This window comes from Collinsella sp. AF33-16, from assembly GCF_003475325.1.
In the GTDB taxonomy this organism is placed as follows: Bacteria; Actinomycetota; Coriobacteriia; order Coriobacteriales; family Coriobacteriaceae; genus Collinsella.
The window spans coordinates 1-90654 of record NZ_QRQC01000011.1; the positions used below are offsets into that span (position 1 = coordinate 1).

General features: G+C 60.2%; 79 protein-coding genes, 6 tRNA genes and 1 pseudogene. 17 read left to right on the forward strand and 69 right to left on the reverse strand.

All coding sequences use genetic code 11. The features are described from left to right. Nucleotides 1–191 precede the first annotated feature (191 nt). The 13 genes from DWZ52_RS05295 to DWZ52_RS05355 form a co-directional block, all read right to left on the reverse strand. Entirely contained in the window at nt 192–818 is a 627-nt protein-coding gene (locus DWZ52_RS05295) for a histidine phosphatase family protein (RefSeq protein ID WP_118385076.1), read from the reverse strand. Nucleotides 819–857: 39 nt separating this feature from the next. Next, nucleotides 858–2012 (reverse strand): cation diffusion facilitator family transporter, encoded by a 1155-nt coding sequence (locus DWZ52_RS05300; RefSeq protein ID WP_118385077.1) that lies wholly within the window; start codon nt 2010–2012, stop codon nt 858–860. A 150-nt stretch (nt 2013–2162) separates the two neighbouring features. Beyond that, nucleotides 2163–3377, reverse strand: a complete 1215-nt coding sequence (locus DWZ52_RS05305) for a PTS fructose transporter subunit IIB (protein WP_118385078.1) — start codon at nt 3375–3377, stop codon at nt 2163–2165. A 40-nt stretch (nt 3378–3417) separates the two neighbouring features. Next, the gene (accD, locus tag DWZ52_RS05310) at nt 3418–5136 is read right to left on the reverse strand and encodes an acetyl-CoA carboxylase, carboxyltransferase subunit beta (RefSeq protein WP_233547270.1); all 1719 of its coding nucleotides are present in this window, start codon (nt 5134–5136) and stop codon (nt 3418–3420) included. Beyond that, on the reverse strand, nt 5129–6472 hold the full coding sequence (locus DWZ52_RS05315; protein WP_117647602.1) for an acetyl/propionyl/methylcrotonyl-CoA carboxylase subunit alpha: 1344 nt from the start codon (nt 6470–6472) through the stop codon (nt 5129–5131). The genes accD and DWZ52_RS05315 overlap by 8 nt, the downstream gene beginning before the upstream one ends. A 10-nt stretch (nt 6473–6482) precedes the next feature. Continuing rightward, nucleotides 6483–6905 carry a 3-hydroxyacyl-ACP dehydratase FabZ gene (gene fabZ, locus DWZ52_RS05320; protein ID WP_022094192.1) on the reverse strand — a complete coding sequence of 141 codons (423 nt, stop codon included), beginning with the start codon at nt 6903–6905 and terminating at the stop codon, nt 6483–6485. A 9-nt stretch (nt 6906–6914) separates the two neighbouring features. Next, nucleotides 6915–7391: an acetyl-CoA carboxylase biotin carboxyl carrier protein gene (gene accB, locus DWZ52_RS05325; RefSeq protein WP_117854504.1), complete on the reverse strand. Its 477-nt coding sequence runs from the start codon at nt 7389–7391 to the stop codon at nt 6915–6917. A gap of 3 nt (nt 7392–7394) precedes the next feature. Further along, nucleotides 7395–8645, reverse strand: coding sequence for a beta-ketoacyl-ACP synthase II (gene fabF, locus DWZ52_RS05330; RefSeq protein ID WP_233547271.1), 1251 nt, complete (start codon nt 8643–8645; stop codon nt 7395–7397). A gap of 36 nt (nt 8646–8681) precedes the next feature. Beyond that, nucleotides 8682–9455, reverse strand: coding sequence for a 3-oxoacyl-[acyl-carrier-protein] reductase (gene fabG / locus DWZ52_RS05335; RefSeq protein ID WP_117854507.1), 774 nt, complete (start codon nt 9453–9455; stop codon nt 8682–8684). A 30-nt stretch (nt 9456–9485) separates the two neighbouring features. Continuing rightward, a complete protein-coding gene (locus DWZ52_RS05340) occupies nt 9486–10412 on the reverse strand; it encodes an ACP S-malonyltransferase (RefSeq protein WP_117854509.1) in 927 nt (308 codons plus the stop codon). After that, on the reverse strand, nt 10400–11344 hold the full coding sequence (gene fabK, locus DWZ52_RS05345; RefSeq protein ID WP_117854511.1) for an enoyl-[acyl-carrier-protein] reductase FabK: 945 nt from the start codon (nt 11342–11344) through the stop codon (nt 10400–10402). The genes DWZ52_RS05340 and fabK overlap by 13 nt, the downstream gene beginning before the upstream one ends. Nucleotides 11345–11346: 2 nt before the next feature. Further along, entirely contained in the window at nt 11347–11583 is a 237-nt protein-coding gene (locus DWZ52_RS05350) for an acyl carrier protein (RefSeq protein ID WP_117797419.1), read from the reverse strand. Between the two features lie 52 nt (nt 11584–11635). After that, nucleotides 11636–12595 carry a 3-oxoacyl-ACP synthase III family protein gene (locus DWZ52_RS05355; RefSeq protein WP_118385080.1) on the reverse strand — a complete coding sequence of 320 codons (960 nt, stop codon included), beginning with the start codon at nt 12593–12595 and terminating at the stop codon, nt 11636–11638. A gap of 176 nt (nt 12596–12771) precedes the next feature. Here DWZ52_RS05355 and DWZ52_RS05360 point away from each other — a divergent pair, with 176 nt between their 5' ends. Then, on the forward strand, nt 12772–13548 hold the full coding sequence (locus DWZ52_RS05360; protein WP_158572416.1) for a biotin--[acetyl-CoA-carboxylase] ligase: 777 nt from the start codon (nt 12772–12774) through the stop codon (nt 13546–13548). Nucleotides 13549–13664: 116 nt separating this feature from the next. Here the strand turns inward: DWZ52_RS05360 and rpsJ are convergent, their stop codons facing one another. The 12 genes from rpsJ to DWZ52_RS05425 form a co-directional block, all read right to left on the reverse strand. After that, entirely contained in the window at nt 13665–13973 is a 309-nt protein-coding gene (gene rpsJ, locus DWZ52_RS05365) for a 30S ribosomal protein S10 (RefSeq protein WP_022094184.1), read from the reverse strand. A gap of 60 nt (nt 13974–14033) precedes the next feature. Next, nucleotides 14034–16133, reverse strand: a complete 2100-nt coding sequence (gene fusA / locus DWZ52_RS05370) for an elongation factor G (RefSeq protein WP_022094183.1) — start codon at nt 16131–16133, stop codon at nt 14034–14036. 19 nt (nt 16134–16152) lie between these two features. Continuing rightward, nucleotides 16153–16626: a 30S ribosomal protein S7 gene (rpsG, locus tag DWZ52_RS05375; RefSeq protein WP_006235013.1), complete on the reverse strand. Its 474-nt coding sequence runs from the start codon at nt 16624–16626 to the stop codon at nt 16153–16155. Between the two features lie 73 nt (nt 16627–16699). After that, nucleotides 16700–17077 carry a 30S ribosomal protein S12 gene (rpsL, locus tag DWZ52_RS05380; protein WP_006235012.1) on the reverse strand — a complete coding sequence of 126 codons (378 nt, stop codon included), beginning with the start codon at nt 17075–17077 and terminating at the stop codon, nt 16700–16702. Nucleotides 17078–17346: 269 nt separating this feature from the next. Next, nucleotides 17347–18423 (reverse strand): DUF4179 domain-containing protein, encoded by a 1077-nt coding sequence (locus DWZ52_RS05385; RefSeq protein ID WP_117854519.1) that lies wholly within the window; start codon nt 18421–18423, stop codon nt 17347–17349. After that, nucleotides 18374–18892: an RNA polymerase sigma factor gene (locus DWZ52_RS05390; protein WP_117854521.1), complete on the reverse strand. Its 519-nt coding sequence runs from the start codon at nt 18890–18892 to the stop codon at nt 18374–18376. The genes DWZ52_RS05385 and DWZ52_RS05390 overlap by 50 nt, the downstream gene beginning before the upstream one ends. Nucleotides 18893–19203: 311 nt before the next feature. Then, the gene (locus tag DWZ52_RS05400; protein WP_199408986.1) at nt 19204–23679 is read right to left on the reverse strand and encodes a DNA-directed RNA polymerase subunit beta'; all 4476 of its coding nucleotides are present in this window, start codon (nt 23677–23679) and stop codon (nt 19204–19206) included. A gap of 6 nt (nt 23680–23685) precedes the next feature. Next, entirely contained in the window at nt 23686–27114 is a 3429-nt protein-coding gene (locus DWZ52_RS05405) for a DNA-directed RNA polymerase subunit beta (RefSeq protein WP_233506176.1), read from the reverse strand. Nucleotides 27115–27464: 350 nt separating this feature from the next. Next, nucleotides 27465–28373 (reverse strand): UTP--glucose-1-phosphate uridylyltransferase, encoded by a 909-nt coding sequence (locus DWZ52_RS05410; protein ID WP_117802937.1) that lies wholly within the window; start codon nt 28371–28373, stop codon nt 27465–27467. Nucleotides 28374–28687: 314 nt separating this feature from the next. Continuing rightward, nucleotides 28688–29065 carry a 50S ribosomal protein L7/L12 gene (gene rplL, locus DWZ52_RS05415; RefSeq protein ID WP_118385082.1) on the reverse strand — a complete coding sequence of 126 codons (378 nt, stop codon included), beginning with the start codon at nt 29063–29065 and terminating at the stop codon, nt 28688–28690. 102 nt (nt 29066–29167) lie between these two features. Further along, on the reverse strand, nt 29168–29689 hold the full coding sequence (rplJ, locus tag DWZ52_RS05420; RefSeq protein ID WP_055250258.1) for a 50S ribosomal protein L10: 522 nt from the start codon (nt 29687–29689) through the stop codon (nt 29168–29170). A 505-nt stretch (nt 29690–30194) separates the two neighbouring features. After that, the gene (locus tag DWZ52_RS05425; RefSeq protein ID WP_118385083.1) at nt 30195–31331 is read right to left on the reverse strand and encodes a pyridoxal phosphate-dependent aminotransferase; all 1137 of its coding nucleotides are present in this window, start codon (nt 31329–31331) and stop codon (nt 30195–30197) included. Nucleotides 31332–31424: 93 nt separating this feature from the next. Here DWZ52_RS05425 and DWZ52_RS05430 point away from each other — a divergent pair, with 93 nt between their 5' ends. Then, the gene (locus tag DWZ52_RS05430; RefSeq protein ID WP_118385084.1) at nt 31425–32087 is read left to right on the forward strand and encodes a hypothetical protein; all 663 of its coding nucleotides are present in this window, start codon (nt 31425–31427) and stop codon (nt 32085–32087) included. Between the two features lies 1 nt (nt 32088). On the opposite strand, the gene DWZ52_RS05435 is transcribed toward DWZ52_RS05430, so the two are convergent. The 7 genes from DWZ52_RS05435 to DWZ52_RS05465 all read right to left on the reverse strand — a co-directional run bounded on the left by DWZ52_RS05435 (nt 32089) and on the right by DWZ52_RS05465 (nt 41119). Beyond that, nucleotides 32089–32652, reverse strand: a complete 564-nt coding sequence (locus tag DWZ52_RS05435; RefSeq protein ID WP_118385085.1) for a DNA-deoxyinosine glycosylase — start codon at nt 32650–32652, stop codon at nt 32089–32091. A 3-nt stretch (nt 32653–32655) separates the two neighbouring features. Then, entirely contained in the window at nt 32656–34032 is a 1377-nt protein-coding gene (locus tag DWZ52_RS05440; RefSeq protein WP_118385086.1) for an alpha-amylase family glycosyl hydrolase, read from the reverse strand. Nucleotides 34033–34185: 153 nt separating this feature from the next. Beyond that, nucleotides 34186–35382, reverse strand: a complete 1197-nt coding sequence (locus DWZ52_RS05445) for an MFS transporter (RefSeq protein WP_118385087.1) — start codon at nt 35380–35382, stop codon at nt 34186–34188. A gap of 124 nt (nt 35383–35506) precedes the next feature. Continuing rightward, nucleotides 35507–37867: a ferrous iron transport protein B gene (feoB, locus tag DWZ52_RS05450; RefSeq protein WP_118385088.1), complete on the reverse strand. Its 2361-nt coding sequence runs from the start codon at nt 37865–37867 to the stop codon at nt 35507–35509. 121 nt (nt 37868–37988) lie between these two features. Then, a complete protein-coding gene (locus tag DWZ52_RS05455; protein ID WP_089572507.1) occupies nt 37989–38309 on the reverse strand; it encodes a hypothetical protein in 321 nt (106 codons plus the stop codon). A gap of 462 nt (nt 38310–38771) precedes the next feature. Then, complete coding sequence (locus DWZ52_RS05460) at nt 38772–40235, reverse strand: basic amino acid/polyamine antiporter (protein WP_118225908.1); 1464 nt, start codon at nt 40233–40235, stop codon at nt 38772–38774. 107 nt (nt 40236–40342) lie between these two features. After that, entirely contained in the window at nt 40343–41119 is a 777-nt protein-coding gene (locus DWZ52_RS05465) for a dimethylarginine dimethylaminohydrolase family protein (RefSeq protein ID WP_118385089.1), read from the reverse strand. 275 nt (nt 41120–41394) lie between these two features. On the opposite strand from DWZ52_RS05465, the gene DWZ52_RS05470 reads away from it, so the two are divergent. Beyond that, a complete protein-coding gene (locus DWZ52_RS05470; RefSeq protein WP_233547272.1) occupies nt 41395–42024 on the forward strand; it encodes a GntR family transcriptional regulator in 630 nt (209 codons plus the stop codon). 272 nt (nt 42025–42296) lie between these two features. On the opposite strand, the gene DWZ52_RS05475 is transcribed toward DWZ52_RS05470, so the two are convergent. Beyond that, nucleotides 42297–43199 (reverse strand): alpha/beta hydrolase, encoded by a 903-nt coding sequence (locus DWZ52_RS05475; protein WP_118385090.1) that lies wholly within the window; start codon nt 43197–43199, stop codon nt 42297–42299. Between the two features lie 246 nt (nt 43200–43445). Between DWZ52_RS05475 and DWZ52_RS05480 the strand changes: the two genes are divergently transcribed. From DWZ52_RS05480 to DWZ52_RS05530, 11 genes are all read left to right on the forward strand, one after another. Beyond that, on the forward strand, nt 43446–44009 hold the full coding sequence (locus DWZ52_RS05480; RefSeq protein ID WP_089572509.1) for a PTS glucose transporter subunit IIA: 564 nt from the start codon (nt 43446–43448) through the stop codon (nt 44007–44009). A 180-nt stretch (nt 44010–44189) separates the two neighbouring features. Then, nucleotides 44190–45593, forward strand: coding sequence for an asparagine--tRNA ligase (gene asnS / locus DWZ52_RS05485; protein ID WP_117563868.1), 1404 nt, complete (start codon nt 44190–44192; stop codon nt 45591–45593). A 249-nt stretch (nt 45594–45842) separates the two neighbouring features. After that, complete coding sequence (locus DWZ52_RS05490) at nt 45843–46628, forward strand: hypothetical protein (RefSeq protein WP_117799699.1); 786 nt, start codon at nt 45843–45845, stop codon at nt 46626–46628. A gap of 160 nt (nt 46629–46788) precedes the next feature. Then, nucleotides 46789–47769: an ABC transporter substrate-binding protein gene (locus DWZ52_RS05495; protein ID WP_118385091.1), complete on the forward strand. Its 981-nt coding sequence runs from the start codon at nt 46789–46791 to the stop codon at nt 47767–47769. A gap of 203 nt (nt 47770–47972) precedes the next feature. Further along, nucleotides 47973–48896: an ABC transporter permease gene (locus DWZ52_RS05500; protein WP_006234992.1), complete on the forward strand. Its 924-nt coding sequence runs from the start codon at nt 47973–47975 to the stop codon at nt 48894–48896. Next, complete coding sequence (locus DWZ52_RS05505) at nt 48889–49683, forward strand: ABC transporter ATP-binding protein (RefSeq protein WP_022093887.1); 795 nt, start codon at nt 48889–48891, stop codon at nt 49681–49683. Before DWZ52_RS05500 ends, DWZ52_RS05505 begins: the two co-directional genes overlap by 8 nt. Nucleotides 49684–50018: 335 nt before the next feature. Next, nucleotides 50019–50786, forward strand: a complete 768-nt coding sequence (locus tag DWZ52_RS05510) for a mechanosensitive ion channel family protein (protein WP_117635370.1) — start codon at nt 50019–50021, stop codon at nt 50784–50786. Nucleotides 50787–50880: 94 nt separating this feature from the next. Next, a complete protein-coding gene (locus DWZ52_RS05515; RefSeq protein WP_118385092.1) occupies nt 50881–52803 on the forward strand; it encodes a BMP family ABC transporter substrate-binding protein in 1923 nt (640 codons plus the stop codon). Beyond that, nucleotides 52800–53510, forward strand: a complete 711-nt coding sequence (locus tag DWZ52_RS05520) for a metallophosphoesterase (protein WP_117639531.1) — start codon at nt 52800–52802, stop codon at nt 53508–53510. Before DWZ52_RS05515 ends, DWZ52_RS05520 begins: the two co-directional genes overlap by 4 nt. A 231-nt stretch (nt 53511–53741) precedes the next feature. Beyond that, the gene (locus tag DWZ52_RS05525) at nt 53742–54302 is read left to right on the forward strand and encodes an RNA polymerase sigma factor (RefSeq protein WP_117583099.1); all 561 of its coding nucleotides are present in this window, start codon (nt 53742–53744) and stop codon (nt 54300–54302) included. Further along, entirely contained in the window at nt 54283–55413 is a 1131-nt protein-coding gene (locus tag DWZ52_RS05530) for a DUF4179 domain-containing protein (RefSeq protein WP_118385093.1), read from the forward strand. The genes DWZ52_RS05525 and DWZ52_RS05530 overlap by 20 nt, the downstream gene beginning before the upstream one ends. Before the next feature lie 351 nt (nt 55414–55764). Here DWZ52_RS05530 and DWZ52_RS05535 read toward each other — a convergent pair whose 3' ends face one another. The 19 genes and pseudogenes from DWZ52_RS05535 to disA form a co-directional block, all read right to left on the reverse strand. Beyond that, nucleotides 55765–56430, reverse strand: coding sequence for an isocitrate/isopropylmalate family dehydrogenase (locus DWZ52_RS05535; protein ID WP_226790685.1), 666 nt, complete (start codon nt 56428–56430; stop codon nt 55765–55767). Beyond that, nucleotides 56339–57058: pseudogene (locus DWZ52_RS05540) on the reverse strand (hypothetical protein). Before DWZ52_RS05540 ends, DWZ52_RS05535 begins: the two are co-directional and overlap by 92 nt. A gap of 312 nt (nt 57059–57370) precedes the next feature. Continuing rightward, entirely contained in the window at nt 57371–58078 is a 708-nt protein-coding gene (rplA, locus tag DWZ52_RS05545) for a 50S ribosomal protein L1 (protein WP_022093892.1), read from the reverse strand. A gap of 117 nt (nt 58079–58195) precedes the next feature. Continuing rightward, nucleotides 58196–58624: a 50S ribosomal protein L11 gene (rplK, locus tag DWZ52_RS05550; protein WP_022093893.1), complete on the reverse strand. Its 429-nt coding sequence runs from the start codon at nt 58622–58624 to the stop codon at nt 58196–58198. Nucleotides 58625–58744: 120 nt separating this feature from the next. After that, entirely contained in the window at nt 58745–59281 is a 537-nt protein-coding gene (gene nusG / locus DWZ52_RS05555) for a transcription termination/antitermination protein NusG (RefSeq protein WP_006234984.1), read from the reverse strand. Between the two features lie 3 nt (nt 59282–59284). Continuing rightward, nucleotides 59285–59623, reverse strand: a complete 339-nt coding sequence (secE, locus tag DWZ52_RS05560; RefSeq protein WP_089572519.1) for a preprotein translocase subunit SecE — start codon at nt 59621–59623, stop codon at nt 59285–59287. Nucleotides 59624–59699: 76 nt separating this feature from the next. Continuing rightward, nucleotides 59700–59775 (reverse strand) — tRNA-Trp (locus tag DWZ52_RS05565). Between the two features lie 13 nt (nt 59776–59788). Beyond that, nucleotides 59789–59938 (reverse strand): 50S ribosomal protein L33, encoded by a 150-nt coding sequence (gene rpmG, locus DWZ52_RS05570; RefSeq protein ID WP_022093895.1) that lies wholly within the window; start codon nt 59936–59938, stop codon nt 59789–59791. Between the two features lie 279 nt (nt 59939–60217). Beyond that, the gene (gene tuf / locus DWZ52_RS05575; RefSeq protein WP_117563790.1) at nt 60218–61408 is read right to left on the reverse strand and encodes an elongation factor Tu; all 1191 of its coding nucleotides are present in this window, start codon (nt 61406–61408) and stop codon (nt 60218–60220) included. A gap of 96 nt (nt 61409–61504) precedes the next feature. After that, a tRNA-Met gene (locus DWZ52_RS05580) sits at nt 61505–61581 on the reverse strand. 3 nt (nt 61582–61584) lie between these two features. Beyond that, nucleotides 61585–61660: transfer RNA gene (locus DWZ52_RS05585), tRNA-Thr, on the reverse strand. A gap of 10 nt (nt 61661–61670) precedes the next feature. Next, nucleotides 61671–61752: transfer RNA gene (locus tag DWZ52_RS05590), tRNA-Tyr, on the reverse strand. A gap of 713 nt (nt 61753–62465) precedes the next feature. Then, nucleotides 62466–62540, reverse strand: a tRNA-Thr gene (locus tag DWZ52_RS05595). 225 nt (nt 62541–62765) lie between these two features. Beyond that, nucleotides 62766–63443: an NYN domain-containing protein gene (locus DWZ52_RS05600; RefSeq protein ID WP_006234978.1), complete on the reverse strand. Its 678-nt coding sequence runs from the start codon at nt 63441–63443 to the stop codon at nt 62766–62768. 3 nt (nt 63444–63446) lie between these two features. Next, nucleotides 63447–64361, reverse strand: a complete 915-nt coding sequence (rlmB, locus tag DWZ52_RS05605; protein WP_117820782.1) for a 23S rRNA (guanosine(2251)-2'-O)-methyltransferase RlmB — start codon at nt 64359–64361, stop codon at nt 63447–63449. 186 nt (nt 64362–64547) lie between these two features. Next, nucleotides 64548–66014, reverse strand: coding sequence for a cysteine--tRNA ligase (gene cysS / locus DWZ52_RS05610; protein ID WP_118385094.1), 1467 nt, complete (start codon nt 66012–66014; stop codon nt 64548–64550). 3 nt (nt 66015–66017) lie between these two features. Next, complete coding sequence (gene ispF, locus DWZ52_RS05615; RefSeq protein ID WP_118385095.1) at nt 66018–66512, reverse strand: 2-C-methyl-D-erythritol 2,4-cyclodiphosphate synthase; 495 nt, start codon at nt 66510–66512, stop codon at nt 66018–66020. Next, nucleotides 66502–67230 (reverse strand): 2-C-methyl-D-erythritol 4-phosphate cytidylyltransferase, encoded by a 729-nt coding sequence (gene ispD / locus DWZ52_RS05620; protein WP_118385096.1) that lies wholly within the window; start codon nt 67228–67230, stop codon nt 66502–66504. Before ispD ends, ispF begins: the two co-directional genes overlap by 11 nt. Further along, nucleotides 67230–68270: a DNA integrity scanning diadenylate cyclase DisA gene (gene disA, locus DWZ52_RS05625; RefSeq protein ID WP_006234973.1), complete on the reverse strand. Its 1041-nt coding sequence runs from the start codon at nt 68268–68270 to the stop codon at nt 67230–67232. The genes ispD and disA overlap by 1 nt, the downstream gene beginning before the upstream one ends. 236 nt (nt 68271–68506) lie before the next feature. Between disA and DWZ52_RS05630 the strand changes: the two genes are divergently transcribed. The 3 genes from DWZ52_RS05630 to DWZ52_RS05640 all read left to right on the forward strand — a co-directional run bounded on the left by DWZ52_RS05630 (nt 68507) and on the right by DWZ52_RS05640 (nt 70984). Next, nucleotides 68507–69085 carry a manganese efflux pump MntP family protein gene (locus DWZ52_RS05630; RefSeq protein WP_118385097.1) on the forward strand — a complete coding sequence of 193 codons (579 nt, stop codon included), beginning with the start codon at nt 68507–68509 and terminating at the stop codon, nt 69083–69085. A 120-nt stretch (nt 69086–69205) separates the two neighbouring features. After that, a complete protein-coding gene (locus DWZ52_RS05635) occupies nt 69206–69676 on the forward strand; it encodes a helix-turn-helix transcriptional regulator (RefSeq protein ID WP_199409662.1) in 471 nt (156 codons plus the stop codon). Nucleotides 69677–69679: 3 nt separating this feature from the next. Continuing rightward, nucleotides 69680–70984: a type II toxin-antitoxin system HipA family toxin gene (locus tag DWZ52_RS05640; RefSeq protein WP_117583112.1), complete on the forward strand. Its 1305-nt coding sequence runs from the start codon at nt 69680–69682 to the stop codon at nt 70982–70984. A 127-nt stretch (nt 70985–71111) separates the two neighbouring features. Here the strand turns inward: DWZ52_RS05640 and DWZ52_RS05645 are convergent, their stop codons facing one another. The 17 genes from DWZ52_RS05645 to asnB all read right to left on the reverse strand — a co-directional run bounded on the left by DWZ52_RS05645 (nt 71112) and on the right by asnB (nt 90488). Then, nucleotides 71112–72569: an aminoacyl-histidine dipeptidase gene (locus tag DWZ52_RS05645; protein ID WP_117583113.1), complete on the reverse strand. Its 1458-nt coding sequence runs from the start codon at nt 72567–72569 to the stop codon at nt 71112–71114. 325 nt (nt 72570–72894) lie between these two features. Beyond that, the gene (locus tag DWZ52_RS05650; RefSeq protein WP_118385098.1) at nt 72895–75537 is read right to left on the reverse strand and encodes an ATP-dependent Clp protease ATP-binding subunit; all 2643 of its coding nucleotides are present in this window, start codon (nt 75535–75537) and stop codon (nt 72895–72897) included. Between the two features lie 186 nt (nt 75538–75723). Further along, the gene (locus tag DWZ52_RS05655; RefSeq protein WP_117639661.1) at nt 75724–76317 is read right to left on the reverse strand and encodes a DUF2798 domain-containing protein; all 594 of its coding nucleotides are present in this window, start codon (nt 76315–76317) and stop codon (nt 75724–75726) included. A gap of 314 nt (nt 76318–76631) precedes the next feature. After that, entirely contained in the window at nt 76632–78200 is a 1569-nt protein-coding gene (locus DWZ52_RS05660; protein ID WP_199411521.1) for a threonine/serine exporter ThrE family protein, read from the reverse strand. A 320-nt stretch (nt 78201–78520) separates the two neighbouring features. After that, nucleotides 78521–80485, reverse strand: coding sequence for a lysine--tRNA ligase (gene lysS, locus DWZ52_RS05665; protein WP_118385099.1), 1965 nt, complete (start codon nt 80483–80485; stop codon nt 78521–78523). 79 nt (nt 80486–80564) lie between these two features. Continuing rightward, nucleotides 80565–81035 carry a transcription elongation factor GreA gene (gene greA, locus DWZ52_RS05670; protein WP_006234960.1) on the reverse strand — a complete coding sequence of 157 codons (471 nt, stop codon included), beginning with the start codon at nt 81033–81035 and terminating at the stop codon, nt 80565–80567. Nucleotides 81036–81141: 106 nt separating this feature from the next. Beyond that, entirely contained in the window at nt 81142–81417 is a 276-nt protein-coding gene (gene tatA / locus DWZ52_RS05675) for a twin-arginine translocase TatA/TatE family subunit (protein ID WP_022094895.1), read from the reverse strand. 112 nt (nt 81418–81529) lie between these two features. After that, nucleotides 81530–81606 (reverse strand) — tRNA-Pro (locus DWZ52_RS05680). A gap of 49 nt (nt 81607–81655) precedes the next feature. After that, nucleotides 81656–82552 (reverse strand): 4-(cytidine 5'-diphospho)-2-C-methyl-D-erythritol kinase, encoded by an 897-nt coding sequence (gene ispE, locus DWZ52_RS05685; RefSeq protein ID WP_233509048.1) that lies wholly within the window; start codon nt 82550–82552, stop codon nt 81656–81658. Between the two features lie 2 nt (nt 82553–82554). After that, nucleotides 82555–82851 (reverse strand): Veg family protein, encoded by a 297-nt coding sequence (locus DWZ52_RS05690; protein ID WP_006234957.1) that lies wholly within the window; start codon nt 82849–82851, stop codon nt 82555–82557. A 114-nt stretch (nt 82852–82965) separates the two neighbouring features. Further along, entirely contained in the window at nt 82966–83412 is a 447-nt protein-coding gene (gene dtd, locus DWZ52_RS05695) for a D-aminoacyl-tRNA deacylase (RefSeq protein ID WP_118385100.1), read from the reverse strand. Between the two features lie 3 nt (nt 83413–83415). After that, nucleotides 83416–84057 (reverse strand): RdgB/HAM1 family non-canonical purine NTP pyrophosphatase, encoded by a 642-nt coding sequence (gene rdgB / locus DWZ52_RS05700; protein ID WP_089572533.1) that lies wholly within the window; start codon nt 84055–84057, stop codon nt 83416–83418. 140 nt (nt 84058–84197) lie between these two features. Then, nucleotides 84198–84923 (reverse strand): ribonuclease PH, encoded by a 726-nt coding sequence (gene rph / locus DWZ52_RS05705; protein ID WP_117716882.1) that lies wholly within the window; start codon nt 84921–84923, stop codon nt 84198–84200. A 54-nt stretch (nt 84924–84977) separates the two neighbouring features. Beyond that, nucleotides 84978–85862, reverse strand: coding sequence for a glutamate racemase (gene murI / locus DWZ52_RS05710; RefSeq protein ID WP_117716881.1), 885 nt, complete (start codon nt 85860–85862; stop codon nt 84978–84980). A gap of 51 nt (nt 85863–85913) precedes the next feature. Continuing rightward, on the reverse strand, nt 85914–86825 hold the full coding sequence (locus DWZ52_RS05715; RefSeq protein WP_117563806.1) for an HAD family hydrolase: 912 nt from the start codon (nt 86823–86825) through the stop codon (nt 85914–85916). Between the two features lie 107 nt (nt 86826–86932). Continuing rightward, entirely contained in the window at nt 86933–88495 is a 1563-nt protein-coding gene (locus DWZ52_RS05720; RefSeq protein WP_118385101.1) for a Mur ligase family protein, read from the reverse strand. Between the two features lie 112 nt (nt 88496–88607). Further along, nucleotides 88608–90488 carry an asparagine synthase (glutamine-hydrolyzing) gene (gene asnB, locus DWZ52_RS05725; protein WP_117563808.1) on the reverse strand — a complete coding sequence of 627 codons (1881 nt, stop codon included), beginning with the start codon at nt 90486–90488 and terminating at the stop codon, nt 88608–88610. Nucleotides 90489–90654: the final 166 nt, after the last annotated feature.

Below are 90654 nucleotides of genomic sequence, written 5' to 3' on the forward strand. Positions count from 1 at the left end.
GCGTGCGGCGGAGGGGGCGGGCCTGAGACATATTAAGGTTGCTGCTCTACAGTCCTGCTCACGACGGAGAGCACATTAAGTGCTCTCCTGTTCGTGCGGAACTCGCGACAACCTTAATATGTCTCAGGCCCGCCCCCTCCGCCGCACGCTGGGAACGCCACGTTGATGTCTGCTAAACCTTGCTCGCTCAGCTAATTACTTTGTTGGGGGTCCACTATTTGCTGGAGGGTGAACTTGCATTGCATTGGCTCGCCTTCTACTTGTAGCTTTGCCTCATCGAAATCGAAAATCATGATGGCGCAGTTGGGGAGTTTTGCTGGGAGTTTGAAGTCCTCTGGGGCGGCGGCTTTGATGAATTGGCGGCTGGCGCTGCCGTGGCTTACTGCTAGAAGGGTCTCGATATCCTCGGCGCTTATGAGATTAGTGAGGGTGGCTACCATGCGTTCTTGCAACGCTTTGCTTCCCTCTCCTCCAAAGGGGACCAGGTCCTCGCCCGGATCCCAGACGTCGGTGGGCAGGGCGTCGTGCGGGCCCTCTTCGAAGGAGCCGTAGCTGCGCTCGATGATGCCTTCGCAGGGCTCGACTGCGGCGTCCGGACCGAGGAGTTCGTATGCGACGAGACTTGCCGTGTTCATGGCTCGGCCTAAGGGTGATGAGACCACTTTGTCGGGGACGACGCCGTGGGCTTTGAGCCATGCGGCTGCCATTCCCGCTTGTTTGCGGCCCAGGTCGGTCAGCGGTGAATCGCAGCGGCCCTGGACCAGCTTTTTGACGTTGAACTCCGTCTGACCGTGGCGGAGTAGATACAGCTTCTTCATGCTCTCCCCTTCTGCATAACCTGCTTTGCCGGCACAGCCTTACTCGTGGGTATGCCCTACGTAGTCTTCGTCGATCGTGATCTTGGCAATCGACTTGGGATATTCCGATTCGACCCGTTGTGCCAGCGCGTGCTTTAAGTCTTCGGCACTCATCTGCAGATCCGAGGGACGCACGCAGTCAAAGATCACGTTGGTGTGCGTGGGGCCCGGAACACAGCGTAGGTCGTGGATCGAGAGGCGGCTATCAATCTCTTGAGCCATAGCGTTGATGCGCAGATGCATGCTCGCCACCTTTGGATCGTCGGTCACGATGGGGTCGTAATGGAGCGTGACAATCATGCCGTCTTCGTTCCTAAATGCCTGTTCAATGTTGTCGAGCGTGTCGTGACTTTCCAGCGGGCTGGCCTCGGCTGCCATCTCGGCGTGAGCGCTTGCGAACTTTCTGCCTGGGCCGTAGTCGTGAACCATCAAATCGTGAACGCCCAAAACGCCGGGGTAGCTCATGATCTTGTCTCGAATGTGCTTGACCAGCTTGGGATCGGGCGCCTGGCCCAAAAGCGGGCTCACCGTATCCTGGATGAGTTCAAAACCGCTCCAACCAATATAGGCGCCAACGGCAAGTCCAACCCATGCATCAAGATTGATATGCGTCACCTGGGAAACAATCGCGCACGCCAGCACGGCGCCCGTGGCTAGAACATCGTTCTTGGAATCCTGCGCGGTCGCATGCAGCGTCTCGGACTCAATGCGGTCACCGAGCTTTTGGTTAAGGGCCGCCATCCAGAGCTTTACGACCATCGAAAGCACTAGAACTGCCACCAGGGCAAGCGAGAACTCGACAGGTTCGGGGTGGATGACGCGCTCGACCGAGGACTTCACCAGCTCAACGCCAATCAGCAGCACGAGTGCCGCCACGACCAATCCCGAGAGATACTCGTAGCGACCGTGGCCGTAAGGATGCTCGGGGTCGGCCGGCTTGCTCGCCAGCTTAAAGCCCAGCACGCTCACGATATTCGAGCTGGCATCGGACAGGTTGTTCATGGCATCCGCCACGATCGAAACCGATCCCGACAGCACGCCAATTGCACCCTTCGCAGCGCATAGTGCCACATTGGCGACAATACACACCATGCCCGTCAACGTGCCCACGCGCGCACGGTCGCCCTGCGCACGACGAACAATCCACTCGACCATCTACATCCGCCCCCACGGTACTACCTATATATCTATTGCTCAAACGGATTGTAGTGTAGCCACTTTGTCCTCCAGATACAAAAAGGCCGCGACCCACACGGGCCACGGCCTTGGAATGTGGCAAAGGAATCGTCCTTGTGCCGCACAGGTTTACGCGCTTACTTCGGCCGCGCTCTTAGAGGTTTCGGGCAAATCGGCTCCATCCCCCGCCGCCTGCCCCTTCGCCGGAACCACGCCAAAGCAGTAGCTCAGCGCCGCAGACACCGCAAATGCCATACCGCCGGCAGCGCAGCACCACAGCAGGTTCGAGATGCCGCCCGTGGCAAAGCCAATGACCATGAGGACATTCGTCATGCCGATGGTATAGGCCGTAACGTGGCCCACGGCCGCAACAAGGCCTCCGACGGCGCCGCCAATGGCCATGCACGTCAGGCACCTGCCATATTTAAAGCCGCAACCGTACAGCGCCGGCTCGCTTACGCCGCCAAGAACACCCGAGATTGAATAGCCCAGCATGAGAGCCTTCTCGTCCTTATCCGCAACGCGAAGCGACGCGCCAAAGGGCATGCCCCAAACGGCGAACGTTGCCATCGTCGCGGCGATCAAGATGCACGAATCCGTTCCCACACTCATAAACTGCGCATAGGCAAGCGATAGGACAACGTTGCTGACGCCGGCGATCTTTAGGAACTCCCAGCCCGCGGCAAGCCCCATGAGCGTGAGCAGCGACACGATGCCACCGGAATTGCCAAGCATAAACATAAGCTGGCCCAACAGCATGCCCAGATAGCTGCCCGCCGGCGCCGTAATGCACAGGGAAACCGGAACCATGACGAGCATGGTCGCAAACGGAACGAACGAAAACGCCACGGCCTTAGGGATAACGCACGAAAAGAAACACTCCACTCGCCATAGCACGGGCACCGAGATGAGAACCGGGATAGCAGTCGTCGTGTAATCGTTGACCGGCGCGGGAAGCAGACCATACACGGAAGTCATCGATGCCCCCGTCGTCGATGCGGCATCGACGAGCTTAAGCAGATCGGGCGCAATCAATACGCCGCCCAGCATCATGCCCAGCTGCTCCGAGCAACCGAGCTGGCGGGCGGCCGCCCAACCAAGATAGATGGGCAAAAAGTAGTAGCCGGCGTTATAGAGCCAACTGTAGAACAGGCGATAGATTTCGGAATCGGCAGACCACAGGCCCAGCATGCCTTCGCCCATAATGACGGCGACGGTGCGGAACAACGCCGCGCAGACAATAAAGGGCAGCGCCGACATCATGCTTTTGGACAGATATTCCACCACGGCCATGGCGTTTGATGAAACCGTCGTTATAAACGAGGTGTTAGTAACTTGTGACATGGAACGCCTTTCCCAATGTGACATGCGGACTGCCCCTTTGTCACATCGTGCGGTATCGACCGATTGCGCGGTACTTTTCGTAGCGGAGGTTTGTGAGGGTCGCGTCGTCGAGCTGCCCAAGCGTATCGAAGGCATCAAATGCCGAGGACATGACGGCACCGGCGATCTCCTCATGCGACAGGCCCCTATCGTCAACGATGCCGTCGATGATGCCGAGCGCCAACAGATCGGGGGCCGTGAGCTTAAGCGCCTCGGCGGCCTCATTCGCGCGCTCGGTATCCTTCCACAGGATCGACGCACAGGCCTCGGGGCTCACGACCGAATAGGCCGAGCTCGAGAGCATCAGGATGCGGTCGGCCACGGATAGCGCCAGCGCGCCACCAGAGCCGCCCTCGCCTGTCACCACCGAGACAATCGGCGTCTTAAGGCCGCTCATCTCCATGAGATTCTGGGCAATCGCCTCGCCCTGGCCGCGCTCCTCGGCACCGATGCCGCAAAACGCGCCCGAAGTATCGACCAGGCACAGAACCGGTCGACCAAACTTTTCGGCCTGGCGCATAAGGCGACGTGCTTTGCGGTAGCCCTCGGGATGTGCCATACCAAAGTTGCGACGCATGCGCTCTTTGGTCGTGGTACCGCGCTCGATGGCGATGACCGTTACGGGGCGTCCGTCTTTCCAGCCAATGCCAGCCACCACAGCGGCGTCGTCGCCAAAGTAGCGGTCGCCGTGCAGCTCTACGAATCCGTCGAGACCCAACGAGATCATCTCGCCTGCCGTGGCGCGGTTCGCCGAGCGAGTCTGTTTGACGATTTCGAGCGCGCTTTTTGGTGCGGCCGAGCGCTTAAACAAGTGTCCCAGCTTTTTGTCGCGACGACCCGTATGCACGATCTCATGCGGTGCCCCCAGGCCGGGCGCGTGCCCTTCGTGCAGCGCCAGCAGCTCGCCTACCGTGAGCGCAATCTCACCACGCGGAACAACGGCATCGCAAAAGCCGTGCTCCAGCAAAAACTCGGAACGCTGGAATCCCTTGGGCAGACGCTTGTGCATGTTCTGCTCGATCACGCGCGGGCCGGCAAATGCCGTCAGGGCATCGGGCTCGGCCAGGATAATGTCGCCCTCCATGGCAAAGCTCGCGGTTACACCTCCGGTCGTGGGATCGGTGAGCACCGTGATATACAGGCCGCCCGCCTCGCTGTGGCGCCTAACCGCTGCAGAAATCTTGGCCATCTGCATGAGCGAGGTCACGCCCTCCTGCATGCGGGCGCCGCCCGATACGGTAAAGCCAACGACCGGCAGCCCCAACTCGGCCGCGCGCTCAAAGACACGACAGATCTTCTCGCCCACCACGGAGCCCATTGAGCCCATCATAAAGTTGGCATCCATAAAGAAGAGCGCGGTATCGCAGCCGCAGATTTTGCCCCTGCCGCACACAACGGCATCGCGCTCGCCCGAACGCTCGCTCACGCTCTTAAGCTTGTCGGCATAACCGGGAAACGAGAGGAAGTCCTTCGACGCCAGATTGGCATCCCATTCCTCAAAGGTACCCGCGTCGACCGTCATGCGCATGCGCGCGCGACCGCTCACGCGAAAGTGTTTGCCGCAACGAGGGCAGACCTCGAGGTTGTCGTGCAGGCGCGCCTCATCGATCACACGGCGGCACTCCGGGCATTTGACAAACACGTGGCGCGCGGGGAACTCGGCGCACGACTCGGTTATCGGCCCCTCAAGGACATTGACCGTCTTCGCTTTTCTATTCATCAGCATAGAGATGCCCCATCAGATCGGTGTGATACATGCCCGACAAAAACTCGTCGTTTGCCAGCACGTCGAGCTGAAGCTCGCTATTTTCGCTCACGCCCTCAATCACGAGCTCGCCCAGGGCCGAGCGCATCTTGCGAATGGCACCGTCACGCGTGGGCGCGCACACGATGAGCTTGCCGAGCATGGAGTCGTAGTACGGCGGAACTTTCGCTCCGGTAAACATGGCGGAATCCCAGCGCACGCGCGGACCACCCGGCACACGCAACGCGGTGACCGTTCCACATGACGGTAGAAAGTCCGGCGTTTCGGCATTGATGCGGCACTCCATGGCGTGGTTGCGGACCGGTACGTCCTCCTGCTCAAAGGGCAGAGGCTGGCCGGCAGCCACGCGCAGCTGCCACTTAACCAGGTCGGTATCGGTCACAAACTCCGTAACCGGATGCTCCACCTGCAAGCGCGTGTTCATTTCCATAAAGTAGAAATTGCCGTCATCTGAGTACAAAAACTCGATGGTGCCAGCGCCCTCATAGCCAACGGCACGAGCCAGGTCGCGCGCGGCCTTGTGCATGCGCGCGCGAATATCATCGCGTCCGTCGAGGCACGGCGCGGGGCTCTCCTCGATCAGCTTTTGGTTGCGGCGCTGCACCGAGCACTCGCGCTCGCCGAGCGAAAACACATGGCCCTGCTTATCGGCCATAATCTGTACCTCAACGTGATGCGCCGGCGCAACGAACTTCTCCATGTAGCACTCGCCGTCGCCAAAAACGGCCTCACCCTCGGCACGCGCCTCGATGAACGCCTTTGCCGCATCTTCCACGCGCTCGACCTTGCGAATACCGCGACCGCCGCCGCCCGCGCGCGCCTTAATAAGCACGGGGCAGCCGATGCGCTCGGCCTCGGCCGTTGCTTCCTCGGGGCTTTTGAGCAAATCGCAGCCCGGCACGATGGGCACGCCCGCAGCAGCGGCCGTTCGGCGTGCGGCGTCCTTGTCGCCCATGCTGTCGATCACCTCGGCCGAAGGACCGACAAACGCCAGACCGAACTTGTCGCAGTCGCGCACGAAGCTCGCCTTCTCGGAGAAAAAGCCATAGCCGGGATGAATTGCCTTAGCTCCCGACTTTACGGCACAGGTGAGCACGGCATCGTCGTTGAGGTAGCTCTCGGCAAGACGCGGGCCACCGATGCAATATGCCTCGTCGGCAAGCTGCACGTGCAGCGCGTCCGCATCGGCCGTGGAATAGACGGCGACGGTCTTGATGCCCATATCGCGGCACGCGCGGATAACACGGACCGCGACTTCGCCACGGTTGGCAATGAGCACTTTGTCGAACATGAAGCCTTCCTTAACTTTCGTGCATGAGTGCAAAGGACATATCGGCGCGGCAGCAAACCTCACCGTTGACGCTCGCAGTACCCGTCGCAAAGCGGAACGGCCCGCGCGCACGCGTGATGGTGCACACCAGATCAACCGTGTCGCCCGGGCGCACCGGACGCTTAAAGCGCACCTTATCGAGGCTCGTATAGAACGGCGTCGCGCCGCGCGCCTCCTCATCGCCCATCAGCAGCACGCAGCAGTTCTGGGCGAGCATCTCGCACTGAATCACGCCGGGGACGACCGGGTTTCCCGGAAAATGTCCCTGCAAAAAGTACTCGTCGCCTGTAATCGTGATCTTGCCGTGGGCCTCGTCGCCCACCAGCTCGGCTTCGTCGAGCAAAAGCATCGGCTCGCGATGCGGTAACAGCTTCTTGAGCTCTTCTTTGTTCATGGATATCACCTATCCGATCCTCATGAGGCAGCTGCCAAACTCCACGAGGTCGCCATCGGCCACGCAGATCTCGAGCACCTCGCCGTCTGCCTCGGCCGTCACCTCGTTGAGAACCTTCATGGCCTCGATGATGCAAAGGGTCTCGCCGGCCTTGACCTTGGAGCCCACGCGCACAAACGGCTCGTCGCCCGGCGCAGGGGCAGCATAGAAGACGCCCACCATGGGAGCAGTCACCTCGGTGCCCTTGGGCTCCGGCGCGGCGGCAGGCCCCTGCGCGGCGGGCTCCGGCGCGGCGGCAGGCATGGCGACAGGAGCCACCGCCGGAGCGGCCACGGCACCCGGCATAGGCATGGGCACGGCAACCGGCTGCGCGGCACTCGCGCGCTCGAGTTCGACCGCGGTGCCATCGGGCTCCTCAACACGTACGCGCGTAAGGCCGCGGTCCTCCATCACATCGGCTATCTCGGCAAGTCTTTTGGAATCCATGCTCTAGCTCCTCGTATATCTACGCAGCGCGATGGCGGCGTTGTGCCCGCCAAAGCCCAGGTTGGTCGAAAGCGCCCAGGTAAGGTCGGCGCGAACCGCTCGAATAGGCGTGTAATCAAGATCGCAGGCGGGATCGGGCGTGTGGTAGTTAATGGTCGGGGGCACCACGCCCTGCTCGAGCGCCATGGCACAGGCCATGACCTCGATGGCCCCCGTGGCACCGATCATGTGCCCCGTCATCGACTTGGTCGACGAGACATGTGCGGCGCGCGCCGCGTCCTCGCCGAGCGCCCGCTTAATGCCCGCCGTCTCGGAGGAATCGTTGAGCTTGGTCGAGGTGCCGTGGGCATTGATGTAGAGGCCCTCGGAAGGCTTGACGTCGCCCTCGACCACCGCCAGCGATATCGCGCGGGCAATGCCGGCAGCCTCGGGATCGGGACTCGTGATGTGATAGGCATCATCGGTGTTGCCGTAGCCCACGACCTCGGCATAAATGTGCGCACTGCGCGCCTGCGCATGTTCCATGCTCTCGAGCACGAGCACGCAGGCGCCCTCGCCCATCACAAAGCCGTCGCGGTCTGCATCGAACGGACGGCAGGCCGTCGCGGGATCGGGGTTGGTGGTCAATGCGCGGCAGGACGTAAAGCCCGCAACGGCATCGGGGATAATTGCGGCCTCGGCGCCGCCCGCGAGGATCGCGTCGGCATAGCCGTGCTTGATGGCGCGGAACGCCTCACCCACCGCATGGGCAGAAGTCGCGCAGGCAGTCACGACGGGTAGGGTCGGGCCCTTTGCCTTATGGCGAATCGCGATGTTGCCCGAAGCCATGTTGGGAATCATCATCGCGATCATGTAAGGCGATGCGCGACGAGGCCCCCGATCGGCGATCGCGTGGACGTTGTCGACGAGTGTCTGCATGCCGCCCACACCCGAGCCCACGTAGACGCCCAGGCGCTCTCGATCGATGGCGCCTTCGACATCAAAGCCCGCATCGTGCATGGCCTCGTCCGAAGCCGCCATCGCAAACTGAACGCAGGGGTCGAGATGCCTGGCGTCACGCTTGCCAAAGTAATCGTTGCCGTCAAAGCCCTTGACCTCGGCCGCCACCTTGACGGCAAACGCATCGGTATCGAAGTGCGTGATCGGGCCGATGCCGCACGTGCCAGCGCACATGGCCGCCCAGGTGGCAAGCGCGGTGTTACCGAGCGGCGATACGGCACCTATGCCGGTAATTGCAACTCTCTGTTCCATCATGGTCTCCTCATCCAAGCCGTTCTTCGGCCCTGATTTCTACATCGCCATTCCGCCGTCAACGCGTACGACCTCGCCCGTAATGTAGGCAGCCGCATCGCTCGCCAAAAAGCGCACCACGCCGGCCACTTCCTCGGGGCGCGCCATGCGCTTTAGGGGAATCTGCTCCTCGGTTGCCGCGCGAACCTTCTCCGAGAGCTTTGACGTCATATCCGTCTCGACAAACCCCGGGGCGACCGCGTTCACTCGTACGCCGCGGGGTGCAAGCTCGCGCGCTACCGCCTTGGTCAGGCCGATGACGCCCGCCTTGGAGGCAGCGTAGTTGGCCTGCCCGGCATTGCCCATCAGGCCCACGACCGAACTCATGTTGATGACGCAACCGCCGCGCTGGCGCATAAAGGTCTTGGTGAGCGCGCGCGTCATATTGAACGTGCCCTTGAGATTGACATCGAGCACGCGGTCGAAGGCATCGTCGCCCATACGCATGAGCAGACCGTCGCGCGTTATGCCGGCGTTGTTGACGAGCGCCCAAATGGAGCCAAAGTCGTTGAGGACCGCTTCCACGCACGCGTTGACGGCAGCGGGGTCGGCCACGTCGCATTGATATGCGCGTGCCGCGGCGCCAGCCGCCTCGCAGGCTTCGCACGTCTCGCGCGCCGCATCGACGCTGCCGGCATAGACGACGGCGATATCAAAGCCGTCCTCCGCCAGACCGACAGCGCAGGCGCGGCCGATACCGCGCGAGCCGCCCGTAACCAGCACCACGCGACGTGAGTCGTTGCGCTCGAGCGCGCCGTTGTTCAAGTTGCCCATGTCATTCCTTTCGGGTTACAGCCCTGTGGACTATGCGAGCTCGTCGGCAATAGCTGCGACCTGCTCGGCCGTTTCGCACGAATACACGCGAACGTCGCTCAGCGTACGCTTGACCAGGCCCGACAGCGTTTTGCCGGGGCCGACCTCAATAAACGTGTCGATCCCCTGATCCTGCAGAGTATGCAGCGTGTCGACCCAGCGAACGGCATGACTCACCTGGTTGACCAAGACATCTGATGCCGCTCGCGGGTCCGCCGGATAGGGCGCCGCCGTCATGTTTGCCATGACCGGAATCAGCAGCGGAGACGGCGCGTGGCCGGCTTGGATATACGTCGCCAGCCCCTCAGTCGCCTCGGCCATATAGGGGCTATGGAATGCACCCGACACCGCGACCCTCATGGCCCGGCCACCAGCCTCTTTTACCAGGGCGTCGAGGGTCTGCAACGCATCGGGCGCTCCGGCCACAACCGTCTGCTGGGGGCTGTTGTAGTTGACCGGCCAGCAGTCCTCGCCGGCCTGTTTTGCCAGGCCCTCGACTTGCACCGCATCGAGCTTGATGACGGCGCGCATGCCGCCCGGATGGCGCTCGGCAGCCGCGGCCATCAGCGCCGCGCGCTCGCACACGAGCTCAAAGCCCGCTCGCGTATCGAATGCCCCCGCAAAGGTGAGCGCGGCGACCTCGCCCAGCGAGAATCCCGCACAGGCGGCAGGCACCACGCCGCGCTCACGCAGAGCGATAGCCGCTGCCAGGTCGTGAACGAACACGCACGGCTGCGTGTTCTCGGTCTGCGAGAGCTCCTCCTTGGAGGCGCTCCGGCACTGCTCACTGGTCCCCGGACGCACCTCATCGGCGATTGCAAACACCTCAGCAGCCGCCGGCGATGCCTCGATCAGGTCGACGCCCATCGCGGGGTGTTGGGCACCCTGGCCGGCAAACAGAAACGCTACGCTACCCATGCGGACGCACCCTTCAGGACGCGCTCGGCGCCATCGACCAGATCGTCAACGATTTCACGTGCGCTCTGGCGCTCGCTAACCATGCCGGCAATCTGTCCACACAAAAACGAACCCTCTTCGTAGTTGCCGTCCTTGGCGGCCTTGCGAAGGGCGCCCGTGCCCATGGCCCCGAGTTCCTCGACACTTACGCCAGCCGCCTCGCTCTTGGCATAGGCGTTGGTGAAGGGGCTCTTGAGGGCGCGCACCGGATGTCCCGTCGAGCGACCGGTCGCACGCGTCGAAGTGTCGTTGGCCTTCAGGACCATCTCCTTGTACTGCTCCGAGACGGTGCACTCATTTGCGACCAGAAAGCGCGTACCCACCTGCACGCCGGCGGCACCCAGCATAAAGGCGGCCGCCACGCCGCGGCCGTCGGCAATACCGCCGGCGGCCACGACGGGAATGTCGACCGCATCGACGACCTGCGGCACCAGCGCCATCGTCGAGGTCTCGCCAATATGGCCGCCCGATTCGGTGCCCTCGGCAACAACCGCCGTGGCTCCACGACGCGCCACGAGGCGCGCCAGCGCCACCGAGGCAACGACCGGGATGACCTTGATGCCCGCCTCGTTCCACGCCTTCATGTACTTGGCGGGATTGCCGGCGCCTGTCACGACGACCGGCACTCGCTCGTCAATCACAACCTGCGCGACCTCGTCGGCAAACGGGCTCATGAGCATGACGTTGACGCCAAAGGGCTTATCCGTCTTGGTGCGCAGCTCGTGAATCTGATCGCGCAACCAGTTTGCGTCGGCATTCATGGCCGCGATAATCCCTAAGCCGCCTGCCTCGGACACGGCAGACGCCAGCGAGGCATCGGCAATCCAGGCCATGCCGCCCTGGAACACGGGCTTTTCGATGCCGAGCAGCTCGCAGAGAGGAGTCTTGAGCATCTCTACTTCTCCAATGCCGCCTCAACCGTATCGACGAACTCGCCGACCGTCTTAGGGTTCTCCTCGGTATCGAGCTGAATATCGAACTCGTCCTCGACGGCCACGAGAATCTCGACGGTACCCAGACTGTCGAGGCCGATCTCCTCGAGCGTGGACTCGGGCTTCATCTCGACGTCGTCAAGGCCGGCGGTCTCGCGGATAACGTCGCAAACGCGCTCGAAGGTCTTCTGATCTGCCATGGTAGTTCTCCTTTGTTTGTGCCCTAGGGGCGTTTTTATTTCCTATGTGCGACTACTTCCAACGAAGCAAATAGCCACCTATATCCAGGCCGGCGCCAAATCCAACGAGGGCGATGGTGTCGCCCGCATTCAGTGCGTCGGTACGTGCCAGCCGGTCAAGCGCAAAGGGAATGCAGGCGCTCGAAATGTTGCCGGTCTCGCGCAACGTGCGAACCACGCGCTCGTCCGGCACGCCCAGGCGCTTGATCGCCTGGTTCAAAATTCGCTCGTTGGCCTGATGGAATACAAAATGGTCGATGTCCTCGACCGCGATACTCGCGTCGCAGGCGAGCTTATGGACCGTGTCGCAGATGGCGTTGACGCCGAACTTGAACACGCGGCGGCCATTCATGGACAGCACGCTCTCGCTATCTGCGGAGGCCTTAAACGGCGAGGTACCGACCAGACCGGGAACGCGCAACGTCTCGACGTCGGGCGCCGTCGAAAGCTCAACGGCAAGGGGGTTGTCTCCCCCAGCCCCAATCACTGCGGTGCCTGCCCCATCGCCAAAGAGCACGCACGTGGCACGGTCGGTCCAATCGAGCACGCGCGTCATCTGCTCGGCGGCAACGACCAGCACGTGCTCGGCGCGACCGCGGGCGATATAGCCCTCGGCGACATCGAGCGCAAATACGAAGCCGGCACAAGCCGCCGAGACATCGAAGGCAGGGCACGTCGCGCCTAGTCGCTCAGCAACGGCACACGCCTCAGCGGGAACAAGGTGATCACCTGTCGTCGTCGAGCAGACGATCAGATCCAGCTGGCTCGCGTCGATTCCGGACACCCGGAGTGCCCGCTCGCTCGCCGCTACGGCAAGGTCGTCAAGTGACTCGGTGGTGCAGACGTGGCGGCTCTTGATACCTGTGCGGGTAAAAATCCACTCATCCGAGGTATCGAGGAACTCGGACAGCTCGTCATTGGAAACACTGCGCTCGGGAAGCGCCGAGCCTGTTCCAAGAATCGTGAAACCCATCACTAACCTCCTTTGAGTTGTTGACGTGTTTACATCGACCAAGAGAGGATAGCGCATTTCAGTCGTTGTTGACGTGTTAACATTAAATTGTCCAAATGCGACAAAGGCTTCACATTGTGTCTGTCTCTCGACACCATTGCGTTATTCACTTATTAATTAAGGAGGTGGCAGCCGCTATGGATGCCCAATTAACGATAGTCGACGTAACCGGATCGACCAACGATGACCTGCTCGAAGCAGGAAAACAGGGTGCGCCGCACGGCACGGGACTTGCCGCCCGCGCGCAAACGGCAGGACGCGGCCGACGCGGCCACAAGTGGGATTCAACCGCCGGCAACTTATTGCTCTCGATTGTCCTACGTCCACGTGTTGATCCCGCCAAGTACTCTGGACTTGCCGCCGTCAGCGGCCTAGCGGTGCTCGAGGCGCTCGAGGCGCAAGGTCTTGCTAACGAGATCGGCCTCAAATGGCCCAACGACCTCGTCGCGCGAGGACATAAGCTCGGTGGCATTTTGGTCGAGGCGGCACGCGACAACAAAGGCATGCCCTTCGCCGTATGCGGCATTGGCGTCAATGTGAACTATGCGCCCCAAGAGGTGCCCGATGGCGGCTTACCGGCAATCGGTCTCTCGGACCTTAACGAGAACGTTCCTGCCGTCGACATGCTCCTCGATGAGGTCTATCACGCAGTTATAGACGCTGTAGATGCCTGGGCAGAGCGCCTCAACGCCAATGAAAAAGACGCCGGTCCGCTCGCGCCCGTCCACGACGAATATATCGCTCACCTCAATTGGATTGGGAAGCACGTTCTCGCCCGCTCACCCGCTGGAGACGAGCTGGCACGCGGCATCTTTAAAACCGTCGATGCCTTTGGTCGCGCGTGCATCAAGACGGAAGACGGCTTGCGATCCTTCCATTTTGAGGAGGCATCGCTGCGTCCCGTGAGTGAATAGGGTGCCACAGCCAGCCGCTCGGCAGCCTTACCCGGCGATCCAAACCCATCATGCCAAACAAAAGGACCCCGCTACCGTAACGGCAGCGGGGCCCTGTAAGCTATGAGCGATATCGCTTAGAGCTTGATGTCGATGTCGACGCCAGCGGGGAGGTCGAGACGCATGAGCGAATCAACGGTGCCCGAGGTGGGGTCGAGGATGTCGATGAGGCGCTTGTGGGTGCGCATCTCGAACTGCTCACGGGAGTCCTTGTTCACGTGCGGCGAGCGGATAACCGTGTACAGGTTGCGCTCGGTGGGCAGGGGGACAGGACCGGAAACGCGAGCGCCGGTCTTCTGAGCGGTCTCGACGATGAGCTTCGCGGACTGATCGACGACCTCGTGATCATAGCCCTTGAGGCGAATGCGGATCTTCTGGGTAGCCAACTTAAACCTCCAAAGAGTGCGAGAGATGTTCTCGCGGATTACGTAACAGGGAGCTCGAACTTAGGCGTTCTTGCTCATGACCTCGTCCACGATGGACTTGGGCGCGGGCTCATAAGAGTCGAACTGCATCGTGTAGGATGCACGGCCCTGGGTCTGGGAGCGAAGGTCGGTAGCGTAACCGAACATCTCGCCCAGCGGCACCTTGGCACGGATGAGCTTGCTGTTCTTGCGATCCTCCATGCCCTCGATCTTGCCGCGGCGACCGGAGAGGTTGCCCATAACGTCGCCCATGTACTGCTCGGGGGTCTCGACCTCGACAGCCATGATCGGCTCGAGCAGCTGCGGATCGGACTTCTTGAGGGCGTCCTTGATAGCCATGGAACCGGCGATCTTGAAGGCGGCCTCGGAGGAGTCGACCTCGTGGTAAGAACCGTCGAACAGGGTGACCTTAACGTCGAGGACCGGGAAGCCGGCGATAACACCGGTGTTCAGGGCCTCCTGGATGCCCTTGTCGATGGACGGGATGTACTCCTTGGGCACGACGCCGCCGACGATAGCGTTGACGAACTCGTAGCCGAAGCCCTCCTCCATCTTCTCGAGCTTGATGACGGCGTGGCCGTACTGACCGCGACCACCGGACTGACGGACGAACTTGCCCTCAGCCTTCTCGACGTCGTGACCAGCGGTCTCGCGGTAGGCAACCTGGGGCTTACCAACGTTAGCGTCAACCTTGAACTCGCGGAGCAGACGGTCGACGATGATCTCGAGGTGCAGCTCGCCCATGCCGGCGATGATGGTCTGGCCGGTCTCGTGGTTGGTGGACACCTGGAAGGTCGGGTCCTCCTCGGCGAGCTTGGTCAGAGCCAGGGACATCTTGTCCTGCTCGGCCTTGGTCTTGGGCTCGATGGCAACGTCGATAACGGGCTTAGCGAACTCGATCTTCTCGAGGACGATCTCCTTGCCCTCGGCGCACAGGGTGTCACCGGTGGTGGAGTTCTTGAAGCCGACGCAAGCGACGATGTCGCCGGCGGCAGCGTCGTCACGGTCGATACGCTCGGCGGCGTTCATCTCGAGGATGCGGCCGAGGCGCTCACGCTGACCGTTGGAAGCGTTGACAACGTAGGAGCCGGACTCGGCGCGGCCGGAGTAAACGCGGACGTAGGTGAGCTTACCGACGAACGGGTCGGTCATGATCTTGAAGACCAGGCCGGAGAAGGGCTCGTCGAAGGAAGGATGACGCTGGATCTCCTCGCCGGTGTCCGGATCGGTACCGGTGACGGCCTCGACGTCGAGCGGGCTGGGCAGGTAGTCGACGACAGCGTCGAGCAGCTCCTGGACGCCCTTGTTCTTGTAGGCGGAGCCCACGAAGACGAGGTTGAGCTCGTTGGCCAGAACGCCCTTACGCAGAGCAGCCTTGAGCTCCTCGACGGTGAAGTCCTCCTCCATGAGGATCTTCTCCATGAGCTCGTCGTCAAAGCTGGCAGCAGCGTCAAGGAGCTCCTCGCGCTTGGTGGCAGCGATGTCGGCAAACTCAGCCGGGATCTCGTCCATCGGCTCGGGGTAGGTCATACCCTTCTCGTCGGCCTTGAAGTCCCAAGCAGTCATGGTGACCAGGTCGATGACGCCCCAGAAGTTGTCCTCGGCGCCCATCGGGACCTGAGCGGCCACGGCGTTAGCGTCGAGACGATCCTTCATGGTCTCGATAGCGTTGAAGAAGTCAGCGCCCACGCGGTCATACTTGTTGATGAAGGCGATGCGGGGAACGTTGAAGGTGGAAGCCTGACGCCAAACGGTCTCAGACTGGGGCTGAACGCCGGCAACGGCGTCGAAGACGGCGACAGCGCCATCGAGGACGCGCAGGCAGCGCTCGACCTCGGCGGTGAAGTCAACGTGGCCCGGGGTGTCGATGATCTGGATGCGGTAGTCCTTACCGTCCTTGTTCCAGAAGCACGTGGTAGCAGCGGAGGTAATGGTTACGCCGCGCTCCTGCTCCTGAACCATCCAGTCCATGGTGGCAGCGCCCTCATGGACCTCACCGATCTTGTGGGTCTTACCGGTGTAGTAAAGAATACGCTCGGTCGTGGTGGTCTTACCGGCATCGATGTGAGCCATGATGCCGATGTTACGGGTATCGGAAAGCTTGTACTTAGGCTTAGCCATGTTAGTTCCTTACCTTAACTTACCAACGATAGTGAGAGAACGCGCGGTTGGCCTCGGCCATCTTGAAGACGTCCTCACGCTTCTTGACGGAAGCGCCCAGGCCGTTGGAAGCGTCGAGGATCTCGTTGGCGAGACGCTCGGCCATGGTCTTCTCCTTGCGAGCGCGGGAGAAGTTGACGATCCAGCGAATGCCCAGAGCGGTGGAACGACGGGAGTTGACCTCCATCGGGACCTGATAGGTAGCGCCACCGACACGCTTGGGCTTAACCTCGAGCGTGGGCTTGACGTTGTCCATAGCCTTCTTGAAGGTAGCGAGAGCGTCGCCACCCTCGGACTTCTCGGCAACGATCTCGAAAGCGGTGTAAACGATGCGCTCAGCGGTGGCCTTCTTGCCGTCAAGAAGGACCTTGTTGATGAGCTGAGTCACCAGGCGGTTGTTGTAAACGGCGTCAGGCTGAACCTCACGACGATTAGCTGCTGCACGACGCGGCATGTGAAATCTCCTTAAGTGTCTACCGTGCGGCGCTTAGGCGGCACACGGCGAAAGTATCAAAACGTTATCTGGCTTATTTAGCCTTGGGGCGCTTAGCACCGTACTTGGAACGGGCCTGCATACGGTTCTGGACCGGAGCAGCGTCGTAGGCGCCACGGATGACGTGATAACGGACACCAGGGAGGTCACGGACACGACCGCCGCGGACGAGCACGATGGAGTGCTCCTGCAGGTTGTGGCCCTCACCCGGGATGTAAGCGGTAACTTCGATGCCGTTGACGAGGCGAACACGGGCAACCTTACGAAGAGCCGAGTTCGGCTTCTTGGGGCTCGTGGTGAAGACGCGGGTGCACACGCCGCGCTTCTGGGAGTTGTGCTGCAGAGCAGCGTTCTTGGACTTCTTGGGCACGGAACGACGGCCCTGGCGAACCAGCTGGTTAATAGTAGGCAAAGCGTACTCCTTCTCGAATGATTCCAGCTTTCTGTAAAGTGCAACGGCTTGAATCGAGGGGTCAGCATCCCCCTACGAAACACGCAGTTCGATAGGATACGTGGCGTTAGCTGTGCCGTCAACAGACCACGCCGCCGGGCGTATCCCAAAATAGCTATATTTCCGCAAAGCCTCCATAAAAGGAATCCCCGCCTGTGCGCAAGTGCCCATTCCAGCCGTCCATGTAACGCAAAATAGGCCGCTTCCCCTCTTGGGAAGCGGCCCAGACCTTACGAATAGACGATGGTAAAGGGTACTTCTGTTTCGGTCTCTCCTGTTGATGTGTACCTCGTGCCCTCAAGGGTTACTGAGACCACTTGGTCGACATCAATCAACTTCGTTGGCACCCAAATGTTCTCTCCGCTATTGCGCGCCATCGAAACATAGAAATTGTACGCCCCTGCGTCGTCATCTTCGATAATCTGCTCCGATCCATCCTTGTAGGTAACCGTCAACTTCTTCGTGACTGCGTCAATGCCCAGATCATCGATGTGCGTCTGGATGGAAAACGGGCTGATCTCGAGAGGCGAGTCATCGGAGCGGAGTTCCTTAGTATCGACGTACGCTCCAACGCTAAACTCGGGCGTCGATGCCTCGAACGGCTTCGCATCCTCTCCTTCGCCCTCGGTCCACGAGATATTCCAGGTGACCGCATGTTGAAAACCTCGCTCGCGATCCATAGAAGCAAAGTACATCGTGCCATTAATGACAGTATCGCTTGATGTGTCCTTATCAATGGTGCAGCGTGTGTCAGCCCATTCCTCGCCGAAGTTCATGCTGGGTGTACCGATGCCTTGTTCTTCTTCACCATAGAGAACAAGTTCGCCTGTCTCTGCTGCCGGCTTGTAGTAGTTAACACCATTTGGATTGGACAGCGTAAACGTCACAGCACCGCAGCCGTTTTGGTCGATAGCCATATCATGAATGTCGAGTGTATAGCCGTTGCCCTCGACGGACAGATTGACCTTCTGTACTGAACCCTCCAAGCTTTGGGGCGCGATACCATCACCAAACTCTCTGGTGTAGGTATATTTAGTCCCCGACGAGCCACCTTGAGTCCAGGTAACGGACTCTCCGTTGCCATGGTTTCCCCAGGCAGAGGCAAAATAACTGGAATTGACAACGGCGTAGGCGACCCCTCCGGTCGCCAACACCCCGGCAAGGCATCCGATCACAGCAACATACAGAGGCTTCGCGTGACCCTTTCGGCGAAGCGGCTCACCAGCAGCGGCATAAAGAACACGGTCAGCAAGATCGCTATCGGCTTGGACGGACTCGAAGGCCTGCTTGATTTGGTTGGATTTCACGGTCGCCCTCCTCTAGGATGAACTTGAGTTTCGATCTGCCGCGAGCTAAACGCGTTCGAACGGTCGCGGCTGGTACGTGCAACAACTCGGCAATCTCTGAAGTCGAGAAGCCCAGATAGTAATAGAGCACGATGGGGATACGAAATCGTTCTGGAAGCCGCATGACGTCCGACAGGACGGCCTTGGTCTCGTCCTGCGCCATCGAAAGCGAATCGGCCAGGTTCTCAATATCCTCCACGCGTCTCCACGGCTTTCGAAAGAGAGATTTGCATTCATTGATCGTGACCCGGATAAGCCATCGACGAAGATGTTCCCAGCTTTCAAATTGCGCATCGCTTTTGAGTAACTTCAGAAAGACGTCTTGAGCGACATCGTCGGCGTCGGCGCGATCACGCAGGTACGTCAACGCGATCCGAAACACGACATCCCGGTGGTCTTCGACCGCCTGTCTAAATGCTTGTTCTTCCATAATCACCTCCCGGTGACGTTAATAGTTCTCGATGAGGCCCTCACCATAGATACGCTCTGACCGGACGAAATGTTTCAAATTCAAGCAGGAAAAACCTACCAAAATAAACCTGTCCCTTTTTTGGCAAGGGATCAACGGAACGCAACAGGTTGAGCATACGCAAGCGAGCGGCCCCCAGAGCGTACAAGGTGGCATGAAAAAGGCAGGGCATTGACCTTTTGGTCATGCCCTGCCTTTTGAATGACAGATTGTAGCTCTGGGGGCCGCGCAGCGACGGAGGTCGCCGCCGTTCGTTAGAACGGCGGAACTAGTTACTCCTCGTCGTTGTCCTTGGCCTCTTCGGCGTCGTCGGTGTCCACGAGCTGGTTGAGCAGCTCGTCGAGGGAAGCCATGTCCTCGTTGATCGCGCCGTTGGCGGGAGCCTTCTTGTCGTCGATCGGGGCGCCCAGGAGCTCCTCGTCGGCGTCGGCGTGATGCGTCGGAGCGGAGGTACCCAGCAGGATATCGTCCGGACCGTCGGGGCTAAAGACCATCTGCAGCAGCTGCGAGAGGTCTTCCTCGTCGGCAACGTCGTCGTTGTTCTCGAGGATGTAGAGCAGATCGTGGGCCTCCAGGCCGTCACGGAGCTCCTCGATCGCCTTGGCGCCGATGCCATCGATGCGCAGCAGATCCTCCTCGGACTTGCCAACCAGGTCGCCGACCGTCTCGATGCCAACCTCGCTGAACTTGTTGGTCCAGCGCTGCGACACGCCCAGGTCGTCGAACAGGTACAGACGAGCCTTCTCGGCGGAGATGGTGTGGCCGTTGCGGGTGAACGAACCGTCAGCACCACCGAACTCGTCGTAGCCGGCCCAGTCGAGCTGCTGCGGGAGCTGCTCGTCCAGGTCCTTGAGCTCCACAGGAGCCCACTCGGGCAGCGACTTGGCGTTGGGCGAAGCCGGGCCGTCGATGTCCACGTAGCCGTCGGCCGTGCGATACGTCAGCTTGGCGTTGGCGTACGGCTTGAGGCCGGTACCAGCCGGGATCTTCTTACCGACGATGACGTTGGACTTAAGGTCGAGCAGGTGGTCGACCTTGCCCTCGATGGCAGCCTCGGTAAGGACGCCAGCGGTACGGATGAACGAAGCGCTCGACAGCCAGGAGTCGATGTTGGACGCGACCTTGAGCGTACCCAGGATGACGGGCTCGGCCACGGGAGCCTGACCGCCCAGACGGGCAACGCGCTCGACCTCGTCGGCAAACTCGTAGCGGTCGACGTACTGACCAAGCAGGTACTTGGAGTCGCCGGGGTTGGTGATCTGAACGCGACGCAGCATCTGACGTGCGAGCACCTCGATGTGCTTGTCGTTCAGGTCGACGCCTTGGCTGGTGTAGACGTCCTTGACGCTCTCGACGAAGGTGTGCATCGTCGACTCGATGTCGGTCAGCTTGCGCAGGTTGCGGAAGTTAACGAAGCCCTTGGTGATCTGGTCGCCGGCGCGAACCTCGCAGCCGTCCTCGATCTCGGGCATGAAGCGCACCGAAGCGGGGACGCGACGCTCGTCGAGGACACGGGTGTGATCCTCGGAGTCGGTGAGCGTCAGCACGTACTCGGACTTCTCGGGCTTAATCGAGAGGTGGCCGGAGTACGGAGCCAGCTCGGCCTCGCGACCCAGGATCTTCTCGTTGACGTTGCCGACGATATCGAACATACGGCTGACCGTAGGCAGACCCTGCGTAATATCGTCGACGCCAGCGACGCCGCCGGAGTGAATGGTACGCATCGTAAGCTGCGTACCGGGCTCGCCGATGGACTGGGCGGCAATAATGCCGACCGCGGTACCGATGGCGACCGGACGACGGGTGGAAAGATCCCAGCCGTAGCACTTCTGGCACACGCCGTACTTGGAGCGGCAGGTGAGCAGCGCGCGAAGCTTGACCTTCTTAAGGCCGGCATCGACCATCTTCTGGATGTCAGCGACCTTCTCGATGTAGCCGTCCTGCTCAAAGAGCACGGTGCCATCGGGAGCCACGACGTCCTCAATGAAGCAACGGCCGACGAGGTCGGTGTTGAGGTCGGTGGTGCCGGGGATGATGAGGTTGTAGGTGACGCCCTCGTGCGTACCGCAGTCCTCCTCGCGGACGATGACGTCCTGGGCCACGTCGACCAGACGACGGGTCAGGTAACCAGAGTCCGAGGTGTGGGATGCGGTATCGACCAGGCCCTTACGGGCGCCGTAGGTCGAAATGAAGTACTCGAGCGGCAGCAGGCCCTCGCGGAAGTTCGCCTTAATGGGAAGGTCGATCGTCTCGCCGGACATGTCTGCCATCAGGCCACGCATGCCGCCGAGCTGACGCAGCTGGGTCTTAGAACCACGGGCGCCGGAGTCGGCCATCATGTAGAGCGGGTTCTCCTCGTCGAACAAGTCGAGCATGAGCGCTGCAACCTTATCGGTACAAGCGGTCCACTCGTTAACGACTTCGATGTGCCGCTCCGTCTCGTTGATGAAGCCCTCCTCGAAGTACTCGTTGATCTGGTCGACGTTGGCCTGGGCGCGATCGAGCAGCTCCTGCTTCTCGGCAGGGATGAGAGCGTCCCACACCGAGATGGTGAGGCCAGCGCGGGTAGCGTAGTGGAAGCCGGAGTACTTGATGGCGTCGAGGATCGGGCCGACCTTGGCCTCGGGGTAACGATCGCAGCAGTCCGCAACCAGCTTGGCCACATCGCCCTTGACCATCTTGTAGTTCATGAACTCGTAGTCTTCGGGCAGGCACTGGCGGTTGAAGATGATGCGGCCGATAGAGGTCTCGAAGCGCGCGGTCTTGTTGCCGGTGACGTCGTAGTCGACGAACTCGTTCTTGCCGTTCTTGACGCGGAAGATACGGGTGCCGTCCTCGTTGATGACGTTGGCGTTCTCGGCGGACACGCGGACCTGAATCTTGGCCTGCATGTCGACCTCGGAGCGGCAGTCATAGGCGTGCAGCGCGTCGTCGAAGCTGGCGAACACGTGGTTCTCGCCCGGCAGACCGTCGCGGACCTGGGTCAGGTAGTACACACCAATAATCATGTCCTGCGAGGGGATGTTGACCGGCTTGCCGGATGCCGGCGAGCGCAGGTTGTTCGCAGAGAGCATGAGCACGCGAGCCTCGGCCTGAGCCTGGCTGGACAGCGGCACGTGGACAGACATCTGGTCGCCGTCGAAGTCGGCGTTGAAGGGCGAGCAGACCAGCGGGTGCAGGTGGATAGCCTTGCCCTCGACCAGAACCGGCTCAAAGGCCTGGATAGACAGACGGTGCAGGGTCGGTGCGCGGTTGAGCAGCACGACGCGGCCGTCGATGACCTCTTCGAGGATATCCCACACAAAGGTGGCACCGCGGTCGATAGCGCGCTTGGCGCCCTTGATGTTCTCGACCTTGCCAAGCTCGACCAGGCGCTTCATGACGAAGGGCTTGAAGAGCTCCAGCGCCATGGTCTTGGGCAGACCGCACTGGTGCAGCAGCAGCTTGGGGTCGGTAACGATAACCGAACGGCCGGAGTAGTCGACACGTTTACCCAGCAGGTTCTGGCGGAAACGACCCTGCTTGCCCTTGAGGGCCTCGGCGAGCGACTTGAGCGGGCGACCGCCACGGCCAGAGACCGGGCGACCACGACGGCCGTTGTCGAACAGGGCGTCCACGGACTCCTGGAGCATGCGCTTCTCGTTGTTCACGATGATCGCAGGGGCGTCCAGGTCGAGCAGGCGCTTGAGTCGGTTGTTACGGTTGATCACGCGACGGTACAGGTCGTTGAGGTCGGACGCGGCGAAGCGGCCGCCGTCGAGCTGGACCATCGGGCGCAGATCGGGCGGAATGACCGGGATGACGTCCAGAATCATGTTCGCGGGGCTGTTGCCACCCTTCAGGAAGGCGTCAACGACCTCGAGGCGCTTGACGGCCTTCTCGCGCTTCTGCTTCTGAGAATCCTCGTCAGCGATGATGGCCTTGAGCTTCTCGGCCTCGGAGGGGAGGTCGATGGCAGCGAGCAGGTCGCGGACGGCCTCGGCACCCATACCACCCTTGAAGTACATGGAGTAGTAACGGGTCATCTCGCGGAACAGCGGCTCATCGGAGATGAGGTCGCGCTCGGTGAGCTTCATGAAGGCGTTGAAGGCGTCCGTGCGGAGCTGCTTCTCGTCCTTGCACTCTTCCTCGATATCGACGATGCCAGAGGCGATCTCCTCGGGGGTCAGCGGCTCCTCGTCGGAGAACTCGTCAAAGTTCTCGGGGTCGCCCTGCTCCTTGAGGGACTCGATCTGGCGGGCGCACTCGGCATCGATCTCTTCCAGATCGGCGGCGAGCTCCTCGCGCAGGTCGTCGGCGTCGGCCTCGCGAGCCTCGTAGTCAACCTCGGTGATGATGTAGCTGGCAAAGTACAGAACCTTCTCGAGGTCCTTGGACTTGATGTCGAGCATACGGCTCATCGGGAAGCTCGTGGGGCTCTTGAAGTACCAGATGTGGGACACGGGAGCGGCGAGCTCGATGTGGCCCATGCGGTCGCGACGCACCTTGGCCGAGGTGACCTCGACGCCGCAGCGCTCGCAGACGATGCCCTTAAAGCGGATGCCCTTGTACTTGCCGCAGGAGCACTCCCAGTCCTTGGCGGGACCGAAGATCTTCTCGCAGAACAGGCCGTCCTTCTCGGGCTTGAGGGTACGGTAATTGATGGTCTCCGGCTTCTTGACCTCACCGTGCGACCAGGAACGGATCTGGTCGGCGGAGGCAAGGGAGATCTTTACCGAGTCAAAATCAGTAGCTTCGAAATCTGCCACAGTCAACTACTCCTTATCAGTGGTCGTGGCGGCGACAGCCTCGGGTGCCTCGGCGGTCTCGGCATCCTCGGCCTCGACGTCGGTGTCAACGCCGGCGAGCGCAGCCAGGTCGTCGAGAGCAGAGGTCTCCTCGGCGGTCACAGGGGCGGAGGCGTCCTCGTCGGCATCGTGCATGGGCTCGATGTCCAGCGCGAGGGAGCGGATCTCCTTGACGAGAACCTTGAAGGACTCGGGGATACCCGGGACAGGAACGTTCTCGCCCTTGACGATGGACTCGTAGGTCTTGACGCGGCCCACGGTATCGTCGGACTTGACGGTCAGGATCTCCTGCAGGACGTTGGAAGCGCCGTAAGCGTACAGTGCCCAAACTTCCATCTCGCCGAAGCGCTGGCCGCCGAACTGGGCCTTGCCGCCCAGAGGCTGCTGGGTAACCAGGCTGTAAGGGCCAGTCGAACGGGCGTGGATCTTGTCGTCGACCATGTGGCCGAGCTTGAGGATGTAGGACGTACCCACGGTAATGGGCTCGCGGAACTCCTCGCCGGTGCGGCCGTCGAACAGACGGGTCTTGCCGCGCTCGTCAAGCTGGGTGACGAACTCGGGGCGCATGTGATCGCCAAAGGCAGCGGTGGCCTTGTTGAGCATGTTCTTGTTGGCACGACGGATGACCTCGGCGATCTCGTCCTCCTTGGCGCCGTCGAAGACGGGCGTGGCGGTGAAGAACGGACCGGGGACGTACTTGTCGGAGTCGGCCTGCTCGGTATCCCAACCGCAGGCAGCAGCCCAGCCAAGGTGGCACTCGAGCAGCTGGCCGACGTTCATACGCGAAGGAACGCCCAGCGGGTTGAGGATAACGTCGATCGGGGTACCGTCAGCCATGTAGGGCATGTCCTCGACCGGCAGAACGTTACAGATAACACCCTTGTTGCCGTGGCGGCCGGCGATCTTATCACCCTGCTGGATCTTACGACGCTGGGCGACGTAGACGCGCACCTGCTCGTTGACGCCGGGGGCCAGGTCGTCGCCGTTCTCGCGGCTAAAGCGGACGACATCGATGACGCGGCCGTAAGCGCCGTGAGGCATCTTAAGGGAGGTATCGCGGACGTCGTGGGCCTTGGCACCGAAGATGGCGCGCAGCAGGCGCTCCTCGGCGGTCAGAGCGCTCTCGCCCTTAGGCGTGACCTTGCCGACCAGGATGTCGCCAGGGCCGACCTCGGCGCCGATGCGGATGATGCCGTCCTCGTCGAGGTTGGCAAGCATGTCCTCGGAGAGGTTCGGGATCTCGCGGGTGATCTCCTCGGGGCCGAGCTTGGTGTCGCGGGCGTCGATCTCGTGACGGGTGATGTTGATGGTCGTCAGCAGGTCCTCGGCCACCAGGCGCTCGGACACGACGATACCGTCCTCGTAGTTAAAGCCTTCCCACGGCATGTAGGCCACGGTGAGGTTCTGGCCCAGTGCGAGCTCGCCGTGATCGGTCGAAGGACCGTCGGCCAGAGGCTCGCCCTGTTCAACGGTGTCACCGACGCGCACGAGCGGACGGTGGTTGATGCAGGTGGACTGGTTGGAGCGCTGGTACTTGGCCAGATGATACTCGTCCATGCCGCCGGCATGCTTGACGATAATCTTGGCGGCGTCGGCAAAGATAACCTCGCCGGCGTTCTTGGCCAGGGTGACCTCGCCGGAGTCCAGAGCGGCGCGACGCTCCATGCCGGTACCGACATAGGGAGCGGCGGGGTGAACCAGCGGCACGGCCTGACGCTGCATGTTAGCGCCCATCAGCGTACGCTTGGCGTCGTCGTGCTCAAGGAACGGGATCAGCGTGGCTGCGACGGAGAGCATCTGACGCGGCGAGACGTCCATGTAGTCGACGTCCTCGACGGGCACGTCGGCGGGAGCGCCGAAGGAACCGTCGAAGTCGCGGGTACGGGCGATCACGGTGTGCGGGCGGACAAGCTTGCCCTCGGCATCGGTCGTGATGAACTCGTTGGTCTTGGGATCGAGCGGCGTGTTGGCCGGCGCGATAACGTGCTTCTCTTCCTCGTCAGCGGTCATCCAGTCGATCTGGTCGGTGGCAACGCCGTTCTCGACGCGACGGAACGGGGCCTCGATGAAGCCATACTCGTTGACGCGGGCGTAGAGGGCGAGCGAGCCGATCAGGCCGATGTTGGGGCCTTCGGGGGTCTCGATCGGGCACATGCGGCTGTAGTGCGAGTTGTGAACGTCGCGGACGGCCGTCGGCACGTTGGTGCGGCGGCTGGAGCCGGACTTGTGACCGGCAAGACCACCAGGGCCGAGTGCGGACAGACGGCGCTTGTGGGTCAGACCGGTCAGGGGGTTCGCCTGGTCCATGAACTGCGAGAGCTGCGAGGAACCGAAGAACTCCTTGATGGAGGCCACGATCGGGCGGATGTTGATGAGCGACTGTGGGGTTATCTCGTCGATGTCCTGGGAGCTCATGCGCTCACGGACGACGCGCTCCATACGGCTCATGCCGATACGGAATTGGTTGGCGACGAGCTCGCCAACGGTGCGGATACGGCGGTTGCCAAAGTGGTCGATGTCGTCGACCTTGAAGCCCTGCTCGCCGGCAGCGAGGGACAGCAGGTAGCGCAGCGTCGCGACGATATCCTCGTCGGTGAGCACCGTGACCTCTTCCTCGGTGGTGAGGTTGAGCTTCTTGTTGACCTTGTAACGACCGACGCGGGCCAGATCGTAGCGCTGCGGGTTAAAGAGCAGGCCCTCGAGCAGGCTGCGGGAAGCGTCCACGGTGGGAGGCTCGCCTGGGCGCAGGCGACGGTAGATCTCGATGAGGGCGTCCTCGCGGGTGAGGGCGGTGTCGCGCTCCAGGGTGCGCTTGATCACATCGGAGTTGCCGAGCAGCTCGATGATGTCGTCGTTGGTGACGGCGATGCCAAGGGCGCGCAGGAACATCGTGGCGCTCTGCTTGCGCTTACGGTCGATGGAGACCATGAGCTGGTCGCGCTTGTCGACCTCAAACTCAAGCCAGGCACCGCGGGACGGGATGATCTGGGCCTTGTAGATCTGCTTGCCCGAATCCATCTCGGAGCTGTAGTACACGCCCGGGGAGCGGACGAGCTGCGAGACGACGATACGCTCGGTACCGTTGATGATGAAGGTGCCCTGATCGGTCATCATGGGGAAGTCGCCCATAAAGACGAGCTGCTCCTTGATCTCGCCGGTCTCCTTGTTGGTGAGACGGACGTCGGTCAGAAGCGGAGCCTGATAGGTCATATCCTTCTCGCGGCACTCCTCGACGGTGTGCGCGGGGTCGCCGAACTGATGCTCGCCGAAGGTAACCTCGAGAACATGGTTCTGGCTCTGGATGGGGCTGGATTCCTTGAACGCCTCACGAAGGCCCTCGTCCTTAAAACGCTCAAAGGATTCCCTTTGAACAGAGATAAGGTTGGGGAGCTCCATGGCCTCCGGGATTTTCCCGAAGCTGACGCGCTTGCGCTCAGTGGCAGTGTATGCGTAGGTCACCAGGTTTTTCCTCCTTCACGGAAATGCTCGGTGGGTTGGCGAGGCATAGCTTCGCCAGTTATCGCAACCTAATAGTTTATCAGGTACCGACCGTTGGGCAAGAAAAGCCTTGACGCGATTGAGTTTTTGGAGTAGCAAAGTTTTTCGACAGAAAACACGCAGGTAGATGTATGTGTATCGAACATCTGTTCATATATTTTCTGTGAACAGAGAGCCAGCAATCGCAGCTCTTATAAAAAACGGGCGCGAACCGAGGTCCACGCCCGTAAATGTCGGTGCCCGATGGCTTACTTGCGCATCAATCCGCCGCGCTCGTCGATGGCGTCCCAGAAGGCATCGGCAAAGCGGGGGTCGTTTGCAGCCATGAGGGCGTTAGTGGCCATCCAACCAGAGGGAGTGCCGGTGTCGTAGCCCGACAGCGGGTCGATGACGACGGCGTACATGGCCTCGCGGTCGAGCGAACGGGCCATGGCGTCGGTGAGCTGGATCTCGCCGCCCTTGCCGGCCTGCTGATCTGCCAGCAAGTCCATGACCAGCGGGCTCAGCAGGTAGCGACCGACGATGTACAGGTTGGACGGAGCCGCCTCGGGAGCGGGCTTCTCGACCAGACCGCCGATGCGCCAGACAGCGCCCGGCTCGGCATCGGCAACGTTCTCGGCGCCCTCGAGCGAACCGACGCGCTCGCCGGCGATAACGCCGTAGCGGCTGACTTCCTCGGGCGAGCAAGCAGCGACGGCGATAACCGAAGCGCCACCGTGCTCCTTGGAAACGGCGAGCATCTTGTCGCAGATATCGCGGTTAGGCACAACGTAGTCGCCCAGAAGAACCAGGAAGTTCTCCCCTGCCACGGCGTCGGCAGCAGAGCGAATAGCATGGCCGAGGCCCTTGGGCTCGTACTGATAACGGAAGTCGACCGGCATACCGCCAGCGTGGGCGACAGCATCGGCATAGGCGTTCTTGCCGCGCTCGCGCAGCAGGTTCTCGAGCGAGCGATCAGGCTGGAAGTAGTTCAGTAGCTCGGGCTTACCGGGAGAAGTAACGATGATGGCATCGTCGACCTCCTCGGGCTCGAGCGCCTCCTCGACGACGTACTGAATGACGGGCTTGTCGAGCACCGGCAGCATCTCTTTGGGCGTGCACTTGGTGCCAGGCAGAAAACGCGTGCCAAGACCGGCGGCGGGGATGATTGCCTTCATGTTATTCAAAGATCCTTTCGCAGGCGCAAAAGCGCCCCATGCGTGCGGCACACAGCCGCAGACCAAATTGCGATACCCAAGCATCTTACCGCTGGAACTATATGTCGCTACAAGGCAGAGACAATTCTTCAGCAGGTCAACGCAAATTATTGCTCGAATGGTGCAATTTTATTGCCCAACGGCAGGGCACCCGATACGACGCAAATCACAGAACATGGCAGTTTGAGCAACCGATGCCGAGGGACCGAAAAACAAAAAAGACGGGGCTCGCAATGCGAACCCCGTCTGCAAAGGAATCTGGCGAGAAAGCCTGATTACTTGAGGGTGACAGCAGCGCCAGCAGCCTCGAGCTTCTCCTTGGCAGCCTCGGCGTCCTCCTTCTTGGCACCCTCGAGAACAGCCTTGGGAGCGCCCTCGACGACCTCCTTGGCCTCCTTCAGGCCAAGGTTGGTGAGCTCACGGACGGCCTTGATGACCTGGATCTTGTTGTCGCCGAAGCCCTCGAGCACGACGTCAAACTCGGTCTTCTCCTCGGCCTCAGCAGCGCCAGCAGCGGGAGCGGCGACAACAGCAGCAGGAGCAGCGGCGGAAACGCCGAAGGCGTCCTCGATAGCCTTGACGAGCTCGGAAGCCTCGAGAAGGGTCATTTCCTTAAGAGCATCGATGATCTCATCGGTGGTAAGCTTAGCCATTTCTAAGTCCTTTCGGTTTCCGTGCGGATGCACGGAGATCAGTTAAAACACGGCGCGAATGCGCCAGGGGTGCGGCGTTGCCGCCGCGGGTGAAAACAGCAACTAGGCTGCCTTCTGCTCGGAGACCTGCTGGATCGAACGAGCGAGACCAGAGGAAACGCCGTTGACGCAGACAGCGATGTCGCGAGCGAAACCGGAGATGAGACCGGCGATCTGGCCGAGAAGCTGATCCTTGGTGGGCAGCTCGGCGATAGCCTTAACATCATCGGCGGAAACGGCCTTGCCGTCGGAGATACCGCCCTTGATCTCAAGGACGCCCTTGGACTTAGCGGAGAAGTCCTTAAGGGCCTTAGCGGCCTCGACCGGCTCGGTCTCGTAGAACACATAAGCGACGGGGCCGGCGAGGATCTCGTCGATCTCGGGCTGCTCCTGGTTCTTGAGAGCGATCTTGACCAGGTTGTTCTTGTAGACCTTCATCTCGGCGCCGCACTCGCGAAGCTGATGACGCAGCTCCTGAGCCTGCTTAACCGTCAGACCGTTGTAGTTGACGACGAACAGACCGGCGTTCTCGGCGATACGGGACTCGATCTCTGCAACCTTGTCGATTTTGTACTGCTGGGGCATGAATTACACCTCCTCAAATTCTTTCCGGGCACGGTCCGCCACAAGGACGTGACGGGGGCATGTCCAAAAAGAAAGCCCCCGCGCTGCATGAGCGACGGGGGCGAGAAGACATATCTACTCGACCACCTCGGCTGGCGGGAAGTCCCATTAAGCTCGCGGGCGATGCCCGTTTGCACCGGCTGTCTCTGGCAGCGGATTCGTGCGTGAACCGAAAGTATTATGGCGGGGACCCCGGCGTCGGTCAACGGGAAACCGGGCTGCACACAATTCCACCATCCGGCCGCGCCGCCGAAGGCCAGGCGCAAGGTTTTCGCTCGGTCAGGTCCTGGGCTCGCACGAAGAGCACATTAAGTGCTCTTCGGCTCGTGCGGAATCTACGAAAACCTTGCGCCTGGCCTTCGGCGGCGCGGCCTGCGGTGACTTTGGGGCAGCCCGGTTTCCCGTTGGCCGGCGCCCCCACTCATAAGCCTTAAGTCGGTGGGCTGATATGTTGCGTCCCTGATGGCTACAAGGTTGAAAGGAAGGTGGACAGGCGGCGGAGGCCTTCGTCCAGGTCTTTATCGGAAACGCAATAGCTGAGGCGGACGTGGCCTTCGGTTCCGAAGCAGTTTCCGGGAACTAGGGCAACGTTGGCCTCTTTGATGGCTTTGATGCAGAAGTCTTCGCTGGTTAGGTCGAATTGCTTAATGCTCGGGAAAGCGTAGAAGGCTCCTGCGGGCTCTACTGCGTCGAGGCCCATGGCGTCTAAGGCTGCGAGTACGCGTTCGCGGCGGGCTCGGTAGACTTCGAGCATGGGGGTGGGGTCGACGGTGAGAGCTCGAGCTGCGGCGTCCATCTCGAAGGAGACGGCGCTCGATACTAGGTATTGGTGAGCTTTTGCGATCTCGGCGATGACGGGTGCCGCTGCTGCGAGCCAGCCCAGGCGCCAGCCGGTCATGGCCCAGGGCTTGGAGAAGCTCTCGATGATCACCGTCTGCTCGCGCAGCTCCGGGTGTCGCTGGGCAAAACGCTCGTAACCATCCACATAGACCAAACGGTTGTACACGTCGTCGCAGACCACGTAGATGCCCGACTGCTCCGCTACGCACGCCACGGCGTCGAGCGATGCCGCGTTGAGAATGCAGCCCGTGGGATTGTTGGGCGAGCAGATAACGATGGCCTTGGTCGCCGGGGTCACACAGGCGCGAAGCGCATCCTCGTCAATCTGAAATTGCGCAGGCTCCGTATCCAAAAAGACCGCTTTGGCGTGATTGGCCACAACGATGCTCTCGTACAGGCCAAAGGCCGGCGTGGGAATAATGACCTCGTCGCCGGGGTTGAGCATAGCCATGAATGTTGCCGACAGGGCCTCGGTCGCGCCGTCGGTCAGGATGACCTCGTCGGCCGAAAACATAAGGCCCGCGTCCCCCATGTAGGCAGATAACGCCTCACGCAGGGCGGGGCGACCGTTGTTGGGCGGATAGTGCGTGTCGCCGCGGTCCAACGAAGCAGTCACCTCGGCGCTAATCACATCGGGCGTGGGAAAATCGGGCTCACCTAGCGCGAGCGCGATGCACCCCGGATGCTGGGCGGCGAGCGCGTTGATCCGGCGGATACCGGAGGGCTTAAGCGTGGCAAGCGAGGTGTTCATGGGCAGACGCATGACGTTCCTTTCGTAAGGGTTGCACTAGGATAGCGCGGCGGGACGCCGCCGGACGGTGTAACCTAAACGGAAACCAACCGGAAAGGAGGCGGCATGGAGACGACCGCACGCGGCGATGTACTAAAAACGCTGCAAACCATTGCGTATATCAGTATTCCCAAGAGCGCCGATCTTGAGTTTTTGCTCTGGGACCTGCAGGATGCCATCGCCGCCTATGCTCAACTTTCCGGCACCGCACTCCCCCGCCCGGTCGACTTGAAGGCAAATGACGCCGGCAGCGTTGCCGATGGCATCGTGCTGGCCATTGAAGATGTGGCTGACGATGAGACGTTGACAGCTATCGAGCAGACGCTTGAGCGCTTTGGCGGTACGGGAACGCGCGTCTATGCCGCGATTCGAGCCGCACAAGAGGGCACTGAGCAGGTGCGTGGGGCCGCCGTTCGCCTGCACAAGGCATGTGAGCGCCATGACCAATTGTGGTGTGGCGGCGTTGCCATCTGCGCCGGCAGCGGCATTGCGGCGCTTCGTCGCTCCCCGCGCATGGGACTCTTGCGGCGACCGTTTTCGGAAGCGATGGATAAGCTTGTGGGTGCCGTGCGCATGGGCTGCTCAGTTGAGCACGCCCAGCTGCTCGGCGGCGGCGATGCCGGTAGCGTCAACGCCGACGGCATGGTGCGTGTCGAGCCCGCGCTGCCCGCGCCGATCTGGCACGCCATCATCAAACGCCTCGGCGCCCATGCTCAATCAAATATCTAAATTAGAGAGCAGCCCAGTCAACTGCCTCGCGCCAGCGCTCGACAAGGCGCTCAAGACGCCAAGCCGCATTGGCAGGACTTGTCGAGGGCAGGACGATGGCGGGCAGCCCGGTGCGTTCTTGTAGATAGCGCTTGTAGAGCCGGCCAGCCGTACCACCGTTGCATATCACCTGCTCAATGGGAGCTGCATCGGTAATGCGCCCGATATGTGCCGGTACAACGTTGCGAATGCTCGCGTCACTCGAGCCCTTAATGTCACAACTCTCGATCACATCCCACAGGGCTACGCCGCCGTTAAGCAGCATGGATCGCTTGGCGGCAATGGAGACATCGAGCGTCGCGGGCTCACCGTTTGCCAAAGGATCACCCTCGTTGGGTGGCACAGGCACACCGAGACACGCCGCCGTGACCCGCCAAAAGCGGTTCTGCGGATTGCCATAGTAGAAGGCATTGGCACGCGAGAGCACCGAGGGAAACGACCCCAGCATCAAAACGCGCGAGCGCTCGTCAAACACGGGTTCAAACCCATGCTCAATATGTTGATAGCCCTCGTCGGACGCAGCCATGGCCTAGGCCCTCAACAGATAGCGCACCTCGTAGGGCGCAAGCTCAAGGGAGCCAGCCAGCTCGACCGTGGGCACGCCATCGGCAAGCAGGTCGACAAAGGACCCGTTGAGCTCGCCGGCGCCAAAGGTGTAAGGCTCGCCCACGGCGTTCACCGCCACGAGCACCGTCGCGCCGTCACAGGCGCGCTCGAACAGCAGCTGCTTGTTCTGGATCACCACGTTGCGATAGGCACCGTAGTTGAGAGCACGGGCCGCCGCGTCGTCGGCCGAGCGAAGGTGCGCAAGCTGCGTGATGAACGCCGTCAGCTCGTTGGGCGCAGGCTCATCGAGCGCAGGTCGCAGCGCCCAGTCGCCATCGGGGCCGCCCTTTTCGCCGGCAATTCCCCACTCGCTGCCATAGTAGACACACGGAATGCCCGGCATGCCAAAGAGCATGCCATAGGCGGGACGCAGGCACGACTTGTCGGTGAGGATGCTCGCCAGGCGCGGCACGTCGTGGTTGTCGACAAACGACAGCAGGTGTTTGCCGCGGTAGATGCACCACGGATCGCCGCCAAACTGGCGATGCAGCGAATGGGCAATCTCGAACATGTTGACCGAGTTAAAGCTGGAGTACAGGCCCTTGTAGCACTCGTAGTTGGTGCAGGAGTCAAGCATCTCGTCGTTGACGATCTGGTTGTAGTCGCCGTGGAGCGTCTCGCCGATCAGCACAAAATCGGGCTTGAGCTCGCGGGTAAAGGTATGCAGACGACGCATGAAGTCGCGGTCGAGCATATAGGCAACGTCCAGGCGCAGGCCGTCGACGCCAAACACGTCAGCCCAACGGCGCACGGACTCGAGCAGGTAATCGACCACAGCGGGATTTTGCAGGTTGAGCTTCACAAGTTCAAAATGGCCTTCCCAACCCTCGTACCAAAAGCCGTCGCCATAGCAGGAGTCGCCGTCAAAGCTAATGTGGAACCAGTCCTTGTACGGCGAGTCCCACTTACGCTCCTGCACATCACGGAAGGCCCAGAAGCCGCGGCCGACGTGGTTGAAGACCGCATCGAGCACCACACGGATGCCATGGGCGTGCAGCGTCTCGCATACGGCGGCAAAATCGGCATCCCCGCCCAGGCGGCGGTCGACATGGCGCAGGCTGCGCGTATCGTAGCCGTGGCTGTCGGATTCGAGCGGCGGGTTGATGAGCACAGCGCCAACGCCGAGTTCTTGCAGGTAGTCAGCCCATTGGGCGATCTTCATGATGGGTGCATCGGGGTTGGGCGCAGCGTTGGCAGCCTGGGCGAGTTCATCCTCGGCAACGGGAGCGGCGTTTTCGCGCGGAGCTCCGCAAAAGCCCAGCGGATAGATCTGATAGAACGTCGTCTCGTATGCCCACATAGCAACCTCCCGGTAAGCTCAACACAACGATATCCATTGTATGCCCGGCTTGTATCCTCTCCCCCAAAATAAGTTGCGGTGAAATAATTCCTGCTTGGGCCTTCAGAGGCCTTAAACAGGAGCTATTCCACCGCAGCTGATGAGGGGACGTGATTAGGCGACGGGCTTTGCGCGGCGTATGGCTGGGAACAGTACGGTGATGGCAAGGATGACGCCCACGACGGTAATCGCCCCGCCCGCAAAGCCAATCCAAGCGATACCGGGACCCGAAACCACGGCGCCGCCGATTGCGGTGCCCGTGCCGATACCCAGATTGAACAGGCCCGAGAAGATCGACATGGCGACGGCCGACGAATCCGCCGGCGTGTACTTGATGAGCTCGGCCTGGAACGCAACGTTAAAGGCCGTGGAGCAGCAGCCCCATAGCGCGCAGACGGCAAGCACTGCTACGAGCGACGATGCGACCGGACCCACGAGCAGCAGAGCCACCGGCACGCCGGAGAGCGTGATAGCTAAGAACGGAAAGCGATGCCCATCGAACAGTCGGCCGAACAGCCAGCTTCCGAGCAGACCAGAGCAGCCGAACGCCGTCAGCGTCATGGTAATAGCGCTTGCGTCGACGTGCGCGACCTGTGCCAGGAACGGCTCGATATAGCTGTAACCCGCATAATAGCCGGTCGCCATAAAGACCGTGACCGCATAAAGCGCGATGAGGAACGGGTTCTTGAGCAGCTCGGGCAGCTGTTTGAGCGTAAAGCGCTCGCCCACCGGCATGGCCGGGAACACCGCGGCCTGGTAGACGACCGCAATAGCTGAGAGGGCCCCGACCACGGCGAATGTCATGCGCCAGCCCACGGCCAGGCCAATGGCGCGACCGAGGGGCAGACCAAAGATCTGCGCGATGGACGAGCCCGTGGCGATCATGCTGATGGCGAGCGCGCCGTGACGAGTGTCGACCAGGCGCGAGGCCATAATCGAGGCGACCGACCAGAACACGGCGTGCGCGCAGGCGACCACCAGGCGTGCGCAGACCAAGATGGGATAGGTCGGCGCCACGGCGGACAGGAACTGACCCAGAGAAAACACGGCAAGCACGCCGAGCAGCATACGCTTGAACTCAAAGCGCGAGGCAAACACCATAAGCGGCAGCGACAGCAGCATGACGCCCCAGGCGTAGACCGAGATCATGATGCCTGCCTGGGCCTCGGTGAGCGAGAACGATGCGGCAATATCAGTCAGAAGGCCAATGGGCATGAACTCCGACGTGTTGAACACGAACGCACAGCAGGCGAGCCCGATAAGCGGGAGCCACTGCTTGAGCGAGATGCCATCTTGTCTTGCCTGAGTCATGTAGGAACCCTCTCCGATTGTCTTGAGCGATGGGCGATTATATAGCAACGGCCCCGCATCCGTCAGCAACAGATGCGGGGCCGTAATCAACTCAATACACAGAGGTTGCGCCATCAATAAATAACTAAGCCAGCCCCAGCAATATGCCCGCCGAATGCACGACAAACGCCACGATCCAGGCGACCGTCACTTGAAACGCGAACACGGCCACGGCATAGCGCGCGCCCAGTTCACTCTTGACGGCGCCGATTGCCGCTACGCAGGGCGGGTACAGCAGCGTAAAGACCAGGAACACGTAAGCGGTAAACGGCGAAAACATGCTCGACAGTGCCGCGGGCGACGTTGCACCCAAAAGCACGGTGAGGGTCGAAATGACGCTCTCCTTGGCGATAAGTCCGGTGACGAGCGCCGTGGATGCACGCCAATCGCCAAAGCCGAGCGGCGCCAGCGCCGGCGCGATAATGCTACCCAAACCGGCAAGCAGACTCTGCGACTGATCGGCGACCACATTAAAGCGGATATCGAACGTCTGGAGGAACCAGATGGCCACGGTAGCGGCAAAGATAATGGTAAAGGCCTTGGTAATAAAGTCCTTGGCCTTATCCCATGCCAGCATCACCGTCGTCTTGACGCTCGGCAGGCGGTAATTGGGAAGCTCCATGATAAACGGCACCGGGTCGCCCTTAAATGCCGTGCGGTTGAGCACCAGGGCGGCAATGCAGCCGACCACGATACCAATCAGATAGAGCGAGACCATGGCGGGAACTGTCGCCTGCGGGAAGAATGCCCCGCACAGCAGACCGTAGACCGGCAACTTGGCCGAACAGCTCATGAACGGCGTGAGCATGACCGTCATCTTGCGGTCGTGCTCGGATGGGAGCGTACGGGTCGACATGATAGCCGGCACGGTACAGCCAAAACCGACGAGCATAGGCACGAAGCTGCGGCCCGACAGGCCAAAGCGACGCAGCACTTTATCCATGACAAAGGCCACGCGCGCCATGTAGCCCGAGTCTTCCAGAATGGAGAGGAACAAAAAGAGCACGACGATAATCGGCAGGAAGGTCAGCACGCTGCCCACGCCCGTAAGCACGCCGTCGACAGCCAGCGAGCGCACCACGTCGTTGGTGCCGAACGCCTTGAGACCCGCATCGGCCGAGGCGATGATGGCAGCGATGCCGTCCTCCATGAGTCCCTGCAACGCCGCGCCGATCACGCCAAACGTCAGCCAAAAGACGAGGCCCATGATCACCAGGAACGCCGGAATGGCCGTGTAGCGACCCGTCAGGATGCGGTCGATCTTGACGGAGCGCACGTGCTCGCGGCTCTCATGCGGCTTGACGACGCAGCGCCCGCACACGTCGCCGATAAAGCTAAAGCGCATATCGGCCAGCGCGGACAGGCGGTCGGTGCCGGCCTCACCCTCCATCTGGGTAATGATGTGCTCGATAGCGTCGAGCTCATTGCGATCCAAGTGAAGCGCCTCGGTCACCAGCTCGTCGCCTTCAACCAGCTTGGTCGCCGCAAAACGCACCGGAATGTGCGCCGTCACGGCATGGTCCTCGATCAGGTTGGCAATGCCGTGGATGCAGCGATGCAGTGCACCGCCGTCCGAGCCATCGGGCGCACAGAAGTCCAGGCGACCGGGGCGCTCGCGGAACCGTGCCACGTGCAAGGCATGATCCACCAGCTCGCCGATACCCTCGTTGCGGGCAGCGCTAATGGGGACAACAGGCACGCCCAACAGGCTCTCGAGCAGGTTGACGTCCACGGCGCCGCCGTTGGCCGTCACCTCGTCCATCATGTTGAGCGCGATGACCATGGGGCGGTCGAGCTCCATAAGCTGCAGCGTCAGGTACAGGTTGCGTTCGATATTAGTAGCGTCGATGATGTCGATGATGGCGTCGGGGTTTTCGTCCAGGATAAATTGGCGACTGACGATCTCTTCGCCCGTGTACGGAGACAGCGAATAGATGCCGGGCAGGTCGGTAACGCTTGCCTCGGGATGGTTACGGATGGTGCCGTCCTTGCGGTCGACCGTCACGCCGGGAAAGTTACCGACGTGCTGGTTGGAGCCCGTCAGCTGGTTGAACAGCGTGGTCTTACCGCAGTTTTGGTTGCCGGCGAGGGCAAAATGCAGCGGCGCGCCCTCGGGCACGGCCGTCTTTGCCGCACGGGGCGAATACGTCCCCTCGCCAAGTGCCGGGTGCTCCGTCATGCCGATTGCGGCGTTAGTGCGCGGACCCGTGTCTGTGTCGTGAACACCCACGAGCTCGATGCGAGCAGCATCGTCCTTGCGCAGCGTCAACTCGTAGCCACGCAGGCGAATCTCGAGCGGGTCGCCCATAGGAGCGTACTTCATCATGGTGACTTCGGTGCCCGGCGTTAGGCCCATGTCCAAAATATGCTGTCGGAGTGCCTGATCGTCCGATGCCACCGATGCGACAACGGCGTCCTTTCCAATCTCGAGTGTATCGAGCTTCACGCGCTCATCCTTTCGTTAGACGCGGTTAACCGTTTACCGGGGCTAACCAACTCGTAACGACAAATGATAGCGCTCTGAACTATTATATAAAGTCAAATACCGATGTTTACCTGCGCAAACTTTATGCGGTGCGCCCCGAAAGCTCTTTGCGCATACCGCTCAGCGAGATCGAAATGGAACCCGACCGCGCGGTAGCAGTGAGTCGATCACCCTCAACCGACCCCGTGCATGTAAAGGGCGCCTTGCCCATCAAGACGTGGGAGATAGTGCCCGAGAACTCAAAGAAATCGCCCTCGGCGCGGGCACCCGAGAGAGCGATATTGAGACCCCTGACGTTTAGTACTGCCCTGAGCGCGCCGTTCACCCCATGTGAAAACGTCACCTCGCCGCGTTTGCTCCCCACCGGCGTCTGGGCCAAAACCACATACGTACCCTCAAGCATGGCTCCTCCTCTAAGCAGACTTTTTGAAATGGCCATCTAGTCTACTTTGCTGCGAGACGGCTTGCCCAGAAACCGCGAGCACACAATGACGTTCAATCAACAGATTGCTGCAAGGGAAGCAAGCGTGCAAGGGGGACAGATTACTTTTGACACCATTTGCGCCAACGGACGGGATGCGGAGCGACGACCGTGCAGGTGGATTCCGGATCGTCGCTTCCTCCGTCCCCCAGCGAATCAAAACGAAGTTGCGGTGGAATAGTTCCTGTTTGAAGCTTTAACCAGTAAAACAGGAACTATTCCACCGCAACTGCAAAAGCCTGCGCTGGCAACAAATGTCACCTGCGCAGGCTTGGTGGGCGCTCACAAAGGCACGTAATAGAGACCCACATCAGTTATGGAATGCCAAGCAGCATCGATACGCGATGCCCGCCGGCCTACCAAGCAACGAAGCTCGCCGTAGCCTTAGACGATCGGCGCGATGCCGGCAAAGTGCAGATACAGCGAGATAACTGCCACGACAATGACCACTGCTGCGATCAGCTTGTCGTGCAGATGCGGAAGCACCTGCTTGCCGCGGCCGCGCTCGCCCAGAATATAGACGGGGATGGCTGGGGCAAAAAGGATCGTCGTGATCATGACGCCCTGGAGGCCCGTCGACCACACCAGGAACAGCGTGTAGATAAAGCCGAGCGTACCAAAGAAGCGTGCTTTGCCGACACTCGGCGCGTGCGGCCCGTCCAAATGCTCGTTCTTCCAGCCGATCACCATGTAATAGGCAGCCGAGCAGACATACGGAACCAGAATCGTGTTGACCGCGCAGCTATAGAAGAACTGGTAGGTGCTCGCCGCCACATACGACACAATCAAGAAGAGTTGCGTGATGCCGGAGCTCACGAGAACCGTTACCACCGGGGCATCGTGCTTGTTCGTCTTAGCAAACGCCAGCGGGAAGGAGCCCTGACGCGCCGCCTCAAACGGCGTCTCGGATGCAATGATGACGTAGCCCAGCATCGCGCCGACCAGCGAGAGAATAACGCCAAGGTTTACGATGGCAGCTCCTACCGGACCGATTGCGCACTCGAGAATTCCCGCCATGGAGGGCGTTGCGAGCTGTGCCATTTCCTCACGCGGCATAATGCCGAGCGACAGCATCGAGATGATCAGATACAGCGTGAACACGGCTGCAAATCCAAGCGCCGTCGAGCGACCGACATCGCGCACATACTTTGCACGGCCCGAGATGACGACAGCGCCCTCGATGCCCGTGAAGACCCAGACAAGGGCAATCATGGTCGAGACAACCTGCTCGCCAAAGCCGGGGCCAGCCGGTTCTCCCCAGAAGTTGTCCATAAAGATATCGACGTCGAACTTACCCAGGAGCACAATGCTCAGCACAAAGAGTCCCAGCGGCACCAACTTCGCCAAGGTGACGATCGTGTTAATGCCCGCAGCTTCCTTAACGCCACGAAGCACGAGAGCGGTAAGGAACCACAGAAACACGCTGGCACAGATGATGGAAAGCAGATTGTTGCCCGTGCCGAATGCAGGGAAGAAATAGCCAAGCGCGCTAAACAGCAAAAGTGCAAAGCTCACGTTGGAAAGGCATGCGCTGATCCAGTAGCCCCAAGCGGAGTTGAATCCAACATAATCGCCAAAACCGGCGGCGGCGTATGCATAGATACCGCCGGTCAGGTCGGGACGAGCCTGAGACAAACCGTTGAACACCATCATCAGCGCAAAGACGCCAATAAAGCAAATTCCCCACGAGACGATAACCGCGCCGGTATTGGCTCCGCCCGCCGCCATATCGCCGGCAAGAGAGAAGATACCGCCGCAAATGCTCGCAGTGATGACCATCATGGTCAGACGAAAGAGATCCAGACCATTGGGGTCGATTATCTCGTCGTTGCAAGTTTTAGAGGCCATATATGTGCACCCCCTCAGTCAAGCGACCGTATGAAGATGGCCCGGACGTCCCGAATCGGGTGCCGGGCCATCGGTCAAGCGATCATTAAGCTAGTAAAGCGGCCGCATTAGAAGCGCAGTGACAGGCAGGAGAGGCCTCCGTCGACCTTGCGATACTCGGAGGTGTCGACAACGAGCGTCTTGTAGCCCAGATCCTGCACGGCCTTGAGCACGGTCGGATAGCCCTCGGCAACGATGACCGTACCGTTGACCCAGATGCAGTTGGCGCCGTAAGTCTCGTCCTCGGGCACGACGATCTTGTTGTACTGGGCAAAGTCGGGCTTATCGATGAACTCACCGGAGACGAGCATGTTGTTGTCCTCGATGTAGTTGACGCCCGTCTTGAGGTGCAGGACCTCCTCCAGAGGCACCTCGGAGCCCTCGAGGCCCCAGCCCTCGAGAATCTCGCAGAACTGGCGGATACCCTCTTCGTTGGTGCGAGCAGAGCGACCGACGTAGAAGTGGTCGCCGACCATCATGACGTCGCCGCCGTCGAGCGTGCCGGGGGAAACGATGTGCTTGACATGCTCGTCGTCAAAGAAGCGACGGACGACCGGCTCGATTTCGTCCTTCTCGCCATTACGACTGTCGGCGCCGGGGTTGGTAATGATGGCGCCGCAGCGAGTGATAACGGCCGGATCCTCGACAAAGCAGCTGTCGGGATACTGCTCAAGCGCCGGCAGCACCGACACGTCAACGCCACACTGCTCGAGTGCATGCTCGTAATCGTAGTGCTCCTCGATAGCGCGCTCGTAGATGGGCTGGCCAAGCTCGGGAGCGCTCGTGATGCCATTGCTCAGGGACTTGCCGGGACGACGGATGATGACGTGGCTGAACTTAGTCATGATGATCCTCCTTGGATCTCATAGTACTGAGCGGACTTCCTTGCGTCCGCCTTCCTTCCGATGGCTTTATCTTAGGGTGTCTTTACTGTTTTGTATATTGTATGCAATCCTGAACGGTAGATATTTGTCGGTAAGCGTATTATTGCTTCTTCTGGTTTGGTAGCGCGATTTAACTGGTCGTTCTATAATTCAATTAGCCTATTGAGGCGAAACGTATTTATTTTTGAAAATATACAGTTGAGGAATATAAGCTCATGGAAACGCTCCGAAGACCCTTGAAGGATCATGTATACGACTATATTTCGAGTCGCATAGACGCCGGCGAGCTTTCGGCCGGCGACCGCGTGAGCGAGCAGGCGATCTGCGATGCCATGGGCGTGTCGCGCACGCCGGTTCGCGAGGCGCTCATCCAGCTGGCAAGCGACGGCTATCTGGACAATCTCCCCCGCCGCGGATTCCGCGTCCGAGGGTTCGATCAGCAAAACGCCGTTGAAGTCTTTGAGATTATGGGGCCTCTCGACGGGCAGGCGGCATACCTCGCCTGCCCTCTCCTAACCGACGAGGACATCATGCAGCTGAAGTTTTTGGTTGGGTCCATGGACCTTGCGATCCAAGGCGGTCTTATCCGAAAGTACGACGACATTCAGCGGGACTTTCACCTCACGTACTTCAACCGCTGCGGCAACGACCGTCTGCGCGACATGATTTCGCAACTCGAGCGCTGCTTTATCAAGCGCGATTACGAGACTGTCGACCAGGAGACGGCGTGCGAACTGCTCAATAAAGCCAACAACGAACATGCTCATATTCTTGAGTTGTTCGAAGCACGAGATGCGACGGGCGTGCGCGACTACGTTCGCGATGTCCATTGGAACACAGAAAACGCCCAGTTCACCGTCTGGTAGGAAAGCAACAAGGGACGACGTCGGTCTTAAACCTTGGCGACAGCACCGCCCAAACTAATCCGCTTTCCTCCGTCCCCGAGGGATCATTCTTCTGGCAGCCAAGACAACGCCGATGCTTTGGCGCGGACAGCGAAAGCCCGCCAGAGCGAGCAAGGTGCCTTGAAACGAGGCGGCATTGACCTTCTGGTCATGCCGCCGCAGTTGAAAGGCAGATTGCCGCTCTGGCGGGCTTGCAGCGTCGAGCTGTTACGCGGTTTGGTAAAACCGCGTAACTAGAAACCGTGGCGCTCCAGGAAACGGAAGGCCAGGCGGATCCAAGGACGGACTGCCACCTGCTTGTCCTCGTTGTCGACCGCGGTGTTGGCGTTGCCGAGCGAAAGGCCGTGACCGCCCTGGTCAAAGACGTGCATCTCGCAAGCGACGCCCTCCTCGGCCATGCGCTGCGCAAACGGATAGACCTGTGCGATCGGCGCTGTCTTGTCGTCGGACACGCCCCACACAAAGGTCGGGGGCATCTGGCGCGAAACGTGCGTGGTAGGGCAAATGTCGGCCAGGTGCTCATCGGTCGCCTCGCCGCCCGTCACCATCGACAGATAGTCGTTGAGCAAATCGCGCCCCGTCTTGCCACCCGTCTTGGGCACGCGCAGGTCGATGCGCGGGTCGCGCGTCTGCATATCGCGCACATAGGCAAGGTCGAGCAACGGATAGCCCAGCACCACGGCGTCGGGACGAATATCCTCCGGACGAGCCCCGGCAAGGCCCGCGAAAGGTCCGGTCTTCCACTGCGTTGCCAACGAGGCGCAGATCATGCCGCCCGCCGAGAAACCCACGATGCACACGCGCTTGGGATCGACATGCCACTCGTCGGCGTTGGCGCGCACGGTAGCGACCATCTTGGCGAGGTCCGCCTGCGGGTGCGGAAAGCTCACGTCGCCCGTGGCGCTCGTCACATAGTTGAGCACAAAGGCCTGGTAGCCGCGGTCCAAAAACGCAAACGCCACCGGGTCCTGCTCGTGCGGAGCGATATGCGTAAACCCGCCTCCGCCGCAGATGATCACCGCGGGGCGGCGGCCATTGGGCTTGTCGGGCAGCGGCTCGGCACCCAGATACGTAAACGTCGCCGGATAATCCTCGGTCGGCTCCTCGCCCCACAGCGCATGGTTCTCAATAATCATAGGTGCTCCCTCCGTGCGATTCGTGCGCACTCGTTTTTCGCACCTTAGCGTACCCCACTTGAGCCCGCGGCGCAGAAACACCCCCGCAATAAGTTGGCCTTCAACTGATATATCACAAAATCGCTGTTCAGAGGTATCGTTGGACAGCGTAAAATAGGAGCGCTGACCGTGCTGGGAAACACGTACGAAACGTTTCCGGCAAACCACACGCGTGCAACATGCGCGCCTGATACGTTGGAGGCATCTATGGGTCTGCTCGATTCGCTCAAGTCCACGTTCACTTCGTCGGGCGAGGCGTCCGTTCCGCCCGCAGCAAGCTTCGCCACCCGCGAAGGCGTCATCTACGCTCCCGTCAACGGCGTGCTCGTCAATCTGAGTGAGGTTCCCGACGAGACCATCGCCTCGGGCATGCTCGGCCAGGGCTACGGCATCGAGCCCATTACCGGCACCATTTACGCCCCCGCTAACGGCCGTATCGGCGCCACCACCGTCACCAACCACTCCATCGGCATGATCACCGAGGACGGTCTTCGCGTGTTCATCCATGTTGGCCTGGGCACCGTGGAAATGAACGGCAAGGGTTTTGCCCGCTTTGTCGAGATGGGTGACACGGTCAAGGCCGGCCAGCCGCTCATCAGCTTCGATCGCGAGGCCATCAAGGCCGCCGGCCACGAGGACATCGTGACCGTCATCATCTCCGAGCTCGATCGTCTTAAGAGCATCGACCATGTCGGCGAGTCCGGAACGCTTATCGGCGGCAACCCGCTCGTCAAACTGGGCGACCCGCTGCTGGTAGCCAAGACCAAGTAGCCAGGCCCCGCGCCACACAGCCAAAAGGCAACACGAAAAGCGCCCACGAGCATTTGCCGTGGGCGCTTTTCGTTTGAAAAACCATCCCGCCAATGCCTTATCTGTATAGCCCAAATGAGCCGAGCTGCTAGAATATCGAACTGTATGGATAACTATCATTCAACCGTTATGGGAGGATACGTGAACCGCACCAAAATCGCGCAGCTTTACGCCGATGCCGAGTCGCTTGGCGGCCAGACCGTCACCGTCGCCGGCTGGGTCAAGTCCATCCGCGACATGAAGAACTTTGGCTTTGTTACGCTCAACGACGGCAGCTGCTTCCGCGACCTGCAGGTCGTCATGAACCGCGAGGCACTCGACAACTACGACGAGATCGCCCATCAAAACGTCTCGGCCGCACTCATTTGCACCGGCACCGTCAAGCTGACCCCCGATGCGCCCCAGCCCTTCGAGCTTTCTGCCACCTCCATCGAGGTCGAGGGCGTCAGCGCCCCGGATTACCCGCTGCAGAAGAAGCGCGCAACCGTCGAGTTCCTGCGCACCCAGCAGCACCTGCGCCCGCGCACCAACCTGTTCCGCGCCGTGTTCCGCATCCGTTCTGTCGCGGCTGCCGCCATCCACCGCTTCTTCCAGGAGCAGGGCTTTGTCTACGTCAACACCCCCATCATCACCACGAGTGACTGCGAGGGCGCCGGCGAGATGTTCCGCGTGACCACGCTCGACCCCAAAAATCCGCCCCTCACCGAGTCCGGCGAGGTCGACTGGAGCCAGGACTTCTTTGGCAAGCACGCGAGCCTTACCGTGTCCGGCCAGCTCAATGCCGAAAACTTTGCCATGGCCTTTGGCGACGTGTACACCTTTGGCCCCACCTTCCGCGCCGAAAACTCCAACACCACGCGCCACGCCGCCGAGTTTTGGATGATCGAGCCCGAGATGGCCTTTGCCGACCTGAACGACTACATGGATAACGCCGAGGCCATGCTCAAGTACGTCCTTAAGGACGTTATGGCCACCTGCCCCGACGAGCTCAATATGCTCAACAAGTTTGTGGACAAGGGCCTGATCGAGCGCCTGGACCATGTGGCAAACTCCGACTTTGCCCGCGTTACCTACACCGAGGCTGTCGAAATCCTGGAGCAGGCAGTCGCTGCTGGCCACCAGTTTGATTACCCCGTCAGCTGGGGCATCGACCTGCAGACCGAGCACGAGCGTTTCCTGACCGAGGAGCACTTTAAGCGACCGACCTTCGTAACCGACTACCCGGCCGAGATCAAGGCGTTCTACATGCGCATGAACGAGGACGGCAAGACCGTCGCCGCCGCCGACTGCCTGGTTCCCGGTATCGGCGAGATTATCGGCGGCTCCCAGCGCGAGGAGCGCCTGGATCTGCTCGAGGCCCGCATCAAGGACCTGGGCATGAATCCCGAGCAGTACAAGTACTACCTTGACCTGCGCCGCTACGGTTCCTGCAAGCACGCCGGCTACGGCTTGGGCTTCGAGCGCTTGGTCATGTATCTGACCGGCGTGGGCAACATCCGCGACGTCCTGCCGCACCCGCGCACCGTGGGCAACGCCGACTTCTAATCGCCACAGCGCCACCGAACGCGTTCCAGCGCATCACGCCAGCGCCTCTCGGCAAGCCGAGGGGCGCTTTTTTCAACAGTATCCGTCAAGCTTTTGGCAAGATTTTGGTCAGTTGAGCAGGGCTGTTGAAAACTCGACCCGCCGCTTGCCGACGACTACCGACCGCCCGGAGTGTCCTGCACCCCTGGGAAAGCCCCGCGCCCTAGGCTCCATACCGTCGCCACCCAAAACGGAAAGGACGTGGACGCCATGACCGAAACCGCTGTTGAAACTTACGAGACCACGACGAGGGGCGCCGCCTCGATGGCAGCCTATCGCGCCGTTCGCATCCTGCAATTATTAAGCGAAAACACCGGCGAGGACAAGGCCATGCTTTCCGATGAGTTGATCCGGCGTCTCGCCCATCCCGACGACCCCGCCCGCATGCCCATCTCGGCGGCGCGGCGCAGCATCTACACCGCCATCTCCGCACTTCGCCATGCCGGATACGAAATTGAATACAAGCGCGGCGTGGGGTATCGGCTCTTGACCCGTCCGCTCACCGACGAAGAGATCATCCGGCTCCACGGCATGGTCATGCGCAACCGCTCTACGCCCATCGCCATTCGAAAAAGCATGGCGCAGCACCTGGTCGCCATGGCGAGTGCCGACGTTCGCGGCTACCTCGATGCACCCGAGCCTGCTCCAAGCGCAGGCGACAAATCCACCAAGGCCATACGCACGCCCGTCAAGCGCATCGATGCCTGCGAGCTCATCGAGCAGGCCATCGACCACGGAACCACGGTGAGTTTTGATATTTCGAGTGTCACGGCACGCGGAGAGGTCGAAGTGGCGCGGATGACACTCCGGCCCTTTGCCATCAAGCAACGAGACGGCATCTCGTATTTGCTGGGAACGGTCTATGACGCGCGAGGCGCCGACGACACGCTGCGTACCGTTGAGATCGGCCGCATGAGAAACGTCACCACACGTCTCCTCGACGGCAAGAAGCTCTTCGCCGTCCTGGACGAGGACGATGCCTCCTCCGCCGCATAAGACCCTCCGCCGCCCATTCGACTACCCGTACCGCCCATCCGATTCTGTATTAAAAAACCCGCCAGGCTGTTGTAAAAATGGACATCAGCGCTACTATAGTTCCACTTGCACTTTGTCCCAGTGCAGTGTTTCCAGCCATTTTTATACTGGGGGTAATGATATGAAGGACATCACCATCAGCCGCAGGAGCCTTCTGGTCTCCGCCGGTCTGCTCGCGCTCGCCCCGCTCGCCGGATGCGGCGGCAACTCTGGTTCCGGCTCTGCTGCCGCCGGTTCCGACTACACCATCGGCGTTCTGCAACTCACCGAGCACTCCGCACTCGATGCCGCCAACGACGGCTTTGTCAAGGCCATCAAGGAGAGCGGCCTTAAGGTCAAGATCGACCAGAAGAACGCCCAGAACGACCAGTCCACGTGTAAGTCCATTGCCGACAAGTTTGTGGGCGACAACGTCAACCTGATTTATGCCATCGCCACGCCCGCCGCGCAGGCTGCCGCCGGCGCCACGGCCGATATCCCCATCGTGGGCTGTGCCATCACCGACTACGCCGCCTCCGGCCTGGTCCAGGACAACGACAAGCCCGGCACCAACGTCACGGGCGCTTCCGACCTCACCCCAGTCGCCGAGCAGCTCGAGATGATGCAGAAGGTCCTGCCCGACGTTAAAAAGGTCGGCCTGCTCTACTGCACCGCCGAGTCCAACTCCGACGTCCAGATCAAAGCCGCCAAGAAGGAGCTCAACAAGCTGGGCCTCGAGTACACCGATTTCACCGTCTCGAGCTCCAACGAGATTCAGTCCGTCGTCGAGTCTGCCGTGGGCAAGGTCGACGCGCTGTACTCCCCCACTGACAACACCATCGCCGCGGGCGCTTCGCAGGTCGGCCAGATCTGCAAGGAGAACAAGCTTCCCTTCGTGACTGGCGAGGAGGGCATGTGCATGGCCGGCGGCCTGTTCACCCTCTCCATCAATTACGAGGATCTGGGCTACGCCGCGGGCGAGATGGCCGTCAAGATTCTGAAGGGCGAGGCCAAGCCCGAAGACATGCCTATCAAGCACCTCTCGAGCAAGGACCTGGTCGTCGTCAAGAACGACGAGATGGCCGAGGCCCTGGGCATCGACCTTTCCGCTCTGGACGCGTAATGCTATACGCGGCATGCGTCTAGAGCCCGTGCTCGCGCTTTAGCTGCGTTATTCAATATCTGAGCCACAGGGGCGGGCGCTGTAGACCGGCGTCCGCCCTGCTTGTTTCAGGTAAAACAAAACGTCTGTCCGCAGCTCTTCTATGCATTGTTACCGCTATTATGGTGAATCACGTGTCCACCCTATCCTAGGAGGTATGAAGCATGCTCATTGCATTGCAGGGCGCCGTTTCGCAGGGCGTCCTCTGGGGCATTATGGTGCTTGGCGTGTTTATCACGTTCCGCCTGCTCGACATTCCCGATATGACCTGCGACGGCAGCTTTGCCCTCGGCGGCTGCGTCTGCGCTGTGCTCATCGTCAATAACAACGTCGACCCGCTGCTCGCCGTGCTGGCCGGTATGTGCGCCGGCGCCATCGCGGGTGCCGTCACGGGCATTTTGACCACCGTCTTCGAGATTCCCGCGATCCTCGCCGGAATCCTCACCCAGATCAGCCTGTGGTCCATCAACCTGCGCATCATGGGCAAGTCCAATACGCCAATTCTTGCCAAGGGCACCGTGTTCTCGGCCGTCAGCAATATGACCGGTCTGCCGCAGTCCACCGTTGCCATCATCTTAGGCATCCTGCTCGCCGTGGCTATCGTTGCCATCCTGTATTGGTTCTTTGGCACCGAGATCGGCTCGGCGCTGCGCGCCACCGGCAACAACGAGTACATGATCCGCGCTCTGGGCGTCAACACCAACTCCACCAAGATGATCGCCCTCGTGCTCTCCAACGCCCTCATCGGCCTTTCGGGCGCGCTTATCTGCCAGAGCCAGAAGTATGCCGACATTGGCATGGGCACCGGCGCCATCGTTATCGGTCTTGCCGCCATCGTCATCGGCGAGGTGCTCGGCCGCCTGCTGCCCGGCGGTCTCACGCAGTTTAGCGTCCGTCTTGCCTCCGCCGTCTTTGGCTCCGTGGTGTACTTCCTTATCCGCGCCATCGTGCTGCAGCTGGGCATGGACGCCAACGACATGAAACTGCTCTCTGCTGTGATTGTCGCCGTGGCCCTGTGCGTGCCCGTGGTTTGGGAGCGCTATAAGCTCCGCAGCTCCTACACGAAGGGAGATGAGGCAGATGCTTAAGCTCTCGCACGTCAAGAAGACCTTTAACAAGGGCACCGTCACCGAGAAGCGCGCGCTCACCGGCGTCGACCTTACCCTCAACGACGGCGACTTTGTAACTGTGATCGGCGGCAACGGCGCCGGCAAATCCACGCTGCTCAACATGATTGCCGGCGTATATCCGCTCGATTCGGGCGTTATCGAGCTCGACGGCACCGACATCTCGCGCCTGAGCGAGTCGCAGCGCGCCAAGTACCTGGGCCGCGTGTTCCAGGATCCCATGCGCGGCACCGCAGCCGACATGCAGATTGCCGAGAACTTGGCCCTCGCCAAGCGTCGCGGCCAGCGTCGCGGCCTTTCGTGGGGCGTCACCAAGGCCGAGAAGGACGAGTACGTTGAGTTGCTCAAGCGCCTGGACCTTGGCCTGGACACGCGCCTCAACGCCAAGGTCGGCCTGCTTTCGGGTGGCCAGCGCCAGGCACTCACGCTGCTCATGGCCACGCTCACCAAGCCGCGCTTGCTGCTGCTCGACGAGCACACCGCGGCACTCGACCCCAAGACCGCCTCTAAGGTGCTCAATCTGACCGAGGAGATTGTCGACGAGAACCACCTGACCACGCTCATGGTCACGCACAACATGAATGACGCCATCCGTCTGGGCAATCGCCTGATCATGATGCACGAGGGCCACGTTATCTACGACGTGGCGGGCGACGAGAAGAAGTCGCTCACCGTCGCCGACCTGCTGCAGAAGTTCGAGGAGGTCTCGGGCGGCGAGCTCGCCAACGACCGCATGCTGCTGAGCTAAAACCTGCCAATAAGGGACAGGTTTATTTTGGCAGGTTTTATCTGCGCAAACGTCAAAACCGCCGCAAAGGAACAGATACCTTTGCGACGGTTTTCGCATATCATGTCGATAATCCAGCGTCAGCAGGAACCACTGGTTAAGAACTAAGGAAACTGCCATGAGAAGACTCCTTCCCCGTCTTGCTTGACCGCCGCACTCCTTGCCGGCGTGCTCGCCGGCGGCCCAGCTTACGCCACCGCGGCCACCCCATCTCAAGTTATCGGCCCGTCCGATGTGATCGGACGGGCTTTTTGGTGGGTATCATGGTTGAATGATCATTAGGAGGTTTTCCCTACATGGAATTGTTTGAACCGATTCTTCATTTCTTTGAGCAGCGCTGGGTCCACAACATCATCTGGGCCGTCATCTTGGTAATAGTCACCGCCATCGCCGCCAAGGTGGCATCCAAGACCCTGCGCCACCTACTCAACCGAGACGACAACCCGCTTCCCGCATCGAGCATCTTCATCAACATCGCGCGTGCCGTCATTTGGATGATCGGCGGCAGCTTTATCCTCGACAACTGCTTTGGCATTAACGCAAACGCGCTCGTCGCCGCTCTTGGCGTCGGCGGCATCGCCATCTCGCTCGGCTTTCAGGACACGCTATCAAACCTTATCGGCGGCATGCAAGTGACCTTTATGGGCATCATCAAGCCCGGCGACAATATCGAGGTCGGCGGCGTGTCGGGCGTGGTCCAGGACATCACTTGGCGCCACACGACCATCGAGGACGCCTGCGGACAGACCATCATCGTCCCCAACTCCAACATCTCCAAGAACACACTCGTGCACCTCATGCCCTTTGGACGCGTTGTCGTTCCCGTCGCGGTGAAGGACACGTCAAAGTGGGACTCGCTCGATGCGCTGGCAGACGAGCTCGCCTGTGCCACCAAGGTCGCCGTTTCACCCATCTCGGGCTTTGACAAGGAACCCTACGTGCTCTTTAGCGAGATCGGCGACTTTGGCATTAAGGGTAAGATCATCTTTATCGTCAGTGACGACAGCACCACCTTTACGGCAGCCGACGCCTGCATCCGCGCCATCGCCCCCATCATCGCCTAAAACCACCGCAAAGGGGACAGGCACCTTTGTGGTGGTTTCGCATCGTGGTACCATGGTTCATATCGTTGTTTAAACGACTAAGGGAGTAGACACCATGGAAGAGGCCTATCGTCAAGCGCGCAAGCGCGGCGAACAGGGACGCCGTCGCGCCATCAGCCAAAGCGAGCATCCATATCTTACGGACCTCGACAGCTTGGTCGCCCAGCTTCCCTGCGGGCAGCGCGAGAACATCGGCCTGCGGGACATTCCGCTCGAAATGGTCGTCGGCACGGTTACCAAAGGTCGCCAGTCCGCCTTTTCGTGTAACTTTATGCCGCTGCTCCCCTGGAATACCGAATTCGCCCGCAAATGGTCCAACCTCTACGATATCCAAATCTCCGAGGGCTACCGCGACCCCATCATCGTCACCGAGTTCATGCACCGCTTTTACGTCCAAGAGGGCAACAAGCGTGTCAGCGTCCTCAAATTCCTTGACGCTCCGACGGTTTCGGCCAAGGTGACGCGTCTGTACCCCGGTAAGTGGGATTCCGTCGAGAGCCGCCTGTACGGTGAGTTTTGCGCCTTTTGGTACGTATGCCCCCTGTACGAGATTGAGTTTTCGCGCGAGGGCAGCTACGAGATGCTTGCCAAAATGCTCGGCCAAGATCTTGTCGAAAAATGGCCTCAAAAGAAGGTCGACTACCTACGTCACACCTTCCTGCTCTTTAAGCGCGCCTATCTTCGCGCGGGCGGCGACCACTTGGACATTACGCCTGCCGATGCCATGCTCGTCTACCTCAACGTCTACAACCAGGACCGTCTGCTGGATACGCCGACGGATATCGTCGTCAACCGTCTGTGCAAGATTTGGCGCGAGCTTGTCATTGCCGGCAAAAGCGACGAGGACAAAGTCGATCTTGTCGAAGCGCCGCAGCCCAACGAGAAAGAGGGCGCACCGACAAAAGCTACCTCGGGCGTGCTCAACTTCTTTATGAGCAAGACCGTCTACTCCACTGCCAATCCCATGCGAATCGCCTTTATCCACGAGTTTCCCTGTGCCACGTCGAGCTGGGACAGCCTACACGACCAGGGCCGCCGGTATCTTGATGAGCACTTTGGCGGCATCGTGCGCACCGAGGCGTTCGAGGACTGCCACGATTCGGACGTGTTCTACGCCGCCGTCGAGACAGCCGTAAAGCACGGGGCGAACGTCATCTTCTCGACCTCACACCGGCTCATGGAATACACGCTCAGGGCGTCAGTCGAGTATCCCCAGGTGCGGTTCCTTAACTGCTCAATCGGCCTTCCCCACCAAAGCGTCCGCTCGTACTTTGGAAAGATGTACGAGGCCAAGTTCCTACTGGGCGCCCTTGCCGCCAGCATGGCCGACAACCACCGTATTGGCTACCATGCGTCGGTCTTCGCCTCGGGCGCGCTGAGCGAAATCAACGCCTTCGCTATCGGTGCCTCGCTGCTCGACCCTCGTGCGCAGATTATCCTCACTTGGGGAGATGTTCCCGCCGGCGGTCTTGCCGAAGCCATGTGTCGCGAGGGCGTGAGCGTCATGACCGGCGCCGATATGTCCAAGTCTCTCGAGGACCCCACCGCCTACGGGCTTCACCGTCTGGTAAACGGCAAGGAAGTTACCGGTATTGCTATGCCGGTATGGAACTGGGGCCGTTACTACGAACTCATCGTACGCAGCCTACTGCACGGCACATGGGACGAGACCGCCGATGACCAGCAGGTGCGCGCCGTCAACTACTGGTACGGTATGAGCTCCGGCGTCATCGATATTCGCTACGCTCCGGGCCTACCCTATCAGACGCGTAAACTTGTGCAGCTGCTTCGCAACGGCATTGTCGAGGGCTCCATCAACCCATTTGGCGGCGAGCTCCACAGCCAGGACGGCGTGGTTCAGATTGAGGGCTTCCCTCCCCTGCCGAGTACGCAGATTGTCGAGATGAACTGGCTGGCTGACAACGTTATAGGCTCGATTCCGCAGCTCGATAACAAGCCGGAGGTCCGTGCCCTATGAATATCCTAGCCATTGCCGATGTAGAGGAGCGCTGCCTGTGGGAATGTTTTCGCAAGGAGCGCTTTGAGGACGTTGACCTGATTCTATCCGCAGGCGACCTGGATCCGGACTATCTTGAGTTTTTGGTCACTGTCATCAACAAACCGCTTGTGTACGTTCGTGGCAACCACGACGACCGCTACGCGCGCCATGCACCGGGCGGGTGCATTTGTGTTGAGGACAGCGTATATGTGTACCGAGGTATTCGCATTGCGGGTCTGGGCGGTTCCATGCGCTACCGCGACGGCGCGAACATGTATACCGAGCGCGAGATGGCAAAACGCATGCGCAAGCTATCGCGAAAAATCGCACTGGTAGACGGATGCGATATTCTACTTACCCATGCACCCGTCGCAGGCATGGGCGACCTGGACGACCTGCCGCATCGAGGATTCGAGTGCTTTAATGCGGCTCTTGAGTCTTGGGGTCCCGACTATATGATTCACGGGCATGTGCACCAAAGCTACGGCCCCAACTTTCAACGCGAGCGCCAACACCCATGCGGAACGAAGATTGTCAACGCCTGCGGCTATACCAAGATCGAAATTGACGAGGCGCGCTACCCCACGCGCGGTTGGAAGGCCGCTTGGCTCAACTCGCAAACCATGCGCCGCGAGCTCAAACGCCACGAAGCAATCGAGTCTTCAACCGCCAGAACCCCCTGGTAACTGCCAACAACCACCACGAAGGGGATAGGCACCTTTATGGTGGTTTTGCTGACTCGTCCGACCTGTCCATCACGGTGCTTGTGTAATTAACGAGAACACTCATTGTTTTGTAAGGACGGCGCTCACGTGCCGTCTTTTTTGTCAACTTATGCAGTCTCGACCGTGTTGTATGTAGAGGGACCTCGCGAGACGCCTTCCCTATATCCACCACGACCAATTGGAGGTGACACTATGCCTGCACGCCGTAACCGCAATAGCACGCTCCGATGCGATGCCGATCAGATCGAGCGGGAAGCAAAGCGCTTGGTCGACACGTATTCCGACCTCATCCTTCGATTGTGCTATTCGGCCCTTGGATCCGCTGACGACGCTCAAGACATCTGCCAGGACACGCTGATCAAGATTCTCCAACGCACTCAACCGTTCGACTCGCTCGAACACGAACGTGCTTGGGTGATCCGAGTCGCACTGAACGCATGTCGCGATATCGGCCGTACGCACGCGAATCACCCGGTTGTCGACCTCGATTCGCTCCCCGATTTCTGCGCACCCGTAACACATACCGAGCAAGAATTCGCGCAACGCGACTGCGCCATTCTTTCCGCTGTCACGGCCCTGCCTCAAGCACAGCGCATCGCCATCTTTTTGCACTACTACGCAGGCATGAGCATCAGGGAAATCGCAGACGCCGTTCACGCGACGCCAGCTGCAACCGCCCAGCACCTTAGCCGCGGACGTGCGTCACTTCGGCTTTCCTTGAAAGGAGACCACAATGACTACGAATTCGAATGACTATCGCCACGCCCTGGAGCACATTTCGTTTACCGATAATGCGAAGCAGCACATGGCAAACTCGATTGCTCAGTCCGTCGCCTCAAGCGATGCGGCGACCGCTCAAAGCAACTTTAATGGCACGCGACGCAAGCCGCGCATCGCCCGCCATCCCGTAAGAACAGTCGCTCGCATTGCCGCTGTAACGGCAGTCCTCGCTATCGTCATTGGAGGCGCTGGCACGGCTATGGCAACAGGCGTCCTGCCGCTTCCTTCTGACATGCTTTCCGACATCTTTGACGGACCTGCTTCTCAAACCGAGATCATCGACCGTATTGGCCGGCCCGTCGGTGCTAGCTGCTCCAACAACGGAGTCACCGTGACCGCCGACGCCATCATGGGCGACAAGGATATGGTTACCATCGCCTATACGCTTACGTTCGACGATCCCGCTGCCCTGAAAAAGCTTTCCGAGCCGGGCGAGAACGGAACTATCGCCGGAAGTGTCGATGGAAACGTATACGTTGATGGCGAGCATGGCGGCCAAGGCCAATCATGGCTCATTGACAAGAACCCCAATGACTCCAGCATTCAATACTTTGCACAGTTCAGCGTTGAATCACCCGGCCTTATGGGCAGGACCGTCCGCACGCATATCAACTCTCTCGTTGTGCCACGTGCTGGCAAAGAGCTTCCCGAGTATAAGAAAATACTTACGGGCCCATGGGATCTTAAGTTCCAGCTGAATTACGAAGATACATCCGTTACGATTCCCGCGCCCAAATCGGTCAACTTTAACGGCACCAAGGCGACGATTCAAGAGGCCACCGTATCCTGCGTTGGCGTTTCAGTCCGCTACAACATAAATCGTTCCATCGAACACGACAACAACAGCGGCAAGATGTCTCAAAACATGGAGGAGTCTATGGATGCCGTTGGCAACATACCCCTCATCGTGACGTTCAAAGACGGTCATGTTGAGGACGCAACCAGCCACAGCGGCTATTTCGCAAATAAACTGGATAACGGCACCACTGATGTCCACAAGACCTGGCCGTTCTCGCAAGTTTGTGACACAGACAAGATTGCAAGCGTACAAATTGGCGATACGGTCATTCCCATGAATTCGTAACGCTACGCGGCTCGTATATGCACCCGGTTCCGCACTTCGCGTCTAAAGATGCGCTGTCATCGAGCAGCGTGAGCGCAAGGCCGCCCGTATGGTCGGCTGGGAACACCTCGTTGCGCTAAAAACCACCACGAAGGGGACCGGCACCTTTGTGGTGGTTTTGCTGACTCGTCCGACCTGTCCCAACGGTTTGTCTCAATCTGTAACAGGTAGGGCCCAAATAATCGGTTAGCTGTTACAGATCGAGACAGACCACGGATGCTCAGCCGAAAATCTCAATCTGTAACAGGTAGGAACGATTTTGCCCCTTAGATGTTACAGATTGAGATATTTGACAGCTTGAATCGGCATCGCCTACAGCGCGGCGACGACCTTGTCGCCCATCGTCGTGGTGCCGAGGATCTTATCTGCCGGGGTGTTGACATCGGCGATGTCACGGGTGCGCCAGCCCTCGTCGAGCACGCGCGCCACGGCGCTCTCGATCCACGCGGCTTGCTCGCCCATGTCGAGCGCGTAGGTCAGCAGCATCGCCACCGACAAGATTTGAGCCAGCGGATTGGCCACGCCGAGCCCCGCGATGTCAGGAGCGCTGCCAGCGCTCGGCCCAAACAGCGATACGCCATCATCCAGCGAGGCAGAGGCAAGCATACCGAGCGATCCGGTAATCTGAGCCGCCTCATCGGACAGGATGTCGCCGAACATGTTCTCCGTCACCACGACGTCAAAGTCTGCCGGTCGACTGATGAGCTGCATGGCGGCGTTGTCGACGAGCAGGTCCTCAAGCTCCACGTCGGAGTACTCCTCGTCTTGCACGCGATGCACGATCTCGCGCCACATGCGGCTCGTCTCCAGCACGTTGCGCTTATCAACGCTCGTCACCTTGCCGCGACGTTTGCGCGCCGCCTCAAATGCCTGGCGCGCAATGCGCTCAATCTCGTACTCGCGATACTCCATCACGTCGACCGCACGCTGACCGGCCGCACCCGCAGCGCCCGCGCAGGTCACGGATGCGGGCGCCAAAGTCCCACGGCATGTTGTAGCCCATCGTATCGGGGATGTTCACGACCGTGGCACCGGCCTTTACGGCCGCCTCGATAATGCGCACCAGAAACTCCTGATCGGAGCGGCCGGCATCCTCAGCATAAAACTCAACATCGTCAACGAACTTGCGAGCATGTTTGACGGCATGGATCGCTCACTCAATTGCCCTTTCCTCAGTCATATGGAGCTTGTCGCGCAGGTGACTGGTGCTCACACCCAGCCCTGTATGGATACGGGGCCTCTGGGCCGTTTTGAGCGCCTCTGCAGCCACTTCGATATCCCTGTCGACAGTGCGCGTCAGGCCGCATACCGTGCATCGGTCGCCCGCAATCTTGCCAATCTCCTGTACGGAGCGAAAGTCACCAGGACTCGAGATGGGAAAGCCCGCCTCGATAACGTCCACGTTCATGCGCACCAGCTGGCGGGCGATGAAGAGCTTTTCCTCGGTATTCATGCTGGCGCCCGGCGACTGCTCACCGTCGCACAGGGTGGCGTCAAAGATTGTGATTTTGCGGCTTATATGTTCCTCCTGATTGACCGTTTTATGACAGATGGCTTTCAGGAGAGAGAGAAGGCCTAGAGATAGAAAAATACCCGTGTCGCTCATCACGCCTGAAAGCGGCAGACGATAGCGCACCCGGGTACAACAAATCGTTATAGCGAGATTACAACCCTAGCGCGCTATCCAATCTAGTAGCGCTAGGCCTAGGAGCTGTTGCGTGTTCTTAAACATGTTGGGCTCCCTTCGGCCTCGGGTAGTACTACATCGCGCTAAAGTACAACACAAGTAAAACCACCACAAGGGTGCCTGTCCCCTTCGTGGTGGTTTCGTTGACTCAAAAGCAAGAAACCCGGTCCTGCACGAGGCAGAACCGGGTTTCTTTAGCAATGCTTGCTTTGCTCAGGCAGTAACTAAAAGTTACTCAGCCAGGAAGTCGCGCTGGACAGCGGGATCGACCTTGACGCCAGGGCCCATGGTGGAAGACACGGAGATGGACTTGACGTACTTGCCCTTAGCAGAAGAGGGCTTGACGCGCAGGATCTCGGTGTACAGGGCAGCGTAGTTCTCAACAAGCTGCTGCTCAGAGAAGGACTTCTTGCCCAGGGGCACGTGGCAGATGCCGTAACGGTCGGCGCGGTACTCAACGCGGCCAGCCTTGAGCTCGGAGACCATCTTGGCGACGTCCATGGTCACGGTGCCGAGCTTGGGGTTCGGCATGAGGCCACGGGGACCGAGGATCTTACCAATGCGGCCAACCTTGGCCATCATGTTCGGCGTAGCGATAGCAGCGTCGAAGTTGATCTCGCCCTTCTGGATCTGGGCGACGAGCTCGTCGGAACCGATGATGTCGGCGCCGGCAGCCTCGGCCTCGCGGGCCTTCTCGCCCTCGGCGAAGACAGCAACACGAACGGTCTTGCCGGTGCCGTGAGGCAGGGAGATGGAACCACGGATGTTCTGGTCAGCCTTACGAGTATCGATGCCCAGACGGAAGTGGGCCTCGACGGTCTCGTCGAACTTGGCGGTGTCGAGCTCCTTGATGAGCTTGGCAGCCTGAAGGGGGGTGTAGAGCGTGGCGCGGTCGATCTTCTCGGCAGCGGCGTTATAGCTCTTACCATGCTTAGCCATGTGCATTACCTCCTGTGGTTAAACGGGCGTGAGCCCTCCCACATCGTATCGTGTGCCCTATTGCACACATATAACGGTCGCCCCGGTCGGAGCACCCGTCATTACCTAAAGAAATCGCTACTCAGCGATGGTGACGCCCATGGAACGGGCGGTACCGGCGATGATCTTCTTGGCGGCGTCAATGTCGTTGGCATTGAGGTCCGGCATCTTGATCTCGGCGATCTTGGTGAGCTGCTCCTGGGAGAGCTGACCAACCTTGTCGGCCTGGGGCTTAGCGGAACCAGACTTGAGGTTCAGCTCCTTCTTGATGAGGTGAGCCGCCGGCGGGGTCTTGGTGATGAAGGAGAAGGACTTGTCCTCGTAGACAGAGATCTCAACGGGGATGATGTCGCCCTTCTTGTCCTGCGTCTCGGCGTTAAAGGCCTGGCAGAACTGCATGATGTTCACGCCAGCAGCGCCCAGAGCGGGGCCGACGGGAGGAGCGGGGTTAGCTGCACCAGCAGGAATCTGGAGCTTAATGACGTTGGCAACCTTCTTCTCAGCCATGGTCATTCCTTTCGAATCACGAGTGTGAAGTACTTGCTATATCGTAAGCACGCACGTGTTAGAAGCACTCCTGAGATGAGCAGTCACAGAAGAAGCACGCTCGCGCGAACGGACGAAAACTTAAGCGATGACAGCGACCTGGTTAAAGTCGAGCTCGACCGGCGTCTCGCGGCCAAAGATCATCAGCGTGACCTTGAGCTTGCCAGCCTCGGTGTTAACCTCGGAGACCTTGCCATCAAAGTCGGTAAGCGGGCCATCGGTGACGCGGACGGACGTGCCGACCTGAATATCAACCGAGGTGCGCTTGGGCGAATCGCCCTTACCGGGACGACGAGTCATCTTGTTGTACTCGTCGCGGGAAAGCGGAGCGGGCTTGCCGTTGCCGCCTAGGAAACCGGTGACGCCGGGCGTGTTGCGAACACACGTCCACGCATCGTCATCCATCTCCATGCGAACCAGGACATAACCCGGAAAGATCTTAGAATCCTTGGTCTCGCGCTTGCCACCCTCTTTGATCTCGGTGACGCGCTCCATAGGAATCTCGATATCAAAGATACGGTCCTGCATGCCCATGGTCTCGATACGATGCTCGAGATCGGACTTAACGCGGTTCTCGTATCCAGAGTAAGTGTGAACGACGTACCAACGCTTAGACATGGTTTAGCCCCTCAATCCAGAGAACAGAGCAAGAGCCTCGCCAAAGCCAGCATCGAGCAGAGCGATGACGACGCCGACGACGATCAGAGAAGCGCAAACGACGACCGAGTAGTTCACGAGCTCCTTCTTATCGGGCCACGTGACACGCTTCATCTCGGACTTCACCGAAGCGAAATACTTCTTGGTGCGGGCGAAGAAACCAGGCTTCTCGTTCTTCTTAGACTTCGCAGCCTTCTCGCTCTTCTTGGCAACGGCCTTCTTGGCCTCAACCTTGGAGTTGGCGGCAGCGTTGTTGGCAGGCGCCTGCTGCTGTGCCTTCTTCTTGTTCTTCTTGTTGGCCATTTGGGTTACCTCCGCGCAATGCGCTTATACATGAGTAAACCGTAAGCCCCCAAGTGGGAGCTTACGGAATAATGACTGGCACGCCAGGAAGGACTCGAACCCTCAACACTCGGTTTTGGAGACCGATGCTCTACCAATTGAACTACTGGCGTATATGACTAGAGACTAGCGAGTCTCTTTGTGCAGCGTGTGGTGACGGCACCAGGGGCAATACTTCTTGATCTCCATACGATCAGGCATGGTCGACTTGTTCTTGGTGGTCGTATAGTTGCGGCGCTTGCACTCAGTGCACGCAAGAGTAACTAGAGTACGCATGTATCCTGAACCTTTCATTTCCGCCCCGTACGGGCACGAGTTGTTACTTTATCAGCTCCACGTAAGTGCTGTCAATGAAAACCTCGAGTCAATTGGTTCTCGGTGGATCCATTCATATTTGGAACACATCAATGAAGCCATCGAGATCTAATCGACGGTGCATCCAGGACCATTATCGATCCTCTCGACACCAGCAACGGCTCAATATCCATTGCAGAAAAGAACCCGGCACCCAAATAAGTGCCGGGTTCTCTAAGTCAGCTATATCAAAGAGCTAATTTACTCAATGATCGTGGAGACGATGCCCGAACCGACGGTGTGGCCACCCTCGCGGATAGCGAAGCGCAGGCCCTCCTCCATGGCGATCGGGTGGATGAGGTCGCCCTCGATGGTGATGTGGTCACCAGGCATAGCCATCTCGGTGCCCTCGGGGAGCTTGACCGTACCGGTAACGTCGGTGGTACGGAAGTAGAACTGAGGACGATAACCATCGAAGAACGGGGTATGACGGCCGCCCTCCTCCTTGGTCAGAACGTAGATCTCACCGGTGAACTTGGTGTGCGGGGTAACCGAACCGGGCTTGCAGAGAACCTGGCCGCGCTCGATGTCCTCGCGCTTGATGCCGCGGAGCAGCAGACCGACGTTGTCGCCAGCCTCGCAGAAGTCCATGGACTTACGGAACATCTCGATACCGGTAACGACGGTGTTCTGGGTATCCTTGATGCCGACGATCTCGACGGGCTCGTTGAGCTTGAGCTCACCGCGCTCGACACGGCCGGTAGCAACGGTACCACGGCCGGAGATGGTCATAACGTCCTCAACGGCCATCAGGAACGGAAGGTCGTTGTTACGAGCAGGCGTCGGGATGTACTCGTCGACGGCGTTCATGAGCTCGCGGATAGCGTCCATCCACTTGGCGTCGCCCTCGAGAGCGCCCAGAGCGGAACCACGGATGACGGGGATGTCGTCGCCGGGGAAATCGTACTCGGAGAGGAGCTCACGGGTCTCCATCTCGACGAGGTCGATAAGCTCGTCATCGTCGACCATGTCGCACTTGTTCAGGAAGACGACGATGTAGGGAACGCCGACCTGACGGGCGAGCAGGATGTGCTCGCGGGTCTGAGCCATGGGGCCGTCGGTAGCGGCGATGACCAGGATAGCGCCGTCCATCTGAGCAGCACCGGAGATCATGTTCTTGACGTAGTCAGCGTGGCCCGGGCAGTCAACGTGAGCGTAGTGACGGGCAGCAGTCTCGTACTCGACGTGGGAGACGGAGATCGTAATGCCGCGCTCGCGCTCCTCGGGAGCCTTGTCGATGTTCTCGAACGCAGTGAAGTCAGCCTTGCAGCCCTCGGTCTCGGAGAGAACCTTGGTGATGGCGGCGGTCAGCGTGGTCTTGCCGTGGTCGACGTGACCAATGGTGCCGATGTTAACATGCGGCTTAGTGCGCTCAAACTTCTCTTTGGCCATAAAGCCCTCCTCTAAACAGGTCGTCCCCGGACGGGACTTTGCCTTTATACCATAGTGGCCTCTCAACATACTATTGAGAAGCCACCGTGTTACCTATGGTAGCGGTGACTGGATTCGAACCAGTGACGCCACGGGTATGAACCGTGTGCTCTAACCAACTGAGCTACACCGCCGGATGGAGCCTGCAACCAGACTTGAACTGGTGACCTCTTCGTTACCAACGAAGTGCTCTACCGACTGAGCTATACAGGCACTTGACGGGTGGGAGCTATAGGATTCGAACCTATGTAGGCAGAGCCAACGGGTTTACAGCCCGTCCCCATTAACCACTCGGGCAAACTCCCAATCGTTCAAGTATCCGCAGGTCCTTTGGTCTTTTGGACCGCCGCCCCCGCGAACGAAAAAGATAATACGATGCAACCTTGGGGGCTGTCAACGAAAACCTCTAGATACACGGTTCCGGGCGTATCTATATAGCCGTGACCTGCGGTTTTGTTGAGTTTGGATGTGAAGGACGGTGGATTTGGCTGCGCTGGTGACATTTCCCGAGCGAATACTTTGGTGTAGTGGAGTACACCTTCAGGATCGGACTTCGATAACAGCCTATTTGCACCTATATATAGGTCGAGATCGGGCTTCCGTGGCAGATTCGAGCGTGGATTTTCTCCCGTTTGAAATCGAGCGTGGATAATCTCCCACTATTGGCGTGCCCCCAAGGCCAAAGTGGCAGATTATCCACGATCATTCACTAAGCGGGAGATTTTCCACGCTCGTACGTCCGATAATCCACGCTCAGGGGGGGGCAGCCGAGCTCGACACGGCTTTTGTCTCGATCTGTAACATATAGAGAACATTTTCTCCCCTATCTGTTACAGGTCGAGATATTACGCAGAGACCTCCGCTTACGTCTCATTCTGTAACAGTAAGAAAGGTTTTCAGCTTCTTCGTGTTACAGATCGAGTCAAACCTGAAGCTTGGTTGGCGCCAAACACGCTGACTTATCGACATAAATAGAAACGGGCCCTGTCCCTCAGGGGGACAGGGCCCGAAACTCTCATGGAGCCAGTGACAGGAATCGAACCTGCAACCCACTGATTACAAATCAGTTGCGCTACCGTTGCGCCACACTGGCACACTTGGCGCTTTCGCGCGAAGCCAGTTAAGAATAAAGGAATTACGGACGGGGCGCAACAGACCCTTCGACCGACCACATCTCAAAACTATTCGTCAGAACGAATAGTTTTATCTGTTCGCCAGAACCAAAAACTATTCGTTTTGGCGATGCCAAGCCGCAACCCATTGATCACAAACCAGTTGGTTGGTCAATCGAGAAAGCAGCTCCCCATAGAAGGTTTACCTACCTCCCGCGCAGGGCCTTGAGCTTGGCCAGGGCATCGGGGCTCAGGCGGCTGCCCAGAGTCATCTTGATCTGCGGAGCTTCCTCGGCCTCGTGAACGTCGTTATCGATCTGTTTGATCTCGTCCACCAGCATGCGGCTCGAGATACGCGTGACACCCTTGCCCATGACGACGGCTTGAATTGTGCCGTCACTCGATACCACGGAGCACGCGCGGCCCTCCTCACGTGCCTCGATGCAGAGCTTCTGCACCACGGTGTCGGCAGAGACGCCCGTCGGCGAGAACTCGATACGCACGCCGCGGGCCGGCAGGTTGGGGCGCTCGCTGGAGATATTGCCCGCACCGTCGAACACGATTACGGCCTCGTAGCGGCCCTGGGCAAAGGCGGCGACGTCGTTGATGAGCGCCGTGCGCGCCATATCGTGGACGTCGCTGGAATACGGATCGTCGGAATGGTCGTATACGAGCTTTTCGTAGCGCGGCGTGCAGTGGATCACGTTGTAACCGTCGACCACCAGCAGCTCGGGCTTATTGGAGTGCACCGTCGAGACCGGATCGGCGATGGCCTGTGCAAACGCATTGCCGCCCACGCCATAGGTCGCGGCCGAAACAATCGGCTTGGCCGAGCCCTCGCCAAAGCGCTTGGCCTTGGACTTGGCACGGTTCTTTTTGGACATGCGCTACTCCTCCCCCATGAGCTCGCCGGCGTTGCGGCGCAGCCACTCAAAGCACAGCGCCGTGGTCGCCTGGGCAACATTGAGGCTCTCGGTCATGCCGCGCTGGGGAAGCTTGGTCAAAAAGTCGCATTTCTCGAGCACCAGGCGCGAGATGCCGTCGCCCTCGGACCCCATGACGAGCGCCACGCGACCCTCGAAGGGAGCATCCCAGCAACTGCCTTCGGCGTGCTCGGAAGCACCGCCCACCCAAAAGCCAGCGGCCTTGAGGTCGTCGAGCGCACGGGCGATGTTGGGCACCTGCGCGATAGGCAGGTGCATGACGGCACCGGCAGAGGTCTTGTAGCTGCCCACGGTCACGCCGGCGGCACGCTTGTTGGCAATGATGACGCCCGCAGCACCCACGACCTCGGCGGAGCGCACAATGGCGCCAAAGTTGCCGTCGTCGGTCACGTGGTCGAGCACGACGACGAGCGCCGGGCCATCGCCCGCGCGGTCGAGGATGTCGGCGACGTCCGCATAGGGGAAATTGCCAACCTCGAGCGCAATGCCCTGGTGAGCGCCATGGCTCGACAGTGCGTCGAGCTGCGCGCGCGGCACATACTTAATGCGGACACCCGCGGCGTTGAGGTCGTCGACCAAGCGCGACAAGGCGGCATCGCGCTCCCCGCCCTCGGCAATGAGCGCGCATTTGATGGGAAAACCGGTGCGCAGCGCCTCGGCGGCAGCACGGCGACCTTCGATAAACTCGCCCTTGGGAGCCTGGGCGCCCTCGCGATTACGATCGCGCTGCGGACGCGCGGCCTGGGTGCGATCGCGCTGGCCCTTGGGAGCGGCAGCGCGGTCATTGCGGCGAATCGGACGCGAGCCAGAAGCAGTCTGCTTGCCACCACGAGGCGAACGCCTGCGATTGTCGGCCATAAAGCGACCTCCTAAATACAACTATCAAACGAAACAAAATAAACGACCGCCCATGAATATTAATTCGGGCGGTCGGTACGGGTTTTCCAAGTGCCCGAGATTGCCGTGAAAGAGGAGCGACGCGTACTTGAGTACGCGAGCGACGGTTTGAACGGCAAGATCGGGCACTTGGAAAACCCGCAGGGATTAGAGAGATTTAATACGAGTGCCCGCGGCAGTATCTTCAATCGTCAGGCCCAGGTCCTTGAGCTGATCGCGGATGGCATCTGCCAGATCCCAGTTCTTGGCGGCACGGGCCTCGGCACGAGCCTCGAGAATCTTGGCAGCTGCCTCGTCCACGTCGTCACCCGTGTAGGCAACCAGGCCGGCGGCAACGCCCAGCAGGCCCAACGGCAACTCGACCTTAGGCTCGGGAAGCTCGATGCCAAACGTATCGAGCAGCTCGGCCAGCGTATCGGCGGCAGCCAGGGCTGCGGCCTTGTCGGCAGCATCGCCCGCCTGCTCCAGGTACTGGTTGCACTCGGTCACAAAGCCAAAGACGGCACCCATGGCACCGGCGGTGTTAAAGTCGTCGTCCATGCACTCCTTAAAGGCGGCACGGGTCTCGGCGGCCTTGTCGGCAAACGCCTCGGATGCTGCCTCATCGGCGTCGGCCGTTGCGTGATTCGCGGCCCAGCGCAGGTTCTCGACCGTACCGGCGATACGCGTGAGCGAATTCTCGGCACCCTCCAGGCGCTCCCAAGAAAAGTCGAGCGGCGAGCGATAGCTCGTCTGCAGCATCAGCAGGCGCAGGGCCGCGGCAGAGTGCTGCTCGAGCACCTCGGCCAGCGTAAAGAAGTTACCGAGCGACTTGGACATCTTCTCGCCGTCTACCAGCAGCATGCCCGTGTGCATCCAGGTGTTGGAGAAGCCCTGGTGCCAGGCGCAGGTGGCCTGGGCGCACTCGTTCTCGTGATGCGGGAAGGCAAGGTCGGAGCCACCGCCGTGGATGTCAATCGGGGTGCCCAGGTAGCGGTGCACCATGGCGGCGCACTCGGTGTGCCAACCGGGACGGCCCTCGCCCCAGGGGCTCGGCCAGCTGGGCTCGCCGGGCTTGGCGGCCTTCCACAGGGCAAAGTCGAGCGGGTCGTTCTTGTCCTCGTTCTCCTCGATGCGCGCGCCAACCATAAGGTCGTCGATGTTGCGGCCCGAAACCTGGCCATAGTTGGGATCGCTGCGCACGGCAAAGTACACATCGCCGTTATCGGCTGCGTAAGCGTGGCCCTGCTCGATAAGCGTCTTGATCATGGCGATCATGGGGCCGATCTCCTTGGTGGCGCGGGGGCGCACATCGGGATCGAGCACGTTGGCGGCGCGCATGACGCCGATGAACTTGTCGGAAAACTCCGTCGCGACCTCGGCAGCCGTACGGCCCTGCTCGTTGGCGCGATTGATGATCTTGTCATCGACATCGGTGAGGTTCTGGGCGAACGTGACCTCGTAGCCGCTCGCGATGAGCCAGCGTCGAATCACATCGAAGCTGATGAACGTGCGGGCATTGCCGATGTGGATGTTGTCGTAGACCGTGGGGCCGCACACGTACATGCGGACCTTGCCGGACTCGATGGGCTGGAACTCTTCCTTTTTATGGGTAGCGCTGTTGTAGATACGCATTCGTTACTCCTTAACGGTTTTCTGTAGCAGGCAGACGGCCCAGGCGCCGATTCCCTCGCCTTGGCCTTCCCAACCGAGCTTTTCGGTCGTGGTGGCGGCGACGCCCACATTTTCGACGTCAACGCCCAGGGCATGGGCAAGGTTGGCGCGCATGGCATCGCGGTGCGGGGTGATTTTGGGTTGCTGACAGGCAATGGTGCAATCGGCATCGACAAACTCAAAGCCCAGCTCGCGCGCATAGTCCATCACGCGAGCGAGCAACACCATCGAATCGGCACCCTCGTAGGCGGGATCGGTGTCGGGGAATAGCTTGCCGATGTCTCCCCCGCGGCAGGCGCCCAGAATGGCGTCGGCCAAGGCGTGTGCGAGTACGTCGGCATCCGAGTGGCCCAGCAGGCCGCGCTCGTAGGGAATGTCGCCCCCGCCGATGATACATCGACGCCCCTCCACCAAACGGTGGACGTCGTAGCCGTGGCCAATGCGCAGGTTACTGAACATGGGGAAGGTCCTCTCCCTCGGCCATGCGGCCAAGCAGAATCGCGGTTACGGGACGCAGGTCCTCGGGCACCGTCACCTTAAGGTTATCGCGCGGGCTCTGGACACAGCGGACGCGCCCGCCCATGCGCTCGACCAGCGATGAATCGTCGGTACCGATAAAGCCCTCGACGATAGCTGCGGTGTGGGCGCGCTTCATGGCGTCGACGCTAAAGATCTGCGGCGTCTGTGCAGCCCAATAGAGCTCGCGCGGCGGCGTCTCAACGATATTATCGCCGTCGACGATTTTGAGCGTGTCGATCGCGGGCTGACCGCACACGACACCGTCGAGCGAGCGGTCGCCCACAAGCACGTCGATAGCGTGATCGATGGCCTCGGTGGTAATGAGCGGACGAGCGCCGTCGTGAATGGCGACATATTCGAAACCCGCCGGAACCGCATGCACGCCGGCGCGGGTGGAATCCTGACGGGTATCGCCGGCATCGGCAAAGCTGATGGGCGTGTCATAGTCAAACGGGTCGATGGCCAGGCGGCGCATCTCGGCACGGCGCTCGGCAGGGCAAACCACGACGATGTGGCCGACCTTGTCGCTACGATCGAACGCGCGGATGGACCAGCTCATGAGCGGACGGCCCGCCACGTTAACGAGCTGCTTGCCGCCGGGATTTCCAAAGCGCTGGCCGCTGCCGCCGGCAACGACCACGGCGCATACGGGCGCCATTATGCGTTCCCCTGTTTGGTGCCCTTCATGCGGTACAGGGAGTCCGCAAGAATGGCAGGGTTGTTAACGCCAAAGTCGCCCAGGCGCTCCGGATCCTCGCTGATGTCGTCCATGAGCTCCTGCAGCGAGCCGTACTCGTCGACGATCTTCTCGGCCACGCCGTCGCGCACGACGGACACGCGCGAAAGCGTGCGCAGGCCCAGCGGCGTCATGACGGAGTCCTCGTCCAGGTCGTCATAGCCCAGAACCGCCGCCACGTGTTGCGGGTCGGACAGATCCTTAGGCGTCATGCGAGCGAGCTCAGCGCGGATCTTCTCGGCGTTGGCCTCAGAGGAATCGCTCGCGTAGTCGCGAATCATCAGGTCGTACTCGGTATCCATACTGGAGCCGGCGAGCTGCTCGAGCTGCATCTGCACGAGTTTGCCCTGGTTGCCCAGCTTGACGATGCAATCCTTAAGCTCGGTCTTTGCCTGCTGCATGATCTCGAAGCTCGAGAAAATACCGGTGATGTCGGCGAGCGTAACGTAGTCGTCGAGCTCGAGGGCCGTCAGGCGCAACAGGGAGCGATCGAGCGACTGACGGGTAGTCTGGAGCGTGGCGACGAGCTGGTTGACCGAGCTCATGATGGTGGTGACGGGCTGGATCTCGTAGCTCTTGCCGTGAACGTACACGTTAACGACGGCACGACGGGCCGAGACCGAGATCACGATGGCATCGGTGAGCACCGACATGCGAGCGGCGGTGCGGTGACGCATGCCCGTCTCGCTCGTGGCAAGCGAGGGATCGGGATTGAGGTGGAAGTTGGCGCGCAGGATCTGGGTGAGGTCGCCGTCGATGACGATGGCACCGTCCATCTTGGAGAGCTCGAACAGACGGTTCGAGGTGAACGAAATGTTGAGCGGGAAGCCGTCGTTACCGGCAGCGAGCACGTTTTCGGTGTCACCGACGCAGATAAGGGCACCCAGGTGCCCGGCGATGATCATGTCGAGGGCGGTGCGGATCGGCTGACCAGGTGCCGTCAGGCGAATAGCCTGTTCCATACGCTTTTGCAGCTCGTTCTTATCCAAGGCATCGCTCCCATCGTATACGCTCCATAAACGCTAAATAGTTTCTCACGGTTTGTCCCTGCGGCGCTTGCGAAATACGATGCTTACAGAATGAGCGAACACAGCTGAGAGCCCAGCCCAAATCAGCTGTTCATGTGGTAGCATCGGGATTCGCATAAATGAGGGAGTAGTCGCGTAATCGGGCTCGCCCGCAGAGAGGGAGCCAAACCATGGGACTCGCCGAGCTCGTATTGCTCGCCATCGGCCTTTCGATGGACGCCTTTGCCGTTTCCATCTGCAAGGGCCTTGGCATGAAAAAGATCAACCTTAAAGTCGCCGTGGTGCTCGGCCTGTTCTTTGGCGGGTTTCAGGCCGGCATGCCCGTAATCGGATGGGCGCTTGGCAGCCAGTTTATGGGCATCATCGGCCCCATCGACCACTGGATCGCCTTTATCCTGCTCGCCTTCATCGGCGGCAAAATGCTGTGGGAGGCCTTTACCGAGGACGAGGATGAAGGCGACGGCAAGGATGCCGAAAAGATTGACCTGGTCGAGTACCTGATCCTCGCTATCGCCACCTCAATCGACGCCCTAGCCGTGGGCATCTCATTTGCCGCGCTCTCGGTCGACATCGTGCCCGCTGTATCGCTTATAGGCATCACAACGTTTATCTTCTCCGTCGCCGGCGTGGCGATTGGCCACACCTTTGGTGCGCGCTACGAAAAGCCTGCCACCATCGTGGGCGGCATCGTGCTTATCCTCATCGGGCTTAAAATCCTGCTTGAACATCTGGGGATTTTGGCGCTGTAAAACACCCTTCAAAACTAAACGTCCGTGCAAGGCCTCATGCAGAGTTTTGCATGAGGCCTTTTCGTGCAGACTTTTGCATGTCATACTGATATGCAAAAGTCTGCACGTTAGGAGATCGCCGTGGATACCCTTCCCATCACCACACCGCGCCAAGCTGGCATCTACGTGCGCCAGGCACGCGAGTCGCAGGGAATCACCCGTGCGGCCCTCGCTAAAAAAGCCGGTGTTTCGGAGCGCCTGCTCGCATCGCTCGAGCTGGGCGACGCTACGGGTATTCGGCTCGATAAGTTGCTGATGATTTTCAATGCTCTTGGACTGGCACTCGCCGCTCAAGGGGATATCGGCGAAGCGAAAAACGAGCGACCAGTCGACGCCCCGCATGCCAATCCGCTGCCTCGCAGCATCCCTAGGCGCCATCACGCTCAACGTCCTCATCATCGCAACCGTCGTAGTACCGCCATTCCGGCTCTTGCAGATGTCCCCTTTACATCCGCACTCTACGACGAGGTCTTCGCCGATTTCGCCATGTCCAATCTCGGAGTCTCGATTGCCGCAAACGCATCTAGCCAAACCAAGCCCGAAGGGAAATAGCCAATGGCCAGAACATCACTTCGGACCATTATTTGCGGCGTGCCTGCGGGAACGCTCACGCAAGATGAGAACGGTCTTATCAGCTTTACCTACGATCATGACTATGACGGGCCAGCCCTATCGACCAACATACCCGTATCGAATCGCACATACGGACAACAGGTCATGAATCCGTACCTGTTTGGCCTTCTACCCGACAGCGAAGACCAACGAAAAGCGATTGCCGCCGAATTCGACGTTAGGCCCAACAATCCCGTTGCGTTGCTCAGCCATATCGGACTCGACTGTCCGGGCGGCGTGCAGTTTTGTGCCGAAGAAGATGCCGACGCCGTCCTGCATCGCGTTGGCGAATACCGCCCTATAGACGACCACGAAATTGCTCTCCGTCTCAAGTCGATCAGAGATGACCGCGATGCATCGTGGATGGGTCTAGATGAAAGTTGGTCACTTGGAGGCAACCAGGGCAAGTTCGCGCTCGCGTTCATAAACGGCCGCTGGTGCGAATGCATGGGCTCCTCGCCCACGACGCATATTTTAAAAAATGGCGTTATCGGATTTAAACTCGAGGCTCTCAATGAGTTTGTCTGCATGAAAAGCGCCCAGCGCGCCGGTATCGCAACGGCAAACGTCGAATATCGAATGTTTGAGGACGAACCTGCCCTCATTGTTGAGCGCTATGACCGCGTGAAAGTCAAAGACGGAACGATCAGGCGTCTACATCAAGAAGACCTCTGTCAGGCACTTGGGGTGATGCCCGCCCAAAAGTACACGGCAGACGGCGGCCCGACCACACGCGATATTCAGGAGCTCCTCGTAAATACGAGCCACCATCAACTTAACCTGTATCTGTTTACGCAGATACTGTTCTTCAACGCCATTATCGGCGCACCGGATGCGCACGCGAAAAACTATTCCCTGCTCCTTGGAAACGACGGCGCAGCCATGATGGCTCGTATGTACGATGTCGCGTCGGGTTTGGCGTATGAGCGCATGCGCCGCCGGGCGCGCCTCGCCATGAGCGTTGGCGGCGAAAATCGTGTGGGGCGCATCGGTCCAGGCGCTATCCGCCGATACCACGGTATGGGCGACCCCGCGCTGGAGGCGGCGCTTACCGATGCCGGGCTATCCGAGAAGTTTTGCTTTGCAACCATGATGGACCTCGCCCACGAGGTACCCATTTGCATGGAAGAGGTCATGGACGAATACGCCGACCTGCCCGGCATGGCGGACCTGCGCGAGCATATGCTCGGCCCCGTCCGCGAAAACTGCCAGCGCACCCTCGACCTCATCAAGGCGGATATGGGCTAGACGCCAATCAATTTCCCATTTCTTAAAAGAAGAGAGGGGGCACCCGTCGCAAAAGCTCGGATGCCCCCTCTCGTAATGTCATTTGCAATCCGCTAGCACGTAGCTCAGACTGCTGCTAGCGCAATCTTTACGCAGCGAGGCGCTTGAGAACGTCGATGAGCAGCTCATAGAAGCGCTCGGCAGAAGCGAGCTCCATGCTCTCGTCCGGGGTGTGGACATCGGAGAGCGTCGGGCCCACGGCGATGGCGTCCAGGCCGTGCAGGGCCTCGGCAAACAGGCCGCACTCAAGGCCGGCATGGATGGACTCGATGCGCAGCTCGGAGCCAAAGAGCTCGCGATAGCTCTCGACAAAGACGTCGCGGACCGGCGAATGCTCGGCATAGCTCCAACCGGGATACTCGAACTCAAACTTGGCGTCGAAGCCCAAGACATCGGCCAGCGTCTGCAGGCGGTCCTTGAACTCGTTCTGCAGCGAGGTGATCGAGGAGCGCGGGGACAGCATGATCTTGACCTGGTCGTCAGAGGTGGCAACCACACCGATGTTGGAGGAAACCTCGACGGAGCCGTCGGTGGCGACGTTGCGGCGGATCACGCCGTTAGGGGCAAGACGCAGGGCGCGGATGAGGGCAAGCGCAGACTTCTGGTCCATGGCCTCGACCTCGGTGTCGTCGGCAATCTCGACGGTGCAGGTAAAGCCGGGGTCGAAGACCTCGAGCTCGGCGGTGACGTCGGCGATGATGCCCTTTGCGATCTGGGCCGCGGCCTCGGCGGCAGCGTGGTCGGCGTAGACCAGCTCGGCCTTGCACTCACGGTTGATGGCGTTGTCCTTGGTGCCACCGTTAAAGCTAACGATGGCGGGCTCGCCGGCAACCATCAGGCGGTCGATGATGCGGGCCATGATGAGGTTGCCGTTGCCGCGCTCCAGGTGGATATCACTGCCGGAGTGACCGCCCAGCAGGCCGGAGATGTCAAGCGTGAGGGTGCTACCGGTCTTATGCTCGCGCGCGATCGGGCAGGTGTAGGTAACGACGACGCCGCCGGCGCAGCTGACGGTGGCAACGCCCTCTTCCTCGGAGTCAAGGTTAATCATGGTGCGGGCGCTAATCTGGGACTTGTCGAGCGTCTCGGCGCCGACCAGGCCAGTCTCCTCGTCGGTGGTGAATACGCACTCGAGGGCCGGATGAGCAATCGAATCGTCGTTGAGCACGGTAAGCATAAGCGCGACGGCGATACCGTTGTCGGCGCCCAGGGTGGTGCCGTTAGCGGTGAGGACGCCGTCCTTGACGACCAGGTCGATACCATCGGTCGTAAAGTCGTGCTCAACGGAGCCCAGCTTGTCGCACACCATGTCGATATGGCCCTGCAGCATCACGGTCGGGGCATTCTCGGCACCGGCAGATGCGGACTTGCGAATGATGACGTTGTAGACCTCGTCCTGGTACACATCGAGGCCGCGCTCCTTGGCAAACGCAACCAAGAAATCGCTGATGCCCTTCTCGTTGCCAGACCCGCGGGGAATCGCGCTGACCTCCTCAAAGAAATGGAACAGCTGGGCGGGCTCGTAGCCGGTGATCTTGTAGTCCATGGTGCCTCCTTGGCGCAACTGGTTAGACAATAAGACATGCGACTTGTATATTCCCAGACTTCGTTTGCATAAACCAGTCGAAAACGCCGAGCGTTCTCGCATCATCGGCTAACGGTGGGGAGACGCCACTTTATTAAGGTAAAGCAGGTTAGACGGGCCGCGCCGAAGGAACGTTGGACCCTTCAACCAACCTCAACGCTTGATCAACGTTTATGCATACGCCATTGATATGTTTAATGAGATCTACTTTGAACGAAGGGGGCTTTCCAACAGAAAAAGGGCGCTCCTTTGGAACGCCCTCGTGGACACAAGGTTTTGTTACGCCCTACAGCGCGCCGGAACCGGCTTGCATCATGCCGCCGGGGCCCGAGGTCACGCCGCCGCTCACGGGCGCGGCGCTGCCAGTGTGCGGTGCCGCCGGGGTGGTATCGCCACCGAGCGTACCTGCCGGACGCGGTGCCGGAATCTCGCCCGTGCCGTGGCTAAAGACAAACTTGCCATCGGCCACGTCGCACAGGACGGTATCGCCCTCGCCCCACTCGCCGGCCAGAAGTTCCTCGGACAGCGGGTCCTCGATGAGCTTTTGAATAGCACGGCGCAGCGGACGCGCACCGTTGGTGAGGTCGGTGCCCTCGGCCACGATCTTGTCATAGGCCGCATCGGTGAGCTTGATGTTCATGCCGTTGGCAATCAGACGCTGGCGCAGGTCGTCCACCAGCAGGTGCGCGATCTTGGTGAGATTCTCGCCCGAGAGCTTCTGGAACACCACGATGTCGTCGATACGGTTGAGCAGCTCGGGGCGGAACAGGCGCTTGAGCTCGCCCATCGCGCGACCACGGATCTCACTCGACGTGAGACCCTGCTCGCCGGTGGTGCCAAAGCCCACGCTCGCATCCTGCGCAATCTCGCGGGCGCCCACATTGGACGTCATGATGATCACAGTGTTGCGGAAGTCGACCGTCTTGCCCTGGCTATCGGTCAGACGACCCTCTTCCAGCACCTGCAGCAGAATGTTGAAGATATCGGGGTGCGCCTTCTCGATCTCGTCGAACAGCACGACCGAGTACGGGTGGCGACGAACGGCCTTGGTGAGCTGGCCGCCCTCGTCGTGACCGACGTAACCCGGAGGGCTACCGATGAGCTTGGAGACCTCGAACTCGCTACCGAACTCGGACATGTCGAAGCTGATGAGCGCGTCCTTGCTGCCAAAGAGGTACTCGGCGAGCGTCTTGGCGAGCTCGGTCTTGCCCGTGCCGGTGGGACCCAGGAAGATAAAGCTGCCGCCGGGGCGACGCGGATCCTTGAGCGGCGAGCGGCTGCGGCGCACGGCCTTGGCAACTGCCTCGACAGCCTCATCCTGACCGATAATGCGGGTCTTGAGCACGCTTTCGGCCTGCAGCAGGCGACGGCTCTCGCTCTCGGTAAGCGAGGACACCGGCACGCCCGAGGTCACGGACACGATATCGGCGATCTGGGAGACATCGATGGTGAGCGGGTTGGCGTCGAGCTCGGCCGTCCAGGCAGCCTTGGCCTCGGCGAGCTCAATCTCGGCAGCCTTCTGCTGCTCGGTGATCTCGGCAGCCTTGTTCATGTCGTCGCTCTCGGTGGCCTCCTGCGCGGCGGCCTTGAGCTCCTCTATGCGATGCTCGGCCTCGCGCACCGGCTCGGGCGCGCGGTTAGCGGCGATGCGGGCGCGGGCACCGGCCTCGTCAATGAGGTCGATGGCCTTATCGGGCAGGAAGCGATCCTGGATGTAGCGGTTGGAAAGGTTCGCGGCGGCCTCGATAGCACCCTGCGTATAGCGCACATGGTGGTGCTCCTCGTAGCGCGGCTTGAGCGCGGTCAGGATCTTGACCGTGTCCTCGACGCTCGGCTCCTCGACATCGATGGTCTGGAAGCGACGCTCGAAGGCCGGGTCCTTGGTGAGATACTTGCGGAATTCCTCGGCCGTGGTGGCGCCGATAATCTGGAAGGCACCGCGCGCGAGCACGGGCTTGAGCATGGAGCTCGCGTCGATGGAGCCCTCGGCAGAACCGGCACCGATGATGGTGTGCATCTCATCGATAAACAAGATGACGTCGTCGGCCTCGGTTGCCTCCTGGATCACGTTCTTGAGGCGCTCCTCGAACTCACCGCGATACTTGGCGCCCGCAACGAGACCCGGCAGGTCGAGCGTCCAGATATTCTGGTTCATGAGGTTCTCGGGCACGTTGCCGGCAGCAATCTGTTGCGCCAGTCCCTCGACGATGGCCGTTTTGCCCACGCCGGGATCGCCCAGGATAAGAGGATTGTTCTTGGTGCGGCGCGAAAGGATCTCCATCATACGCTGGACTTCCTTTTCGCGGCCGATCACCGGATCGAGTTCGCCGTCGCGCGCCTTCTGCGTAAGGTTGGTCGCGAACTGCTTAAGTGTATCGGTGCCGCTCCCCTTTTGCTGGGAGGCATCCGAGCCGCTAAAGAACGGCAGGCCCGTACCGGGACGACCAGCACCGGCGCCAGCGAGCGGGCGCTTCTTATCCTGGTCCTTGGCGGTGAGTTTCTCGATAGCCTTTTTGATGGAGGCGGACGACACACCCAGGCGCATGAGGATGTCCATGGCCATGCCGTTGCCCTCTTCGACGATGCCGATCAGCAAGTGCTCGGTCGACACGTAGGTCTGGTTGTTTTCACGCGCCACGCGGAATGAACGCTCCATCACGCTAATGACGAGCGGCGTAAAGGCGAGCTTGGCCGCCTCGGTCTCCTCACTGGGCTCGGGAACCGTGGTCTGGACCTCTTTAAGAGTATCCATGATGTCGTCGTAGGAGATATCGAGCGAACGCAGTGCCTCGGCGGCAATGCCCTCGTCCTCCTTGGCGAGTGCGAGCAGCAGGTGCTCGGTACCCACCTTATTTGAGTGAAGATCGAGCGCTTCTTGCTTGGCCATGGACATGACCTTGCGCGCGCGATCGGTAAAACGGTCTAACATGCTAGTTCCTCTTAGACGAGCTAGTTTTTTCAAACGCAAAGCGCCGCCCGCGGCAGCGCTTTGGTCTCTTTACCCATATGGAGTATATGTTAACCGTTGGGACCTTTCCTGCCCGTAGCCGCGCGACAACGTCTACAAAAAAGGAATTGCTCGGGTCCGTTTGGCGGTTTGGTTTTGAGCTGCTGTCTAGCAGGCGGGCTCGGCGTCCATGCTCTCGGCAACGTCATTGACGGCATCGGCAACGGGAGCGCCCGGCATGCGCACGAGCTCCATGTGCGGCTCGGCAAAGACCGTGCCCATGGGGAAGGCGCGGCGGAAGACAAAGCGAGCAACCGGACCGGCCACCAGCAGGTTCCAGGGCAGGGCCATGATAAAGTTGCGCGGAATGTTAACGAGCCACATCATCGGCAGCAGCTGCAGGTTGGCGAGCGGGCCGCCGGGCATGTGGAACAGGCCCTCGCACGCACCGTAGAGCGACATGATGATGACCATAGGAACGACCATGCAGGAGCTGACGGCGAGCGTCATGGCAATCGGCGAGCTCTTGCCCGGCGTGACCAGGAATTTAAAGGCGAAACCCTTGGCGAGCGGGCTGGCGACAAACCAGTCGCAGCACATGGCAAAAACGTAGGCAACGGGGAAGCCGAGCCACGCGGCGGCAACAACCTCGCCGTTGATGGCCCCATGCTGCAGGGCAACGTTGTAGATGCTCATCCAGAGCACCATGCAAAAGCACATGATAAAGGTGAACAGCAGGCTCTCTCGTTTGTTGATAGGCATAAAGGGCATGGTCCTTTCTGTGTTACGCCGCTACGCCACGCAACAAAAACGGGCGGGCAAGATGGAGCTGTTGGGACTTCATCTCGCCCGCCCGTGATACGTGCGTCTGCGACTACTTATGTGGTGGAACCAGCCTAGCACGAAAACCCCGCGCTTCGTAAGCGTTGAGTTTATGGAGATGCAGGGCACCAATAATCCCCCGACCCCATAAGTTGCGGTGGAATACGGACTGTTTTGACCCTTTAAGCAGCAATTCAGTCCCTATTTCACCGCAACTCATTTGGTGCAAAGTAACCTGTCCCCCCTTGCACCAATTAGCTGGTGTGGCGCCAGCGAGAGTCGGTGAGGGTTCTCGCCACGCCCAGGCCAACGGGCAGAAACGCCACAATGAGCACTGCACGCACAAACCAGCCGAGCATATTGACCGTGTCGAAGGTGCACATGTAATACATCGAGCGATACAGATACAAGCCCGGCACCATAATGACAATCGATGGCACCGTGAGGGCGATACGTGGGTAGGTGAGCTTGATTTCGGCTAAGCTCGCGAGCAGCCCCGATACCAGCGCGCCGATAAACGCTGCCGCCTCGGGAGGCATACCTACGCTCAGGCCCAGAAAGGGAAACAGCATCGGCGCATCGACGAGCGTAAGGCGCAAGGTATTGGACACGGCGCCGATCAGCCCAGCTGCCGCGGCCATCTTTACCGGGCTGTTGAACATCACCGAGAAGCCGAATACGCCAACAAAGCTCATCACCACGCGCAGGAGCGTAAGGGCAAGCGGCGAAAGGCCGAGCGGGGCAAAATCATCCGGTGCCAGCCCCACACACTCGGCAACCATCCAGCCCACAAGGGTCGCCATCACAATAATCGACACGGCATACGAAAGACGCTCAATGCCGCTTCGCATATCGAGCTTAGCGATGTCGAGGCCTGCCGTAATGAGGGGAAAGCCGGGAATCACAAAGAGCATGGCGCCGATATAGCCTTCTTGGTGCGACATTGCCCCCGGTACGACCTGGCCAAGGCCGAGCAATGCCAGCAGATACGAAACGCAAGCGAGCGCAACGCCAATCGTCAGCGCGCTAAACTGGCCAAGACCCTGCTTGAGAATATGAGAGCGAGCAAAGTTGCCAACACCAGCGCCTACGAATGCGCAGGCCATCTCGATAGGGCCGCCGCCGAGCAAAAAGACGAAGGCGCCGCAAGCACAAGCTGCCGCAAGGCCCTGTTGCCAGGGAGAGTAATCGGGTTTTGAACTCTCAACGGTCTTGAGCATCTCGTGGTATTCGTGCACGGTAAACCGGCGCCCATACGTCTCGATTTCCTTTAGGAAGCTCTCCATCATCCAAATGCGATGGGTATTGACTCCCGTTGTGGGCAGGCTGACAACCTCGTTAAAGCAGTGGCCATCTTCGATGCAGGTGCACTCAAACGACAGAAGACTTAAGTCAACGTGGACGGTGACACCGAGTACGGCGGCAACGCGATTCATGGTATCGCGTACACGCCAGGCACCCGTTCCGCTCGCGAGCATAAGCATACCGGTGCGGCAGATGATGGATGACTTATCGGTGAGCGGCGCATCGACGGCAAGCTCATCGCCTGCCGTCACGATCTGGTGCCAGTCTGTTTTCATATGGAGTGCGCCGGCACGAACACCGTGGTGCATGGGGGCTCTCGAAAGCAGCGAGTCAAGGCGCGAAGACTGTGGGGGCTCCGTTGATTCGTCCTCAACCTCATCAGTCTCTTCATCGACCAGATCAAATGAGTCAAGCGATGCCGGCTCGCGACGATCGATTAGCTCCTCATCCTCATCGTCAAAGTAATTGAACTGATCGAGCATGTCCTCTTCGATTGCACGCTCGCTCGCGTCGTCCATATAGACGCTCCCTTCCTACCGACTAACCCCCATCCTAGGCAGCGACGGCTAAAGGAAACATAAAAGAGACGGCTGCCATGCGAGCCATGTGCTCAATAGCCGTTGGGTAGTCGTTTAAGAACGTCCCCAATGACTATTGACGGCCAAGGCAACGCCGATGTATTGGCAACGTCAGCGAGCGGGCCGCATTTGAGACAAGGTGACGTGAAACGAAAGGGCGCTGACCTTCTGGTCGCGCCCTTGAAATTGAACGTCAGATTGTCCAAATGCGGCCCGCGCAGCGTCGGCCGGTCCGCCGTTCGGTAGAACGGCGGAACCAATTAGTACATCTTTGCGCCGGCGGGGATGGAGGCGTCGAGCTGGATCAGGTTGAGACGCTCCTCACCATCCTCCTCGTGGATAGCGCTGATGAGCATGCCGCAGCTGGGAATGCCCATCATCTTGCGCGGCGGCAGATTGGTGATGGCGAGCAAGGTCTTGCCGACCAGGTCCTCGGGCTCATAATAACCGTGAATGCCGGAGAGGATGGTGCGGTCGGTGCCAGTGCCGTCGTCGAGCGTAAAGTTCAGCAGCTTCTTGGACTTCTTGACGGCCTCGCACGCCTTGACCTTCACAGCGCGGAAATCGCTCTTGGAGAAGGTATCAAAGTCGACGAACTCCTCAAACAGCGGCTCGACGGCGATCTTGGAGTAATCAACCGTGGGCTTGAGCGGCTTGACGAACGGGCTCGCGGTGTTGCCGGCCTCGGCAGCCTTGGCGGCAGCGGCACCGGACTGGAAACCCTTCTCGGGCTTCATGTGCGGGAACAGTAGCACGTCGCGGATGGAAGCCTGGTTGGTGAGCAGCATGACCACGCGGTCGATACCGATGCCGATGCCGCCCGCGGGAGGCATACCGTACTCGAGGGCGCGCACGTAGTCCTCGTCGTACTCCATGGCCTCGTCGTCGCCGCCAGCCTTCTCGGCCATCTGGGCGGCAAAGCGCTCGGCCTGGTCGACCGGGTCGTTGAGCTCGGAGAACGCGTTGGCGTACTCGTGACCGGCGATAACCAGCTCAAAGCGGTGCGTCAGGCGCGGGTCGTCCTCAAAGCGCTTGGCAAGCGGGCTGACCTCGATGGGGTAATCGCAAACGAACGTGGGGTTGACAATGGTGTCCTCGCCCAGCTCATCGTAGATCTCGGCGATAATCTTGCCGGCGGTCCACTCGGGCTTAATCTCCAGGCCCTTCTCGCGCGCGGCGGCAGCAAGCTCCTCGACCGGCGTGTCGATGGTGACCTGCTTGCCGAGCACGTCGGAAACGATGTCGGTCATGGGACGGCTGGCCCACTCACCAGAAAGGTCGATGGTCTGGCCCTGGTACTCGATGACCTCGGAGTTGCCGATGGCCTTGTTAGCCGCCTTAATGACACCCTGGGCGAGCGCCTTCATGCCCTCGAGGTCGGAGAAGGCACGATAGGCCTCCATCGTGGTGAACTCGGGGTTGTGGGTAAGGTCCATGCCCTCGTTACGGAAGATACGGCCGATCTCGAACACGCGCTCAAAACCGCCGACGATGCAGCGCTTGAGGTGCAGCTCGGTAGCAATGCGCAGGTAGCACTCCTGATCGAGCGCGTTGAAGTGGGTAATGAACGGCTTGGCAGTAGCGCCGCCCTGGATGGTCTGCAGGATGGGGGTCTCGACCTCCATGTAGCCGTCGGACTCCATAAAGCGACGGAAGGTGGAGAGAATCTGCGAACGCTTACGGAACGTCTCGCGAACGTCGTCGTTGGCGATCAGGTCAACATAGCGCTGGCGATAGCGGGTCTCCTTGTCGGAAAGACCGTGGAACTTCTCGGGCAGCGGACGAACGGCCTTGGCAAGCAGGGTCGCGCTCTTAGGGGCAACGGAAAGCTGACCGCGCTGGGTGCGCACAACCACGCCGGTCACGCCCAGGATGTCGCCCAGGTCGAGGGACTTGAGCGTATTCCAGGCAGCCTCGTCCATGTCGTTGATGCGGCAGAACAGCTGAATCTCGGCAGTCGCATCGCGCACGACGATGAACATGATCTTGCCCTGACCGCGCTTGGCGACCACACGGCCGGCGATCTTCACGACGTCCTCGGTGTCCTCGCCATCGGCAAGCTCGGCATACTTAGCCTCGATATCGGCAACGTAGTCCTCAAGCTCAGAGTGCTCGGGATAGGGGTTCTGGCCCGCCTCGAACAGGGCGGCGCGCTTGGCCAGGCGGGTGGCGCGCTCGTCGTTGAGCGTCGATGCCTGATCTGCGGCGTTCTGGTTCTCTGCCATAAGTTAGCTCCTCAAACTAAAACGCTCCCCAGGATTCGGTCCCAGGGAGCGAAAACATACCTTTACGCGGGACCGTGGTCTAGCGTGCAATCTTGGCGATGGTGTAGACGCGAGTCTTGCCGGAAGGCGTAACGACCTCGACGGAGTCGCCCTCGCCGTGACCGATGATGGCGTGGCCGACCGGAGACTCGTTGGAAATCTTGTGCTCGAGCGAGTTGGTCTCGGTGGTACCGACGAGCGTGACTTCCATGACCTCACCGTTGGGATCAATCAGAGAAACGGTGGAACCGATGGAGACGGTCAGATCACCTGTGGTGGCAGCAACCTGAGCGTTGGCAAGGATGGCCTGGATCTCGGCAATACGAGCGGCGTTCTGGGCCTGCTTGTCCTTGGCGGCATCGTACTCGGAGTTCTCCGAAAGGTCGCCGAACGCGCGGGCTTCCTTGATGTCCTCGACGATCTCCTTGGCGTAATCGCCCTCACGCCAAGCGAGCTCCTCGACGAGCTTCTGGCGGCCCTCAGCGGTCAGTACGATCTGGCTTGCGTCCATACGGATATCTCCCCAACTCTGATCAAACAATCAACTGTCAACAAAACGAAAAAGACCGGCTAGCCTGCGGGCAAGCCGGTCAGGTGCTCACCCCAAAGGGATGGGACTACTCTGCGTCCGCGTCGCTGTCCTCTGCCTGCTTCTTCTTGGCAGCAGCGAGCTTGGCCTCGAGCTCAGCGATCTCCTTGTCCTCCTCGGACTGCTCGACCACGACCTCCTCGGCCTGCTTGGTCTCGGCCTTATCGTCGCCTTCCATACCCTCGCGGATATTCTTGACGGTAGAGCCGAGGGACTTGCCGAGCTTCGGCAGGTTCTTGGGCCCGAAGATAATCAGGACAACGACGAGAATAATGATGAGCTCAGGAGCCCTCAGTCCAAACATGTAGACCTCCACAATACAGCGAGACAAGCTCGAATGAGTATACCGCGGGTATCGCGGTATCACAACAATAGCTAAAAAAAGGGACCGCAAGAAGCGGTCCCTCCTCATGCTCTGGTCGGGTTGACTGGATTTGAACCAGCGACCCCTGCGTCCCGAACGCAGTGCTCTACCAAACTGAGCCACAACCCGTTAGCTCGACTATAGTAACAAAGATTTCCGTCGTGTGCTAGAGAAATTTTTACTTCTTTGGCACTTCGATGCGAACCGTGTTGGGAATGAGCTCCGTCGCGCAGGCCCACCAGCCGTTTTGCTGGGCAGCGTCGGCAAGCCTTTCGGCCGTGGCAGCGGTGTCGCAAATGGCAAACGAGCAGGCGCCCGATCCGCACACATCTACAGCAACGGTGCCGTCTTGTTTACGCAGACAATCGAGAACCGTTTGTATCTGCGGCTCCATCTGTGCGGAAATGACACCCAGGTTGTTATGGATGAGCGCATATGCCGTCTCGGCATCACCAGCACGCAAGGCAGAAGCTATCGCGCCGGGCTTGTCCGCAGGCACCGGGGCCTCGTCAAAACGTCGATAGGCTTCAATTGTCGAAACACTTGCCTCGCGCGGCTTGACCAACACGACGGGCGTTGCGGGCAGCGCAGGGTACTCAGTTGCCAGCACGTCTCCCCCACCTACGTAGAACGCAGGGCTCGCGTGCAAAAAGAACGGGACGTCAGCACCAATGCCCCGCGCAATGTCGTCGAGCGCGGGGTCGGAGCGATCAATTCCCCAGAGCTCCGCCAAGGCGACAATGACCGCGGCCGCATCCGTCGAGGGACCGCCCAAGCCGGCGCACAATGGAATGCGCTTCTCAATCGTCACGCAGATGTTTGCCTCGCGACCATAATGCTCGGCCATAGCAACCGCAGCCCGATACGCCGTATTCTTTTGCATGGGAAAATCTGATGCCGGAACCGTTTGGACGGTCAGCGCCTGCGCCGGCGTGACCGTCACGGCATCGGAAAGACCGACGGCTACCATCAGGGAATCGACCCTGTGGTAGCCGCGGTCATCGCGCTCGGTATGAACCCCCAGGTAGAGGTTAATCTTTGCCGGCGCGGAAAGAGTCAGGGACCGATCGGTCACCGTTAATGCTCCTCGAGCTGATTGCCGAGCGGGGTAAAGATATGCTCGCCGCTCTCGGGATCGAACAGCTCGACCTGACCGGTGAGGACATCGATATACTGGTAGGACTGACGCGACTTGCGCCCGCGGCGCTCGTCGACCTCGACGATAAAGACGGCGGGGTGGACGCTCTTGATGGTGCCCATGCGCTCGACGACGCGGGTGCGGCCCATGTTGGCCTTCACCTTGACGCGATCGCCCACCATATCGGTCAGCTTCTCGTGGATGTCGTCGACGTGATTGACTTCCATCTCTTCCATGAACAGGGCCTCCAGAAGGTGCAATTCAAAAAGGGGATAATACCCCTAAGATAGACAAAACTCTAATACTATAGCACCCTGTTACAAACACGCGCAAGTAGCTAATTTGGCTACTTACAGATTGTCGGTATCGAGGACGATGGTGAATGGGCCGTCGATGACGAGGTCGACCTTCATGTCGGCGCCAAAGATGCCGTGCGCCACGTGTTCGACATCTTGGCGAACGAGCGTCAGGAAGTACTCGTAGAGCTCGTTGGCGACATCGGGGGCGCCGGCATCCGTAAACGATGGGCGGCGGCCGTGACGGCAATCGGCGAACAGCGTGAACTGCGACACTACGAGAACCTCGCCGTCGACATCGGCAAGTGCCAGGTTGGTCTTGCCGTTCTCGTCCTCGTTAATGCGCAAGCCCCGGAGCTTGCCCCACAGTTTATCGGCCTCGGCGCGCGTGTCGCCGTGGCCCACGCCCAGCAGCACCAGATAGCCGCGCCCAATTTTACCCACGCACTCGCCGTCGACCGTCACGCCGGCGTTGAGTACGCGCTGCACCACCGCACGCACGGCTTACTCCTCGCCCGTCAGTTTGGCGGACAGATGCTCGAGCGCATGGAATCGATGGCTGATGGCGTTCTTCTCGTCCGCCGTCAGCTCGGCCATGGTCTTGCCCGGCGTGTCGACCGGCAGGAACAGTGGGTCGTAGCCAAAACCATGATCGCCGCGGCCCTCGTGTGCGATAGCGCCCTCGCAGGCGCCCTCGCCATAAGTGACCAGGCCGTCCGTGTCGATAAGCGCGACGACGCTCATAAAACGCGCGGTGCGGTCCTCGTCGGCCACGCCCTCCAGATTCACGAGGAGCTTGGCGTTGTTGGCGGCATCGTCGCCGTGCACGCCCGCATAGCGTGCGCTGTACACGCCCGGCTCACCGTCCAGGGCATCAACGACCAGGCCCGAATCGTCGGCGATGGCCATAAGCCCCGTCTCCTCTACCGCGGCCTGCGCCTTGATGATGGCGTTCTCCAAAAACGTCGTGCCGTTTTCCTCGGGGTCCTCAAAATCACCCAGCTGACCCAACGCCACAAAGCGAACCTCGGGCATGACCTTGCCCAAAATGGCCTCGATCTCGGTGAGCTTATGGGCATTGCCCGTTGCCACGACGATGGTCGCCGCCGGGTCGAGGGTGTCGATATCGATCTTCTCTAGTGCCATGACTGGCTTCCTTGTCTCTATAGCAATGCCGCCCAAGGGAAACTGGCCTCGAGCCCTCTCCCCTCCCTGGCGACAGAAACCTTATACTTCGACGTTTTCCCAGATAAAACCTACCAAAATTAACATCCCTTTTTGGCAGGTTAGGCGAGGGCTTGGCGCTGAAGCTCGATGAGCTCGGCAACGCCCTTGTCGCCCAGGTCGAGTAGGGCGTTGAGACGCTTACGGTCGAAGGGCGCCTGCTCGCCGGTACCCTGAAGTTCGATCATCTCGCCGGTGTCGGTGGCGACGAGGTTCATGTCGACTTCGGCGTGGCTGTCCTCGGAATAATCGAGGTCAAGCAGCGTATTGCCGTCGACAACGCCCATAGAGATGGCAGCCACCTGGCCGGTAAGCGGGATGCGCTCGATCTTGCCTGCCTCGACCCACATGGCGAGGGCGTCGTGCAGCGCCACCCAGGCGCCGGTAATGCTCGCCGTACGCGTACCGCCATCGGCCTGGATCACGTCACAGTCGACGGTGACGGTGTACTCGCCGAGCACCTTCATGTTGACGACGGTACGCAGGCTGCGACCAATGAGGCGCTCGATCTCCATGGAGCGGCCTTTGCGGTTGGCGTGCTCGCGCTTGCAGCGCTTGCCGGTCGACGTCGGCAGCATGGCGTATTCCGCGGTCACCCAACCGGCCTTAGCTCCCTTTCGCCAGCCCGGCACGCCCTCCTCGATAGTGGCGGCGCACAGCACGCGCGTGTCGCCGAACTCGGCCAGGCACGAACCGTGGGCGTGCTTCATGACGCCACGGGTGAGCTTAACGGGACGCAACTCGTTGGCGGCGCGGCCGTTGGCGCGGTTGACCTGCATGTACTCCATAGAAAGATCCTTTCGGCAAAAAATGTGGCGAAGGCTTTGGCGGCGGCCTTACATCTATTTCAGCTCATCGATATCGATATGCTCAATGCTCTTGAGCGGCTGACCAAAGATAAAGCTGCCCGCCACCGCAAACTCGGCAATGTTATCGGCCGTCGTGGCAAAACGATGCTGCGGCTCGGCGGCGTCGCCCGCCAGCTGCTCGCGGCGCGTGAGGATATCGGTCAGCTCGCGCGTGGTCTCCTCGGCGGAACTCACGACGCGCACCCCAGGCCCCAGCGCATGACGGATAGGTCCCACCAACAGCGGAAAATGCGTACAGCCGAGCACCACGGTATCGATACCGTGGTCGCGCAGCGGCTCAACCGTGGCACCCACCAGCGCACGCACGGCAGGCGTATCGAAGATGTCCTCGTTCTCAAGCCACTGCTCTTGCAGATGCGCACCCGAGGCGAGCTCGTGTTCGACAACCTCGACAAAGCTCGAGGCGGGGCAGCCGTATACGTCGACGCCGGCATCTAGGTCCTGAATGGCGCGCGTGTAAGCGCCCGAGCGAATGGTGAGGTTGGTGGCGAGCACGCCCACGCGACGCGTGCGGGTGCTGTTGATTGCCGCACGGGCACCCGGCGCGATCACGCCGATCACGGGAACGTCGAGCACCTGCTGGGCCAGACGCAAGGCCGCAGCTGTCGCCGTGTTGCAGGCGATGACCATAATCTTGACGTCGTGCTTCGACAGCCAACGGCCCGCCTGCAACGCAAACGAGCGCACCTCATCCTCGGTGCGCGTGCCGTAGGGGCAGCGTTTGGTGTCGCCGAAGTAGTAGACGGACTCATGCGGCAGCGCCGTCGCGATGGCGCGCGCAACCGTCAGACCGCCCAAACCAGAATCGAACACGCCAATCGGGCGCGTGTCGCCTGTCGGATTCTCGATATCGGACATTACCTCACCAGTCTCTCTCGAAAAGACATGTCCAAGTGCGGCGACGCCGCGCTACGAACGCGCCGCGACCAGCAGCTCTGCCGTCGCCGCCCAACCGTCGACAATTTTGCCGCGCGTAACGAAAGCGTTCTCGCAAGCAGCCAGGAACTCGGGCGCGCCGGCGCTCGTCAGGCCATTCTCGACCAGACAGAACGTGCCCACGTGATCGGCCATGTAGAAGTCGGACTCGGAGTCGCCGAGCGCGAGCGTCTCCTCGCGCTCGATCCCCAGGTGCTCGCAGAAGCGCGCAATGGCGACGCCTTTGTTGAGACCCGCGGGGTTGATGTTGAACGCGCGACCGTCCTCGACGCGATCGAGCTCGAGCGTCGTCGGCTTGGACAGATGCGTCAGGTGACCGTTACAGGCCCACACCAGGCCGCAGCCGGCCTCGTCGAGGATGGCCTGGACCTCATCGTCGGGCACATCGCCGCGCATGCCGACGGTGACCTCGCGGTACTTGTAGCCGGTCGACATGTCGTTGTGATACTCGATCTTGTGCGGCCAGCGGGCGAGGATCTTCTCGCACACGCCGGTCTGCTCGATCACCTGGTGCGGAGTAAGGCCGCAGACGGGGTCGTAAGGCATGTCGCCAGTCAGATACTCCCAATCGTTGGCTTTGAGGTCGTACATGACCAGGCCGCCCATCTCACCAATGTAAGAGTTGAGGCCGAGCACGCGCGCGTCCTCGTGGATCATGGTACGGTTGCGGCCCGAGGTGGGAACCACCTGAATACCAGCGCGGGCAAGTGCCACGACGGCCTCGACGAGTTTGGTCGAGGGGTTGCCGTCGTTGTCGCACAGCACGCACGAGCCGGGTGCGAGCATCGTGGCATCCAGGTCGGTAAAGACGTACTTGACCTTGGCCAAGCGCTCGCGCATCTCGCCCGAAAGCTCGGCAACGGTCGGCAGGGTGTTGTGGGACATGGTTACTCCGTTTACGTAGAAGGGTTTGGACTTGGACGGCATGTTTTGATTGAGGGAACACGTTTATGGCGACAGCGCACTCAGGGCGCCTTCGCCATCATGGTTCATTAGTCAAACTGGGTAACATCGATCAGGCGATTGGCCAACGAAAGGTCGCTCTCGATGGGCACGAACTCGTCGCCCACGTGCATGAGCTCCTCGTCACCCTTTGCCAGCAGCAAGACAATGGTGGGAGCATTGGGGTTGACGTACTCCTCGCGCGCCGCCTTGAACGCCGCATGCACAGCGGCTTCACGGTCGAGGATGATCTCGTTCGGCGTATCGTCGGGAACATGCTCGGCAAGCTCGCGACAGACCTTCATCGGGTCCTCGTGAGCCGGGTCCTCGTTGGCAAAGATCATCAGGTCGGAATATGGTGCGGCCTCGCGCGGAAGCTGCTCGCGGCGCTCCTGCGCCTTGCCGCCGGCAGCGCCAAACACTGCAATGACTGGACTAGTGGGAAACGCGCGCTTGACCGACGAGAAAAGCGAACGGAACGAAAGCTGGTTGTGCGCATAGTCAACGACGCAGATCACGCGGCCATCCTTCGACTCCACGACCTCCATACGGCCCGGCACACGCAGTTTGGAGAGGCCCTTCTTGATAGCCTCGATACCGATGCCGATCTCGTGCGCAGCGGCGATAGCGACCAGCGCGTTTTCCACGTTAAAGTCGCCCGCGATGCCCAGCAGGACCTTCTCCCCCGCCTCGGACTCGTCGGCACACAGGCCATGCAGGTTAAACTCGATGTTAAAGCCGACCACGCGGACATCGCTTGCCCACAGGCTTGCCTCGGGATGCTCGACGCCAACGGTCACCAAGCGCTCGGCCGTCGACGCTGCCTCCAGCACACGGTCAACCTCTTCGGTGCCCAGATTCACCACGGCGGTCTTTGCCTGGTCAAAGATCCTGAGTTTGCTCTCAAAATAATCCTCAAACGTGGGGTGTTCGATCGGTGAGATGTGGTCACGGCCGATGTTGAGGAAGCACGCCACGTCAAACGGCAGATTCTCGACGCGTTGGTACTTGAGTGCCTGGCTCGAGACCTCCATGACCATGGACTGGCGACCGGACTCACGGCAGTTGGCGATATGGCGCCAGACCTCGGGGGCCTCGGGCGTAGTATTGGTGCTCTCGTAGCACTCGATGCCATCGTCGGTACTCACCGAGCCGATCATGCCGCAGGATTCGCCCGCTGCCTTGATGATGGACTGGAGCATAAAAGCGGCCGTGGTCTTTCCCTTGGTACCGGTGATGCCCACGATCTTGACGTCGTGGTCGGGACGGTCGTAGACCTCCGGCGGCAACAGGGCCATGGCCGTGCGAACGCTATCAACAACCAGCATCGCAGCACCGCTCTCCTGCGCCAGCGGCTCCAGAGACTCGACCAGCGACTCTTCGCACACAAATGCGACGGCGCCCGCATCGAGCGCCATGCTCAAAAACGCGGGCTTAAAGGCAGCGCCTTTGCAAAAGAACACGTCACCTGCCGAGACCGCACGCGAATCAAACGAGCAGCCGGTCACGGCACGCTCGTCAACCTGCTCTGATGCGCGCAGCTCGCCGCACACATCGAGAAGCTTGGCAAGCGTATCGACCGTGGTCACGGTCGCGGAATCCGAATGGTGCATCTTTCGCCTTTCTCAGCCATTTGGCAGGGACGGTTTTTATAGTAACTGAAACGCACCCACGCAAAAACGGCTCCCGGAGGAGCCGTTACGCGCAGGCGTTCGTAAGCCGAGGCTAGGCAGCCTGAACAGCGGGCTGGTCCTCGTCGATAAAGAAGCGCTTGTACCACACCAGGAACACGAGCGGCGTATAGATCTTGCGCTGGAAATCGCCCTTGCCCGCAAAGTGCAGATCGAGCAGGTGCATGAGCTCGTCGGTATCGAAGAACTCGCTTGCCCACGGCGCGGTGAAGTACTCCTTGACATAGTCGTACCACTTTTGCTCGCGCAGCCAGTAGACAATCGGCACCGGGAAGCCCACCTTGGGACGGGTGGCCCACTCATCGGGCAGCGACTTGTTGGCAGCGTGGCGGAGTACCTGTTTGTTGCCGTTCTCGTTGATGCGGTAGCGGTCGGGAATGTGCTCGGCGAACTCCATGACTTTGCGGTCCAGGAAGGGCACGCGCAGCTCCAGCGAGTGCGCCATGCACATCTTGTCGGCCTTGAGCAGAATGTCGCCCGGAAGCCACATGTTCATGTCCAGGTACTGCTTCTTGACCAGCTCGGGCTGACCCTTCACGCGCGCATAGATGGGAGCGGCAAGCTCGAAGGCGCCATCGCCGGTGTTGTACTCGGGCTTGAGCACGCCGTCGACCTCGCGCTCCGGCCATACCAGAGCCTGTCCCAGGAACGACTTCTCGGGGATCTCGGCACCCTTGACCAGGAAGTTATGTCCCTTGAAGTACGGCATATGCAACGCCAGGTTACCGAGCGCGCGGCGGATGGGCAGCGGCACCATCTTTTTGTACTTGCGGACTGGGACCGTGTCCTCGTAGTAGGCGTAGCCGCCAAAGAGCTCGTCGGCGCCTTCGCCCGAAAGCACGACGGTGACGTCCTTGCGGGCCATCTCGGCCAAGAACCACAGCGGCACGGAAGACAGGTTGGACTGCGGCTCGTCCATGTGATACTGGATGTCCTCGAGCGCACCGAAGAACTCGTCGGCGGTAATCATCTTGCGAACGTTTTCGACGCCGAGCTTATCGGAAAGCTCCTTGGCGTAGTTAGTCTCGTTGAAATTCTTGTAATCGAAGCCCACCGAGAAGGTCTTGTCGGGCATGAGGCAAGCGGCGATGTAGCTGGAGTCGACGCCGCCGGAGAGGAACGACGCGACCTTGACGTCAGCGATGCGATGGGCCTCGACGCTCTCGTGCACGACCTCATCCAGCTCGTCGACGTACTCCTCGAACGGCTTCTCGACGGCAGAGTAATCGCAATCCCAGTAGCGCTCGATGTTCATCTTGCCGGTCGGGATATCGACGGTAAAGTAATGCGCCGGCGGCAGCTTGTAGACACCCTCGAAGAAGGTCTCCTCGGTTGCCGAATACTGCAGCGTCATGTACGGACGCAGGGCCTTTTTGTTGACCGCCTTGTGGAAGTGCGGGTAGTCCAGGAAGCTCTTGATCTCGGAACCGAAGAGCACGCCCGGAGCGCCGTCGCCCGCATCGGCCATGGGATAGTAGTAGAGCGGCTTGATGCCAAAGATATCGCGGGCGCCAAAAAGCTTATTCTTCTTCTTGTCCCAGATGACGAAGGCGTACATACCGCGCAAGCGATCGAGTACTGCCTCGCCCCACTCCTCGTAGCCGTGCAGGAGGCTCTCGGTGTCGGCTCCACAGTGGAACTTATAGCCCTTGGCCTCGAGCTCGGAGCGAAGCTCCTGGAAGTTGTAGATCTCGCCGTTGAAGACGATAACGACGCTGCCGTCCTCATTGGCCATGGGCTGAGCGCCGGCCTCGGTCAGGTCGAGGATCGACAGGCGGCGGAAGCCCAGGGCAACGCGGCCGTCGATAAACTGACCGCCCATGTCGGGACCGCGATGGACGATGCGGTCCATCATCTTGGTGAGCACCTCGGATTGGTTATCCGTCCCACCGACAAAACCGACAAAACCGCACATATAACTATCCCCTCTGCTGTTGCTGGGCATCAAATCGAATCAGTAGCTTTTGAGTATACCCGAGGGCGTAAAGAGGGGCGGAATGTTCAGGCAATCTCAACTGAATCAGCTCCGCTGTGACACGCGGGTTGATTTTCAATCTCAACGCAACAGCCTGAACGGGTCC

Coding starts and splice junctions, on each gene's coding strand:
- DWZ52_RS05435 (WP_118385085.1), bottom strand. CDS start 32,652: ATGGCTGCGTCCGACGAGGGCTATCAACATATTGAGCATGGGTTTGAA.
- DWZ52_RS05490 (WP_117799699.1), top strand. CDS start 45,843: ATGACCGAAACCGCTGTTGAAACTTACGAGACCACGACGAGGGGCGCC.
- rph (WP_117716882.1), bottom strand. CDS start 84,923: ATGGAGTACATGCAGGTCAACCGCGCCAACGGCCGCGCCGCCAACGAG.
- DWZ52_RS05650 (WP_118385098.1), bottom strand. CDS start 75,537: ATGTTAGACCGTTTTACCGATCGCGCGCGCAAGGTCATGTCCATGGCC.
- rpmG (WP_022093895.1), bottom strand. CDS start 59,938: ATGCGTACTCTAGTTACTCTTGCGTGCACTGAGTGCAAGCGCCGCAAC.
- DWZ52_RS05525 (WP_117583099.1), top strand. CDS start 53,742: ATGCCTGCACGCCGTAACCGCAATAGCACGCTCCGATGCGATGCCGAT.
- rlmB (WP_117820782.1), bottom strand. CDS start 64,361: ATGGCCGACAATCGCAGGCGTTCGCCTCGTGGTGGCAAGCAGACTGCT.
- rdgB (WP_089572533.1), bottom strand. CDS start 84,057: ATGGCACTAGAGAAGATCGATATCGACACCCTCGACCCGGCGGCGACC.
- rplA (WP_022093892.1), bottom strand. CDS start 58,078: ATGGCTAAGCATGGTAAGAGCTATAACGCCGCTGCCGAGAAGATCGAC.
- DWZ52_RS05315 (WP_117647602.1), bottom strand. CDS start 6,472: ATGTTCGACAAAGTGCTCATTGCCAACCGTGGCGAAGTCGCGGTCCGT.
- nusG (WP_006234984.1), bottom strand. CDS start 59,281: ATGTCTAAGCGTTGGTACGTCGTTCACACTTACTCTGGATACGAGAAC.
- asnB (WP_117563808.1), bottom strand. CDS start 90,488: ATGTGCGGTTTTGTCGGTTTTGTCGGTGGGACGGATAACCAATCCGAG.
- DWZ52_RS05530 (WP_118385093.1), top strand. CDS start 54,283: ATGACTACGAATTCGAATGACTATCGCCACGCCCTGGAGCACATTTCG.
- tuf (WP_117563790.1), bottom strand. CDS start 61,408: ATGGCCAAAGAGAAGTTTGAGCGCACTAAGCCGCATGTTAACATCGGC.
- DWZ52_RS05465 (WP_118385089.1), bottom strand. CDS start 41,119: ATGACTAAGTTCAGCCACGTCATCATCCGTCGTCCCGGCAAGTCCCTG.
- accB (WP_117854504.1), bottom strand. CDS start 7,391: ATGGATTCCAAAAGACTTGCCGAGATAGCCGATGTGATGGAGGACCGC.
- DWZ52_RS05630 (WP_118385097.1), top strand. CDS start 68,507: ATGGGACTCGCCGAGCTCGTATTGCTCGCCATCGGCCTTTCGATGGAC.
- DWZ52_RS05510 (WP_117635370.1), top strand. CDS start 50,019: ATGGAATTGTTTGAACCGATTCTTCATTTCTTTGAGCAGCGCTGGGTC.
- DWZ52_RS05360 (WP_158572416.1), top strand. CDS start 12,772: ATGGATGCCCAATTAACGATAGTCGACGTAACCGGATCGACCAACGAT.
- rplJ (WP_055250258.1), bottom strand. CDS start 29,689: ATGCCCCAGCAGTACAAAATCGACAAGGTTGCAGAGATCGAGTCCCGT.
- DWZ52_RS05500 (WP_006234992.1), top strand. CDS start 47,973: ATGCTCATTGCATTGCAGGGCGCCGTTTCGCAGGGCGTCCTCTGGGGC.
- DWZ52_RS05445 (WP_118385087.1), bottom strand. CDS start 35,382: ATGACTCAGGCAAGACAAGATGGCATCTCGCTCAAGCAGTGGCTCCCG.
- DWZ52_RS05455 (WP_089572507.1), bottom strand. CDS start 38,309: ATGCTTGAGGGTACGTATGTGGTTTTGGCCCAGACGCCGGTGGGGAGC.
- fabG (WP_117854507.1), bottom strand. CDS start 9,455: ATGGGCAACTTGAACAACGGCGCGCTCGAGCGCAACGACTCACGTCGC.
- DWZ52_RS05405 (WP_233506176.1), bottom strand. CDS start 27,114: ATGGAGCTCCCCAACCTTATCTCTGTTCAAAGGGAATCCTTTGAGCGT.
- DWZ52_RS05475 (WP_118385090.1), bottom strand. CDS start 43,199: ATGATTATTGAGAACCATGCGCTGTGGGGCGAGGAGCCGACCGAGGAT.
- DWZ52_RS05645 (WP_117583113.1), bottom strand. CDS start 72,569: ATGGACTACAAGATCACCGGCTACGAGCCCGCCCAGCTGTTCCATTTC.
- ispF (WP_118385095.1), bottom strand. CDS start 66,512: ATGTTCAGTAACCTGCGCATTGGCCACGGCTACGACGTCCACCGTTTG.
- rplL (WP_118385082.1), bottom strand. CDS start 29,065: ATGGCTAAGCTTACCACCGATGAGATCATCGATGCTCTTAAGGAAATG.
- fabF (WP_233547271.1), bottom strand. CDS start 8,645: ATGATGGAACAGAGAGTTGCAATTACCGGCATAGGTGCCGTATCGCCG.
- DWZ52_RS05295 (WP_118385076.1), bottom strand. CDS start 818: ATGAAGAAGCTGTATCTACTCCGCCACGGTCAGACGGAGTTCAACGTC.
- DWZ52_RS05505 (WP_022093887.1), top strand. CDS start 48,889: ATGCTTAAGCTCTCGCACGTCAAGAAGACCTTTAACAAGGGCACCGTC.
- DWZ52_RS05410 (WP_117802937.1), bottom strand. CDS start 28,373: ATGAAGGCAATCATCCCCGCCGCCGGTCTTGGCACGCGTTTTCTGCCT.
- DWZ52_RS05480 (WP_089572509.1), top strand. CDS start 43,446: ATGGGTCTGCTCGATTCGCTCAAGTCCACGTTCACTTCGTCGGGCGAG.
- fusA (WP_022094183.1), bottom strand. CDS start 16,133: ATGGCTAAGCCTAAGTACAAGCTTTCCGATACCCGTAACATCGGCATC.
- DWZ52_RS05425 (WP_118385083.1), bottom strand. CDS start 31,331: ATGCGTCTGCCCATGAACACCTCGCTTGCCACGCTTAAGCCCTCCGGT.
- DWZ52_RS05350 (WP_117797419.1), bottom strand. CDS start 11,583: ATGGCAGATCAGAAGACCTTCGAGCGCGTTTGCGACGTTATCCGCGAG.
- DWZ52_RS05640 (WP_117583112.1), top strand. CDS start 69,680: ATGGCCAGAACATCACTTCGGACCATTATTTGCGGCGTGCCTGCGGGA.
- DWZ52_RS05690 (WP_006234957.1), bottom strand. CDS start 82,851: ATGGAAGAGATGGAAGTCAATCACGTCGACGACATCCACGAGAAGCTG.
- accD (WP_233547270.1), bottom strand. CDS start 5,136: ATGAATAGAAAAGCGAAGACGGTCAATGTCCTTGAGGGGCCGATAACC.
- DWZ52_RS05430 (WP_118385084.1), top strand. CDS start 31,425: ATGGAGACGACCGCACGCGGCGATGTACTAAAAACGCTGCAAACCATT.
- DWZ52_RS05715 (WP_117563806.1), bottom strand. CDS start 86,825: ATGTCCCACAACACCCTGCCGACCGTTGCCGAGCTTTCGGGCGAGATG.
- murI (WP_117716881.1), bottom strand. CDS start 85,862: ATGTCCGATATCGAGAATCCGACAGGCGACACGCGCCCGATTGGCGTG.
- DWZ52_RS05440 (WP_118385086.1), bottom strand. CDS start 34,032: ATGTGGGCATACGAGACGACGTTCTATCAGATCTATCCGCTGGGCTTT.
- DWZ52_RS05520 (WP_117639531.1), top strand. CDS start 52,800: ATGAATATCCTAGCCATTGCCGATGTAGAGGAGCGCTGCCTGTGGGAA.
- DWZ52_RS05355 (WP_118385080.1), bottom strand. CDS start 12,595: ATGGGTTTCACGATTCTTGGAACAGGCTCGGCGCTTCCCGAGCGCAGT.
- disA (WP_006234973.1), bottom strand. CDS start 68,270: ATGGAACAGGCTATTCGCCTGACGGCACCTGGTCAGCCGATCCGCACC.
- DWZ52_RS05390 (WP_117854521.1), bottom strand. CDS start 18,892: ATGGAAGAACAAGCATTTAGACAGGCGGTCGAAGACCACCGGGATGTC.
- cysS (WP_118385094.1), bottom strand. CDS start 66,014: ATGCGTATCTACAACAGCGCTACCCATAAAAAGGAAGAGTTCCAGCCC.
- rpsG (WP_006235013.1), bottom strand. CDS start 16,626: ATGCCGCGTCGTGCAGCAGCTAATCGTCGTGAGGTTCAGCCTGACGCC.
- DWZ52_RS05600 (WP_006234978.1), bottom strand. CDS start 63,443: ATGTCCAAAAAGAACCGTGCCAAGTCCAAGGCCAAGCGCTTTGGCGAG.
- DWZ52_RS05655 (WP_117639661.1), bottom strand. CDS start 76,317: ATGCCTATCAACAAACGAGAGAGCCTGCTGTTCACCTTTATCATGTGC.
- tatA (WP_022094895.1), bottom strand. CDS start 81,417: ATGTTTGGACTGAGGGCTCCTGAGCTCATCATTATTCTCGTCGTTGTC.
- DWZ52_RS05340 (WP_117854509.1), bottom strand. CDS start 10,412: ATGGGTAGCGTAGCGTTTCTGTTTGCCGGCCAGGGTGCCCAACACCCC.
- DWZ52_RS05305 (WP_118385078.1), bottom strand. CDS start 3,377: ATGTCACAAGTTACTAACACCTCGTTTATAACGACGGTTTCATCAAAC.
- secE (WP_089572519.1), bottom strand. CDS start 59,623: ATGGCCAACAAGAAGAACAAGAAGAAGGCACAGCAGCAGGCGCCTGCC.
- DWZ52_RS05495 (WP_118385091.1), top strand. CDS start 46,789: ATGAAGGACATCACCATCAGCCGCAGGAGCCTTCTGGTCTCCGCCGGT.
- DWZ52_RS05460 (WP_118225908.1), bottom strand. CDS start 40,235: ATGGCCTCTAAAACTTGCAACGACGAGATAATCGACCCCAATGGTCTG.
- DWZ52_RS05515 (WP_118385092.1), top strand. CDS start 50,881: ATGGAAGAGGCCTATCGTCAAGCGCGCAAGCGCGGCGAACAGGGACGC.
- ispD (WP_118385096.1), bottom strand. CDS start 67,230: ATGGCGCCCGTATGCGCCGTGGTCGTTGCCGGCGGCAGCGGCCAGCGC.
- fabK (WP_117854511.1), bottom strand. CDS start 11,344: ATGCTCAAGACTCCTCTCTGCGAGCTGCTCGGCATCGAAAAGCCCGTG.
- greA (WP_006234960.1), bottom strand. CDS start 81,035: ATGGACGCAAGCCAGATCGTACTGACCGCTGAGGGCCGCCAGAAGCTC.
- DWZ52_RS05660 (WP_199411521.1), bottom strand. CDS start 78,200: ATGGACGACGCGAGCGAGCGTGCAATCGAAGAGGACATGCTCGATCAG.
- DWZ52_RS05720 (WP_118385101.1), bottom strand. CDS start 88,495: ATGCACCATTCGGATTCCGCGACCGTGACCACGGTCGATACGCTTGCC.
- rplK (WP_022093893.1), bottom strand. CDS start 58,624: ATGGCTGAGAAGAAGGTTGCCAACGTCATTAAGCTCCAGATTCCTGCT.
- DWZ52_RS05300 (WP_118385077.1), bottom strand. CDS start 2,012: ATGGTCGAGTGGATTGTTCGTCGTGCGCAGGGCGACCGTGCGCGCGTG.
- lysS (WP_118385099.1), bottom strand. CDS start 80,485: ATGGCAGAGAACCAGAACGCCGCAGATCAGGCATCGACGCTCAACGAC.
- fabZ (WP_022094192.1), bottom strand. CDS start 6,905: ATGAACAAAGAAGAGCTCAAGAAGCTGTTACCGCATCGCGAGCCGATG.